General features: G+C 68.7%; 100 protein-coding genes and 1 tRNA gene (2 of these 101 running past the window's edge). 47 read left to right on the top strand and 54 right to left on the bottom strand.

Annotation, left to right across the window (positions count from 1 at the left end; all coding sequences use genetic code 11):
• From F6B43_RS17880 to F6B43_RS17860, 5 genes are all read right to left on the bottom strand, one after another.
• A protein-coding gene (locus tag F6B43_RS17880; RefSeq protein WP_150450365.1) for an ABC transporter permease crosses the window boundary here: on the bottom strand, positions 1-473 show its 5' portion. The gene continues 214 nt to the left of window position 1, outside the view; 473 of the gene's 687 nt are visible here — the first part of the coding sequence; the start codon lies at positions 471-473; the stop codon falls past the left edge of the window.
• On the bottom strand, positions 470-1,297 hold the full coding sequence (locus F6B43_RS17875) for an ABC transporter ATP-binding protein (RefSeq protein ID WP_150450364.1): 828 nt from the start codon (positions 1,295-1,297) through the stop codon (positions 470-472). Before F6B43_RS17875 ends, F6B43_RS17880 begins: the two co-directional genes overlap by 4 nt.
• An 84-nt stretch (positions 1,298-1,381) precedes the next feature.
• On the bottom strand, positions 1,382-1,684 hold the full coding sequence (locus F6B43_RS17870; RefSeq protein WP_150450363.1) for a DUF427 domain-containing protein: 303 nt from the start codon (positions 1,682-1,684) through the stop codon (positions 1,382-1,384).
• A gap of 156 nt (positions 1,685-1,840) precedes the next feature.
• Positions 1,841-2,770: a 4-(cytidine 5'-diphospho)-2-C-methyl-D-erythritol kinase gene (locus F6B43_RS17865; RefSeq protein WP_150450423.1), complete on the bottom strand. Its 930-nt coding sequence runs from the start codon at positions 2,768-2,770 to the stop codon at positions 1,841-1,843.
• Positions 2,761-3,828 (bottom strand): aldo/keto reductase, encoded by a 1,068-nt coding sequence (locus F6B43_RS17860; RefSeq protein ID WP_150450362.1) that lies wholly within the window; start codon positions 3,826-3,828, stop codon positions 2,761-2,763. Before F6B43_RS17860 ends, F6B43_RS17865 begins: the two co-directional genes overlap by 10 nt.
• Positions 3,829-4,055: 227 nt before the next feature.
• Here F6B43_RS17860 and F6B43_RS17855 point away from each other — a divergent pair, with 227 nt between their 5' ends.
• A complete protein-coding gene (locus tag F6B43_RS17855) occupies positions 4,056-5,663 on the top strand; it encodes a stealth conserved region 3 domain-containing protein (protein WP_150450361.1) in 1,608 nt (535 codons plus the stop codon).
• Here F6B43_RS17855 and F6B43_RS17850 read toward each other — a convergent pair.
• The gene (locus F6B43_RS17850; RefSeq protein ID WP_150450360.1) at positions 5,608-6,537 is read right to left on the bottom strand and encodes a phosphodiesterase; all 930 of its coding nucleotides are present in this window, start codon (positions 6,535-6,537) and stop codon (positions 5,608-5,610) included. The two genes, F6B43_RS17855 and F6B43_RS17850, sit on opposite strands and share 56 nt — an antisense overlap.
• Before the next feature lie 152 nt (positions 6,538-6,689).
• Positions 6,690-7,535, bottom strand: coding sequence for a 16S rRNA (adenine(1518)-N(6)/adenine(1519)-N(6))-dimethyltransferase RsmA (gene rsmA, locus F6B43_RS17845; protein ID WP_150450359.1), 846 nt, complete (start codon positions 7,533-7,535; stop codon positions 6,690-6,692).
• A 70-nt stretch (positions 7,536-7,605) separates the two neighbouring features.
• Between rsmA and F6B43_RS17840 the strand changes: the two genes are divergently transcribed.
• Positions 7,606-9,072, top strand: coding sequence for a sugar porter family MFS transporter (locus F6B43_RS17840; protein ID WP_150450358.1), 1,467 nt, complete (start codon positions 7,606-7,608; stop codon positions 9,070-9,072).
• Between the two features lie 180 nt (positions 9,073-9,252).
• Positions 9,253-9,459: a hypothetical protein gene (locus tag F6B43_RS17830; RefSeq protein ID WP_150450356.1), complete on the top strand. Its 207-nt coding sequence runs from the start codon at positions 9,253-9,255 to the stop codon at positions 9,457-9,459.
• 12 nt (positions 9,460-9,471) lie between these two features.
• On the opposite strand, the gene F6B43_RS17825 is transcribed toward F6B43_RS17830, so the two are convergent.
• The 5 genes from F6B43_RS17825 to F6B43_RS17805 all read right to left on the bottom strand — a co-directional run bounded on the left by F6B43_RS17825 (position 9,472) and on the right by F6B43_RS17805 (position 18,571).
• Complete coding sequence (locus F6B43_RS17825) at positions 9,472-10,128, bottom strand: histidine phosphatase family protein (RefSeq protein WP_246160041.1); 657 nt, start codon at positions 10,126-10,128, stop codon at positions 9,472-9,474.
• Between the two features lie 21 nt (positions 10,129-10,149).
• The gene (locus F6B43_RS17820; protein WP_150450355.1) at positions 10,150-11,034 is read right to left on the bottom strand and encodes a TatD family hydrolase; all 885 of its coding nucleotides are present in this window, start codon (positions 11,032-11,034) and stop codon (positions 10,150-10,152) included.
• On the bottom strand, positions 11,031-12,602 hold the full coding sequence (metG, locus tag F6B43_RS17815; RefSeq protein ID WP_150450354.1) for a methionine--tRNA ligase: 1,572 nt from the start codon (positions 12,600-12,602) through the stop codon (positions 11,031-11,033). The genes F6B43_RS17820 and metG overlap by 4 nt, the downstream gene beginning before the upstream one ends.
• Positions 12,603-12,653: 51 nt before the next feature.
• Entirely contained in the window at positions 12,654-13,472 is an 819-nt protein-coding gene (rsmI, locus tag F6B43_RS17810; protein ID WP_150450353.1) for a 16S rRNA (cytidine(1402)-2'-O)-methyltransferase, read from the bottom strand.
• A 119-nt stretch (positions 13,473-13,591) separates the two neighbouring features.
• On the bottom strand, positions 13,592-18,571 hold the full coding sequence (locus tag F6B43_RS17805) for an RHS repeat-associated core domain-containing protein (RefSeq protein ID WP_150450352.1): 4,980 nt from the start codon (positions 18,569-18,571) through the stop codon (positions 13,592-13,594).
• Positions 18,572-18,776: 205 nt separating this feature from the next.
• Here F6B43_RS17805 and F6B43_RS17800 point away from each other — a divergent pair, with 205 nt between their 5' ends.
• A complete protein-coding gene (locus F6B43_RS17800; RefSeq protein WP_150450351.1) occupies positions 18,777-20,366 on the top strand; it encodes a dolichyl-phosphate-mannose--protein mannosyltransferase in 1,590 nt (529 codons plus the stop codon).
• Positions 20,367-20,403: 37 nt separating this feature from the next.
• Here the strand turns inward: F6B43_RS17800 and F6B43_RS17795 are convergent, their stop codons facing one another.
• Entirely contained in the window at positions 20,404-20,865 is a 462-nt protein-coding gene (locus F6B43_RS17795; RefSeq protein ID WP_150450350.1) for an ArsR/SmtB family transcription factor, read from the bottom strand.
• Between the two features lie 737 nt (positions 20,866-21,602).
• Between F6B43_RS17795 and hrpA the strand changes: the two genes are divergently transcribed.
• From hrpA to F6B43_RS17740, 10 genes are all read left to right on the top strand, one after another.
• The gene (gene hrpA, locus F6B43_RS17790) at positions 21,603-25,655 is read left to right on the top strand and encodes an ATP-dependent RNA helicase HrpA (RefSeq protein WP_150450349.1); all 4,053 of its coding nucleotides are present in this window, start codon (positions 21,603-21,605) and stop codon (positions 25,653-25,655) included.
• A gap of 124 nt (positions 25,656-25,779) precedes the next feature.
• Positions 25,780-26,760 (top strand): Gfo/Idh/MocA family protein, encoded by a 981-nt coding sequence (locus tag F6B43_RS17785; protein ID WP_150450348.1) that lies wholly within the window; start codon positions 25,780-25,782, stop codon positions 26,758-26,760.
• A 55-nt stretch (positions 26,761-26,815) separates the two neighbouring features.
• Positions 26,816-28,069, top strand: a complete 1,254-nt coding sequence (locus F6B43_RS19680; RefSeq protein ID WP_170285735.1) for an NYN domain-containing protein — start codon at positions 26,816-26,818, stop codon at positions 28,067-28,069.
• 55 nt (positions 28,070-28,124) lie between these two features.
• A complete protein-coding gene (locus F6B43_RS17770; RefSeq protein WP_211368199.1) occupies positions 28,125-29,312 on the top strand; it encodes an ROK family transcriptional regulator in 1,188 nt (395 codons plus the stop codon).
• A 17-nt stretch (positions 29,313-29,329) separates the two neighbouring features.
• Positions 29,330-30,409, top strand: coding sequence for a sugar ABC transporter substrate-binding protein (locus F6B43_RS17765; RefSeq protein ID WP_150450347.1), 1,080 nt, complete (start codon positions 29,330-29,332; stop codon positions 30,407-30,409).
• A gap of 49 nt (positions 30,410-30,458) precedes the next feature.
• Positions 30,459-31,349 carry an ATP-binding cassette domain-containing protein gene (locus F6B43_RS17760; protein WP_150450346.1) on the top strand — a complete coding sequence of 297 codons (891 nt, stop codon included), beginning with the start codon at positions 30,459-30,461 and terminating at the stop codon, positions 31,347-31,349.
• A complete protein-coding gene (locus F6B43_RS17755) occupies positions 31,346-32,602 on the top strand; it encodes a sugar ABC transporter permease (protein WP_150450345.1) in 1,257 nt (418 codons plus the stop codon). Before F6B43_RS17760 ends, F6B43_RS17755 begins: the two co-directional genes overlap by 4 nt.
• A gap of 329 nt (positions 32,603-32,931) precedes the next feature.
• Complete coding sequence (locus F6B43_RS17750) at positions 32,932-34,005, top strand: sugar ABC transporter substrate-binding protein (protein WP_150450344.1); 1,074 nt, start codon at positions 32,932-32,934, stop codon at positions 34,003-34,005.
• Between the two features lie 103 nt (positions 34,006-34,108).
• Positions 34,109-34,915, top strand: coding sequence for an ATP-binding cassette domain-containing protein (locus F6B43_RS17745; RefSeq protein ID WP_150450343.1), 807 nt, complete (start codon positions 34,109-34,111; stop codon positions 34,913-34,915).
• A complete protein-coding gene (locus F6B43_RS17740) occupies positions 34,912-36,180 on the top strand; it encodes a sugar ABC transporter permease (protein ID WP_150450342.1) in 1,269 nt (422 codons plus the stop codon). Before F6B43_RS17745 ends, F6B43_RS17740 begins: the two co-directional genes overlap by 4 nt.
• A gap of 61 nt (positions 36,181-36,241) precedes the next feature.
• Here F6B43_RS17740 and F6B43_RS17735 read toward each other — a convergent pair whose 3' ends face one another.
• From F6B43_RS17735 to F6B43_RS17715, 5 genes are all read right to left on the bottom strand, one after another.
• A complete protein-coding gene (locus tag F6B43_RS17735) occupies positions 36,242-36,622 on the bottom strand; it encodes a DoxX family protein (RefSeq protein ID WP_150450341.1) in 381 nt (126 codons plus the stop codon).
• Between the two features lie 12 nt (positions 36,623-36,634).
• On the bottom strand, positions 36,635-38,158 hold the full coding sequence (locus tag F6B43_RS17730; protein ID WP_150450340.1) for an ATP-dependent DNA ligase: 1,524 nt from the start codon (positions 38,156-38,158) through the stop codon (positions 36,635-36,637).
• A 56-nt stretch (positions 38,159-38,214) separates the two neighbouring features.
• Entirely contained in the window at positions 38,215-39,087 is an 873-nt protein-coding gene (locus tag F6B43_RS17725) for an LLM class flavin-dependent oxidoreductase (RefSeq protein ID WP_150450339.1), read from the bottom strand.
• A 70-nt stretch (positions 39,088-39,157) separates the two neighbouring features.
• Positions 39,158-39,574: a DoxX family protein gene (locus F6B43_RS17720; RefSeq protein WP_150450338.1), complete on the bottom strand. Its 417-nt coding sequence runs from the start codon at positions 39,572-39,574 to the stop codon at positions 39,158-39,160.
• Positions 39,571-40,407: an LLM class flavin-dependent oxidoreductase gene (locus F6B43_RS17715; RefSeq protein ID WP_150450337.1), complete on the bottom strand. Its 837-nt coding sequence runs from the start codon at positions 40,405-40,407 to the stop codon at positions 39,571-39,573. The genes F6B43_RS17720 and F6B43_RS17715 overlap by 4 nt, the downstream gene beginning before the upstream one ends.
• On the opposite strand from F6B43_RS17715, the gene F6B43_RS17710 reads away from it, so the two are divergent.
• Positions 40,401-41,528 carry a class I SAM-dependent methyltransferase gene (locus F6B43_RS17710; RefSeq protein ID WP_484502490.1) on the top strand — a complete coding sequence of 376 codons (1,128 nt, stop codon included), beginning with the start codon at positions 40,401-40,403 and terminating at the stop codon, positions 41,526-41,528. The genes F6B43_RS17715 and F6B43_RS17710 overlap by 7 nt on opposite strands.
• A 92-nt stretch (positions 41,529-41,620) precedes the next feature.
• Here the strand turns inward: F6B43_RS17710 and F6B43_RS17705 are convergent, their stop codons facing one another.
• Both F6B43_RS17705 and nhaA read right to left on the bottom strand, forming a co-directional pair.
• Positions 41,621-44,209, bottom strand: a complete 2,589-nt coding sequence (locus tag F6B43_RS17705) for an ATP-dependent Clp protease ATP-binding subunit (RefSeq protein WP_150450335.1) — start codon at positions 44,207-44,209, stop codon at positions 41,621-41,623.
• A gap of 253 nt (positions 44,210-44,462) precedes the next feature.
• The gene (nhaA, locus tag F6B43_RS17700; protein ID WP_246160040.1) at positions 44,463-46,316 is read right to left on the bottom strand and encodes a Na+/H+ antiporter NhaA; all 1,854 of its coding nucleotides are present in this window, start codon (positions 46,314-46,316) and stop codon (positions 44,463-44,465) included.
• Between the two features lie 73 nt (positions 46,317-46,389).
• On the opposite strand from nhaA, the gene F6B43_RS17695 reads away from it, so the two are divergent.
• The 3 genes from F6B43_RS17695 to F6B43_RS17685 are packed head-to-tail and all read left to right on the top strand — an operon-like array spanning position 46,390 to position 48,001.
• Positions 46,390-46,980, top strand: a complete 591-nt coding sequence (locus F6B43_RS17695) for a molybdopterin-dependent oxidoreductase (protein WP_150450334.1) — start codon at positions 46,390-46,392, stop codon at positions 46,978-46,980.
• Positions 46,977-47,726, top strand: coding sequence for an FAD-binding oxidoreductase (locus F6B43_RS17690; RefSeq protein WP_211368198.1), 750 nt, complete (start codon positions 46,977-46,979; stop codon positions 47,724-47,726). The genes F6B43_RS17695 and F6B43_RS17690 overlap by 4 nt, the downstream gene beginning before the upstream one ends.
• Positions 47,726-48,001, top strand: a complete 276-nt coding sequence (locus F6B43_RS17685) for a DUF6510 family protein (protein ID WP_150450333.1) — start codon at positions 47,726-47,728, stop codon at positions 47,999-48,001. The genes F6B43_RS17690 and F6B43_RS17685 overlap by 1 nt, the downstream gene beginning before the upstream one ends.
• 26 nt (positions 48,002-48,027) lie before the next feature.
• Here the strand turns inward: F6B43_RS17685 and F6B43_RS17680 are convergent, their stop codons facing one another.
• Both F6B43_RS17680 and F6B43_RS17675 read right to left on the bottom strand, forming a co-directional pair.
• Positions 48,028-48,486 carry a DUF3817 domain-containing protein gene (locus tag F6B43_RS17680; RefSeq protein WP_150450332.1) on the bottom strand — a complete coding sequence of 153 codons (459 nt, stop codon included), beginning with the start codon at positions 48,484-48,486 and terminating at the stop codon, positions 48,028-48,030.
• A gap of 63 nt (positions 48,487-48,549) precedes the next feature.
• Complete coding sequence (locus F6B43_RS17675; RefSeq protein ID WP_246160039.1) at positions 48,550-48,984, bottom strand: MarR family transcriptional regulator; 435 nt, start codon at positions 48,982-48,984, stop codon at positions 48,550-48,552.
• A 148-nt stretch (positions 48,985-49,132) separates the two neighbouring features.
• On the opposite strand from F6B43_RS17675, the gene F6B43_RS17670 reads away from it, so the two are divergent.
• Positions 49,133-49,504 (top strand): GNAT family N-acetyltransferase, encoded by a 372-nt coding sequence (locus F6B43_RS17670; protein ID WP_150450330.1) that lies wholly within the window; start codon positions 49,133-49,135, stop codon positions 49,502-49,504.
• Positions 49,505-49,524: 20 nt separating this feature from the next.
• Here F6B43_RS17670 and F6B43_RS17665 read toward each other — a convergent pair whose 3' ends face one another.
• Positions 49,525-51,099 carry a carboxylesterase/lipase family protein gene (locus tag F6B43_RS17665; protein WP_211368197.1) on the bottom strand — a complete coding sequence of 525 codons (1,575 nt, stop codon included), beginning with the start codon at positions 51,097-51,099 and terminating at the stop codon, positions 49,525-49,527.
• An 82-nt stretch (positions 51,100-51,181) separates the two neighbouring features.
• On the opposite strand from F6B43_RS17665, the gene F6B43_RS17660 reads away from it, so the two are divergent.
• On the top strand, positions 51,182-52,888 hold the full coding sequence (locus F6B43_RS17660) for an alpha-keto acid decarboxylase family protein (RefSeq protein WP_150450328.1): 1,707 nt from the start codon (positions 51,182-51,184) through the stop codon (positions 52,886-52,888).
• Positions 52,889-52,893: 5 nt separating this feature from the next.
• Positions 52,894-53,649 (top strand): EI24 domain-containing protein, encoded by a 756-nt coding sequence (locus F6B43_RS17655; protein WP_150450327.1) that lies wholly within the window; start codon positions 52,894-52,896, stop codon positions 53,647-53,649.
• 11 nt (positions 53,650-53,660) lie between these two features.
• Here F6B43_RS17655 and budA read toward each other — a convergent pair whose 3' ends face one another.
• From budA to nrdH, 5 genes are read right to left on the bottom strand one after another with little or no spacing between them, the layout of a single operon-like run.
• The gene (budA, locus tag F6B43_RS17650) at positions 53,661-54,359 is read right to left on the bottom strand and encodes an acetolactate decarboxylase (RefSeq protein ID WP_246160038.1); all 699 of its coding nucleotides are present in this window, start codon (positions 54,357-54,359) and stop codon (positions 53,661-53,663) included.
• A 26-nt stretch (positions 54,360-54,385) separates the two neighbouring features.
• Positions 54,386-55,363 (bottom strand): class 1b ribonucleoside-diphosphate reductase subunit beta, encoded by a 978-nt coding sequence (gene nrdF / locus F6B43_RS17645; RefSeq protein ID WP_150450325.1) that lies wholly within the window; start codon positions 55,361-55,363, stop codon positions 54,386-54,388.
• 28 nt (positions 55,364-55,391) lie between these two features.
• Positions 55,392-57,572 (bottom strand): class 1b ribonucleoside-diphosphate reductase subunit alpha, encoded by a 2,181-nt coding sequence (nrdE, locus tag F6B43_RS17640; RefSeq protein ID WP_150450324.1) that lies wholly within the window; start codon positions 57,570-57,572, stop codon positions 55,392-55,394.
• Positions 57,554-58,045, bottom strand: coding sequence for a class Ib ribonucleoside-diphosphate reductase assembly flavoprotein NrdI (gene nrdI, locus F6B43_RS17635; protein WP_150450323.1), 492 nt, complete (start codon positions 58,043-58,045; stop codon positions 57,554-57,556). Before nrdI ends, nrdE begins: the two co-directional genes overlap by 19 nt.
• 5 nt (positions 58,046-58,050) lie before the next feature.
• Positions 58,051-58,287: a glutaredoxin-like protein NrdH gene (gene nrdH, locus F6B43_RS17630; protein WP_150450322.1), complete on the bottom strand. Its 237-nt coding sequence runs from the start codon at positions 58,285-58,287 to the stop codon at positions 58,051-58,053.
• A gap of 433 nt (positions 58,288-58,720) precedes the next feature.
• Between nrdH and F6B43_RS17625 the strand changes: the two genes are divergently transcribed.
• Entirely contained in the window at positions 58,721-59,884 is a 1,164-nt protein-coding gene (locus F6B43_RS17625) for an MFS transporter (RefSeq protein ID WP_150450418.1), read from the top strand.
• A gap of 135 nt (positions 59,885-60,019) precedes the next feature.
• Positions 60,020-60,937: an intradiol ring-cleavage dioxygenase gene (locus tag F6B43_RS17620; RefSeq protein ID WP_150450321.1), complete on the top strand. Its 918-nt coding sequence runs from the start codon at positions 60,020-60,022 to the stop codon at positions 60,935-60,937.
• A gap of 106 nt (positions 60,938-61,043) precedes the next feature.
• On the opposite strand, the gene F6B43_RS17615 is transcribed toward F6B43_RS17620, so the two are convergent.
• Positions 61,044-61,448, bottom strand: coding sequence for a pilus assembly protein CpaE (locus F6B43_RS17615; protein ID WP_150450417.1), 405 nt, complete (start codon positions 61,446-61,448; stop codon positions 61,044-61,046).
• 55 nt (positions 61,449-61,503) lie between these two features.
• Here F6B43_RS17615 and F6B43_RS17610 point away from each other — a divergent pair, with 55 nt between their 5' ends.
• The 6 genes from F6B43_RS17610 (at position 61,504) to F6B43_RS17585 (ending at position 66,761) form a co-directional block, all read left to right on the top strand.
• Positions 61,504-62,265, top strand: coding sequence for an alpha/beta fold hydrolase (locus F6B43_RS17610; RefSeq protein ID WP_150450320.1), 762 nt, complete (start codon positions 61,504-61,506; stop codon positions 62,263-62,265).
• 173 nt (positions 62,266-62,438) lie between these two features.
• Entirely contained in the window at positions 62,439-63,599 is a 1,161-nt protein-coding gene (locus F6B43_RS17605; RefSeq protein ID WP_150450319.1) for an acyl-CoA dehydrogenase family protein, read from the top strand.
• 121 nt (positions 63,600-63,720) lie between these two features.
• Positions 63,721-64,992, top strand: a complete 1,272-nt coding sequence (locus F6B43_RS17600) for a DUF445 domain-containing protein (RefSeq protein ID WP_150450318.1) — start codon at positions 63,721-63,723, stop codon at positions 64,990-64,992.
• A gap of 18 nt (positions 64,993-65,010) precedes the next feature.
• Positions 65,011-65,388, top strand: a complete 378-nt coding sequence (locus F6B43_RS17595) for a gamma-glutamylcyclotransferase family protein (RefSeq protein ID WP_150450317.1) — start codon at positions 65,011-65,013, stop codon at positions 65,386-65,388.
• 9 nt (positions 65,389-65,397) lie between these two features.
• Positions 65,398-66,285 (top strand): agmatinase family protein, encoded by an 888-nt coding sequence (locus F6B43_RS17590; protein ID WP_150450316.1) that lies wholly within the window; start codon positions 65,398-65,400, stop codon positions 66,283-66,285.
• On the top strand, positions 66,282-66,761 hold the full coding sequence (locus F6B43_RS17585; RefSeq protein ID WP_246160037.1) for a SixA phosphatase family protein: 480 nt from the start codon (positions 66,282-66,284) through the stop codon (positions 66,759-66,761). Before F6B43_RS17590 ends, F6B43_RS17585 begins: the two co-directional genes overlap by 4 nt.
• A gap of 5 nt (positions 66,762-66,766) precedes the next feature.
• Here the strand turns inward: F6B43_RS17585 and hutI are convergent, their stop codons facing one another.
• The 3 genes from hutI to hutH form a co-directional block, all read right to left on the bottom strand.
• On the bottom strand, positions 66,767-67,945 hold the full coding sequence (gene hutI, locus F6B43_RS17580) for an imidazolonepropionase (RefSeq protein ID WP_150450315.1): 1,179 nt from the start codon (positions 67,943-67,945) through the stop codon (positions 66,767-66,769).
• Positions 67,942-69,606, bottom strand: coding sequence for a urocanate hydratase (hutU, locus tag F6B43_RS17575; RefSeq protein ID WP_150450415.1), 1,665 nt, complete (start codon positions 69,604-69,606; stop codon positions 67,942-67,944). The genes hutI and hutU overlap by 4 nt, the downstream gene beginning before the upstream one ends.
• A 62-nt stretch (positions 69,607-69,668) precedes the next feature.
• The gene (hutH, locus tag F6B43_RS17570) at positions 69,669-71,318 is read right to left on the bottom strand and encodes a histidine ammonia-lyase (RefSeq protein ID WP_150450314.1); all 1,650 of its coding nucleotides are present in this window, start codon (positions 71,316-71,318) and stop codon (positions 69,669-69,671) included.
• Positions 71,319-71,379: 61 nt separating this feature from the next.
• On the opposite strand from hutH, the gene F6B43_RS17565 reads away from it, so the two are divergent.
• A complete protein-coding gene (locus F6B43_RS17565) occupies positions 71,380-72,147 on the top strand; it encodes an IclR family transcriptional regulator (protein ID WP_246160036.1) in 768 nt (255 codons plus the stop codon).
• Positions 72,148-72,207: 60 nt separating this feature from the next.
• On the opposite strand, the gene F6B43_RS17560 is transcribed toward F6B43_RS17565, so the two are convergent.
• A complete protein-coding gene (locus tag F6B43_RS17560) occupies positions 72,208-73,218 on the bottom strand; it encodes a LacI family DNA-binding transcriptional regulator (RefSeq protein WP_150450312.1) in 1,011 nt (336 codons plus the stop codon).
• Positions 73,219-73,417: 199 nt separating this feature from the next.
• On the opposite strand from F6B43_RS17560, the gene F6B43_RS17555 reads away from it, so the two are divergent.
• The 4 genes from F6B43_RS17555 to F6B43_RS17540 are packed head-to-tail and all read left to right on the top strand — an operon-like array spanning position 73,418 to position 78,631.
• Positions 73,418-74,674: a sugar ABC transporter substrate-binding protein gene (locus F6B43_RS17555; protein ID WP_150450311.1), complete on the top strand. Its 1,257-nt coding sequence runs from the start codon at positions 73,418-73,420 to the stop codon at positions 74,672-74,674.
• A 5-nt stretch (positions 74,675-74,679) separates the two neighbouring features.
• Positions 74,680-75,816: a carbohydrate ABC transporter permease gene (locus tag F6B43_RS17550; protein ID WP_150450310.1), complete on the top strand. Its 1,137-nt coding sequence runs from the start codon at positions 74,680-74,682 to the stop codon at positions 75,814-75,816.
• On the top strand, positions 75,813-76,730 hold the full coding sequence (locus tag F6B43_RS17545; protein ID WP_150450309.1) for a carbohydrate ABC transporter permease: 918 nt from the start codon (positions 75,813-75,815) through the stop codon (positions 76,728-76,730). The genes F6B43_RS17550 and F6B43_RS17545 overlap by 4 nt, the downstream gene beginning before the upstream one ends.
• Positions 76,727-78,631 (top strand): glycogen debranching N-terminal domain-containing protein, encoded by a 1,905-nt coding sequence (locus tag F6B43_RS17540; protein ID WP_150450308.1) that lies wholly within the window; start codon positions 76,727-76,729, stop codon positions 78,629-78,631. Before F6B43_RS17545 ends, F6B43_RS17540 begins: the two co-directional genes overlap by 4 nt.
• 10 nt (positions 78,632-78,641) lie before the next feature.
• On the opposite strand, the gene F6B43_RS17535 is transcribed toward F6B43_RS17540, so the two are convergent.
• From F6B43_RS17535 to F6B43_RS17525, 3 genes are all read right to left on the bottom strand, one after another.
• Positions 78,642-79,118 (bottom strand): YbaK/EbsC family protein, encoded by a 477-nt coding sequence (locus F6B43_RS17535; RefSeq protein ID WP_150450307.1) that lies wholly within the window; start codon positions 79,116-79,118, stop codon positions 78,642-78,644.
• Positions 79,119-79,176: 58 nt separating this feature from the next.
• On the bottom strand, positions 79,177-79,980 hold the full coding sequence (locus tag F6B43_RS17530) for a class I SAM-dependent methyltransferase (protein WP_150450306.1): 804 nt from the start codon (positions 79,978-79,980) through the stop codon (positions 79,177-79,179).
• Between the two features lie 140 nt (positions 79,981-80,120).
• The gene (locus F6B43_RS17525) at positions 80,121-80,636 is read right to left on the bottom strand and encodes an endonuclease domain-containing protein (protein WP_150450305.1); all 516 of its coding nucleotides are present in this window, start codon (positions 80,634-80,636) and stop codon (positions 80,121-80,123) included.
• Positions 80,637-81,327: 691 nt separating this feature from the next.
• Here F6B43_RS17525 and F6B43_RS17520 point away from each other — a divergent pair.
• Entirely contained in the window at positions 81,328-82,920 is a 1,593-nt protein-coding gene (locus tag F6B43_RS17520; RefSeq protein ID WP_150450304.1) for an AMP-binding protein, read from the top strand.
• A 243-nt stretch (positions 82,921-83,163) separates the two neighbouring features.
• Complete coding sequence (locus F6B43_RS17515) at positions 83,164-85,341, top strand: glutamine synthetase III family protein (protein WP_150450303.1); 2,178 nt, start codon at positions 83,164-83,166, stop codon at positions 85,339-85,341.
• 52 nt (positions 85,342-85,393) lie between these two features.
• Here F6B43_RS17515 and F6B43_RS17510 read toward each other — a convergent pair.
• The 5 genes from F6B43_RS17510 to galU form a co-directional block, all read right to left on the bottom strand.
• Positions 85,394-85,466, bottom strand: a tRNA-Ala gene (locus F6B43_RS17510).
• A 192-nt stretch (positions 85,467-85,658) separates the two neighbouring features.
• Positions 85,659-86,531 carry a large exoprotein gene (locus F6B43_RS17505; RefSeq protein WP_150450302.1) on the bottom strand — a complete coding sequence of 291 codons (873 nt, stop codon included), beginning with the start codon at positions 86,529-86,531 and terminating at the stop codon, positions 85,659-85,661.
• 108 nt (positions 86,532-86,639) lie between these two features.
• Positions 86,640-87,506, bottom strand: coding sequence for an LLM class F420-dependent oxidoreductase (locus F6B43_RS17500; protein ID WP_150450301.1), 867 nt, complete (start codon positions 87,504-87,506; stop codon positions 86,640-86,642).
• A 48-nt stretch (positions 87,507-87,554) separates the two neighbouring features.
• Positions 87,555-88,136: a GNAT family N-acetyltransferase gene (locus tag F6B43_RS17495; protein WP_211368196.1), complete on the bottom strand. Its 582-nt coding sequence runs from the start codon at positions 88,134-88,136 to the stop codon at positions 87,555-87,557.
• Between the two features lie 73 nt (positions 88,137-88,209).
• Positions 88,210-89,097: a UTP--glucose-1-phosphate uridylyltransferase GalU gene (gene galU / locus F6B43_RS17490; RefSeq protein ID WP_150450300.1), complete on the bottom strand. Its 888-nt coding sequence runs from the start codon at positions 89,095-89,097 to the stop codon at positions 88,210-88,212.
• Positions 89,098-89,207: 110 nt separating this feature from the next.
• Between galU and F6B43_RS17485 the strand changes: the two genes are divergently transcribed.
• From F6B43_RS17485 to mscL, 3 genes are read left to right on the top strand one after another with little or no spacing between them, the layout of a single operon-like run.
• A complete protein-coding gene (locus tag F6B43_RS17485) occupies positions 89,208-89,804 on the top strand; it encodes a 5-formyltetrahydrofolate cyclo-ligase (protein WP_150450299.1) in 597 nt (198 codons plus the stop codon).
• A gap of 13 nt (positions 89,805-89,817) precedes the next feature.
• Entirely contained in the window at positions 89,818-90,165 is a 348-nt protein-coding gene (locus F6B43_RS17480; protein ID WP_150450298.1) for an FmdB family zinc ribbon protein, read from the top strand.
• 34 nt (positions 90,166-90,199) lie between these two features.
• Complete coding sequence (gene mscL / locus F6B43_RS17475; protein ID WP_150450297.1) at positions 90,200-90,613, top strand: large conductance mechanosensitive channel protein MscL; 414 nt, start codon at positions 90,200-90,202, stop codon at positions 90,611-90,613.
• A gap of 135 nt (positions 90,614-90,748) precedes the next feature.
• Here the strand turns inward: mscL and F6B43_RS17470 are convergent, their stop codons facing one another.
• Positions 90,749-90,928, bottom strand: a complete 180-nt coding sequence (locus F6B43_RS17470; protein WP_150450296.1) for a hypothetical protein — start codon at positions 90,926-90,928, stop codon at positions 90,749-90,751.
• A complete protein-coding gene (locus tag F6B43_RS17465) occupies positions 90,918-94,676 on the bottom strand; it encodes an AAA family ATPase (RefSeq protein WP_150450295.1) in 3,759 nt (1,252 codons plus the stop codon). The genes F6B43_RS17470 and F6B43_RS17465 overlap by 11 nt, the downstream gene beginning before the upstream one ends.
• Before the next feature lie 184 nt (positions 94,677-94,860).
• Between F6B43_RS17465 and F6B43_RS17460 the strand changes: the two genes are divergently transcribed.
• From F6B43_RS17460 to F6B43_RS17445, 4 genes are all read left to right on the top strand, one after another.
• Entirely contained in the window at positions 94,861-95,412 is a 552-nt protein-coding gene (locus tag F6B43_RS17460) for a methylated-DNA--[protein]-cysteine S-methyltransferase (RefSeq protein ID WP_150450294.1), read from the top strand.
• A 159-nt stretch (positions 95,413-95,571) separates the two neighbouring features.
• Entirely contained in the window at positions 95,572-95,922 is a 351-nt protein-coding gene (locus F6B43_RS17455; RefSeq protein ID WP_150450293.1) for a histone-like nucleoid-structuring protein Lsr2, read from the top strand.
• Between the two features lie 39 nt (positions 95,923-95,961).
• Positions 95,962-96,870, top strand: coding sequence for a pseudouridine-5'-phosphate glycosidase (locus F6B43_RS17450; protein ID WP_150450292.1), 909 nt, complete (start codon positions 95,962-95,964; stop codon positions 96,868-96,870).
• Positions 96,867-97,766 (top strand): carbohydrate kinase family protein, encoded by a 900-nt coding sequence (locus F6B43_RS17445; RefSeq protein ID WP_211368195.1) that lies wholly within the window; start codon positions 96,867-96,869, stop codon positions 97,764-97,766. Before F6B43_RS17450 ends, F6B43_RS17445 begins: the two co-directional genes overlap by 4 nt.
• On the opposite strand, the gene F6B43_RS17440 is transcribed toward F6B43_RS17445, so the two are convergent.
• Complete coding sequence (locus tag F6B43_RS17440) at positions 97,756-97,971, bottom strand: PLDc N-terminal domain-containing protein (RefSeq protein WP_150450290.1); 216 nt, start codon at positions 97,969-97,971, stop codon at positions 97,756-97,758. The two genes, F6B43_RS17445 and F6B43_RS17440, sit on opposite strands and share 11 nt — an antisense overlap.
• Positions 97,972-98,023: 52 nt before the next feature.
• Positions 98,024-98,173, bottom strand: coding sequence for a hypothetical protein (locus F6B43_RS19675; RefSeq protein ID WP_170285734.1), 150 nt, complete (start codon positions 98,171-98,173; stop codon positions 98,024-98,026).
• A 216-nt stretch (positions 98,174-98,389) separates the two neighbouring features.
• Between F6B43_RS19675 and F6B43_RS17435 the strand changes: the two genes are divergently transcribed.
• Entirely contained in the window at positions 98,390-101,254 is a 2,865-nt protein-coding gene (locus F6B43_RS17435; protein ID WP_150450289.1) for an aminotransferase, read from the top strand.
• 148 nt (positions 101,255-101,402) lie between these two features.
• On the top strand, positions 101,403-102,644 hold the full coding sequence (locus tag F6B43_RS17430) for an amidohydrolase (RefSeq protein ID WP_150450288.1): 1,242 nt from the start codon (positions 101,403-101,405) through the stop codon (positions 102,642-102,644).
• Between the two features lie 149 nt (positions 102,645-102,793).
• Here the strand turns inward: F6B43_RS17430 and F6B43_RS17425 are convergent, their stop codons facing one another.
• The 7 genes from F6B43_RS17425 to F6B43_RS17395 are packed head-to-tail and all read right to left on the bottom strand — an operon-like array spanning position 102,794 to position 111,441.
• The gene (locus F6B43_RS17425; protein WP_150450287.1) at positions 102,794-104,143 is read right to left on the bottom strand and encodes a family 4 glycosyl hydrolase; all 1,350 of its coding nucleotides are present in this window, start codon (positions 104,141-104,143) and stop codon (positions 102,794-102,796) included.
• The gene (locus tag F6B43_RS17420) at positions 104,140-105,087 is read right to left on the bottom strand and encodes an N-acetylglucosamine kinase (RefSeq protein ID WP_150450286.1); all 948 of its coding nucleotides are present in this window, start codon (positions 105,085-105,087) and stop codon (positions 104,140-104,142) included. The genes F6B43_RS17425 and F6B43_RS17420 overlap by 4 nt, the downstream gene beginning before the upstream one ends.
• Entirely contained in the window at positions 105,084-107,456 is a 2,373-nt protein-coding gene (locus F6B43_RS17415; protein WP_246160035.1) for a beta-glucosidase family protein, read from the bottom strand. Before F6B43_RS17415 ends, F6B43_RS17420 begins: the two co-directional genes overlap by 4 nt.
• A 16-nt stretch (positions 107,457-107,472) precedes the next feature.
• Positions 107,473-108,303, bottom strand: coding sequence for a 6-phosphogluconolactonase (locus tag F6B43_RS17410; RefSeq protein ID WP_150450284.1), 831 nt, complete (start codon positions 108,301-108,303; stop codon positions 107,473-107,475).
• A complete protein-coding gene (locus F6B43_RS17405) occupies positions 108,300-109,106 on the bottom strand; it encodes a carbohydrate ABC transporter permease (RefSeq protein ID WP_150450283.1) in 807 nt (268 codons plus the stop codon). Before F6B43_RS17405 ends, F6B43_RS17410 begins: the two co-directional genes overlap by 4 nt.
• A gap of 2 nt (positions 109,107-109,108) precedes the next feature.
• Positions 109,109-110,092 (bottom strand): carbohydrate ABC transporter permease, encoded by a 984-nt coding sequence (locus tag F6B43_RS17400; protein ID WP_150450282.1) that lies wholly within the window; start codon positions 110,090-110,092, stop codon positions 109,109-109,111.
• Positions 110,093-110,100: 8 nt separating this feature from the next.
• Complete coding sequence (locus tag F6B43_RS17395) at positions 110,101-111,441, bottom strand: ABC transporter substrate-binding protein (RefSeq protein ID WP_150450281.1); 1,341 nt, start codon at positions 111,439-111,441, stop codon at positions 110,101-110,103.
• A 171-nt stretch (positions 111,442-111,612) separates the two neighbouring features.
• On the opposite strand from F6B43_RS17395, the gene F6B43_RS17390 reads away from it, so the two are divergent.
• Positions 111,613-112,332: a GntR family transcriptional regulator gene (locus F6B43_RS17390; RefSeq protein ID WP_150450280.1), complete on the top strand. Its 720-nt coding sequence runs from the start codon at positions 111,613-111,615 to the stop codon at positions 112,330-112,332.
• Here the strand turns inward: F6B43_RS17390 and F6B43_RS17385 are convergent.
• The gene (locus tag F6B43_RS17385) at positions 112,305-113,411 is read right to left on the bottom strand and encodes a Gfo/Idh/MocA family oxidoreductase (protein ID WP_150450279.1); all 1,107 of its coding nucleotides are present in this window, start codon (positions 113,409-113,411) and stop codon (positions 112,305-112,307) included. The two genes, F6B43_RS17390 and F6B43_RS17385, sit on opposite strands and share 28 nt — an antisense overlap.
• A gap of 129 nt (positions 113,412-113,540) precedes the next feature.
• Here F6B43_RS17385 and F6B43_RS17380 point away from each other — a divergent pair, with 129 nt between their 5' ends.
• Positions 113,541-114,818 (top strand): ROK family transcriptional regulator, encoded by a 1,278-nt coding sequence (locus F6B43_RS17380; protein WP_170285733.1) that lies wholly within the window; start codon positions 113,541-113,543, stop codon positions 114,816-114,818.
• Positions 114,819-114,868: 50 nt separating this feature from the next.
• Here F6B43_RS17380 and F6B43_RS17375 read toward each other — a convergent pair whose 3' ends face one another.
• Positions 114,869-115,343 carry the 3' portion of a cysteine hydrolase family protein gene (locus tag F6B43_RS17375; RefSeq protein WP_150450277.1) on the bottom strand. The gene runs 251 nt beyond the window's last position, so 475 of the gene's 726 nt are visible here — the last part of the coding sequence; its start codon lies off the right edge, out of view — the gene reads right to left on this strand; its stop codon occupies positions 114,869-114,871.

Genomic DNA, 115,343 nt, shown 5'->3' with positions numbered 1-115,343 from the left:
ATCAGCGCGCCGACGGTCGCGAGGGAGACCGTGCTCACGGCGGTGACGCGGAGTCCGGCGAGGATGACGGGGCCCGCGAGCGGGAAGTCGACGGCCCACGACCGTCGCGCCGAGCCGTACCCCATCGCGGTCGCCGCGAGCCGCACATCGGGATCGACCGAGGCGAGTCCGTCGGCGATGGAGCGCACCATGAGCGCCAGGGCGTAGATCGTCAGCGCGAGGATCAAGTTCACCTCGCTCAGCGGGCTCGTCCCGAAGATCGCGGGAAGGATCGGCAGCAGCGCCAGCGAGGGGATCGTGTACAGGATGCCCGTGACCGTCAAGATGCCGGCACGCAGGCCGCGGTACCGCCACGCCAGCCACCCGAGGGGTACGGAGAGGAGGAATCCGAGCACGATGGGGATGATGCACTGGCGCAGGTGCACCAGCGAGAGATCCCAGATCAATCCGAGGTTGTCGAGCACCCACGTCATGTCGGACGCCCGCCGTCCACGAGCGCGCCCTGCGTGCGGCCCTCTGCGTCGACGACGACGGTGCCGTGGGCGGTGTGCTTGAGGCTGAGTGCCCGTTTGCCCCGGTCCGCACCGATGAAGCTCGCGACGAAGTCGGTCGCGGGGTCTTCCATGATCTCGCTCGGGCTGCCGACCTGCGCGATCTTGGCGCCTTTTTCGAGGATCACGACCTGGTCGCCGAGGAGGAACGCTTCGTCGATGTCGTGGGTGACGAATACGACGGTCTTGTCGACGTCGCGCTGGAGACGGATGAGTTCCTGCTGCAACTCGGCTCGGACGATCGGATCGACAGCGCCGAAAGGCTCGTCCATGAGAAGGATGTTCGGGTCGGCCGCGAGGCCCCTGGCCACGCCGACGCGCTGCTGCTGTCCGCCGGAGAGCTGGCTCGGGTACCGATCTGCCATGGCCGGGTCCAGGCCGACGGTCTGCATGAGCTCGAGGGCACGCACCCGTGCGGCCTTCCGTCGGACGCCCTGGAGCACCGGCACCGTCGCGATGTTGTCGGCCACCGTGAAGTGCGGCATGAGCCCGGAGTTCTGCATCACGTAGCCGATGCCCCTCCGCAACGCGACGCGGTCTTTCAGCGCCACGTCATCACCGTCGATCGCGATGGTTCCCGAGCTGGCGTCGACCATACGGTTGATCATCCGCAGCAGGGTGGTCTTTCCGCAGCCGGACGACCCGACGAACACGGTGGTCTTCCTCGACGGGATCACGAGGCTGAAGCCGTCCACCGCACGTGTGCCGTCGGGGAACTGCTTGGTCACGTCGGTGAACTCGATCACTTCGTATCCTCGTGTGTGAGACTCGTGCTGAGGCTGATGGATGGGCCGGGGCCGCGCTCACGCGACGATGTAAGCACCGAAGTGTCAGTCGACGACCTGGACTTCTTTCCAGAACGCGACGTAGCCCGAGAAGTCTTTGCCGACCTTCTCGATGGCGGTCGGGTACGGCGTGGGGTAAGACCACGCGCGATCGGCGAGCGACGCACCGCCCGCCTCGACGGTGAAGTACTGAGCCTGGCCCTTCCACGGGCAGGTGTACGGCGTCGGGCTGGCCGCCAGCGCGCCGGCCACGACGCTGGACGGTGGGAAGTACCAGTTCCCCTCGATCTGGATCAGGTCTTCCTTGTCGGCTTCGGCGATCACCGAGCCTTCGAGCACTGCCTTCATTTCGTCCTCCCGGTCACGGAGTCGGGATCTGCCGCGGATGCGCACAGGGCACCGACGGGCGCGTGTCAACACGCTACCTCAGGCCGCAGACACGAGGACCGGCTCGGCCTCCCATTGTCCGGAATACGTCATCGGGTGTAATGAGGAGGCGCGGCCTCACACCAGGCGTGCGCCCGGAACCGGGCCGTGCACGTGCAGTGCGGTGCGCCCCAGCGCCGCAAGCGTCACCTGCAGTTCGAACGCCTTCTCCGGTCCGTCGGCGAGGAAGGCGACCGTAGGCCCGGACCCGGAGACGATACCGACGATCGCCCCCGCCCCCGCCCCGAGCTGGAGAGTCTCGCTCAGATCGGGCCGGAGCGAAAGGGCAGCCGCCTGAAGATCGTTGCGCATCCGCGCGGCCAGTGCGCTCGCGCTCCCCGCACGCAGCGCGTGCAGCACGGCCGCATCGACCTCCGGAGCGCGCGCCGGCGCGATGTCGGGCGCGTGATCGGCGCGGAGGGTGTCGAGCCGCTGATACACCTCCGGGGTCGACAGACCTCCTTCGGCTGTCACGATCACCCATTCGAAGCGCCCCTTGGCCAGGGCGGGGTTCAGCTGGTCTCCCCGGCCGGTCCCGATCGCCGTGCCCCCCATGAGCGCGAACGGCACGTCGGCACCGAGTCGCGAGGCGAGCCGCTGCAGTTGTGCGTTACCGAGCTCGGCCCCCCACAGCGCGTCGCACGCGACCAGGGCGGCTGCAGCATCCGCCGACCCGCCGCCCATCCCGCCCGCGACCGGAACATGCTTGACGATCTCGAGGTGGACTCCCCCGGTGTGTCCGATCTGCGCCGCGACCAGGCGAGCCGCGCGAAGTGCGAGGTTGCGATCGTCCGCCGGCACCGCATCGACGTCGACCGTGCCCGTGACCGACACCGAGAAATCGTCCGCGGGCTCGGCCCAGAGGTCTTCGTACAGCGACACCGCCTGGTACGCGGATGCGACGTCGTGGTAGCCGTCCTCCTGCACATCGCCGACTTCGAAGAAGACGTTGAGCTTCCCGGGCGCGCGCACGTGCACCCGGTCACCGGAACGGGAGGTCACTGGGATGCCGACTCCGCCCACAGATCCACGTCGATCCCGTCCGACAGCGCGTCGATCTGCTCGATCTCGGCGGTGTCGAACGCCGGCCCGGCGAGTGCGGCGATGTTCTCGTCGAGCTGTTCGGGGCGGGATGCTCCGATCAGCGCCGAGGTCACGACCGGGTCGCGCAGCACCCACTGGATCGCCATCTGCGCGAGGGTCTGACCGCGCTCCTTCGCGATCACGTCGAGGCCGCGGAGCTTGGCGAGACCGTCGTCCGAGAGCGGCGAGGCGGGGAGCGAGCCGCGCTTCTGCGAGCGGTCTGCGGGGCCGCCGCCGAGGTACTTGTCGGTGAGCAGTCCCTGGGCGAGCGGGGTGAAGGCGATCGCGCCCATGCCCTCCTGGGCGAGCACGCCGGTGAGTCCGTCTTCGACCCAGCGGTTGAGGATCGAATAGGCAGGCTGGTGGATGACCAGCGGCGTCCCGAGGCTGCGGGCTGTGGCGGCAGCGACGGCGGTGCGCTCCGCGCTGTACGACGAGATGCCGACGTACAGCGCCTTGCCCTGGCGAACGAGCGCGTCGAGGGCTCCGATGGTCTCTTCGATGGGTGTCACGGGGTCGACGCGATGCGAGTAGAAGATGTCGACGTAGTCGACGCTCATCCGCTTCAGCGACGCCTCGGCGCTCGCGATCAGATACTTGCGCGAGCCATGGTTGCCGTACGGGCCGGGCCAGAAGTCATATCCCGCCTTCGACGAGAGGATCAGCTCGTCGCGGTAGGGCGCGAAGTCTTCGCGCATCATGCGCCCGAAGTTCGTCTCGGCGGATCCGTAGGGCGGCCCGTAATTGTTCGCGAGGTCGAAATGCGTGATGCCGTGATCGAACGCGTGGCGCAGCACCGTGCGCTGGCGGTCGAAGGGGATGTTGTCACCGAAGTTCCACCACAGTCCGAGCGAGATCGGGGGGAGGAAGAGTCCTGAGGTGCCGACCTGCCGGTACTCGGTCAGGTCGTACCGCTCGGGAGCGGCTGCGTACGGGCGATGGATCTCGGGAATGCCGGTGGGAAAGCGCTGATCGTCGGTCACCACCCCAGGCTAGCCACTTCCTGCGGGGTGGTGTCAGCCATCCACAAGTCATGCGATGATCGGCTTATACCAGGCGGATGTTTCGCGCGCAACGGGAACAGCGCGCAATCCGCCCGAAACGTCGGCGATCTACGCTGGCCCAGCCGGTGCCCCTGCGGCGCCGCTCCCCGGTTGTCTCCGCAGCCCCCCTCCCGCCCTTTCGGCGGCCGCTCCATCGAACGGATTACATGACGACTCTCACCGCCCTTCCTCGCGACCCGCAGCCCTGGAACGCGCTGCTCGCCCGTGAAGACGTGGTGCTCGCGCACGGGATGCTGCATCTCGTGCATGAGGACGTCTCGCCCTCGGCCGCGCATGATGCCGATCTGCTCTTCATCGCGCAGACCCTGGAGGATGCCGGGATCACGGGTCTCCTCGTCCGCCGAGCCGGCCGCACGACCGCGCTGGCGATCGACCTCGATCTGCGCACGGCGACCCTCGCCGCCCTCACCGGCGCGAGCGCACGGGAGCCGCTGTACGCGAAGGTCCGCGGCGGGTCGGCGATTCCGCTGCACGATGTGTCGGTGCCCTCGTCGCCCAGCGCCCTCAGGGTCTTCCGCCCGCGCATCACCGCCGACGGTGCGATGCGCTACGGCGCGGCGACCGCGGTGAACCTCGAATTCTGGCGGTTCGGCGCCGATGTCGTGCACGCCCCGCACGCCAACGCGCTCACCCGGAAGATCATGGCCACCGACGATCTGACGTTCGTCGACATCGAAGCCTATGGACGCTCCTGGCGCACGATCAGCGGCATGTTCGATCCGCAGCCCTCCGATGTCACGCACCCGGTCGACATGGTGTTCTCGTGGGTGGACGGCTCCTCCAGCGAGTTCCAGCGCCAGCGCGCGGCCGCACAATCCGAGTACGTGGTGGGCGAGGGCGATGACGGCCCCGCGCGCTACCGTCACGTCGACGAGCTCCGCTTCGCCCTCCGCAGCGTGAACATGTACGCGCCATGGGTGCGGCGGATCTTCATCGCCACCGACTCCGAGCGACCGGCGTGGCTCGCCGAGCATCCGAAGGTCACGATCGTTCGGAGCGAGGACTTCTTCCCCGACCCGTCGGTCCTGCCCATCCACAATTCGCACGCGGTCGAGTCGCAGCTGCATCGCATCGATGGTCTCGCCGAGCATTTCCTCTACTCGAACGACGACATGTTCTTCGGGCGACCCGTCGAGCCCGAGCTGTTCTTCTCGGCCGGTGGAGTGACGCGATTCGTCGAGAGCGGCGTGCGCATCGGCACAGGCGCTCCTCGCGCCGGGCGAAGCGGGCACGACAACGCCCTCCGCGTGAACCGGGCTCTGCTCGAGCGGCGCTTCGGCCGCGTGATCACGCACGATCTGGAGCACTGCCCCGTGCCGTTGCGGCGCAGCATCCTGAGCGAACTGGAAGAGGCCTTCCCCGACGATTTCGCCCGTACTTCGGCGTCGCGCTTCCGTTCGGCCACCGACATCTCGGTGACCAACAGCCTCTACCACTACTACTCGCTCTTCACCGGCCGGGCGGTCTCGACGCGCGAGCCGCGGGTGCGCTACCTGCAGACGACGCTGTCGGACTCGCTGGGCCGCATGGAGCGGCTCGCCGAACGCCGCGACATCGACATGTTCTGCCTCAACGACGGCGGCGAGGCGGAGGTGCCGGAACACGTACGCGTGCGGACCGTTCAGAGCCTGCTCGGCACGCTCTTCCCCGTGCGGGCACCGTGGGAGCGCAGCGAGGTGGCGGTCGACACAGGCACCGTCAGCCCAGGACGGGAATGGGCTCCGTCGGTGGGGCGATCCGGTTCGATCGGCTGACTTCGCGCGGGGCGATGCCCGCCTCGGCCAGACGTCTGCGCGCCTCGTCGGGATCGATGTACTCGAGCGTCGTGGTCGCCTCGACGGGGACGACCGAGTGCACGATGGTGTCGTCGTATACGTGGACCAGATTGAACGCCTGCGCGCCGTCCTGGGGCCGCGTGCCGCCGATCGGCACCGTGAGGTCTTGCGTGTAGCACGTCGCCGACGCCACCGACACGGGGATGCCCGCGAAGGTCGCGAACGTCGAGTAGTGCAGGTGGCCGGCGATGATCGTGCGCACATCCGTCCCCCGCAGGACGGCGGCGAGGCTGCGCTGGTCGCGCAGCTCGACGCTCGCGGCGAGCGCCAGCACGCTCGGGACCGGAGGATGGTGCATCGCGAGGATGGTGCCCAGCGGCGCCGGGGTCGCGAGCACATCGGCGAGCCAGCGCAGCTGCTCGGGCCGCACCTCGCCGTGGTGCAGGCCCGGGACGCTCGTGTCGAGGGTGATGATGCGAAGACCGTCGATCTCTTCGACGGAGTCGACCGGGCGTGTGTCGGCGCCTGCGTCGTCGAGGAGACCGCTGCGGAAGGCGGCGCGGTCGTCATGATTGCCCATGACCCAGAACACGCGGGCGCCCAGGCGCGCGGCGAAGGGTTCGACGAGCGCACGGAGCTGCACGTACGCGTCATGCTCGCCGCAGTCGGCGAGGTCGCCGGTGAAGACGATCGCGTCGGGCCGGATGCCGGAGGCCTCGATCGCCGCGAAAGCTCGGCCGAGCCGCTCGGCGGAGTCGATGAGGTCGAAGAGGCGTGAACCGTGCGCACGCAGGTGCGTGTCGCTGATGTGCAGCAGAACCCGTTCCGGCGATGCGTGCTCGGTGGTGCGCATGATCCGTCACTCCCCCTGACGCCGGTGCGGCACCGGGCGTCCCGCCAGTGTGACGGATGGGGGTTCATGTTACCGGCATGTTTCGGTTGCCTGGGTATGAACGCGCGATGAATACGCCGAATCCGTCATTCGTACGACGACTTCCGGTCACCTCAGGCGGCCGATGCCGCGATTCTCACGAAATCGTCGATCGAGAGCTCCTCGCCGCGCGCCGTGGGTGCGACTCCTGCGGCCTCGAGAACGGCGGATGCTTCGGCCGACGTCCCGCCCAGGACGCCGGAGAGCGCCTGCCTCAGCATCTTCCTCCGCTGCTGGAACGCGGCGTCGACGATGCGGAACGTGCGCACGCGCTCCTCGTCGGTTCCCCGCTCCTGCGCATCCCGCTCGAAGCCGACCAGCACGCTGTCGACGTTCGGCACCGGCCAGAACACCTGCCGCGAGACCATGCCGGCCAGGCGCCATCGCCCGTACCAGGCGGCCTTGACGCTCGGTGCGCCGTAGGTCTTGGATCCGGGCGGGGCCGCGAGGCGCTCGCCCACCTCGGCCTGCACCATCACGACGCCGCGCGCGAGGCTCGGGAAGTGCTCGAGGAAGTGCAGCAGCACCGGCACCGACACGTTGTAGGGCAGGTTGGCGACCAGGACGGTCGGGTCGCCCGGCAGATCCGTGATCCGGAGCGCGTCCGCGTCGACGACATCGAGCGACCTCGCATCCACGCCGTGCGCGGCGGCCGTCTGCGAGAGTCGCGCGGCCAGTCGGTGATCGATCTCGACGGCGGTGACGGATGCTCCGGTCTCGAGGATCGCGAGGGTGAGCGACCCCAGTCCGGGGCCGACTTCGACCACCCGCTCCCCCGCGCGCACACCGGCCACAGCGACGATCCGGCGCACGGTGTTGGCGTCGACGACGAAGTTCTGGCCCAGCTTCTTGGTGGGAGTGACGTCCAGTTCGGCCGCGAGCGCGCGGATCTCGGACGCACCGAGCAGAGTCACGGGCATAGCTATCACTGTATAGACACGCGACTCAAGTCCACTGTCCGAGGGGACGCCGCGTCGGTAGGGTTGCGCCATGACAGATAACGCCGGTTCCATTCCCACTGGTTCGTTCTCTCTGCGAGGCCCATACGGAAGAAGAGCGATAGGCCTGTCCGTCGCCGCTGCGGTCGGCGGATTCCTCTTCGGATTCGACTCCTCCGTCATCAACGGCGCCGTCGATTCGATCCAGGCCGATTTCGGGCTGAACGCGGTCATCACCGGCTTCGTGGTCGCGATCGCGCTCCTCGGCTGCGCGGTGGGCGCGATCCTCGCCGGCAACCTGTCAGACCGATGGGGTCGCCTCCGGGTCATGTTCCTCGGGGCCGTCATGTTCTTCGTCAGCTCGCTCGGCGCCGGACTCGCGTTCTCCGTCTGGGACCTCGCGCTGTGGCGCATCATCGGCGGTCTCGGGATCGGCATCGCATCGGTGGTCGCCCCGGCGTACATCGCCGAGATCGCGCCGCGGCAGATCCGCGGCGGCCTGGCCTCGCTGCAGCAGCTGGCCATCACGATCGGTATCTTCGCCGCCCTCCTGTCCGACGCTCTGCTCGCGAATGCGGCCGGCGGCGCAGACAGCGTGCTGTGGTTCGGACTCGAGGCGTGGCGGTGGATGTTCATCGTCGGCATCATCCCGGCGGCGGTGTACGGCATCCTGTCCTTCACCGTTCCCGAATCCCCCAGGTATCTGATCAGCAAGGGACGCAACGACGAGGCGAAGGAGATCTTCTCCCGACTCGTTCCGCCCGCCGACCTGAACCAGACGATGAAAGAGCTGACCAACGCGATCGAGGAGGACAAGAAGACGCAGGGTGTCTCGCTCAGAGGCCCGGTGTTCGGGCTTCAGGGCATCGTCTGGGTCGGCATCATCCTGTCGGTGTTCCAGCAGTTCGTCGGCATCAATGTGATCTTCTACTACTCGACCACGCTCTGGCAGTCGGTCGGGTTCCCCGAGAGCGCGTCGCTGACGATCAGCGTGGTCACCTCGATCACGAACGTCCTGGTGACCCTGATCGCGATCTTCCTGGTCGACCGCGTCGGGCGGAAGCCGATCCTGCTGACCGGCTCGGTCATGATGGCGCTCTCGCTCGGCACCATGGCCATCGCGTTCATGTTCTCGACGACGGATGCCGAGGGCGCGGTCTCGCTCGGGGCCCCGTGGGGGCCGATCGCGCTGGTCGCAGCGAACATCTTCGTGATCGGGTTCGGCGCCTCGTGGGGTCCCCTGGTCTGGGTGCTCCTCGGCGAGATCTTCCCGAGCCGCATCCGCGGCAAGGCCCTCGGCGTCGCCGCCGGCGCCCAGTGGATCGCGAACTTCCTGATCACCGTGAGCTTCCCGGCGATGTCGGCGTGGTCTCTGCCCCTCACATACGGCATGTACGCCGCCTTCGCCGCCCTGTCGTTCTTCTACGTCTTCTTCAAGATCCCCGAGACGAAGGGCATGGAGCTCGAGAAGACCGAGACCCTGTTCCATCGGCCCGCCAAGGCCGACGCCAAGGCCTAGCTCGGCGGCTAGGGCCGGGTTGCCGGCATCCGAACGTCGGAGAATCACCCGAATGCCGGAGGATTTCAGCGAAATCCTCCGGCATTCGCCTCATTCTCCGACGTCGCGCGGCAGGCAGGTGTGTGGGGCGCAGGTGGGTGGGGCATTGCCAGGCGCGGCGCATCGGCCTATGGTCGCGATATGAAGCGAAGCTGGCCGCTCGTCGTCATCGGTGTCGTGCTTCTCGCGATCGGGCTGGTGTGGACCCTTCAAGGGTTCAACGTGCTGGGCGGGTCGGTGATGAGCGGCTCGTCCCTGTGGGCGACGATCGGCCCGATCGTGCTGATCATCGGAGCTGTGCTGGTCGTCGTCGCGATCGTCGTCGGCCGGCGACGCGGCACGTCCTGACCGGCAGTCGCCTCAGGACTCCGACGGCACGAGCGGCAGCTCGGGTCCGTAGTTCCAGGAGAGGATGGCCGGCTGCTCGCGGTAGAAGCTGAGAACGGAGACCGAGCCCGCGTCCAGCGTGATCTGCGCTCCGAAGCGCGGAGCCATCCGCAGATACACGGCGGTGAGAATGCGCAGGAAGTGGCCGTGCGCCACCAGCGCGACATCCCCCTCGGCCATCGCGGGCAGCACCCGGGTGAGCACGCGCGAGGCGCGCGCGGCGACCTCCTCCACCGTTTCACCGGGTGTCTCGCCTCGGATCACGCCATGGGTGAACGCGCTCCAGTTATAGCCGAGTTCCGCTCTGATTTCGCGCGTCGTCCGGCCCTCGTACCCGCCGTAGTCCCACTCGACGAGGAGAGGGTCGACGTCAGCCTGGAGCCCTGCGAGCTCGGCGGTGCGCCGCGCTCGCTGCAACGGTGAGGTCAGCACGAGCGAGAAGTCGTACCCGGTGACCAGCTCGCCCGCCGCACGAGCGAGCTCTTCCCCCCGGTCGGTGAGTGGGATGTCGGTGAGACCGGTGTGCTTCCCACTCTTGGACCACTCCGTCTCACCGTGACGCAGCAGCACGAGCTTGCCCGACGGGTTGTCGGGAATGGGTCGTTCGGGGAGCGGATCGTTTGTGTTCACACCGCAACAGTACTGTCGCGGTCAGTCCTGGAACGGGCCGTAGACCTCGAGCGTGTTGGCCGCGAGCTGCGCGCAGAGCGCGTCGACATCGAGCGCGAGTTCGGCAGCCATGAACCGCACCGTCACAGGGATCAGGTACGGCGCGTTCGGGCGACCCCGGTGAGGCACGGGCGTGAGGAACGGGGCATCCGTCTCGACCAGGATGCGCTTCAGAGGCGTGACAGCCAGTGCATCGCGCAGATTCTGGGCGTTCTTGAACGTCACATTGCCGGCGAACGACAGGTAGTACCCGGCATCCGCGGCGACGCGGGCCATCGCGTCGTCGCCGGAGAAGCAATGAAAGACCGTGCGCTCCGGAGCGCCGACCCGCGCGAGAGTCTCCAGAACGGCATCGTGTGCGTCGCGATCGTGGATCTGCATCGCGATCCCGTGCTTCTTCGCCAGCGCGATATGGGCCTCGAAGCTCTCGAACTGCGCAGGGATGCCGTCGGCCTCCGTACGGAAGAAGTCGAGGCCTGTCTCGCCGATCGCGCGCACCCGCGGCTGAGCAGCGAGGTCATCGATCACGGCGATCGCCTCGTCGAGCCGGGCCGCCGCCTTGTACGCCGGAGCCTCGTTGGGGTGGATGGCGACCGCGGCCAGGACGCGGGGGTGGGATGCTGCCGCCCACGCCGACCAGCGACTCGAGTCGATGTCGCCACCGGCCTGCACGACGCCGATGATCCCGACCCCGGCTGCACGCGCGAGCTGTGCCTCGAGCGACAGCGGCTCGTCGCCGTCAGCGATCTCGAGGTGGCAGTGGTTGTCGTAGACCGGGACGGTCAGAGGCTCGGGCGCGGCAGGCCACCGTACGTCTTTGCGACCCTCCTGGGTGCGCTCGCGGACGTACTGACTCGGGTCGCTCACACGCTCTGCTCGACACGCGGGAAGAGCGGCGCGAGGCCGTTCACCGACGTACCCGGCTTCAACGCTCCCCACGCGCCCGCCTCACGGATCGGCTGATCCTGCAGCCGCCCGAGACTCTCGGCGGCGCCGAGCGCGACCCACAGCTTCTCAGTCGCGACCGGGGTGACGGGCGAGAGCAGCACTGCGAGCGCGCGAAGCCCCTCGGCCGCCGTGTACAGCACGGTGCCGAGGCGTTCGCGCTGCGCGTCGTCCTTCGCGAGCGCCCAGGGCTCGTTCTCGGTGATGTAGAGGTTCAGCGCGTCGACGATCGTCCAGATGGCGGCGATCGCCTCGTCGATGCGGAACCGGTCGATCGCCGCATCGGCGGTGGCCGCAGCATCCGCCACCGTCTGCTGGATCGCGAGATCCTGCGCCGAGTACTCCCCCGCGGGCGGGACGACGCCCTCGAAATACCGCTCGATCATCGCGACCGTGCGCGACGCGAGGTTGCCGAATCCGTTGGCGAGTTCGGCCTGATACCGGGCCGACAGGTCTTCCCACGAGAACGACCCGTCCTGCCCGAACGCGATCGCCGAGAGGAAGTAGAACCGGTAGGCATCCGAGCCGAAGACGTCGGTGATCTCGGTGGGTGCGATACCGGTGAGCTTCGACTTCGACATCTTCTCGCCGCCGACCAGCAGCCACCCGTGCGCGTAGACGCCGCGCGGCACCTCGACCCCCGCAGCCAGCAGCATCGCCGGCCAGATGACGGCGTGGAAACGCAGGATGTCCTTGCCGACCACGTGATACGCCGGCCAGCGGCGGGCGAACTCCTCGGGGTCGGCGCCATACCCCACCGCGGTCGCGTAGTTCAGCAGGGCGTCGACCCAGACGTAGATCACGTGCGACTCGTCCCACGGCACCTTGATGCCCCAGTCGAAGGTCGAACGCGAGATCGACAGGTCTTTCAGCCCCTGCTTCACGAAGGACACGACCTCGTTGCGGGCCGAGTCGGGGCGCACGAAATCGGTCTTATAGAGCTCGAGCAGCTGATCCTGGAACTCGCTCAGCTTGAAGAAGTAGTTCTTCTCCTGCAGCAGCTCGAGCGGGATCGAGTGGATCGCGCAGACCTTGAGTCCTTCGAACGCGCCCGTGCCGTCGACGATCTCGGACTCGGTCTTGAATTCCTCGCACCCGACGCAGTACAGCGCCTCGAACTCGCCGGCGTAGATGTACCCGCGGTCGTAGATCGCCTGCACGAACTTCTGCACGCGCTCCTCGTGACGGGGCTGCGTCGTTCGGATGAAGTCGTCGTTCGCGACATCGAGCGTCTTCAGCAGCGGGAACCACGATTCGCCGACCAGCCGGTCCACCCACTCCTGCGGGGTCGCGCCGTTCGCGGCGGCGGCCCGCAGCATCTTCTGCCCGTGCTCGTCGGTGCCCGTGAGCATCCACGTGTCGTCTCCCGCCTGGCGGTGCCAGCGCGCGAGCGCGTCGACGGCCACGGTGGTGTATCCGTGGCCGATGTGGGGCACGTCGCTCGGGTAGTAGATGGGCGTCGTGATGTAGAAGGATTCGCCGGTAGGCATACCTTCGATTCTAGTTCGAGGGGATGCGGCGCCTCGGCCTGTTACGAGGGCTCAGCCTTTGACGGCGAGGGCAGCCTGATACAGCTCGCGCGAGGAGTGACCCGTGTGGGCCGAGACCTCGGATGCGGCATCCTTCAGGCGCGTGCCCGACCGCACGAGCTCAAGCACCTGAGTGACCGCATCCGGGAACGAGAACACCCGTACCGCGGCGCCCTCGACGACGATGACGAGTTCGCCGCGCACCCCCGCGGCCGCCCATTCGACCAGTTCGGCGAGCGTGCCGCGTGCGACCTCTTCGTACATCTTGGTGAGTTCGCGACAGACGGCCGCACGGCGGTCAGCGCCGAAGACCGTCGCCATGTCGGCCAGCGTCGCCGCGACGCGGGCGGCCGAGTCGAAGAAGACCATGGTGCGCCGCTCGGCAGCCAGGTCGCGGAACGCGGTCAGGCGCTCGCCGGACTTGCGGGCCACGAAACCCTCGAACGTGAAGCGATCGGTGGGCAGGCCCGAGACGGCGAGCGCGGTGATGACCGCGCTCGGGCCGGGGATCGCCGTCACCGTGACACCGGCGGCCGCCGCCGCGGCCACGAGTCCGTAGCCGGGGTCCGAGACGGTGGGCATTCCGGCATCCGAGAGCACGAGCACATCCTCGGTGCGCGCACGCTCGACGATCTCGCCGGCGCGCTCCTTCTCGTTGTGGTCGTGGAGGGCGATCAACCGCGGCCGATTCACGACCCCCAGGTGCTGCAGCAGACGCTGGGTGGTGCGTGTGTCTTCGGCCGCGATCACCGTCGCCGACTCGAGCACCTCGATCAGGCGACGCGACGCATCGCCGAGATTGCCGATCGGCGTCGCCGCGAGGATGATCACGGGCTCAGCGTAGTTCTCCAGCGACGTGTGCTTGCCCCCCGACGAGATCCACGGGCTCTCACACCGACTCGCCCGCGCGTCCACCGCTAAGACTCCGGGATCTAGGGGCGAGTAAGACGCTAGTACTGGTACGCCATCTTTCCCCGGACCGTTGCTTGGTTGTTGCCGATGATTTCGCCCTGTGACGTTTTGAACAAGGTCCACGGCACGTTGGGTTTGAGCGTGTTGCTGGGGGTCACGTTGGCCATTTTCAACTGCAGGCCCTGGAGCATCTCGTAGATGAACTGCGTGTACTCTTTTCCTGACGCCGCGAATTTATTTATGGCCTTCTCGTGGAGGTTGAGTGTCTTCACGGCAAGGTCTGCATCCCCGTTCATATCCACGCCGAAGTACTTGGTCGCCACAGTAATGTTGTTGCTTCTGTTTTCAGCTTCGGTGAAAAGAAGTCCCGCGGTTCTCATCCGGGTCGCGTCATCGCCGGCCAGGGTCACAGTCTGCGCGCCCTGAACGTTCTCATACACGCCCCGGTCGAGTGCGTTGTTCATACTGATCGTGCGAAGAGCGAACTCGTTCGTTTGAGCGCTCGCAACGTCTTCGCTGTACCACGCGCGCCAGGTGGGGTTGGCCTTGAGCTTCGCGCTCATCCCTTCGCGATACTCAGTCGGCATCTGCGCGAGCATGGTGTCGAGATCGTCTACGCCTCTAAGCATTTTGGCGGTGAGGAGTCCGGCGGCTCCGGCCCCGAGACCGAGCGCGGTTTCCGACCATGCCGCGGCGTCGGAGGTGAAGAACGCCGCGGCGTTCTCGTCGACGAAGTCGGGGGCGAGGTCGGAGATGACCCGGCCGGTCGCGATCGCAACACTGTAGAGGTCGGCGCCGAGGCCCCCCACGAGCGAGACGGCGCCGCCCCAACCGAGTGCGCCGAGTCCTCCCGTGGCGATCGTCGAGATAGCAGCCACGGCACTGATCGCCGCCAGGAAGAGCCCCTGCCAGGCAATCACGCCATTGACCACGGCGTCCCATTCGGGAGTGCGCCCGGTGGGGTCGCTCATCATGATGGGGTTGAGGTCGGCGTAGTTGTACGTGTTGTGCAGTTGTGCGGTGTCTTGAGTGATGAACCGCATCGTGGCCGGATCGTAGGTACGGGCCCGCAGGTGCTGACTGCCGGTGGGAGCGGCATATTCGGCGGAGTACTGGAACGGCTGATATGACAGGCTCCCGACCCACCCCGCTGTCGCACCCGAGCGCGCATCCACCTCGGCGCCGGCACCGGTGGTGGTGGTGGGAGTGCCATAGTCGCTGTAGGTGTACCGCGTGGTGGGAGCGCCATCCGCAGCGGTGAGCGTGCTGATGTTGCCGTGCCGGTCCTGGGTGTAATAGGTCGTTTCCGTCCCGATCTGCGGGCCGGAAGTGCTGCGGCTGTGTCGGGTGGCGGCGATGAGGTACGACGCGATCCCGGAGGGGCTATCGCCCTGCGCGTGGGTGTCATTGATCAGGGTGGTGCCGTCCCAATAGAACGCGGCCTCCCCAGATCCTGCCGGGTCGCTCGTGGTGAGGCTCGCGCGTTGCCCGGTCGCCCAGTACGCGGTCAGGAGAGTGTCGCCCGCCGGTGCGGTCTCGGTGACGGGCCTGTTCACAGCGTCATACGTATACCGCGTGCCGTCCACCGCGGTAGTGAGGTTGCCTGCCGCGTCGTAGGTCGGGGTGACGGTCGTCACGGTTCCGTCTGGTGCGGTGGTCGTGAGGGCGGCGATCGCTCCCGTCGGGCTGTACGCGAACTCGCGCACCGTCGTCACGTTGACACCGCTGTCAGGGTCCGGGACTGTGATCGTCTCGCGTGACACGTCTCCCGACACGGTCAACACGTACGTCGTGTCCGACAGCAGCGCCCCATCCTCGCTCTCGCCCTGATGGACAGTGGAGCGGGTGAGACGGTCCTGCACGTCATATGCATAGACCGTCGTCGATGTGCTCGTGGCCGTGTCGTCCGCCGGAGAGGTCGTGTCCGTGCGGTGGGTGAGGTTTCCGCGCGTGTCATAGATGTACTCCCGGGCATCCTGGACGCTGCCGTCCGGACCGGTCGTGGTCTCGGTGGCGATCTGCCCAGCCGAGGTGAACGCGTACCGGGTGATGACCCCGTTAGCCCGGGAAAGCTCGGTGACCCGCGCGTACGGGTCGTACGCGTAGCCGACCCGGCTGACCTCCGCACCATCGGCATCGGTCTGGACCGCGGAGGTCATCAAGCCAGCCTTGTCGTACGCGTACGAGGTGGTATTCCCGGCGATATCGGTCGTGGTCATCCTGCGGCCGTTGCCGTCGTACGTGTGGGTGATCCGCTTCCCATCCGGGTATGTGGTGCTCGTCGTGTTACCGAACGCGTCATACGTATACGACACCTGCGTACCGGCCCGATCGGCGGGGTCGAACACCGCGAGCAGATTGCCGGTGACGGGGTCGTACTCGAACCCGCTACGCACCTCCACCCCGATCGGAGACGTCGTCACCGTCTCGAGCAGTTCCCGGGTGACCGCGTCGTACCTGTTCACGGTGACGGCCCCGTACCCGGTCGCCGCCTTCTCGACCCGCATGTCTGGCGTGTACTGGTACGTCGAGACGAGCCCGTTCTGATCGGTCTCAGACACCGTCTGACCGAGGATATCGAGGGTGCGGGTGCCGCCCGAACGCGACTGGTCGCCGTCGGTCAGGACCTTCTCCACACTCGTCCCGAACTCATCGAACCGGCGCTCCGCGACCACCGGCACCCCACCCCCGACCTCAGGAGCGACTGTCGTCGAGATCGGGTTGCCGAACACATCCCGCGCCGTCGTCGTGGCCTTCGTTCCGTCGGTGGTAGCCGTTTCGCGCCCGAATCCGTCGAACACTGACGCGATCGTCGGGACCGGGAGGGCGTCGGCACGGGTGCCGCTGACTTCCGTCGTCTGCCCCGCGACATCCATCACACTCGTGCTGGTGAACTCGGCGTCCGCCATCTTGCCCGTAGGGGTCAGGCCCGTGGTGACGGTGCGGGCGATGTCGTCGTACCGGGTGATCTTCGTCAGCCCCGTCGCGGCGACAGTCTCGACCTCACGACCGAACACATCCTGCTTCGTGACCGTGACCGCGCCCCACGCGTCGGTGACCTCCACCGTGCCGGGGGCGGGATATGCCCGCGACTCCACGACCCGCACGTACCCGTCGACGGGTTCACCGTCCTTGAGGTTGTCGGTGATCTTCACGACCCGACCCAGCACATCCGTCTCCGTCGTGGTGGCCACTCCGTCCGGGGTGGTGGTGACGGTCGCGTTGATCCCGTCCGTCTGCACCGTCCGATACGCGGTGCGGATCGTGTTCTCGGTCGCGTCGGTCTGCGCGGTTACTCGTCCTGCCGTGTCGTACTGCGCAGTTGCGGTGTTCCCGAGCGCATCGGTCGCTTCCACCGGCTGACCGGCGAGCAGGTCGGTGACTCGGCTGGTGGTGACGGCGAGGTCTGTTCCCGCGGCGACCGTGTCGGTGGACGTGACCGTGCCCGTGCCCATGTCGATGTCTCTGGCATGCATCGTCACGACCGGTTCACCGGTGCCACCCTGCGCGAACGCGCGCTCCGCGGAGACGAATCCGTCCGCATCCACTGTGCGCTCGGTCTTCGCCGTACGCGTCAACTCGCCCCCGGCCTTCCCCGTGAACGTCTCCTCCACGACCGCTGCGGTCCGCGCGTCATTCAACTCATACCGGGTTTGGGAGACGAGCCCGTCGGCGGTGGTGACCGTCTTGGACAGGGGCAGCCCGATGGGCAGTACCGCACCCGCAGGGATCGTGTCGTCGTACGTCGTCTCCGTCACAGCCCCATCCGCGGAGATCTGCGAGGTCGGCCGGCCGAATGTGTCGAACTCGTACTGCTCGGACGTGGTCCGTTCTCGTCCTGCGGCGTCCCGGAAGGTCACGTCGGTCGTCGTGGGCCGGTTGAACTGTTCCGGGAGGTCCCACGGGAGCGGTACTTTGTCGCCATCCGTCCCGGGATATCTATACCCTTGCTTCTGGAGGGTGACCGGCCCGTTGGAGGTGGTCACTTCCACGGAGCGGTCGATCAGCAGATGGGTGGAGTTGTACTCGGAGGTCACCCGGGTCGGTCCGTCCGACAGGACCGTCTGGTAGCGGAACCCGCTGTCGCCGGAGTCGAACACGTCCTTCTCACCGGCATACACCGGCCAACCGGACGCGACGCCGGATGCAGCATCCCACTCCCGTGACGACAGTTCGGCGCCGGTGAGTCCGTCGATGACGCGGACACGGTCCACCGCGGCCGACCCGTCCGCCAGGGTCTGCCACGACACCTCCGTCACCGCACCCGACACCCCGGTGATCCGAGAGATCAGCCCGGACGGGTGATACGACACCGTGATCCGCCCACCGACCGAATCGACCACCGCGGCAACCCGGCCACCGTCCAGTTCCACGACACTCGACACCGCTCCCGCACCCGTGGTCCGGGTGACCCGCACGGCGGCGGGGTCAGACCAGTCCACCCCGGTCACCACACCCACCGCATCGACTGTCCGCTCCAAGCGGTGCGACCCGTCGGTCGCCCACACCCAGTCCGTCCGGTTCCCGAAAGCACCGGCCTGGGTCAGCGGATCCCCCGCCGCACTGAAATACGTCCTCATCCCCCCGGTCTGCGAGAGCGTGAACCCGTACTCACGATCCCCCACGGCCCCGTCCGCGCGGCCCGCCAACATCCCACCCGTCTGCGAGAACACCGTGTCTCCGAGCACGTACCCGGACATGCCGCTCGGGGTGCTGGCGTCGGCGTCGTACACGCCGCCCGACGCCGGGTAGACCTTCACTCCACCGGTGACACCCACCGCGCCCAGCCCTGCCACGACCCAACCCGAGCCGAAACCCACCCGGTTCGCCCCCACAGCGCGGGAGTCCCAGCGCAAACCCAGATCAGCCACGGGAACACCGAACGAGAACGAGCCCACCCGCTCGTCGATAAGACCCTCGACCCCGTCACCCAGCCCGAACCCACCCACGACCGGCTCCGCCGAACCCGACTCGCCATCACCGTCCGCCGCGTTCGCCGAGACGACGCCGGAACTCAAGACCACACACCCTGCCAGAACTATGCCCAGGCCCAGGCGCCACACGGCGAAACGAGAAAGCACGGATAATCCCCAGACGTGATAGAGCTTCACATACCAGTATATCACTTGTGCTCGCGCAGTGCCGGCGTCAGCTAGCGAAACCCTCGGGCGCCAGGCTTTAGGCTGACACGGTGCGAAGGCCCACACTGTGCAGGCGGATACGGTGACGACGTCCGTCGAGCCGCTCCTCCCCGCGCGCCCGTCGCTGTACGACTCGTGGACGGTCAGGCTGCGCGCAGATCCGCGCAAGCGCCGTCTCGCCGGCTGGCTGGCACCGACGCTCATCACGCTGCTCGCCGGCATCCTGCGGTTCTGGAACCTCGGGCAGCCACACACCTTCATCTTCGATGAGACGTACTACATCAAAGACGCGTGGAGCCAATGGAACCTCGGGTTCCCTGCGACCTGGCCCGAGGGCGCGGATGCCCGATTCGCACTCGGCGAGACCGACATCTTCAACATCGCGGGAAGTTACGCCGTTCATCCGCCGCTCGGCAAGTGGATCATCGGCGCCGGCATGGCCCTGTTCGGGCCCGACTCGTCCGTCGGGTGGCGCGTCACCACGGCCCTGTTCGGCACCGTGCTCGTTCTGCTCACGTACCTCGTGGCACACGCGCTCATCCGCTCGACGGTCTTCGCCTCGGTCGCGGCGTTGCTGATCGCGATCGACGGACTCGCGATCGTGATGAGCCGGGTGGCGATCCTCGATATCTTTCTTGCGTTCTTCGTGCTCCTCGCGTTCTGGTTCGTGCTTCTCGACAGACGAAGGCACCTCCATCGCCTGTCGACGATCGTGGCCCAGCGGATGCGGGATGACCGGCAGCCGGCGTGGGGTCCGGTGTTCTGGAACCGCCCGTGGCTCGTCGCCGCAGGGGCCGCGGTGGGAGCCGCGACGGCCGTCAAATGGTCGGGCCTGTACGTGGCTGCAGGTCTGGGCGTGTATCTCGTCGTCACGGACGCCCTCGCTCGGCGACGCGCCGGAGTGCGGCTGTGGCCGGCGGACGCCGCCTTCCGACAGGGACCGGTTGCGTTCGTGCTGTTCGTTCCGGTCGCCTTCGCCGTCTACCTCGCCTCCTGGACCGGGTGGCTCATCACCGAGGGCGGCTGGGATCGTCACGTCATCGATGACAACCCGGCGACCGGATTCTGGTCATGGGTACCGCTCCCCCTACAGAACCTCTGGGCGTACCACGAGCAGATGTACGGCTTCCATGTCGGCCTGACCAGCCCGCACAGCTACGCGAGCCCGGCCTGGCAGTGGCCGCTGCTGCTCCGGCCGACCTCGATGTATTACCACGCCGATACCTTCGGGCAGGCCGGGTGCACTGCGACGAACGGCTGCGTGGAGAACGTCTACAGCATGCCCAACCCACTCATCTGGTGGGGGGCGATCGCCGCGGTGATCTACCTCTGCTGGCGGTTCGTGCGGACGAGGAACTGGCGCTACGCGGTCGTCATCACGGGCGTTGCAGTCACCTACGTGCCGTGGCTGCTGTATCCGGAGCGCACGATCTTCCAGTTCTACACGATCGCGATGCTGCCTTTCCTCGTGCTTGCACTCGCCTTCGCCCTGCGCGACATCGCCGGCGCGGGCCGCATGGAGCCTGCGCGGCGAAAGAGCGGTCAGCGCGTCGTGATCGTGTTCCTGGCGTTCGCCGTTCTGGTGTCGGCGTTCTGGTACCCGATCCTCACCGCGACCTCCGTCCCCTACGACTTCTGGCGCCTGCACAACTGGCTGCAGAGCTGGGTGTAGCGCTGCGGGGTGTAGCGCCCTCATCCCCGTCGTTCGCCTAGAACGGAGGGACCCGGTACAGACCCTGATCCGGTTCGCTCGCGCGGGGTGGCGCCGCAGTCTGGCGCCCGCGCCGTCCCCTTCCCCGCGAATCGGCACCCGCGTCCGTGCGAACGAGACGGTCGTAGGTGGGGAGGACCGCGAGAGGGTCGAAGTTCTGCCTTCGGTCCTCATTCCAGCCGACAGCCCCGGCGAGCTTTCCGCGGAGGTCGAACACGGCCGACTCGAGCATGTCGATGCCCGCCGGGATCAGCCGGTACCACCGCCAATTCAGCTCCTCGCGCACATCGACGAAGCCCGATCGATACAGGATGCGAAGATGCTTGGACGCAGCTGATCTGCTGATCTGGAATTCGAGACCCACGACCTCGGCGATCTGACCCGACGTGTGTTCGCCACTCGCGAGGATGTCGACGATCCGCCGACGGACGGGCTCGGCCATGACCTCGAACGGATGCATGGGGCGAGATTACGCGGCGTTCAAAGCATCCCGCCGACCATGGCGCGCAACCTGTGGAAGGAGCTCCGCAGCGAGCACATCGGGAGGGATTCAAGGTTCGGACTGGCGTTGGCCGATGAGCACCCGCCGCCGCGTTGGCGGTATCCGCCCCGCCGCGTTGGCGGTATCCGCCCCGCCGCGCGGGGGCTTGAACCCCTTCCAAATCGCAATGAACTCCAAACTCACAAGCAGACGAGATGTGTTCCGCGTCGGTACGGGTTTGTGAACGCGAAGTTCATCCCGAAACCCGGCCCCACCCGCAGGCGTGAACGCGAAGTTCATCGCAACATCGAGACGTGCCGCAAGCCCGCGTGATCGCGAAGTTCATCCCGAAACCCGGCCCCACCCGCCGGCGTGAACGCGAAGTTCATCGCAACATCGAGACGTGCCGCAAGCCCGCGTGAACGCGAAGTTCACCCCGAAACCCGGCCCCACCCGCCGGCGTGAACGCGAAGTTCATCGCAACATCGAGACGTGCCGCAAGCCCGCGTGAACGCGAAGTTCAACTCGATATTGGGACACGCGCCCAGCCCATGTGAGCGCGAAGTTCATCGCAACATCGAGACGTGCCGCAAGCCCGCGTGAACGCGAAGTTCAACTCGATATTGGGACACGCGCCCAGCCCATGTGAGCGCGAAGTTCAGCGCGGTTGGCATACCCCGACGAGTAAGGGCGCACGGACTTTAGGATGGAGGGCTATGCCTTCCCCCGAACCCGTCATCTCGTACCCGCCGGAGCTGCCCGTCAGCGCCGCGCGAGACGAGATCGCGCGCGCGATCCGAGACCACCAGGTCGTGATCGTGGCCGGCGCCACCGGCTCGGGAAAGACCACGCAGCTGCCGAAGATCTGCCTCGAGCTCGGCCGCACCCGCATCGCCCACACGCAACCGCGGCGGATCGCGGCCCGCACGATCGCGGAGCGCATCGCCGAAGAGCTGCAGGTGCCGCTCGGCACGACCGTCGGGTACAAGGTGCGCTTCACCGACAAGGTGTCAGAAGACACTCGCGTCGCCCTGATGACCGACGGCATCCTCCTCAACGAGATCCATCGCGACCGGCTGCTGCGCCGCTACGACACGATCATCGTGGACGAGGCGCACGAGCGGTCGCTCAACGTCGACTTCCTCATCGGGTACCTCCGGCGCATTCTCCCCGAACGCCCAGACCTGCGCGTGATCGTGACGAGCGCGACGATCGACCCGGAGAGCTTCGCGAAGCACTTCGCGGATGCCGGCGGCACCCCCGCACCGATCGTCGAGGTGTCGGGGCGGACGTATCCCGTCGAGATCCGCTACCGCGCCCCGGTTGAGGCAGCCGACCCTCGCGACGCCGATGACGTGGTCGATGCCGTCGAGGCGAACATCTCGAAGGACGCACGGGGCAGAAGTCGCGGGAATCGGCGCCCGGTGAAGACATCTGCCCCATCCGTCCTTCCGGATGAACGCGATGACGTCGACACGGTCGTCGCGGCGCTCCGCGAACTCGATCGCGAACCCGCCGGCGACGTCCTCGTCTTCTTTCCGGGCGAGGCCGAGATCCGCGACGCCGCCGACACTGTGCGCGGCGCGTACGCGAACGATGCGAATCCGACCGAGGTGCTGCCTCTCTACGGCCGGCTCAGCGCCGCCGAACAGCACCGCGTCTTCGAACGGTCGAAGGTCGCGGGCGTGCGCCGTCGCGTGATCCTCGCCACGAACGTCGCCGAGACCAGCCTGACCGTGCCGGGGATCCGCTACGTGGTGGACACCGGCACGGCGCGCATCTCGCGGTACAGCGCCCGCTCGAAGATCCAGCGGTTGCCGATCGAGGCGGTGTCGCAGGCGTCTGCGCAGCAGCGCTCGGGGCGCGCGGGGCGCACCGCGCCGGGAATCGCCATCCGGCTGTACTCCGAGGAGGACTTCGACAAGCGCCCCGAGTACACCGAGCCCGAGATCCTCCGGACGAGCCTGGCGGCTGTCATCCTGCAGATGCTCTCGCTCGGCTTCGGCGATATCACGGCATTCCCGTTCCTGACCCCACCGGACTCCCGCGGCGTCAAAGCCGCATTCGACCTGCTGCTCGAGTTGCGTGCGGTCGAGCTTCCGCGGGGCGCCACGCCCCGCCTGACGCCGCTCGGCCGCGAGATCTCACGGCTGCCGATGGACCCGCGCTTCGCGCGGATGCTCATCGCCGCACGCACGACGGGCGTGCTGGCCGACGTGAGCGCGATCGTCGCGGGTCTCACGATCCAGGACGTGCGGGAGCGGCCCGAAGAGCGGCGGGAAGAGGCCGACCGTCTGCACGCGCGCTTCACGGATCCGAACAGCGACTTCCTGAGCATCCTGAATCTCTGGACGTACCTCGAGGAGCAGCAGGCAGAACTCGGCTCGAGCGCGTTCCGGCGGCTATGCCGCGCGGAGCACCTGAACTACGTACGCGTGCGCGAGTGGTTCGACGTGCACCGCCAGCTGCGTTCCCTGATCCGCTCGGACGACCGCCGGGGGCGCGCGGCCGAGCGAGCGCCCCGGGTCGACGCGCCCGCCACGGCCGACACCGACGCGGACGCCATCCACAAGGCGATCCTGTCCGGGTTGCTCTCGCATATCGGCATCCTCGACGAGCGCTCGGTCGCCAAGGCCCCTCCCGCGCGCTCTGCGAGCGAGCGCACCGAGACCAAGCGCCTCGCCGGCGCACAATACCTCGGCGCGCGGAACGCCCGATTCTCGATCTTCCCCGGGTCGGGCCTCAAGAAGAAGCGGCCCCCCGCGGTGATGGCCGCAGAGCTCGTCGAGACGAGCCGCCTGTACGCGCGCACGGTCGCCGCGATCGACCCCGAATGGGCTGAACCGCTCGCGGGCGACCTCGTGCGCCGGCAGGTCAGTGACCCGCATTGGTCCAAGGATGCCGGTGCCGCCGTCGCGACGGAGAAGATCACGCTGTTCGGGGTCGAGATCGTGCCCCGTCGTCGCATCCAGCTGGCCAGGGACGACCGTCCTCTCGCACGCGAGATGTTCGTGCGTCACGCGCTCGTCGAAGGTGAGTGGGATCCGACCCGCCTCGACAAACGCCTCACCGCCTTCCTCCGGCGCAACGTCGAGCAGCGCCGCCGACTCGAGAAGATCGAGGAGCGCGAACGCCGCCGCGACATCCTCGTCGGCGACGAAGCGGTGTTCGCGTTCTACGATGCGCGCATCCCGCACGACGTCTTCGATGTCCGGTCATTCGAGAAGTGGTGGCAGGATGCCTCGACCCGTACGCCGCGGCTGCTCGACCTGACCGAAGCCGACCTCCTCGACGAGGTGGGTCGCACCGACGAGCGCGAGTTCCCGGCCCGCTGGCATCAGGACGACCAGGTGCTCTCGCTCGCCTACCGGTTCGAACCCGGGGCGGCGGACGACGGGGTGACCGCGGTGGTGCCGCTTGCTCTTCTCGCCCAGCTGCGCCCCGACGGATTCGACTGGCAGGTGCCGGGGATGCGCGACGAACTCGTCACGGCCCTGCTGCGCGCTCTTCCCAAGTCGATCCGGCGCAACGTCGTCCCGGCCGCTGACTGGGCCGCGACGTTCTCCGGCGAATTGGCCGGCCTCGGGCCTGAGGCGCACGCCGGCGTTCCTGCGACGACGCTGCGCGACGCACTGGCGGTGCTCGTGCAGCGCGTCGCGAATCAGCGCGTCAGCGCCGATGACTTCGATATGGATCGCGTTCCCGGCCATTTGCAGGTCTCGTTCCGTGCCGTCGACGATCGCGGTCGCGCGGTCGGTTCCGACCGCGATCTGGCTGCGCTTCAGCAGCGGCTGGCAGGGCGCGCGCGCAGCACGGTGGAACGCACGCTCGAGAGGCCCTCGGGACCACGGGCGCTGGGCGAGCGCGGGGGGACGAAGAGCGGCCCGGTGCCTCCGGCGACCGCCCTCACGCGCTCCGGCCTGACCGACTGGACCTTCGACGACCTGCCCGACGTGATCGACACCAGGGTCGCTGGCGGCGTCGTGCGCGGTTATCCGGCCCTCGTCGACGATGGGGCCTCCGTGTCGGTGCGGATCGAGACCTCGCCCGAAGGCGCCGCCCGCGAGACGCGCGCAGGAGTGCGACGCCTCTTGCTGCTCGCCGTGCCGTCGGCGGCACCGTACGTGCTCGAGCACCTCACCGCCGCCGAGAAGCTGGCGTTGGCCGCATCCCCCTATCCGTCGGCCAAAGCGCTCATCGAAGACTGCCGCGTCGCCGTCGCCGACGCGGTCATGGAGCGCGCCGCGCCCGGTGGCGTGCGTACTCGCGCCGAGTTCGAACGTCTGCGCGAGGCGCTGTCTTCGGTCAGCGTCGACGAGCTCTTCGCCGCCGTGTCGCTGTGCGCCCGCATCCTGCAGCGATGGAGGGATGCTGATCGCGCCCTCCGCGGCCAGAACGCCCTCACTCTGCTCGGCGCCCTGAACGACGTCCGCGGGCAACTCGAGGGGCTCGTCTTCCCCGGATTCGTCACACGCACCGGGCTCGCCCAACTCGGGCACGTGCCCCGCTACCTTCAGGGCGCGATCGACCGCGTCACGACGCTGGTCGACAACCCCGGTCGCGACCGCCAGCGGATGACCGAGTTCGAACGGGCGGCGACGGTCTATGCGGACGCCGGAGGCATGATCCCGCCTTCGGCCGATTCCCCAGCCGGGATCGTGCACGCCAGATGGCTGCTCGAGGAGTACCGGATCAGCCTGTTCGCGCAACGTCTCGGGACCGCCGAGCAGGTCTCGCTCCCCCGCATCGTGAAGGCCATCGCCGGCTGACCGACCGCGAGAGCGCGACTGCGGTCACCGACGGCGGATCATCCTCGTGCCGCACGCGGAGCGCGGTGTGCCGGGCGTCCGCCCCGCGTACCTGCGAGTCGGGATCGCTCGCTACGCTCGTGGCATGACCGGACTTCGCTGGGGAATCCTCGCCACGGGCGGCATCGCCCACGCCTTCGCCACAGACCTGCGCGCCGCGGGCCTCGATCTGATCGCCGTCGGATCGCGCACCCAGGCGTCTGCGGACGCGTTCGCCGCCGAGTTCGACATCCCGCGCGCGTACGGCTCGTACGAGGCCCTGGTCGCCGACCCCGACGTCGACATCGTCTACATCTCGACCCCGCACCCCGCCCACGTCGAGAACGCCGTGCTCGCCCTGGAGAACCGCACGCACGTCCTGATCGAGAAACCGATCACCCTCAACGAGGGCGAAGCGGCCCGCATCCGCGATCTCGCGGCCGAGAAGGGCCTTCTCGCGATGGAGGCGATGTGGACGCGGTACCTGCCGCACATGGTGCGCATCCGCGAGATCATCGCGGAGGGCACGCTGGGCGATATCCGCGCCGTGACGGCCGATCACACGCAGAAGATCACGGACGATCCCGGCCACCGGCTCAACGCGAGAGAACTCGGCGGCGGGGCGCTGCTCGACCTCGGCATCTACCCCATCTCGTTCGCGTGGGATGTGCTGGGCGCGCCCTCCGGCATCCAGGCCGCTGCGCGGCTGCAGGGCACGGAGACCGACGCCGACGTCGCGACGATCTTCACCTACCCCGGCGGGCAGATCGCCACCACTCTGTCGTCGTCGCGTGCGGTGGGCCCGAACACCGCGAGCGTCCTCGGCACCGAGGCGCGCATCGATATCGACAGCGTGTGGTACACCCCCACATCGTTCCGCGTCATCGCGCCCGACGGCACGGTGCGGGAATCCTACGAGTCCGACGTGATCAGCCGGGGTATGCAGTATCAGGCGTTCGCCGCCGAGCGGCTCATCGCCGAGGGAAACCTCGCCGGCGATATCCTTCCCATCGACGAGTCCGTGGCGATCATGGGCACCCTCGACGAGATCCGCCGGCAGATCGGCGTGCGCTACCCCGGCGAGTGAGGGCCGAGGACGAGACTGCGCAGTGACCCGGCCCAGCGGGTGACACACTGGATGCATGCCCGACTCACAGAGCGCCCGCGTCGCCGTCTACCTCGACTTCGACAACATCGTGATGTCGTGGTACGACCGCGTGCACGGGCGCAACTCGTACGCGCGTGATCGGCAGCGCATCGCCGAGAACCCCACAGAGCCCGAGATCGCGGAGCGGCTCGCGGCGGCGACGATCGACGTCGGCGCCATCATCGACTTCGCGGCGTCTTTCGGCACCCTGGTGCTCACGCGCGCCTACGCCGACTGGTCGTCGCCGGTCAACGCGATCTACCGCACGCAGCTCGTCGGGCGCGCGGTCGACCTGGTGCAGCTGTTCCCCGCGGCGGCATATGCCAAGAACGGCGCAGACATCCGCCTCGCGGTCGACACGGTGGAGGATATGTTCCGGCTTCCCGACCTCACGCACGTCGTGATCGTCGCCGGCGACTCGGACTACGTCCCGCTCGCGCAGCGGTGCAAGCGGCTCGGCCGCTACGTGATCGGAGTGGGTGTCGCGGGCTCGACCGCGAAGTCGCTGGCGGCGTCATGCGACGAGTTCGAGGCGTACGACTCGCTGCCCGGGGTCAAGCCCATCGTGCGGGCCCCGGCGAAAGAGGCGCACTCCGGCCGAGCAGCCAAGGAGCCGGCCGCGAAAGAGCAGGCCGCGAAGGCGCCCACCGAGCCCGCCGCGGACGCTCCCGCGAAAGACGCACCCAAAACGCGCTCGCCCGGCCGCCGCACCAGCGCGAAGGCGAAGGCAGAGACGGCGGATGCTGCGGCCACCGCCGAGTCGGCCGTCTCCGGTGAGCCGCAGACCGCGCCCCCCGCCGTCGTCGATGGCCCGCCCGCGGCGCCGGGCACTGCTCTGGAGTTCTCCGGGGCATCCGACGTCGAGGCCACCCTGGTGGGGGCGCTCGACGTCGTCGCGCCCAAGCGCACCAACCGCCGGGTGTCGTCCAAGACCCTGGCCGCCGCGGCCGAGGCCGCCGCATCCGTTCCCCCCCTCGTCGAGGAACCGGCGGCGGATGAGCCGGCGGAAGACCCGCAGGAGACCGCCACCGCACTGCTGGAGAGGGCCCTTCGACTGGGTCACGACAAGGACGATGCGGAGTGGCTGCACAGCTCGGCGGTCAAGACGCATATGCGTCGCATGGACCCGTCGTTCAGCGAGAAGGCGCTCGGATACCGGTCGTTCTCCGACTTCGTCAAGGCGCGCGAATCGATCGCGGAGCTCGAAGAGACCGGCCACGAACGCTTGGTGCGTCTGCGTGAGCAGTGACAGCTCACGGTGCAATTTCGTGCCGTGAGAAGACCCGTCGAGTAAAGTGACGCGTGTGGCACGTCTGACTGCCCCGCCGGGCTCGCAATCCTCCCTCCGGGAGGCCAATCGAGCGCGCCTGGTCGAATCGCTCAAGCGGCACGGCCGTTTGACGCAGGTCGAACTCGCCGGAAGCACCGGATTGTCGCCGGCCACGGTCTCGAACATCGTCAAGGAATTGACCGCATCGGGGCTGCTTCACACCTCGATCACGTCGCGGAGCGGTCGCCGCGCGACCCTCGTCTCGCTGGCCCGCCAGCTGGGCCTGGTGGCGGGGGTGCACTTCAGTTCACGCCAGCTGCACATCTCGATCGCCGACGCCACCCGCACCGTCGTCAGCCAGACCTCGCTCCCCTTGCCGCTGGATCACCGGCACGATGCAGAACTCGATCGGCTGAGCATCCTCCTCAGCGACATGATGGAGTCCCTCGGCGGCTCGGTGAGCGACCTCCTGGCGGTGGGGCTGGCCCTTCCCGCATCGATCGACTACCGCACCGGAATGATCTCCACCCCGGGTCTGCTTCGCGGGTGGGAGGGCGTCGACGTCGCCGAGAGCCTCAGCGAGCGCATCGGGCGGCCGGTCTATGTCGACAGCGAGGCGAACCTCGGCGGCCTGGCCGAAGCCCGAGAGGGAAGCGCCCGCTCCGTGTCGTCGTCGGTCTTCATCCGGGTGGGGCACACGATCAGCGCGGGACTCGTCGTCGGTGGCGACCTGTTCCGCGGTGTGAACGGAAAGGCCGGCCAGATCGGCCACGTCACGATCGACGAGAACGGGCCGATCTGCCGCTGCAGCAACCGCGGCTGCCTCGAGACATTCGCCGGGGGTCCCGCTCTCCTTTCGCTCTTCCCGCCGAGCGACGGCATGCAGCGGCTCGGTGACCTCATCCAGGCAGCCGAAGCGGGCGACGGCAGCTCACGTCGAGTGATCGCCGACGCCGGACGCCACATCGGCATCGCCGCAGCGAGCCTGTGCAACCTGTTCGATCCCGAACTCATCGTCATCGGCGGAGAACTCGCCCAGGCCGGCGAGATCCTGATGGCTCCGATGCGCCACTCCCTCGACCGCAGCGCACTGGCCGCAGCGGGCGGGCTGCCCGAGATCGTGGGCGCCTCGTTCGGCGATTGGGCCGAGACGCGCGGTGCGATCGCGGTGGCCCTCGATCACGTCACGGTCGACGCCGAGGCGATGCCGTTCTCGGCGTGAGCGGGCGGAATGCACCCATGCGCACAGACGTGGCACGCGGATCCAGAGCGCCCGCGAGGCGGTTGGCGGCCATCGCCGTCGCTCTCGTGCTGGCCGTCGCCGGGCTCACCGGATGCGCCCCGTCATCCGACTCCGCCGGCACGATCGCCTTGCTCCTCCCGGATGCGAAGACGTCGCGCTACGAGACGTTCGACCGGCCGACGTTCGAGAGCAGGGTGGCTGAGCTCGGGTCGTATCAGGTGCTCTACGCCAACGCCGATCAGGATGCGGCCAAGCAGCAGCAGCAGGCCGAATCCGCCCTCGCGAACGGCGCGGGCGTGCTCGTGCTCGATCCCGTCGACGGAAAGGCTGCCGTCAGCATCGTGAACGCCGCGAACTCGGCCGGCGTGCCCGTGATCTCGTACGACCGCCTCGTCGCGGGCGGCACCCTCGCCTACTACGTGTCGTTCGACAACGAGAAGGTGGGCGTCCTGCAGGCGACTGCGCTCGTGGACGCGTTGAATGCGGCGGGTGAGCCGGATCCCGGCATCCTGATGGTCAACGGCTCGCCGACCGACAGCAACGCGACCTCGTTCAGTGACGGCGCCCGCAGCGTGATCGACCGCAGTGACGTGCGAATCCTGGCGGAGTACCAGACCCCCGACTGGAGCCCGGACAAGGCGCAGGCCTGGGTGGCCGGCCAGATCAGCCAGTACGGCGACAAGATCGCCGGCGTGTACGCGGCCAACGACGGGACGGCCAGCGGGGCGATCTCGGCGTTCAAGGCGGCGGAGGTCTCGCCCCTGCCTCTGGTGACGGGGCAGGATGCCGAACTCTCCGCGATCCAGCGGATCGTCGCCGGAGAGCAGTACATGACCGTCTACAAGGCGATCCGGCAGCAGGCGACGCTGGCGGCGGAGATCGCGGTACATCTGCTCAAGGGAGAGACCGTCACGGCCCCGCTGGAGGTCGATGGCGTGCCCGCCACACTTCTGGAGCCTGTCGCGGTGACGATCGACAACATCATGCAGACCGTCGTCGCCGATGGATTCTGGACCGTGGCCGACATCTGTACGCCGAACTACGCCGAGGCATGCACCAAGGCCGGGATCGGTTAGCCTTCTGCGGGCCGCACATGATCCGAGGGATGAGAGCGCAACGATGCCGATGACACAACCCCGCGTGGGACGAGCCCGCGAGCGCGTGCTCACGGTGCGTGGGATCGGCAAGCGCTTCGGTGCGGTGCGAGCGCTCACCGACGTCGACTTCTGGGTCAACGAGGGCGAAGTGGTCGCCCTCGTCGGCGACAACGGAGCAGGCAAGTCCACCCTGGTGAAGCTGCTGTCGGGCGTCCACGAACCGGATGCCGGCACGATCGAGTACGACGGGGAGCTGGTCGAGATCGCCAGCCCTGCGGATGCTCAGCATCTCGGGATCGCGACCGTCTTCCAGGATCTCGCGCTGTGCGACAACCTCGATGTCGTCGCCAATCTGTGGCTCGGGCGCGAGCTGGTGCAGGGCACACGGCTGGACGAGGTCGACATGGAGCAGCGCACGTGGTCGCTTCTGCGCGAGCTGTCCGCGAAGATCTCGTCCGTGCGCACCCCTGTCGCGTCCCTGTCCGGCGGCCAGCGCCAGACGGTCGCCATCGCACGCTCGCTGATCGGCGACCCCCGCGTCGTGATCCTCGACGAGCCGACGGCCGCGCTCGGCGTCGCACAGACGGCGGAGGTGCTCAACCTGATCGAGCGGCTGCGCGAACGCGGCCACGGCGTCGTTCTCATCAGTCACAACATGGCCGACGTCATGGCGGTTGCCGACAGGGTGGTCGTGCTCAGGCTCGGGCGCAACAACGGGGTGTACAACGTCGCCGAGGTGACGAGCGCCACCCTGATCGCCGCCATCACCGGAGCGACCGACAATGCGGTGACCCGCCGTGCGGCCGACCGGCCGACCTCGTCGGGCTCCGCGGTCCCGGCCGAGGAGGGCATGATCATTCCGCTCCCCCGCTCCGGACCTCGTCGCATGAAGGATCTCGCCCGGGACACCGACGCATGAGTCTCGGCAGACCCGACCCGACGGGCGCCGTGGCGACGGTCGACTTCGACGACAACGGCGTGCTGGGCCGCACCGGCATCCGCCGGTGGCTGCGGACCCTGCTCACCCGCGTGCGCGGCGGTGACCTCGGTTCCCTCCCCGTGGTGATCGGACTGGCCCTGATCTGGACGGTGTTCCAGATCCTCAACCCCGTCTTCCTGTCCAGCCGCAACCTCGTCGATCTCACGATGCAGTGCGCCGCCATCGGCACGATCGCGCTCGGCGTGGTGCTCGTCCTGCTCGTCGGCGAGATCGATCTGTCGGTCGGCTCCGTCTCCGGGCTCGCCGGTGCCGTCCTCGCGGTCTCGTTCGTGCAGCTGCAGTGGCCCCTCGAGCTGGCCCTGGTGGCCGCCGTGGGAATCGGATGCCTCGCCGGCGTGCTCTACGGCTTCCTGTACACGCGGTTCGGCGTGCCGAGCTTCGTGATCACCCTCGCCGGTCTCCTGGGGTTCCTGGGGCTGCAGCTCTGGGTGCTCGGGAGCGCGGGGTCGATCAATCTGCCGGACTCGTGGATCGTCGAGTTCGCGCAGCATCTGTTCCTTCCGGCCTGGGCGTCGTATCTGGTGGTGGTGATCGCGGTGGGCGGATACGCCTGGTCACGGATCCGTCTCGCGCAGCGGCGGTCGGCGGCGGATCTGATCAGCCAGAGCTATCTCGACATCGGCGTGCGCGCCGGGACGCTGCTCGTCTTCCTCCTCGTGGCGACGTGGTACCTGAACCTGTCGCGCGGAGTCGGGGTGATGTTCCTCTTCTTCCTGATGCTGGTGGTTCTCGCGAACTTCCTGCTGACTCGAACGCGGTGGGGGCGATCGGTGTACGCCGTGGGCGGGTCGGACGAAGCGGCGCGACGTGCCGGCATCCACGTCGACCGGGTGTACATCTCGGTGTTCGCATTGTGTTCGAGCCTCGCGGCGGTGGGCGGCATCCTCGCAGCCGCTCGCCTCGGCGCCGCCAACCAGAGCTCTGGGGTGGGCGACACGAACCTCAATGCGATCGCGGCCGCCGTGATCGGAGGAGCGAGTCTTTTCGGAGGACGCGGCACGGCATTCGCCGCGCTGCTGGGGATCGTGGTGATCCAATCGATCTCGTCCGGCCTGACCCTGCTCAACCTGGATTCGTCCGTGCGATTCATGATCACGGGCATCGTGCTGGTCCTCGCGGTGATCGTGGATTCGCTGTCGCGACGCACCCGAACAGCCGCCGGACGAGCCTGATCCCTCTCCGGCCCCGTCAGTCGCCCGGATCTCAAGGTGCGTATGCCGAGCATCCTGAGTTCAGGTCCCAAACTCTAGCGATCACTCGGGTTTCAGAGGGTGTCCATAACCTTCACACAATGCGTGGGCAGGGGGCCGAATGCGTGCCAGAATGCCCAGAGATCACCCCGACGTGTACAGCGACGTGAGTCACGCTCTGAACCCATGAGGCGCGTTGCCAAAGCGTTACGTTCAAGACTTGACGACAAGCTCTGATCTCGTCAGGCTTTCCTCAAGCGAACCCGCCAGGCAGACCTGGACCTCGCACATTCAACGAAGAAAGGCGAAAGATGAAGAAGTCTTCCCTCTTTGCCGTGGTCGCACTCAGTGGTGCGGCGGCGGTCATGCTTGCCGGATGTTCCGGCTCCAGCGGTGGCGGCACGACGACGGCGGCTGCTGCAGATGCAGGCCGCGCCTGCGTGATCCTTCCCGATGCGGCGTCCTCGCCGCGCTGGGAGAACTTCGACCGCAAGTACCTGCAGGAAGGTCTTCAGGCCGCCGGTTTCGAAGCCGACATCCAGAACGCGCAGGGCGACGTCAACAAGTACTCGACGATCGCCGACCAGCAGCTCACCAAGGGCTGCGGCGTCATGCTCCTCGTGGACTACCAGGGTGCGGCAGTCGCCGTCGCCAAGAAGGCCACAGCTCAGGGCATCCCCGTGATCGCGTACGACCGTCCCTTCACGGGCGCGGACTACTACGTGTCGTTCGACAACGTCAAGGTCGGCGAGCTCCAGGGCCAGACCGTCCTCGACGGGCTCAAGGCCGCCGGCAAGGACCCGAAGACGGCGACCGTCGTCTACATGGGCGGCGACCCGACCGACGGCAACGCCAAGATGTTCCACGACGGAGCCGTCAAGGTGATGGAAGCCGCGGGCATCAAGGCAGCGGCCGAGCCTCCGGGAGTCTGGGACCAGGCGAAGTCGCAGACCAACTTCGAGCAGGCGCTGACCTCGCTCGGCGGCAAGGTCGACGGCGTCTGGGTCGCCAACGACACGAACGCGGCCGGTGTCATCAAGGTCCTTCAGGACAACAACCTCAAGGGCGTTGCCGTGTCGGGTCAGGACGCGAACGTCGCAGGCCTTCAGAACATCCTCCTCGGATGGCAGACCGCGACCGTCTACAAGCCGGTCAAGGACGAGGCAACCGCTGCGGTCGACACCGCGGTCGCTCTGCTGAAGGGCAGCACGCCCTCCGCCAGCGCGAAGTTGGACGACGGTACGCCGTACATCCAGGTCACGCCGATCCTGGTCGACCAGACCAAGGTGAAGGATGTCGTCGCCGCCGGTGACGCCGCCTACGACGACGTCTGCACCCCGGATGTCGCGGCAGCCTGCGCGCAGTTCGGTGTCGTCGCGCCGTAGCGATATCGGTAACCGCGAAACCGAGTAGCCGCGGGGGCGTCGCGTCATCACTGGCGCGGCGCCCCTCGCGGCGTGCCGAGCCCCGACCCGCAAGGAAGCGAGCATGTCAGAAGCAACAACCTCATCCGAGCCGATCATCCAGCTGATCGGCATCAAGAAATCCTTCGGCCCCGTGAGCGTGCTCAAAGGCGTCGATCTGAATGTGTACCCGGGCAAGGTGACAGCCCTCGTCGGAGACAACGGCGCGGGCAAGTCCACGCTCATCAAAGGCCTCGCCGGCGTCCAGCCGTACGACGAAGGCGAGGTGCGCATCGATGGTGTGCATCGCGACCTGCACACTCCGAGGGATGCCGCGGCTCTGGGCATCGAGGTCGTGTATCAGGACCTCGCGCTGTGCGACAACCTCGACATCGTGCAGAACATGTTCCTCGGTCGCGAAGAGCTCGTGGCCGGAACATTCGACGAAGGTCGCATGGAGAAGGACGCGTCCGACACCCTGCGCTCGCTCTCGGTGCGGACCGTCAAGTCGGTGCGGCAGAAGGTCTCGTCGCTTTCGGGTGGCCAGCGTCAGACGGTCGCCATCGCACGTGCGGTGCTCAAGAAGGCGCGCGTGGTGATCCTCGACGAGCCGACGGCTGCTCTGGGCGTCGCCCAGACCGAGCAGGTGCTCAATCTCGTCGAGCGCCTCGCGTCGCAGGGCGTCGCCGTGATCCTCATCAGCCACAACCTCGCCGATGTGTTCGCGGTCGCCGACGATGTCGCCGTGCTCTACCTCGGGCAGATGGTGGCCCAGATCGCCGTGAAGGACACCACCCGCGACGACGTCGTCGGGTACATCACCGGAACCAAGACGATGGACGGCATTCAGCACGTCGGCACGACCACGATCGTGACAGGAGGAGCGGCATGACCGCCACGACCACAAACGCCGGGCCCGACCCGGTGGCGAGCGATCTGATCGGCAGCGGGATGGAAGGCGGCGTCGTCGACCAGGTCCGGGCCTGGTGGCAGCGCGTGCGCGGCGGTGACATGGGGGCACTCCCCGCGATCGGCGGACTCGTCGTCCTCACGATCCTCTTCACCGCTCTCAGCCCGTTCTTCCTGACCGAGCGCAACTTCGCCAACCTGCTCAATCAGGCCGCGACCCTCGTGATGCTGGGCATCGCCCTGGTCTTCGTGCTGCTCCTGGGTGAGATCGACCTGTCGGCGGGCGTCACGGGTGGCGTGGCGATGGCCCTGTTCGTCGTGCTGAACGCGCAGTTCGGCGTCCCATGGCCGATCGCACTGCTCATCGGATTCGGCGTGGGCCTCGGCACAGGAGCGCTGATCGGGTTCTTCGTCGCCCGCGTCGGCATACCGTCCTTCGTCGTGACCCTGGGCCTGTTCCTGGGCTACCAGGGCCTCGCCCTGCTGATCATCGGCGATGGTGGCCTGTACCGCCTCGAGGTGCCGGAGCTGCTGGCGATCCAGAACGGCAACATGCCGGTCTGGGCAGGATGGGTCATGCTCTTGGTCATGCTCGCCGTCTCGGCGGGAACGTCGTTCTGGGATCGTGCGCGCCGCGCTCGTGCCGGTGTCCCCAACCGGGCGATCTCGCTCGTATGGATCAAGCTCGGCGTCATCCTCGTGCTGGGCGGGGTGTTCGTCTTCGTCCTCAACCAGGACCGGGGCCAGGGCGTGCGGGCTGTGCAGGGCGTGCCGGTGATCGTGCCGATCGTGCTGGTGATCCTCTGGCTGGGCACGTTCGTGCTCGACCGGACGAAGTTCGGCCGCTACGTCTACGCGATCGGCGGCAACGCCGAAGCGGCCCGACGCTCTGGTGTCAAGGTCCGTTGGGTGAAGTGGTCGGCATTCGTCATCTGCTCGACCCTCGCCGTCGTCTCCGCACTGTTCAGTGTGGCCCGGGTCGGATCCGTGGATGCCACCGTCGGACGCGACATCGTGCTCAGCGGCGTCGCCGCGGCCGTGGTCGGCGGCGTCAGCCTCTTCGGCGGACGCGGCCGGCTGATCCACGCGGCGATCGGCGCACTCGTGATCGCCGTGATCACGAACGGCCTCGGTCTGCTCGGCCTCCCGGCCGGCATCAACCTGCTGGTCACCGGCGGTGTGCTGATCCTTGCGGCCACCGTGGACGCGGTGTCGCGTCTGCGCTCAGGGGGCGGGGCGAGGACCTAACCCGCGTCACAACGGCCGAGCGCCGGGCGAGAGCATCCGCTCTCCCCGGCGCTTCGTCGTTTCAGCGGCGCGTGCTCCAGAGTGCCCACGCCACGAGAACGGGCTGGAAGAAGAGGCGCACGAAGCGCTTGGTGTCGGTGTCGAGCCCGAAGCCGTCGCGCCGCTTCGTGTACTGCTCGACGTTGCCGGGGAAGACGGCGACGAAGAACGCGGCGAGGATCGCGCCGATCCGAGTCCGCTCCTTCGGAAACACGACGAGCGCCGCGCCGAGCATGATCTCGACGGCGCCCGATGCGACCACCACCCCGTCCTTGTCGATCGGGAGGATCTCGGTCGTCCAGTCGGGGACCTGGGCCTGGAACTCTCTACGGCCCCAGAACAGGTGGGTGAGGCCGGCGAAGACGAGTCCGGATGCGAGCAGCCAGCGCGTGAAGTTCTTCATGCGCTCAGTCAATCAGCCCGGAAGCATCGCGCGGAGCGTCTGGATCGTATCGGCGTCGCGCGGTAGCTTGTCGTCGCGGTACGCCTTGACGCGTGCGAACCGCAGCGCGATGCCGCCCGGATACCTCGTCGAGCGTTGCACCCCGTCGATCGCGATCTCGACGACGATGAGCGGCTCGATGTAGACGGTGGACGAGGTGTGGCGGGTCTCGAGCTGCGGGAAGCGCTCGGTCTGCCACCGCAGGAGCTGGTCGGTGAGCCCCTTGAAGGTCTTGCCGACCATCACGAAGCCACCCGGCTCACCGAACTCACCGACCGGGTCGAGCGCCCCGAGGTGCAGGTTCGACAGGAGCCCCGTCCGCCTCCCCGAACCCCATTCGGCTGCGAGAACGACCAGGTCGTAGGTGTGCACCGGCTTGACCTTGATCCAGCTCTTGCCCCGGCGGCCCGCGGTGTAGGGCGAGTCGAGGGACTTGACCACAACGCCTTCGTGGCGGGCGGCCAGCGCATCACGGGACAGCTGCTCGGCGACCGCCGCGTCGGAGGTGCGGATGCCCGGCATACGGAAAGCGCCCGCGATGCGCTCGAGCTCGTCGAGACGGAGCGAGAGCGGCTCATCGATCAGGTCGCGACCATCGACGTGGAGGACATCGAAGAACCACGGCTGCAACGCGATCGCCCGCGTGGTCTCGGAGCCGAACCGCGACATCGTGTCTTGGAAGGGGCGGGGGCCGCCGTCTTCATCGAGCGAGAGCGTCTCGCCGTCGAGGATCAGCCGGTCGGCGGGCAGGGCTCGCACGACCTCCACGATCTCCGGTACGCGATGGGTGATGTCGGCCAGGTTGCGCGTGAACACGCGCACGTCGTCGCCGGCGCGATGGACCTGGATCCGTGCACCGTCGAGCTTGTACTCCACGGATGCCGGGCCGGTGACGGCGATCGCATCACCCGCGGTCGCCGCGGTGGACGCGAGCATCGGCAGGACCGGGCGCCCCACCACCAATCCGACGGCGTCGAGTTCTTCGGGCGTGCCCGTGAGCGCGATGACGGCGGTGGCGCCGAGATCGCCCGACAGCATCGCGGCACGCCGGACGGATGCCGCCGGTCGCTGCGAGGCGGTGACGATGCCGTCCAGGAGCACGCCCTCGAGCGCACCCGTCCGCAGCTCGCCGAGGAGAACGCGGGAAACGAAGGCCCACTCACCGGGGGTCGCTCGACCCGCGAACGCGCGCAGGAGCTCGGCGCGCGTCGCCGCAGAACCCGCTCCGGATGCCGCCACCAGCCGATCGAGGAACGCATCGGTGTCGGCGACGGTCAATGTCGGGTTGTCGGCGTGCGAGACATCCAGCGAAGTCAGGCCACGCCAGCCCACACCGACGCGCCCCTGCCGTGGAGCGGCGACGAGATACCCGACGGCCGGCGCGATCTCGGCGGGTTCCAATCGCCCGAGCAGCGCGGCAAGGGCGGCAGATTTCGCCGTGCGCGAGGATGTGGACCCCACCAGATCGGACGTCGCGGCGAGCTCGGACAACAGCATCCCTGCAGTCTCGCACCGACGACCGACACCGAGAGCGGTCGGATCGCGTACAGGCCTCAGGCGTGCAGGCGCGAGACGGCTCCGGCGCCGGCGAGGAATGCCGCCAGGTCAGGCTCGCCCTCGCGCGGCTGGAGGATGACGGCGGTGGCTCCTGCATCGAAGAACGGCCCGACAGCCGCGGCCACGTCCTCGGGGCCGCCCCCGATGACGAGCGCGGGATCGGCCTCGCCTTTCGACTTCTCGAGCTGAACCCTGACAGCGGCACGAGCCTCATCGCCGCCGAACGCCGCGATCACGAACACGATGAGTTCGTGCGCCCCGTCGCGCCCGGCCGCTTCGCGTCCCTCCCGCGCAAGCGCAAGGGTCCGCGCGACGCGCTCGGGATTGCTGCCGTCCGGGAGGATCGTGCCGTCGGCGACCTCACCGGTCAGCCGCACGGTCTTGGGGCCTTCGCCCGCGGCCAGGACGGCGACGGGCTGCGCGGGGGGCCAGTCGAGCCTGACCTGATCGAGCGACACGTAGCGCCCGTCCGTCGAGATCTCTTCGCCCGCGAGGAGACCTCGGAGCGCGGGGACGTACTCGCGCATCAGGGTGAGGGGCGATGCGACGCGGGCGCCGATCTGCCCCATCCACGACAGCACGCCGTGACCGACGCCGGGGATCAGCCGGCCCGGGAAGAGCCGCTCCACCGTCGCGATCTCCATCGCCAGCGCGGCGACGTTCCGGAACGGCATCGGCGCCACCCCGATGCCGATCCGCAGGCGCTCGGTCCATGCCAGGGCGGCGGATGCCGCGGCGAACGCCGATTCGCGGAAGCAGTCCTCCCAGAGCCAGAGCTCGGGCACCCCCTCCGCCTCGGCGGTCTGTACGGCGTTGCGGAGCGCCTCGGGCGGGAAGGACGGGGTGAAGATCGCACCGATGCGTGGCATCCCTCTACTCTGCCAGAGGCGGGCCCTCACTCTGTCAGAGTCGTCCTCACCGTGCGAAACGGCGACGCAGTCAGGAGGTGCTCCACAGAGCCCAGGCCACGAGCACCGGTTGCAGGAACAGGCGCCCGAATCGCGACATGTCGGTGCGCATCATCGGGGCAGGTCTCCCGGTGAGCCACTGATGCACGTTCCCGGGGAAGACCGCGACGAAGAACGCCGCAACGAGCCCGCCGACACGCGCACGCTCCTTGGGGAGAACCACCAGGGCCGCCCCGAGAGCGAGTTCGACTGCACCCGAGGAGACGACGATCGCATCCTTGTCGAGGCGCGTCTGCCGGACCGCCCAGTCCGGGACCGCGATACGGAAGCCACGGCGACCCCAGAAGAGGTGCGAGAGTCCCGTGTACACGAGGAAGCCCGAAAGCACCAGGCGCGCGATGAGTCTCAGGATGCCGGATGCGCGCGAACGGCCACGACGGCGGCTCATTCGCTCGTCCGCTCGGCCAGTGCGTCGCGAGCACCCTCGATGAACTCCAGGTGCTCGTCGAGCGTGTCGGATACCGTGATGATGCGGAGGACCAGTTCGTCGACGCTGCGCGTGTAGGCAGCCGCCCCCGCGGCCAGATCCTCCCCCGGCGCGGGCAGCACGGTGGCGAGCGGATCGATGCCGAGCCGGGCGAAATTCGCGGCATACGCGGGATAGCTCGCATACCGGCGCGCCTCGTCATCGCGCTTCCCGATCGCTCTGGGGTCGACCGCGGTGCGGGCGTAGAGGGCGACATAACCGGTGCTCGCGGGCGCTGCATCCCGCACCCCCTCGGCCTGCTCGGCTGCCCGGTCGGGCGTGAGCCAGCTCAAGAGCGCGCCGTCCGCTTCCTCGGCGGCGAGCGCGCGCATCTTCGGACCGAGCGCACCGACGAGCACACGCGCGCCGCTTTCGCCCTTGAGTCGCCGCACCTCGTCGCCGACGAGTGCGAGAGCACCGATCCGTGTGCCACCGGCGCCGATCCCGAGGATCAGACGATCCTCGGGAAGGGCCAGCCGGTCCACGGCGTCGATGATCTCGGTGGCGGGCCGGCGATCCACAGGGATCACGCCCGTCGCGAGCACGAGGCGTTCTGTCACGGCCGCGGCGGCGGCGAGCACCGAGAGCGAGTCCCCGCCGGGAGTGTCGTTCACCCACAGACTCCGGAATCCCGCTCGCTCGGCGGCTGCGGCGACCGCTGCTCCCGCGTCGGGTCCGAGTGATCCCGCGATGCCGATCGACACCGCGCCCCTCGACACCGCGCCCCTGGGCACCGCGCTGTGTTGTTCTGCCATCCCTCGAGCATCCCACGCCCCGCACTCCCGCGCTCCGTCGTGCGCCCGCGCGCTACCGTGGGGCGGTGAGTGATGCGGATGCGGCAGACCGGTTGATCCTCGACGAATCGGCGTCCACGCGCGCGGCGACGCTCCCGGGCCGGCTCGTCGTGATCGGCGACGAGTCGGGAGCGCTGGCCCACGCGGTGCTCGCCGACGGAGCCGTCGACGTGCGCGTGCACCAGGATTCAGTGGCGTCGGAGCGGGACCTGCGCGATGCCGCGTCGCCCGCGCGCTCGCTCGGCCTCGACGCCCACCTGGTGGCGGACGCCGCCACGGTACTCGTGCGCCTCCCCCGGTCGCTCGACGCGCTGCGGGATATCGCGGGGCTGATCGCCGCGCATGCGCGCCCGGACGTCGTCGTCTTCGCGGGCGGACGGATCAAGCACATGTCTCTCACGATGAACGACGTCCTCCGCGCGCATTTCACGACCGTCGATGTGACCCACGCGCGGCAGAAGTCGCGCGTGCTCATCGCGCGCGGACCGCACGACGGCGCCGACCCCGTGCCGCGCAGTGCCGCGCAGAGCCTGCCGGGGATCGCCGAGCCGATCGTCGTCTCAGCCCTGGGCGGGGTGTTCGCGGGAACCTCCGTCGACGTCGGCACCCGGTTCCTGATCGAGAACCTCCCCGAGCGTCTTCCCCAGGGCGGCGATGTGATCGACCTCGCGTGCGGCAGCGGAGTCGTCGCCGTGTGGCTGGCGCTCCAGCATCCCGAGATCAGGGTCGTCGCCACAGACCGCTCGGCGGCCGCCGTCGCTTCGGCGCGCGCCACCGCCTCGGCGAACGGGGTCGCCGATCGCGTGCTCGTGGTGAGGGATGACGGTCTTTCGGAGCGCCCGGACGGCAGCGCCGCATTCATCGCCCTGAACCCGCCGTTCCACGAGGGCGCCTCGATCGACAAGAGGCTGGCGTTCGGGCTGTTCGCCGACGCCGCACGCGTTCTGCGACCGGGGGGCGAGCTGTGGACGGTGTGGAATTCGCCCCTCGCCTACCGCTCCGCGCTCGAGCGCATCGTCGGGCCGACCAGGCAGATCGCTCGCAACGCGAAGTTCACCGTTGCGGCATCCACGCGCCGGTGAGCTGCTCCGGCATGCGAAGAGGCGTCGCCCGGATCACTCCGGACGACGCCTCCGCATCCGCCCCGCCCCGCTATGCGGTGTGCGCCACCTCGCTATGCGGCGTGCGCCACCTCGGCGACGGCGGCGCGGACCACGAGTGTGCCGGCGACGGCATCCACCGTGGCCGCTCCCCCGTCCACCAGCTCGCCGCTCACGAAGAGGTCGGCGATGCGGTCGTCGACCTCGCGCTGGATGAGTCGGCGGAGGGGCCGGGCGCCGTACTCCGGCTCGTAGCCGTTCTCGGCGATCCAGTCGATCGCGGCGGCCGTCACGTCGAGCTGGACGTCCCGCTTGGTCAGGCGGGCGCGGGTGGCGCCGAGCAGCAGCCCGACGATCTCGCGCAGCTGATCGACCGCGAGCTTGCGGAACAGCACGATCTCGTCGATGCGGTTGAGGAACTCCGGCCGCATCGCCTCGCGCAGTTTGCCCATCACGCGGTCGCGCAGGTCTTTGTCGCTCCCGAACCCGGTCGCACCCCCGCCGTCGGCGATGAAGCCGATCGCTCCGGAGCGCGAGGCCAGGAACTCACTGCCGAGATTCGAGGTCATCACGATCACGGTGTTGCGGAAGTCGACCGTCCGGCCTTGACCGTCGGTGAGGCGTCCGTCATCGAGCACCTGCAGGAGCAGGTTGAACACGTCGGGATGCGCCTTCTCGATCTCGTCGAACAGCACGATCGAGTACGGGTTGCGCCGGACGCGCTCGGTGAGCTGCCCGGCCTCGTCGTATCCGACGTATCCGGGAGGGGCACCGACCAGACGCGACACCGTGTGGCGCTCGCCGAACTCGCTCATGTCGAAGCGGATCACCGCCGTGTCGTCGTCGAAGAGAGACCCCGCCAGAGCCTTAGCCAGCTCGGTCTTTCCGACGCCGGTCGGGCCGAGGAAGAGGAACGAACCGACCGGTCGGTGCGTATCGCCCATGCCGGTGCGGTTGCGCCGTACCGCCTTGGCGACCGCGGTCACCGCATCGTCCTGACCGACCACGCGGGCGTGCAGCTCGTCCTCGAGGAGCGCGAGGCGATCGCGCTCCGTCTCGGTGAGCCGGTTGACCGGGATGCCGGTGGCCCGGCTGATCACGGCGGCGATCTGCGCCTCGTCGACCACCGCATCTACGGTGCCGGTCGAATCGGTCGTCGAGCGAGCGGAGGGAGACGAAACGGTCGCCGCTTCGAGCCGGGCCTGAACGTCCGGGATCGCGTCGCGGATGCGTGAGGCCTCTTCGTAGTGCTCCGCCGACACGGCGGCGTTCTTGTCGGCCTCCAGCGTGGCGAGTTCGGCCACCAGGGCGCCGACGTCGACCTTCACGCCGAGCCGCAGCCGCAACCGGGCGCCGGCCTGGTCGATCAGGTCGATGGCCTTGTCGGGCAGGACGCGATCGCTCAGGTAGCGGTCGGAGAGCTCCACCGCGGCACGCAGTGCGTCATCGGTGTAAGTGACGGCGTGGTGGTCTTCATATGCTCCGCGCAGTCCCTGGAGGATCAGCACGGCGTTCTCGACGGACGGCTCGCCGACGCGCACGGGCTGGAAGCGGCGCTCGAGAGCAGGATCCTTCTCGATCACCCGGTACTCCTTGAGCGTGGTCGCACCCACCAGGTGCAGCTCGCCGCGCGCGAGGCGCGGCTTGAGGATGTTGCCGGCATCCATCGCCCCGTCGCCGCCGCCACCGGCGCCGACGACCGTGTGCACCTCGTCGATGAAGACGATGAGCTCACCCTTGTGCGCGGCGACCTCGTCCATCGTGGTGGTCAGGCGCTCCTCGAAGTCTCCGCGGTAGCGGGTGCCGGCGAGCATCGCCGGCAGGTCGAGCGCGATCACGCGCTTGCCGCGCAGCTGCTCGGGCACGGTCCCCGCCACGATCGCCTGGGCGAGGCCTTCGACGATCGCGGTCTTGCCGACACCCGCCTCGCCGACCAGCACGGGGTTGTTCTTCGTGCGGCGGCTCAGGATCTCGATGGTCTGCTCGATCTCGTCCAGACGCCCGATCACCGGGTCGAGGTCGCCCGCTGTCGCGAGCGCCGTCAGGTCTGTGCCGAAGCGGTCGAGCATCGGAGTCTCGGATGCCGCGGCATCCGGCGTGGTCTCACCCGTGGTCTCGCCGCTCGGCGTCACCGTCTCGCGAGCGCCCTGGGTCAGCGCCTCAGCCGTGACGCCGGCCTGGGCGAGCACCTGGCCCGCGGGGGAATCCTGGGCGATGACGAGCGCGAAGAAGAGGTGCTCCGGGTCGACGTAGGTCGAGCCCGACGCGCGCGCGACCTGGTATGCGTGGAACAGCGCGCGCTGCACGGACGGCGCGATCACCGCCCCGTCGATCCCGGCGGGGTCGGTGGGTGCCGGGAGCCGGTCCTCAACCGCGCGCACGATCGCACGAGGGTCGGCGCCGACGCGGCGGACGGCGTCATCGGCCGGCGCCTGCTGCACGATGACGCGCAGCACGTGCAGAGCATCGAGTTCGCGCTGCCCGCGCTCGAGCGCGAAGCGGCCCGCGTCCTGCAGGATCGACTGGGTGCGACTGCTCAGGAACCTGCTGAGGTCGATGGAACGCGCCTCACGGGCGCGCTCACCCGCCATATAGCGGGCCAGGAACTCATCGAACGCGCCGGCGCCGTTCTCGTCGCTCTGGGGGGTGAAGTCTTCGGGCACGAGTCCTCCTCATGAAACTTGAGTGCCAAGGCGTCAAGTTTAGGAACTTGAGCGCCTTCGTATCAACTTCAACACCGAAGCTCACGGAGTATTCCGAGCATGGTCGCGCCACTTTGCTCCGCGGCAGTTCACCGCGGGCTCGGCACCCCCGCACATGTCCGGGCACGTGCCGGCGACAGCATCCGCGCCAGCCATCTTGCGGACACGCGCCGACAGACCCGACCACGCCCGGCCAGTCCCGCCGTGCCCGCGATCAGTGCGTCGCGGGAACCCCTGCCGGTGCCTGCAGCGCGCGGATGAGGCTCGCCGAGTCGTACGGACCCTTGTGCCGCACGCCGTTCACGAAGAACGTCGGGGTCGTGTTCAGGTCCATGAGCTCCGCATCGAGCCGGTCGTCCTGGATCCGTCGCAGCACCGCCTGCGAACCGAAATCGGCGGCGAACTTCTCGGCGTCCATCCCCAGCTGCTCCGCGTACCGGCAGAGGTCGTCGGTCTCGAGTGCGTCCTGATGGGCGAAGAGCTTCTTGGCCATGTCGAGGAACCTCCCCTGGAGCGCGGCGGCCTCGGCCGCCTGCGCGGCCTCTTGCGCGTGCGGGTGCGGGTTGTCCAGGGGGAGGTGGCGCCAGACCCAGAGCACGTCATCGCCGAAGTGCTCAACGACTGCGTCGACCGACCCGGTGGCACGACTGCAGAACGGGCACTCGAAATCGCCGTACTCGACGATCTTGTAGGGCGCGTCGATCCGGCCGCGCAGGTGATCCCGCGTCGGGTCGATGGGGCGAGCGAGCTTGGCGCCGATCGCCTGCGGCGGACGCAGCCGGTCGCCGACCGACAGCACGGCCCACCCGAGGAAGAACGCGATGAGGGATGCGGCGAGCACGCCCACGCGCGCCAGATCCTGCGTGTGCGGGTCGGAGATCGCGATCGGCACGAGGAAGAGCGAAATGGTGAACCCGATGCCCGAGAGGGTCGCTCCCCCGGCGATCCGGTTCATGCCGAGTCCTGGCGCGAGCTGCCCCTTCCCGATCGCACGCATCAGGGCGGTCGCACCGGTGATGCCGACGAACTTGCCCAGCACGAGGCCGACGACGATTCCCCAGCTCACGGGTGAGGCGACCGCCTCCATGAGCACCTGGCCGTCGATCTTCACCCCGGCGTTGGCGAGCGCGAACAGCGGGAGGATGCCGTAGGCGATGTAGGGACGCCATCCATTGTCGATCCGCTCGTTGATCGACAGCGACTCGCGCAGGCTCCGCGTGACCGCGGCGGCGTACATGGGGTTCGGCGACTCGCGGAAGGCCTGCGAGAGCTCGGCGGTGCGCTCGACGTCACCTCTCCGCGGCGAGAACACCGGGATGAGCAGGGCGACCGCGACACCGGCGAGGGTCGGGTGGATGCCGGCAAGGAGCACGACGACCCACAGCGCGATGCCGAGCACCGCGTACGTGAACCCGCGCCCCTCCGGCAGGAATCGCACGAGCGCGATGAGCACCATGATGACGATCGCCGCGAGCGAGGGCCACAGGCTGATGCCGCTGGAGTAGAAGAGGGCGATGACCAGGAGCGCTCCGATGTCGTCCACCACGGCGAGGGTCAGCAGGAAGGTGCGCAGGCGGAACGGGTACTTCGGGCCGATGATCGCGAGCGCGCCGATCAGGAAGGCGGTGTCGGTCGAGATGACGATGCCCCACGCGTGCGCTTCGCCCGTGGAGGCGGTGAAGAGCACGAAGATCAGGGCGGGCACGATCAGGCCCGCGATGGCGGCCACGATCGGCACGGCCGCCCGCGACCGGTCGGTCAGCTCTCCGATCGTCAGCTGTCTTTTCACCTCGAGCCCGACGAGGAAGAAGAAGAACGCCATCAGGCCCTCGTTGACGAACTGGTGCAGTGAGAAGAAGGCGGTCCACTCCCCGATCGAGAAGCCGACCGGCATCGACCAGAACTCTTCGTAGGTGTCGCCGGGCAGGTTGGCCCAGAGCAGGGCGATCGCGGTGCCGATAAGCATCATCGCGGCCGAGAGCCGGTCGCCGCCGGGCGCTTTCTTCTTCTTCGTGGGCGTCGCGGGATCGGGCTGCGGCCGCGCCGGCAGGAGCGAGATGCTGGTCACGCCTCCATCCTGGCGCTTCACGGTGCTGATCGGGTCGATCAGTCGCTAGGGTGATCCCAACGGAAGGGGTCGCATGTCCTTCATCACCCGTGGTTTCACCGGTCGGCGCCGTGACAGGGATCCTCGACTCCCGCCCGGACAGACGCTCTCACCCGACTGGCCGGTACTGTCGGCGGGCCCCACTCCCCGCGTGTCGACAGAGGAGTGGGAGTTCACCCTCACGACGGAGAACGGCACGCACCGGTGGTCGTGGGATGAGCTGCGCGCCCTCGGGATCGAAGACATCACGACCGACATCCACTGCGTCACCCACTGGTCGAAGCTCGAGATGCCCTGGCGAGGCGTCTCGCTCGACACGATCTTCGCGCAGGTGCAGACCCATCACGCGTACGTCATGGCGCACTCGTACGGCGGGTACACGACCAACGTGCCGATGGCCGATCTTCTCGGCGGAAAGAGCTGGATCGCGTTCGAGGCCGACGGAGAGCCTCTCGATCCCGAGCACGGCGGCCCTGCGCGGCTGCTCGTGCCGCACTTGTACTTCTGGAAGAGCGCGAAGTGGATCCACGGCCTCGTGACGATGCCCCGAGACGATCCCGGCTTCTGGGAGCAGAACGGCTACCACCTGCACGGCGACCCCTGGAAAGAGGAGCGCTACTGGTGACATCCTCGCCGCTGACCCCGCGGCGCCCCGCGGCGTGGCACACTGCAACGGTCGTCGCCGCCGTCCCCGAGACCTCCAGTGCGCGCCGCCTGACGTTCGAAGTGCCGACCTGGCCGGGCAACGATCCCGGCGCGCACGTCGATGTGCGCCTCACCGCCCCCGACGGGTACCAGGCATCGCGCTCGTACTCCATCGCGTCGTCGGGCGAAGGCACACAGGTCGTGCTCGCCGTCGACGAGGTGCCCGACGGCGAGGTCTCGCCCTTCCTGGTGGAAGACCTCCAGGTGGGCGACCAGCTCGAGCTGCACGGACCCCTCGGCGCATTCTTCATCTGGCAGCCGACAGATCAGCCTCGACCGGTGCAGCTCATCGCCGGCGGGTCGGGAGTCGTCCCCCTTTACGCGATCGCCGAGGCGCACGCGCGGGCGGGTGACGCGAGCCCGTTCCGGCTGCTGTATTCCGTGCGCACCCCTGACGACGTCTTCTTCCGCCGCGAGTTCTCCGCGCTGCCGCCGAGCTCGGTCGAGGTCGACTACGTCTACACGCGCCGAGCGCCGGCGGGGTGGGCCGGGGTCACCGGGCGGGTGACACGGGACCGGCTGGACGAGGTCGTGTGGCCCGCGGCATCCGATCCTCTCGTGTACGTCTGCGGGCCGACGGCTTTCGTCGAGACCGTGGCGGACTGGCTCACGGCAGCGGGGCACCGTGGATCGTCGATCCGCACCGAGCGATTCGGAGGCGCGTGATGTGCCCGACTCCTGCAGGCCACCTCGACGGCAACGCTCTGGCCGGAGTGCTCGCCGACGCCCTCGGCGCCGACCTCACCGCCCGCGAAGCGCGATGCCGGCACTGCGGCACGGTCGACGTGCTCGCCCGGGCGCTCGTCTACGTCTCGGCGATGGGCCTGGTCGCACGGTGCGCGACGTGCACGGAGGTACTCGCCACGACCGTGATCGCCGATGACGGCCGGCGATGGTTCGGGATGCCGGGGGTCGCCGCCCTCGAGATGCCCGCGCCCTGAGGCGAGCCCCGAGACGGGCGCCGAGTTCACCGACCGGGCGGGCCGATCACCAGCAGCACCACGAAGATCGCCACGAGTACGAGGGCGACGATGGCCCCGAGCATCCACGGGCGACGAAGGAACCACCGCATCAGCCGGTCGTGCCACGCCGCATCGCGTGGGTCGGCGGTCGCCTCGAGGCGCCACGATCCGACGAGGCGGCGCGTCCGGTGCAGCCACATCTCCACCGGGATCGTCGCGTACGGGATGAGTGTGCTGACGATGGCGACCGCGGTGGACCGAGCATCCCAGCGCTGATTCTTGGCCACGAGGACGGCGGTCGCGCCGTACGCCAGGAAGATGAACCCGTGGATGCCGCCGCCGATCGTGACGGCGATCGCCAGACCGCTCGTGGCCCGGAGGATGAGTCCGCCGATGAGGAGCGTCCACGAGATCGCCTCGGCGATCGCGAGTGTGCGGAACAGGAACAGGGGCGAGCGGAACACGGTACTCCTCGGATCTCGGACCCGGAACAGGATCTCCGGCCCCAGCTTCAGTATAACTGAAGCTTACCCGTGCTCCGGCGGAGCGCCCCGGAACGGCTCTTCGTGCAGACCCTCGAGCGCCTGGGTCAGGTCGCGATCGGCAGCGGTGAGCGCGGCGTCGAGGCGTGCCAGCCGCGCATCGGCCTCGGCGAGCGCCGCAGCGCCCTTCTCGGTGACGCGGAGGTCGGATGCCGCTCCCGCGAGCGCCATCGCGTCGGCGACGAGTCCGTCGTCCGCGAGCGAGCGCACAGCGGTGTGCGCGGTCTGGACGGTGATCTGCGAGCGGCGGGCGAGCTCGCTGAACGAGATGCCGGGCGTTGCCTGCACGTGTGCAAGCAGGCCGTACTTGCGCGTTGTGAGTCCCAGGTCGCGCAGTGCGGTGTTCAGCTGGGAATCCCACACCGCCGAGACGGTCAGCAGCGCGATGACCGGGCTGAAGGGCGGTCGTTCTGCAGCCACGTCGCCTCCTCCCGTTTTCTGAACGCTGTTCAGGCATCCGGTTCGCGCATGCCTGCCCATGTTAGTCATCGCAGGAGGGCCCGGTCGCGATGTCGGGAGTGCCGCGTAGCGTGCGATATACCGTGCAAGCCCCTCAGAGGAGACAATCATGGACTGGAAGATCGAACTCATCTTCGTCCCGGTGACGGATGTCGACGCAGCCAAAGAGTTCTACGAGCGGATCGGATTCCATGCCGACCACGACCAGGTGCCGTTCGAGGGGCTGCGGTTCGTGCAGATGACTCCCCCGGGTTCTGCGTGCTCGATCGCGTTCGGCGAGGGGCTGGGCATCACGCTCGAACCCGGACAGCAGAACACGATCCAGGTCGTCGTACCGGATGCCGACGAGGCGCTCGCGCACTTGCGCGAGGTGGGCGCCGAGGCCGACGGCGTCGACGAGCAGGCGTGGGGCCGATTCGTCACGTTCGCCGACCCTGACGGAAACCGGTGGACGCTGCAGGAGCTGCCGGGCCGCGACTGATTCGCGATACGTGCGTTCGCTCAGCCGGCGAGCTCCGGCAGGAAGTCGTTCCATGCACGCCGGCGAACGGCGCGAGGATCGTCGACGACCCTGTCGACGGCGTCGATGATGAGTGTGGATCGGGTGGCTTCGCTGTAGCACGGCCACTCGGGGCCGGGCTCCGAACGCTCGGCGAAGTTCAGCCAGAACCCGCGCATCCGCTCACCGGCCGCGACGTACTGCTCATAGCCGCCGAGTGATGTCATGGCTCGCGCGATCGGTTCGTCCGCGCGACCGAACAGTGCGAACATCTCGACGCCGTGCGTGGCGTGCAGACCGACGAGTTTGAGCAGACGAGGAGCGAAATCGAACCGGTACGCGAAGGTCGCGGCGTACCGCGAGTGGAAATCAGTGACACGCGTGCTGGGGTACCAGAAGCCGTAGTCCGCGCCGAAGTCGGCACCCGACCGCCGACCGGGAATGCCCGGGTATGCCGCCCGCATCGGGGCGTGCGACGTCTCTGGGGCGCGCGCGAACAGGGCTCGGATACGCGCGGGCGTCCGCGGCAGGATGTCGACGCGGCCCCGGAAGATCGAGCCTTCGCGGTCGTTCGTGCCGACGATGAGCGGGATCCTGTGCGCCCGGCCCTCGCGAAACGCGACGAGAGGGCTCTCCGGAAGGAAGTCCCCGTCCACGACGGGCGCGAACGGGAACGCACCGGGGTAGGTGATCGGCGTGCGCACGCGGAGGATCTCCGCGGCGGCGAGCAGATCGACCGTCGAGGCGCCGGCGAGGAGGGCCGGAACGTCGCGTGTCACCGATGAGCCGGCGCCCTGACGGCGGCTCACGATCTGCCGCAGCATCCCGACGAACTCCCCCGCCCACTGCCCGGTGGCCTTGCGCGCGTACACCGAGTGGGGCGGCGGGCTCTGCGCGATCGCACGCGCGAACAACCCCCGCGCCGCGGGCACGGCCATGAGGGTCGTGACGGCGTTCCCTCCGGCCGACTCGCCGAAGACGGTGACCTGATTGGGGTCGCCGTCGAACGCCGCGATGTTGTCTCGCACCCAGCGCAGAGCTGCCACCTGATCGCGCAGACCCAGATTGCTCTGGAACGGATGCTGCCGGCTCGCGTAGCGCGTGAAGTCCAGGTAGCCGAGCGCACCGAGTCGGTAGTTGAAGCTGACGAAGACCACGCGCCCGGTGCGGACGAATTCTTCGCCCTGACCCGAGAAGTCACGTGATGAGCCCGCGGTGTAGCCGCCGCCGTGGATGAACACCATCACCGGGAGCGGCTTGCTGCCGCGCTCCGCGGGTGCGTGCACGTTGATCGTGAGGCAGTCCTCCCCCGAGGATGGCGCCACAGACGTGGAGCGCGCTACTCGAACCGGACCCTGCTGAGATGCCATGAGACCGAACGATGTCGCGTCGCGAATGCCCGACCAGGCCACGACGGGAGCGGGAGCGCGAAACCTCAGTTCGCCGACCGGTGGCGCCGCATACGGGATGCCGCGCCACGAATCGATCCCGTCCGGCTCCGCAGCGCGCAGCCCTCGCACGTCGCCGCCGGTCACCCGCACGACCGGACCGTCGGCGGGGAGGAGGGGGATGCTCACTCTCGTCATGCTCGCACACCCCTGACACCGCGACTCCGGAGATGTTCCCGAAGTGCGAGCTCTGAGGTGGTTGGGTGGTCTCATGAGTGAATACACCGTGGCCGACCACCTCCTGGACCGCCTGGCGGAGGTCGGGGTCCGGCATCTGTTCGGGGTGCCCGGCGACTTCACCCTCGGTTTCCTCGACCACGTCGAGGCACATCCGCTCATCGAGTGGGTGGGGTGCGCGAACGAGCTCGGCGCCGGATATGCGGCCGACGGCTACGCGCGACTCAACGGATTCGCAGCGTTGAGCACCACGTTCGGGGTGGGTGAACTGTCGGCGATCAATGCGGTCGCCGGGAGCTTCGCCGAGCACGTGCCCGTCCTCCACGTGGTCGGGGCGCCGACCACCGCGACCCAGGCGGCGGGGCGAGCCACCCACCACTCCCTGGGCGACGGCGACTTCGCGCACTTCGCACGCATGACGGCCGAGGTGACCGCTGTCCAGGCCGTCCTGTCGGGGGCCGATTCGGCGGCGACTTCGACGGCCGAGATCGACCGGGTGATCACGGCGACGCGCGATCGCCGCCTGCCCGGGTACCTCGTGATCCCCGCCGACGTCTCCGAATTGGCCGCCGAGCGCGCGACCGGGCCTCTGCCCGAGCATCCGTCGATCACCGATCCTGCGGTGCTCGACCGCTTCCGCTCCGCGGTCGCTGAACGGCTCGCCTCGGCGCGGAGCATCGCCGCGCTCGCCGACATCCTGGTCGCACGTCTCGACGCGCAGGACGCACTGCACCGCCTCCTCAGCGAGGGCGTGCGACACGCCACGCTTCTGTGGGGCAGGCGCGTGGTCGACGAGTCCGCGGCCGCGTACCTCGGGTCGTACCTCGGCACGGCGAGTGACACGGCCGTGCGGACCGTGATCGAAGATTCCGACGTGCTCGTGATGGCGGGCGTGCAGTTCACCGATCTGACGAGCGGCTTCTTCTCGCAGCACATCGATCTCGGCCGCACGATCGACATCCGCGGTGAGTCGACCCGCATCGCCGACGAACGGTTCGAACCGCTCGCGATGGCAGACGCGCTGGATGCCGTGACCGCCGCGGTCATCGACGCCCACGCCCATCTGCAGCTGGTCCACCCCGCGACACCGAACGTCGCCGCCGAAGCGGGGCGCGAGGCCGCCCTCGATGCGAGGCTGTCGCAGGCGACGCTGTGGCAGCAGGTCACCGCGTTCCTGCGCGCGGGCGACACGGTTCTGGCCGACCAGGGAACCTCGTTCTACGGAATCGCCGGGCACCGGCTTCCGCACGATGTCACGCTCATCGGCCAGCCGCTGTGGGCGTCGATCGGCTTCACGCTCCCTGCGTTGCTCGGCGCGGCGCTCGCCCGCCCGGAGCGCCGACCGGTGCTCCTGATCGGCGACGGAGCGGCCCAGCTCACGATCGCGGAGCTCGGCACGATCCTCCGCCACCGCATCCCCGCGATCATCGTGGTCGTCGACAACGCCGGTTACGCCGTCGAGCGGGTGATCCACGGCCTGCAGGAGGAGTACAACGACATCGCCCGATGGGATTGGGTCGCACTCATGCGGGCGATGGATCCGGCCGGCACCGCGCACGGCGAACGCGTCGATTCGGTCGGCGCACTGGCGGCCGCTCTCGCCGCCGCCCGCGAGGCCGATGGGCTCACCCTCATCCAGGCTGTGACGCCCGCCGGAGACGTTCCGCCCGTGCTCCGCGCCGTCGCCGCGGCTGCGGCAGCTGCGAACCGCCCGGCAGCGGCGACGACAACCGCACGCTGAGGGCGATGCGCGAGTTCGGGAACGGAATCGGGATGCTGCTCCGCGGCTTCGGCTGGTGGCGCCGCCGGCCCTGGGTGATGGCGCGGGGACTCCTGCCCGCAGCGATCGTGAGTGTCGTGCTGCTCGGCGGCCTCATCGTGCTCGGCGTCGAGGCTCCGGCCATCGCCGACGGGCTGACGCCGTTCGCAGACGGCTGGCCCGGCTTCTGGTCGACACTGCTGCGCGTCGCCGTCGGCACCGCGGTCTTCGGTGCGGCGATCGTGGTCGCCGCGGTGACCTTCACGGCCCTCACCCTCATCGTGGGCGAACCGTTCTACGACCGGATCTGGCGGGCGGTCGAGACAGACCTCGGCGGAGCTGTGCCCGACGGCCGCTACGGGTTCTGGCGCTCGGTCGCCGACGGGCTGAGCCTCATCGCCCGCGGCGTGCTCGTCGCACTCGCGGCCGGGCTCATCGGGTTCGTCCCCGTCGTCGGCAGCGTCCTCGCCGCGATCATCGGCACGGCCCTGGCCGGGTGGCTCATCGCCGACGAACTGTCGTCGCGCGCCCTCACTGCTCGAGGCCTGGATGCACGGTCCCGGCGCGCCCTCTTGCGCGCGCACCGCGGCCGCGTGCTCGGTTTCGGCGTCGCGACCCAGCTCTGCTTCCTGGTGCCGCTCGGCGCGGTCATCGTGATGCCGGCGGCCGTCGCGGGGTCATCGCTCCTCGCGCACAGCGTGCTCGGGGAACCGGAACGGGTCGGCTCGACAGCATCCGGCTGACGACTGCCGACTCAGCGCGCCCCGCCTTCGACGGTGACGATGCGGTGATCATCGTCGTGCGTGAGCTCCGTGCGCAGGAAGTGCGGGTCGGTCGGCAGGTGCAGGTGGAAGCGCGGATACGCGACCACCCTCAGCTGCCCCACTCCGATGGTCGCCTCCAGCACATGGCCACCGACGCTCCGGTCGTCGGCCAGGAAGTGCAGGTGCAGCCCCGCGACCGTGATGCCCTGGTAGATCGACGGCGCCCAGAACCCGACGAGTGTTCCGCGGATGCCGGCCAGCTCGGTCTCGACCTGGTCGCGGGTGACGTCGGCGAGCGGCCGGTACGGATGCTGCTGCCGCCGCGTCACGCGGATCCGCAGCGTCGCGACCACACCGTCGACGCGCACGGCGTGGAACAGGTTGCGGCTGACGAGCTCTGACTCGATCGCGGCGGTCAGCGCCGGCAGGTCGGCGTCGACGACGTCGACGCCCGGCACGTCGCGCGACGGGCACACGTCGACGAACGGAAGGATGTCGTCGTCGGCCATACGCGCCGGCGGAGCGTCGACGGTGCATTCGTACACCGCGCCGTCGAGGATGATGACTTCGCCGCCGAGGTGCTCACAGCATCCGATCCCGAAATCTCCGCGATCGCGCACCTCCGCGACGGTGATGCCCGATTCATACGCCCCGGCCAGCAGCGCGTCGAGGACGGCGAACTGGGTCACCGCGTCGGTGGTCAGGTTCGTTGAGATCAGAAGTCCCAGTCTTCGTCGGACGTCGCCTCGGCCTTGCCGATCACGTACGACGACCCGGAGCCGCTGAAGAAGTCGTGGTTCTCGTCGGCGTTCGGCGAGAGCGCCGACAGGATCGCCGGGTTCACGTTCGTCACGGTCTCGGGGAACATCGCCTCGTAGCCGAGGTTCATCAGCGCCTTATTCGCGTTGTAGTGCAAGAACTTCTTGACGTCTTCCGTGAGGCCGACGCCGTCGTAGAGGTCTTGCGTGTACTGGATCTCGTTGTCGTAGAGCTCGTAGAGCAGCGAGAACGTGTAGTCCTTGATCTCGTCGCGCTCGGCCTCCGAAACCTTCTCGAGGCCCTTCTGGAACTTGTAGCCGATGTAGTACCCGTGCACGGCCTCGTCGCGGATGATGAGGCGGATCAGGTCGGCGGTGTTGGTCAGCTTCGCGTGCGACGACCAGTACATCGGCAGGTAGAAGCCCGAATAGAAGAGGAAGCTCTCGAGCAGGGTCGAGGCGACCTTGCGCTTGAGCGGGTTGTCGCCCTGGTAGTACTCCATGACGATCTGAGCCTTCTTCTGAAGGTTCGGGTTCTCGACAGACCAGCGGAACGCCTCGTCGATCTCCTTCGTCGACGCGAGCGTCGAGAAGATCGAGGAGTAGCTCTTCGCGTGGACCGACTCCATGAACGCGATGTTCGTGTAGACGGCCTCTTCGTGGGGGGTGATCGCATCCGGGATCAACGACACCGCGCCCACCGTGCCCTGGATCGTATCGAGCAGCGTCAGCCCGGTGAAGACGCGCATCGTGAGCAACTGCTCGTCGGGGGTCAAGGTGTTCCACGACTGGATGTCGTTGGACAGCGGGATCTTCTCGGGCAGCCAGAAGTTGTTGACGAGCCGGTTCCACACGTCGACGTCTTTATCGTCCTCGATGCGGTTCCAGTTGATCGCCTGCACACGGTCGACGAGCTTGAGCTTCTCAGGGGTCATCAGAATCCTCGGTCTAATTTGTTGTCGATCACAACATGCAGCTGACGCACTCGGACATGTCCGTGCCCTCGAGGGCCATCTGCCGCAGGCGGATGTAGTAGATCGTCTTGATGCCCTTGCGCCACGCGTAGATCTGCGCCTTGTTGATGTCGCGCGTGGTGGCGGTGTCTTTGAAGAACAGCGTCAGCGACAGTCCCTGGTCGACGTGCTGCGTGGCCGCAGCGTACGTGTCGATGACCTTCTCGTAGCCGATCTCGTAGGCGTCCTGGTAGTACTCCAGGTTGTCGTTCGTCATGAACGCCGCCGGGTAGTACACGCGGCCGAGCTTGCCTTCCTTGCGGATCTCGATCTTCGACGCGATCGGGTGGATCGAGCTCGTCGAGTTGTTGATGTACGAGATCGATCCCGTGGGCGGGACGGCCTGCAGGTTCTGGTTGTAGATGCCGTGCTTCTGGATGCTCTCGCGCAGCGCCGACCAGTCCGCCTGGGTCGGGATGTGCTTGCCGGCGAACAGTTCCTTGACCTTCTCGGTCTCGGGGACCCAGGCGCGCTCGATGTACTTGTCGAAGAACGTGCCGCTGGCGTACGTGGAGTCTTCGAACCCGTCGAAGGCCTCGCCCTTCTCGATCGCGAGGTTGTTCGACGCGCGCAGCGCGTGGAACAGCACGGTGTAGAAGTAGATGTTCGTGAAGTCCAGGCCCTCTTCCGACCCGTAGAACACGTGCTCGCGGGCGAGGTAGCCGTGCAGGTTCATCTGGCCGAGGCCGATCGCATGCGAACGGTCGTTGCCGTCCTCGATCGAGCGCACCGACGCGATGTGGCTCTGCTCGCTCACCGCGCTGAGCGCGCGGATGGCCGTCTCGACGGTCTGACCCAGGTCAGCAGCATCCATCGACAGTGCGATGTTCATCGAGCCGAGGTTGCACGAGATGTCTTTGCCGATCTGGGCGTACGAGAGGTCTTCGTTGTACGTGGTCGGCGTGTTCACCTGCAGGATCTCGCTGCAGAGGTTCGACATGTTGATGCGGCCCTTGATCGGGTTCGCCTTGTTCACCGTGTCTTCGAACATGATGTACGGGTAGCCCGACTCGAACTGGATCTCGGCCAGCGTCTGGAAGAACTCGCGCGCGTTGATCTTCGTCTTCTTGATGCGCGCGTCGTCGACCATCTCGCGGTACTTCTCGGTCACCGAGATGTCACCGAACGGCACTCCGTAGACCTTCTCGACGTCATACGGCGAGAAGAGGTACATGTCTTCGCCGTTCTTGGCGAGCTCGAACGTGATGTCGGGCACGACGACACCGAGCGACAGCGTCTTGATGCGGATCTTCTCGTCGGCGTTCTCGCGCTTCGTGTCGAGGAAACGCATGATGTCGGGGTGGTGCGCGCTGAGGTACACCGCACCGGCGCCCTGTCGAGCGCCGAGCTGGTTGGCGTAGCTGAAGCTGTCTTCGAGGAGCTTCATCACGGGGATGATGCCCGAGGACTGGTTCTCGATCTGCTTGATCGGGGCACCGGCCTCGCGGATGTTCGAGAGGAGAAGGGCCACGCCGCCGCCGCGCTTGCTCAGCTGCAGCGACGAGTTGATGCCGCGCGAGATCGACTCCATGTTGTCTTCGATGCGGAGCAGGAAGCACGACACGAGCTCGCCGCGCTGCGCCTTGCCCGAGTTGAGGAACGTCGGGGTCGCCGGCTGGAAGCGGCCCGAGATGATCTCTTCGACCAGATCGGTGGCGAGCTTCTCATCGCCGTCGGCGAGGCCGAGGGCGGTCATCACGACGCGGTCTTCGAAACGCTCGAGGTAGCGCTTGCCGTCGAAGGTCTTCAGCGTGTAGCTCGTGTAGTACTTGAACGCGCCGAGGAAGGTCTCGAACCGGAACTTCTTCGAGTACGCGAGGTCGTTGAGGCGCTGGATGAAGTCGAACGAGTACTTCTCGAGCACGGCGCCTTCGTAGTACTGCTTCTCGACCAGGTAGTCGAGACGTTCCTTGAGCGAGTGGAAGAACACGGTGTTCTGGTTCACGTGCTGCAGGAAGTACTCCCGCGCGGCGCGCTTGTCGGCGTCGAACTGGATCTTCCCGTTCGCGTCGTACAGGTTGAGCATCGCGTTGAGCGCGTGGTAATCCATGCCCTCGAACCGCGCCTCGTGCTTGAAGTCCCCTGTCGCCGTGCCCGTCGTCACGGTCTCTTTCACTGCAGCTTCCACCATCGTTCCAATCCTTCGCTCACGCGATCCACGTCTTCGGGCGTGCCGAACAGCTCGAGCCGATACAGGTGCGGCACGTGGCACTTGCGGCTGATGATCTCTCCGGCGAGGCAGAACGCCTCGCCGAAATTGGTGTTTCCTGCGGAGATGACTCCCCGCAGCAGGGAGCGGTTGCCCTCGTCATTGAGGAAGCGGATGACCTGCTTGGGAACAGCGCCCCGCTCTTCGCCCCTGCCCTGTCCCCCGCCGTAGGTCGGAGTGACGAGCACGAACGGCTCGGTCACCCGGAGCGGAGCATCCCCCGCGTGAAGCGGGATCCGCAGCGCGGGAGAACCCGTCTGCCGCTGAGGCTTTGCGTTCTGAAGCTTTTCCACGAAGCGTGCCGTGTTGCCCGACACGCTCGAGAAATAGACGATCAGCGGCGCCGCGGCCTCCGCATCGGCGACCGCGTGACGCTCTGCCACCACGGTCGCCATGGGGATCAAGCCAGGCGGGCGGCGAGCTCGTCGATCTTGTCGGGACGGAAGCCCGACCAGTGGTCTTCGTCGGTGATGACGACAGGGGCCTGCAGATAGCCCAGTGCCTTGACCTGCTCGAGCGCGTCAGCGTCCTGCGACAGGTCGTGGATCTCGTACTCGATGCCCTTGGAATCCAGTGCCCGGTACGTCGCGGTGCACTGCACGCAAGAAGGCTTGGTGTAAACGGTGATGGTAGCCATATCGACCCTTCTCTCCCCCTCAAATCCTGATGTTCACCGGCGAACCCCCGCCGGGATAGCAATACTACATATGGGTACCGACGTTGGATAGCACCACAAGGGCTAGTAGTTACATCGGTGTCATTTTGCACCGCTCTCCCCAGATACAACACAGGTTGTCCACCGTTTCATCCACAGGCGGCGAGATCGCTTCGAACCTGAAAAAACCCTGAATCACCGGGATTTCGGATGCTGCGACAGCATCCCTCCACAGGCTCACACGCTAGAGCCACCCACCGACACGCAGCCCCTGTGGAAACTGCCGTTCTGTGCGCGCCCGGCGTGTCGCGGCGTGTCGCGGCGTGTCGCGGAGCGCGCCCCGTACGGATAGCGTGGAGCGGTGGCGGCATCGGCGGGGTATCGGGATCTGCTGCGCACAACCGGCGTGGCCCGGATCATCGCGGCGCAGCTCACCGCGCGGTTCCCGAACGGCATGACGAGCCTCGCGCTGCTGCTGTTCATCGAGCACGTGACCGGCTCGTACGGCGCGGCCGGCCTGGTGCTCGCGGCGACGTCGGTCGGGCAGGCGATCGCAGGGCCGGTGACCAGCCGGTGGATGGGCGTGTGGGGCATGCGGCGCGTGCTGACCACGACGCTCGTCATCTGCGCGCTGTCGATCACGACGATCGCGCTCGTGCCGATGGCACTGGCCGGCTACATGGCACTGGGCGCCGTGGCGGGGCTCTCGACGCCGCCCGTGCAGTCCGCGGTGCGCACGATCTATCCCAAGATGGTCAACTCGCGCCAGCTCACGCCGTTGTTCTCGCTGGACGCCTCGCTGCAGGAGATCATCTGGATCGTGGCCCCGGTCGTGATCACGCTCGTTGCGACGCAGGTCGGCACGGTGCAGGCACTGCTGCTGATCGTGGTGATCCTCATCGGGGGCGGATCGTGGTTCATCCTCTCGCCGGAGGTCGGCCGGGTCCGCATCCCGCGCAGCCGGCGGAGCCTGGGCAAGGTGCTGACCAAGGCGCCGGTGCTCCTGGCGACGGTCATCGGATTCCTCCTGATCGGCGCATGCTCGGCCGTTGAGGCGGGGGTGGTGGCGACGTTCGGCCACGGCGGGCTCGAGGCGGGCATCGTGCTCGCCGTATTCTCGATCGGCAGCCTCGCCGGCGGTCTCACGTTCGGGCACATCCCGATCGGGCGCTGGGCGATGGCCCGACGTCTTGCCGTTGTCACCGTGGGCCTCTCGTTCACGATGATCTCGTTGAACGTCTGGTGGATCGGCGGCACCCTGATCCTCGCGGGCATCGGCATCGCGCCCGCGCTCGCGGTGATCTTCGCGATGACCTCGGCGAGCGTGAAGTTCAGCGAGACGCCGGAGGCCTTCGGCTGGATCGGCACGGGTCAGCTCATCGGCGCCGCCGCCGGATCGGCGATCGCGGGGTTCCTCATCGACGGCGTCGGGCCGCAGGGCGCGTACTGGGCCGCTACGGCATTCGCGTTCGTCGGTTTCGCCGTCGCCGTCCTGTTCGTGCGCGGCTTCCCCGATCTGCGCCACCGCGACGCGGCCCCGATCCCCGACACCGCTCCGATCGGCACCGTCCCCTCGTGACGTCATTCCGGGCCGCTTGAGGCACCGGGCGGTTCGCGGCGCCGCCGCAGGACGCGTCGTGACAGGTGAGAGGCCCTGGCGGAGCCGATAGCAGGGGCATAGCAGCCGCATAGGCGAGCTTGGTGTCGTGGAGCCATGACACGCGAACGAGACACCCCCACGCCGCGCGACACCGACCCGCGCTGGCTCGACGCGAACGGCGACCCGATCGACGAAGACCACCGCGGCCTCGTCTACGACGTCCAGACGCTCGTGAACCGCCGCCGCGCGCTCGGCATCTTCGGCGGCGTCGCGCTGACCTCGCTCCTGGCCGCCTGCGGCGCCACGGCGGAGGCCCAGACGACGCCCACCGCGACCGCGACCGCCACACCCACACCGACTCCGACGCCCTCGAACACGCCGTCGGCGACGGCCGCAGCATCCGGCCCTCTCACCGCCGTCCCGGACGAGACGGGCGGCCCCTACCCCGCCGACGGGTCGAACGGCGTCAACGTGCTCGACGACTCGGGGATCGTGCGCAGCGACATCCGTTCGAGCTTCGGCTCGTCGACGACGGTCGCGGCGGGCGTGCCCCTCACGATCGCGCTCACGGTGCGGGATGCCGCGACCGGCACCGCCCTCGCCGGGAAAGGCGTCTACCTCTGGCACTGCGACCAGAGCGGCAACTACTCGCTGTACAGCAAGGGTCTGGAGAACGAGAACTACCTGCGCGGCGTTCAGGCGACCGACGCCAACGGCACCGTGACCTTCACCTCGATCTACCCCGCCTGCTACTCGGGCCGCTGGCCGCACATCCACTTCGAGGTGTACGACGATGTCGCGACCGCGGTCGCATCCGGCCCGATCGTCAAGACGTCGCAGATCGCCCTCCCCGCCGAGGTCGACGACACGGTGTACGCCACGAGCGGGTACGAGCAGAGCATCCGCAACCTCGCGCAGATATCGCTGCAGACCGACAACGTCTTCGGCGACGACGGCGGCATCCACCAGATCGCGACCATGTCGGGCTCGGTCGCATCCGGCTACACGGCCGCCCTGACGATCGGGGTCTGACCGGCCTCAGCGCAGGGCATCGAATGTCGGATAGTCGCGCCGGTGTCGGCGAATATCGGCCAGATCCTCCGACATCCGACCGATTCTCCGACGATCGAGCGGGCGCTCAGGCGATGCGGCGGAGCAGCTCCAGCACGGCGAGCGCGTAGGCATCGGCGGGTTCGGGATGCTCGAACACGAACGTCTCGCCTCGCACCTCGACCTCGACCTCGTAGGTGTCGGCGAGGCGCCGCAACGAGCGGAAGCCCGACCTCAGCAGCTCGCGCAGCTGGCTCTCGTGCGGCAGCCAGAGCGCGTCCTCGAGCGCGACCGAGTCCAGCGCCCACTCGGTCGTGCCGTTGAACGAGAGGATCTTGCCCGTCGAGTACTCGCGCGGCTCGATCGTCATCTCGCTCACGGTGAAGACGTCGGCGTCGAATTCCGGTTCGTTCAGCTGGAACCGATCGCCCGAGCGCGGATGCCACACCAGGCCCGCCGCGCGGAGCGCGAGTGCCGATTCCGTTGAGATCATGCCAACCATCATCGCCCGGATGCCGGGGCGCTCGGCGCGCTCGTACGCTGGAGGCATGACGGCACCCCTCACTCTCCCCCGCCTGTCGTGGGGCGATCCCTCCTCCGCGCGCCGCGCGCTTCTCGTCCACGGCCTGGGCTCGAACGGCGCTCTGATGTGGCGGTACGGGGTGGCGCTCGCGGATGCGGGCTGGAATGCCGTCGCGGTCGACCTCCGCGGACACGGGGTGGGGCCGCGGGCGCTGGACTACTCCATCGCCGCGTATGCCGCCGACGTGGCGGCGACCGCGCCGGGCGACGGGGGCGCCTGGGACCTGGTCGTCGGGCACTCCCTCGGCGGTGCCGCCGCGGTCGTGGCCGCGGCGGAGCATCCGTCCTGGGCGCATCGCCTCGTCCTGGTGGACCCGGCGATCAGGCCCACCCCCCGTGACCTCGAGATCGTGCGTGCGAGCCAGCTCGAGACGTTCGCCGACCCGAGCGAATCTGCGGTGCGGGCTGCGCACCCGGGCTGGCACGAGCACGACATCGAGATGAAGGCCACCGCTGCGCACCAGGTCAGCCGCTGGGCGGTGGAGCAGACCAGCGCGCAGAATCAGCCGTGGGACGTCACGGCGGCGGCCGGCGCCCTCGACGTCCCGACGCACGTCCTCGGCTCCGACCCTGCGGTGTACAGCATCTACTGGGGCGAGCGCCTCGACGCGCTGCGCGCCGCTAACCCGCGTATCGACTATTCGTTCGTGGCGGGCACCGGCCACTCCCCGCACCGTGATCGGCCCGAGGCCACGATCGCCGAATTCCTGCGGATCCTCGAGGCCTGACCCCGCGGCTTCCGCGCAACCCGGACATCCGAGAGGACCAAGGGGCCCGCGATGCGCCCAGATCGCACCACAGGCCGACTCCTGCACCATCCATCCTCCGAGATGTCCGGTCTGCGCCGCACACCTCGGCCCCGAACCGGCCACTGGCTTCCGACCCGCGGGAGAATGAGGGGGTGACCGACTTCGACCCGACCGTGTACCTCCCGGACGACCTGCTCGAGCGCATCCGCTCCCGTGCCGCCGTGCACGACCGCGACAACACCTTCCCCGACGCCGACCTCGCCGAGCTGACGGCGGCGGGCTACCTCGCGATCCTGGTGCCCGAAGACCGCGGAGGCCCCGGGCTGAGCCTTGCCGAGGCATCCGTGCTCCAACAGCGCCTCGCCGGCGCCGCCCCCGCGACGGCGCTCGCGATCAACATGCATCTCGTGTGGACGGGTGTCGCGAAGGTGCTGCAGGACCGCGGTATCGACGACCTCGCGTTCGTGCAGACGGGCGCCGCGGCCGGCGAGGTGTTCGCCTTCGGCATCAGCGAGGCCGGCAACGACCTCGTGCTCTTCGGGAGCGATACGGATGCTGCGCCCCGCCCCGACGGATCGTACGCGTTCACCGGCACGAAGATCTTCACCTCGCTCTCTCCGGTCTGGACCCAGCTGGGCCTGCACGGCCTGGATACGACCTCGCCCGATGCGCCGCGGATGGTGTACGCCTTCGTGCCCCGCACCGACGAGGTCGTCACCCGCGACGACTGGGACACCGTCGGCATGCGGGGCACCCAGAGCCGTACCACCGAGCTGCACGGCGCGATCGCTCCGGCGGATCGGGTCGTCCGCCGGATCGCCCCGGGCCCCAACCCCGACCCGATCGTCTTCGGCATCTTCAGTGTCTTCGAGATCCTGCTCGCCTCCGTCTACACCGGCATCGCCCGGCGCGCGCTCGACCTCGCAGTCGAGACCGCGGGCAAACGCACGTCCAAGCGGACGGGGAAGCGTTACAGCCAAGATCCCGATATCCGCTGGCGCATCGCCGAGATGGCCCTCGCCTACGACGCCCTGCCCCCGCAGCTGAACGCCCTCGCGAGCGATGTCGACGCGCGCGCCGACCACGGCGCCCGGTGGTTCTCGCTGCTGTCCGGCATCAAGCACCGCGCCGTGACGATGGCCAAGGACGTCGTCGATCAGGCCGTCTTCGTCGCGGGCGGCTCGTCGTACTTCGCATCCAGCGAGCTCGGCCGCCTGTACCGCGATGTGCTGGCCGGGATGTTCCACCCGTCCGACCCCGAGTCGGCGCACTCCACCGTCGCGTCGGCATGGCTGGGCCCCCTCGAGTCCTGACGAAACGTCGGAGGATCGGGCCGATGTCGGAGGATTCTGGACGAATCCCCCGACGTACGCACAATCCTCCGACGGAGGGAACCCGACCCGGCCACGAAGGCCCCCATGCGAGGATGACCGGATGAGTCGCACTCCCACCGCCCTGCTGAGCGCAGCTGATCAGGAGCGACGGCGCGGCCTCCGGGTGATGAAGGGCGTCGCGCTGGCCGGCCTCGTCTTCATGGCGGTGCTCTTCGTCATCTCGTTCGCGCTGCAGGGCCAGTACCCGTGGCTCGCGTACGTCCGAGCGTTCGCCGAAGGCGGCATGGTGGGAGCCCTGGCCGACTGGTTCGCGGTGACGGCGCTGTTCCGGCATCCCCTCGGCCTGCCGATCCCGCACACAGCGATCATCCCGAACCGCAAGGACGAGATCGGCCGCACGCTGGGCGAGTTCATCGAAACCAACTTCCTGTCGGCCGAGGTCGTGCAGACCAAGCTCGAGGCCACCGCGATCTCGGCACGGCTCGGCGAGTGGCTGCGCGAACCGGCCCACGCGGCGCGGGTCGCCGCCGAGGGCTCGACAATGGCGGCGGGCGTGCTGCGAGCCTTGAGCGACGACGATGTGCGAGACGTGATCGAGGACCTCGCCCGCGAGCACCTCATCCTGCCCGAGTGGGGCCCGCCCGTCGGCGCGTGGCTCGGCAAGATCGTCGACTCGGGCGCCCACCACGCCGCCGTCGACCTCGCCGCCGACAACATCTCGGTCTGGCTCGCGAACAATCATGACGCCTTCGCCGGCCTCGTCTCCCGCCGGCTCCCCGCATGGGTCCCATCGATCGCGCACCGCCTCGTCGACGACACCATCTACAACGAGGCGGTCAAGTTCGTCGCCGCGGTGCGCGCCGACCCCGATCATCCCGCCCGACACGCGATCGACGGCTACCTGGCGCGGCTCGCCGACGGTCTCGAGCACGACCCTGCCACGATCGGACGACTCGAAGACGCGAAGATCGCGATCTTCGACAGTCCGCGGGTCCGCGAGCTCGCCGCGACCGCGTGGAACACCACCAAGAACGGCCTGCTCGACTCGCTCGCCGATCCGCAGAGCAGCCTGCGCGCGCGCGCCACCACGGCGCTCTCCGAAGTCGGCGGACGACTGGCGACGGATGCTGCGCTCCAGCGCCGCGTCGACGGCTGGGTGACCCAGGCCGCCGTGTTCCTCGTCGACCGCTACCGGCACGACATCGCGTCGATCGTGACCGATACCGTCGAGCGGTGGGACCCGGCGGAGACGACGGAGAAGATCGAGCTCATGGTCGGGCGCGACCTGCAGTACATCCGCCTGAACGGCACGATCGTCGGCGCTCTGGCGGGTCTGGTCATTTTCAGCATTGCTCACGCCTTCCTCGGATGACCCCGCTAGCCTGATCCCGTGGCCGCGACCGCCGATCAGCTCCTCTTCAGCTACGGGACGCTCCAGGATCCCGCCGTCCAGCTCGACACGTTCGGGCGCATCGTCCAGAGCGAGGACGGCGTGCTGCCCGGCTACACGGTGGACTACACGGTGATCTCCGACCCCCGCGTCGTCGAGGTCTCGCGCCTGGCGACCCATCCGATCGTCCGTGCGACCGGCAACGCCCTCGACAAGGTGACCGGGCAGGTGCTGCACCTCACCGAGGATGAGCTCGACGCCGCCGATGAGTACGAAGTGTCGCTCTACCGTCGCATCCCCGTCGTACTCGCGAGCGGCGCGCACGCCTTCGCCTACGTCACGGCAGGCCTGCCCGACCAGGCAGGCGTCGCGCAGTAGCGTCGAATCGTGACTCTTCCGCACGACGAACGGTGGCCGCGAGCCGGCGGTTGGCCCGCTGTGACCGATGCCGACCGCGAGCTCGACGCGGTCGTCGTCGGCGTTCCGACCTGGCGAACATCGATCTCGCCGACGGGCGCGCACGAGACTCCCGCGGCCATCCGCGCAGCGCTGCGCAGATACAGTCCCGCACTCGTCGGAGGACCGATCGATCTGGGCACGCTGCGGGTCGCGGACGCCGGTGACATCCGAGAACCGGACGGCGAGACCGGAGAGTCCTCCGCGCGGGAGCGCATCGCCGAGCTGCGTGCTCAGGCGCGACTCGTGATCGCCCTGGGCGGCGACAACAGTGCGACAGTGCCGACCGCACGAGGCTCCGGTGCGACCGGTCTGATCACGCTCGATGCGCATTTCGATCTGCGTGACGGCGTGTCCAACGGCTCACCGGTGCGCCGGCTGGTCGAGGGGGGTCTCGATCCGGGCAGTGTGGTGCAGGTCGGCATCTCGGACTTCGCGAACTCCGCCGCGTACGCCCGTCGCGCGGCCGAGCTGGGCATCACGGTGATCACGGTGGATGAGGTCCGGCGCCGAGGAGTGGATGAGGTGATGGCCGAGGCTCTCACTGTCGCGCGCAGGGGCGGCGGTCCCGTGCATCTCGACATCGACGTCGACGTGTGCGACCGGTCGGTGGCGCCCGCGTGCCCGGCCAGCGTTCCGGGCGGCCTGGCCGCGTGGGAGCTGCGCGCCCTGGTGCGCGCGGCGGCCACCGACGCTGCGCTGGGCAGCGCCGACATCGTCGAGGTGGACGCGACGGCGGATGCCGCGGACGGGCGCACCGTCCGGCTCGCCGCACTGTGCGTGCTGGAGCTGCTCGCCGGGTTGGGGGTCCGCTCGTGAGCGCCGGCATCCGGCTCGTCCTGGTGCGCCACGCCAAATCGGACTGGGGCGATGCCGCACTCTCGGATCACGATCGCCCATTGAACGATCGCGGGATGCGGGATGCTCCGGCCATGGCTGATCGGCTCGCCCGCACGGGCTTCCGCCCGGACGTGATCATCGCCAGCACGGCGTTGCGCGCACGGACGACCGCCGAGGCGTTCGCTGCGGCCCTCGGAACCGCCGTGTCACTGGATCATGAGCTCTACGGGGCCACGGCCGCGATGCTGTGGGCCAAGGCCGAGGCGACCGGAGCGCGCAGCGTGCTCGTCGTCGCGCACGACCCGGGTATGACCGTGCTGGCCGAGCGGCTCTCCGGCGACGGCATCGGGCACATGCCGACGTGCGCGGTCGCGGCCTTCGCCTGGGATGACGACGATTGGGACGTCGCCGGGGCGTCGGCCCCGGCATCCTGGACCTTCGACAGTCCGCGTTGATCTGATCACCCGCGCGACAGCGGGACCCCGTCCTTCCACACACGCTCGACCAGCGGCACGCCCGGACGGTAGGCGAGATGAACCCGGCTGGGCGCTGCCAGCAGCACGAGGTCGGCGCGCATACCGGGTGCGATCGCGCCGATATCGTCGCGGCGAAGTGCACGTGCTCCCCCGGCTGTCGCGGCCCAGACCGCCTCCGCGGTCGTCATCCGCATCTCTCGCACGGCGAGCGCGATCATGAAGGGCATCGAGCTGGTGAAGCTCGAACCCGGATTGCAGTCGCTGGCCAGCGCGACCGTCACCCCTTCGTCGATCAGACGACGGGCATCGGGGTACGGCTGACCGGTCGAGAACTCGACCCCCGGCAGCAGCGTGGCGACCGTGCCGGATCGGGCGAGAGCCGCCACGTCCGTATCGTCGAGGTACGTGCAGTGATCCACGGATGCCGCGCCCATCTCGATCGCGAGTCGCACGCCGTCGCCGTGGCCGAGCTGGTTGCCGTGCACGCGCGGCATGAGTCCTGCAGCGATACCCGCCGTCAGAACCCTGCGAGACTCCTCCACGGTGAAGGCCCCGCGCTCGCAGAACACGTCGATCCAGCGACTGTGGGGAGCGCAGGCCGCCAGCATCGGCCCGCAGACCAGCTCGACATACTCCTCACGCCGGTCGGCGTACTCGGCCGGGACCACGTGCGCACCCAGGAACGTGACCTCGGGCGTGACTTCGGCGGCGAGCCGCACCAGCCTGGCCTCGTCCGCGACCGTGAGGCCGTACCCCGTCTTCATCTCGATGGACGTCGTGCCCTGCTCGTTCATCTCCCGCACGAATCCGGCGATACGCTCGCGCAGCTCGTGGTCGGATGTCGCGCGCGTCGCCGCGACCGTGCGCCGGATGCCTCCGGCGGCATAGGGCGTCCCGGCCATGCGCGCCTCGAACTCGTCTGCGCGATCGCCGCCGAAGGCGACATGGGTGTGACTGTCGACGAACCCGGGTATGACGGCCCGCCCCCGAGCATCGACGATCTGCACGGAGGCGCCCACCGCCGCGTCGGCGGCGGAGCCGACCCACTCGATGCGACCGCCGTCCATCAGCACGGCGGCGTCGTGCCGTGTCCCGCACGGGTCGCCCGCCGCTCCGACGTTGGTCGTCAGCTCGCCGATGCCGGTGATCAGCGTCGCAGTCACAGCATCGGCACCTTCAAGCCGCGGTCCCGCGCGACCTCCTTGGCCCGTTCGTAACCGGCGTCGACGTGCCGCATCACACCCGTGCCCGGGTCGTTGGTCAGGACACGTTCGAGCTTCTCCGCGGCGAGCGCGGTGCCGTCGGCGACCGTCACCTGACCCGCGTGGATGCTGCGGCCGATGCCGACCCCTCCACCGTGATGGATCGAGACCCAGGAGGCCCCGCTGGCCGTGTTCAGCAGAGCGTTCAGCAGCGGCCAGTCGGCGATCGCGTCCGAGCCGTCGGCCATCGCCTCCGTCTCACGGTAGGGCGAGGCGACCGAGCCCGCATCCAGATGGTCGCGGCCGATCACGATGGGCGCTGACAGTTCGCCCGACGCCACCATCTCGTTGAACTTCAACCCGGCCAGATGGCGCTCCCGGTAGCCGAGCCAGCAGATGCGGGCCGGCAGACCCTCGAAATGCACCTTCTCGCCCGCCTGCTCTATCCAGCGCCGAAGGCCCACGTCATCGGGGAACAGATCGATCACCGCCCGGTCCGTCTTGCGGATGTCGTCGGGGTCGCCCGACAGCGCGACCCATCGGAAAGGACCGCGCCCCTCGGCGAACTGCGGACGGATGTAGGCGGGCACGAAGCCGGGGAACTCGAATGCCCTGGTGAATCCGCCCAGCTCGGCCTCGCGGCGGATCGAGTTGCCGTAGTCGAAGACGGTGGCTCCGGCATCCTGGAATCCCACCATCGCGGCCACCTGCTTCGCCATGCTCCCGCGCGCACGGATGGTGAACGCTTCGGCATCGTCGGCCGCCGCGGCGGCGGCATCCTCGACGGCGATCCCGACCGGAACGTACGCGAGCGGGTCGTGCGCGCTGGTCTGGTCGGTGACGATGTCGATCGGGATGCCGCGCTGCAGGAGTTCAGGAAAGACCAGGGCGGCGTTGCCGACGACACCGACGCTGAGTGCCTCGCCCCTCGCCTTCGCTGCCATGGCACGCTCCACCGCCGCGTCCAGATCGGTCGTGTACTGGTCGAGGTACCCGTGCTCCACGCGGCGGGCGAGGCGCGATTCGTCGACGTCGACGATGAGCACCACCCCGCCGTTCATCGTGACCGCGAGCGGCTGTGCGCCGCCCATCCCGCCGCAGCCTCCGGTCAGGGTGAGGGTTCCGGCCAGGTCGTCACGACCGAGCGAGCGTGCGACGGCGGCGAAGGTCTCGTAGGTGCCCTGCAGGATGCCCTGCGTCCCGATGTAGATCCACGAGCCCGCGGTCATCTGGCCGTACATGGTCAGTCCGAGCGCCTCGAGGCGACGGAACTCGGGCCATGTCGCCCAATCGCCTACCAGGTTCGAATTGGCGATGAGCACGCGCGGCGCCCACTCGTGGGTGCGGAACACGCCCACGGGCTTGCCGGACTGCACCAGCAGTGTCTCGTCGGGTGCGAGCTCGTCGAGCGTGCGGATGATCGCCTCGTACGCGGCCCAGCTGCGTGCGGCCTTGCCCGTGCCGCCGTACACCACGAGATCTTCCGGATGTTCGGCGACCTCCGGATCGAGGTTGTTCATGAGCATGCGCTTGGCTGCCTCGGCACCCCAGCTCTGCGCGGTTCTGTCGTTGCCGCGAGGGGCGCGCACGGGGTGCGCGGGGGTGGTTTCGGGGGTGATCATGCGGGCCTCCTCGATGACGACGGCAGACGGTTCTTCGGCGATCTGGGGTGCCTCGGATCCGATCATGACGCGGGCTCCGCGTCGGGGCGGATCTCCGAAGCCGCGCCACCCGGACCTCGCGCAAGGGCGGCGTCGGCGGCGGCGCTCACCGTGCCCGAGGCGACGAGGTCGGTGACGGCCTCGATCTCGGGCGAGAGGAACCGGTCGGGGCCGGGCCCGCCGGCGCGGGTGCGCACCAGGTCGCGCACCGCACCCGTCGGCATCGCGGGCACCAGCGGGGAGCGCAGGTCGAGTGCGCGCGAGGCTGTCAGCAGCTCGATCGCGAGCACCCGCGAGAGTCCGTCGATCGCTCGCCGCAGCTTGCGAGCAGAGGCCCAGCCCATCGACACGTGGTCTTCCTGCATCGCGCTCGAGGGGATCGAGTCGACGGATGCCGGAACCGCGAGTCGCTTGAGCTCCGACACGATCCCGGCCGCGGCGTACTGGGCGATCATCATGCCGGAATCCACCCCCACCTCGTCGGCGAGGAAGGGCGGCAGTCCGTTGCTCCGCGCGGGGTCGAGGGCGCGGTCGGTGCGCCGCTCCGAGATCGATGCGACGTCGGCCACGACGATCGCGAGGAAGTCCAGCACGTACGCGATCGGCGCTCCGTGGAAGTTGCCGTTGGATTCAACGCGTCCGTCGACCGTCACCACCGGATTGTCGACGGCTGCGGCCAGCTCACGGGTCGCGACGATCCGTGCGTGCTCCACCGTGTCTCGTGCGCCGCCGTGCACCTGCGGAGAGCACCGCAGCGAATACGCGTCCTGCACGCGGGTGCAGACGGCGGGATCGCGGTGACTGGCCATGATCGGCGACCCGGCCAGCAGCCTGCGGAGCCGCGTGGCCGAGGCGGTCTGCCCGGTCTGCGGACGCAGCGCCATGAGGTCGGCGGCGAAGACGGCATCCGTGCCCAGCTGGCTCTCGATCGACATCGCCGCCGCGACATCTGCGGTGTCCAGGAGCATGGAGAGATCGTCGAGGGCGAGGAGCAGCATCCCGAGCATCCCGTCCGTGCCGTTGATGAGCGCGAGGCCCTCCTTCTCGCGGAGCTCGAGGGGCGCGAGACCGGCATCGGCGAGGGCGGCGGATGCCGCAACCGGGCCGCCACCGTCGGCGCCGGCGGGTACCCGCACCTCGCCTTCGCCCATCGCCGCGAGGGCGACGTGTGCGAGCGGTGCCAGGTCGCCCGAGCAGCCGAGCGACCCGTACTCCCGGACGACGGGGGAGATCCGCGAATTGAGCATCGACGCATAGGTCTGCACGACGACCGGGCGCACTCCGGTACGCCCGGTGGCGAGCGTCTGCAGTCGCAGGAGCTGCAGTGCGCGAACCACCTCTTCCTCGACCTCCGGCCCCGTGCCGGCCGCGTGCGAGCGGATCAGACTCGCCTGCAGCTGGCGCCGGCGTTCGGGAGCGATGAACGTCGTCGCGAGCGCGCCGAACCCCGTCGAGATGCCGTAGTGCGGGGCCGGGTCGTCGGCGAGCGACTCGATCAGTGCGCGAGTGGCGGCGACCCGCACGAGGGCGGCCGGATCGATCTCGACCCGTGCGCCGTGGCGCGCCACGGCGACCACGTCGGCGGCTCGCAACGGGTCGGCGCCCACCACGACGGTGGTGCGAGCCTCTGCCCCGGTACCGGTGGGAGCGGTCGGTGAGGACGCGGTGTTCATGCGTCGAGTCCACACCCGCGTGCGCGCCGGGAACATGGGGTTATGGCATTCTTTGTCTGGTATGCCAGACAAGAGCCCTCAGGTCCCCGCCGCGGATCAGACCCTCCGGATCCTCGCGCACATGTCGCGTCAGCCCGGCCCCGTCTCTGCACGGACCCTCGCGAGCGCCCTCCGCATTCCGAGGTCGAGCGTGTACCACCTCCTCGGCGCACTCGAACAGCACGGGTTCGTCGTGCATGTCGTCGCGGAGCGCCGATGGGGCCTGGGCACGGCGGCGTTCGAGCTGGCCGGCGGCTTCGCGCGGCAGCAGCCGCTCGCACGTCTCGGCCGTCCGCTCGTTGCCGCGCTCGCCGACCGCACGGGCGAGAGCGCCCACCTCGCAGTCATGACCGGCCGCGACGTGCTCTACATCGTGCAAGAGCGCGCGCCGCGGCGCCCCGCGCTGGTGACCGATGTCGGCGTCCGGCTCCCCGCCCACCTGACCGCGTCGGGTCGTGCAATGCTCGCCGCGCTCTCCCGCGAGCAGGTGCGTGCGCTGTATCCGGATGCGTCGGCCTTCGCCGACCGCACAGGACGGGGGCCGCGAACGCCGGGTGAACTCCGCGACGTCCTGCGCAGGACGCGGGCCGGCGGTTACGCGTCGGAGGACGGTGAGGTCACGCTCGGGCTGTGTTCGGTGGCCGCCGTCGTGCGCGACCATGCCGGATGGCCCGCCGCCGCGTTCGCCACCACCTATCCCGGTGAGCGCGAAGTCGACACCGCCCCGTTGATAGAGGCCGTCTCGCACGCGGCGGCAGAGCTCTCGCGCCGGATCGGACGTCCGATCTGACGAGCCCGATCGAGCGGAGCGTCGATCGACTCGCGCTCCGACGGCGGTCCGACCCCGGGCTCAGCGCACGATCAGGCGAGGTTCCACCAGAACGTGCGCCGAGCCCGCCGCCGGTTCCTGGGGTGCGACGACGCTTCCCGTCGGCCCCATCAGCAGTTCCAGCGCGCCCGCGGCGACTCTCTCGGGAAGCTGCTCCACGCTGCTGATCCCCAGCGCCTCGGCCGCCGGTGTGTTGTCGAAGCCGTAGACCCGCACGTCCGCACGCCCGAGCGAGGAGGCTGCAAGCTGCGCGCCGATCGCGAGGACATCGCTCGCCGCGACGATCGCCGAGACCTCGTCGTCACCGTCGAGGGCGCGAGCGACGACCGTCCGCGCAGCGCTGACATTCTCCTCCGCGGAAAGCCGGATGCCGGTGGCCCCCGCATCCCGCATCGCCTCGCGCCAGCCGCGCTCACGATCATCCCCCGTACCCGAGCCCTCGGGCCAGCCCAGGAACGCGACATCGCGCCCCGCGGCCCTCAGGGCGTGGATGGTGGCGGCACGGGTTCCCGCCGCGCCATCGACATCGACCCAGAGGTGGGCGGGCTCTGCGACGTCGTCCACCCCCCACGGGCGCCCGAACGAGACGAACGGAACGCCGCGCTGGGAGAGCCAGTCGGTTCGGGGGTCGCCGTGGAACGTTCCCGTGATCACGACCGCGTCGACCTCGCCGCCGTCGAGCAGGTCGGCCATCCGCTCGATCTCCTGATTGGGTGTGCGGGCGGCGAAGACGAGGAGGCGCATACCGCGCTCGGTCGCCCGTTCGGTGAGGGCGTGGACGAAGCGGTCCAGTACGACGCCCGAGATGCCTCCCGCGTAGGGATCCAGATGCACGCCGATCGTGGAGCTTCGTCGAGTGCGCAGCTGCCGGGCGGCGGCGTGCGGGCGATACCCGAGCTCGGTGATGGCGCGTTCGACGCGCTCGCGCGTGGCCTCGCGCACGATCGCCGGCGAGTTCACGACGTTCGAGACGGTCTGACGCGAGACCCCGGCGACACGCGCGACGTCGTCGACGGTGGGCGCTTTCGACATTCCGACTCCCCTCCCGGCTGATGCGCGGCCAGCGATCTGATCGTTACAAATCGAATCATATGGGGCGTGCAAACCCCTTGACACGATCCGGAGCGCTCTTTAGCGTGTTGGCAACGAAGATTTTTGAACGATCAAAGTTCTGCGTTTGGATCGATCAAGAATCTGGCGCCCTCACGCCTCATCAAAGGAGAAGAGACACATGACACGGCACACCACACGAACGCTCCTCGCGGCGGGGGCACTCCTCGTCACCGGAGCGCTCGCCCTCACCGGCTGCGGAGGGTCGAGCTTCGACGAGCCCGCAGCGAGCGGCGGCAGCGCAGGCGACCTGACGTCCTCGAGCGACGCGCTCAGCATCCTCATCGGGTCCTCAGGCGATGCCGAGACCAAAGCGGTCCAAGACGCTGTCGCCGCCTGGTCGGCCAAGTCCGGCGTCGACGCCACCGTCCAGGTCGCCAACGACCTTCCCCAGCAGCTCTCACAGGGCTTCGCGGCCGGTTCGCCGCCGGACCTCTTCTACCTGTCGACCGATGCGATCGCCGGCTACGCGAGCAATGGGTCGCTCAAGGCGTACGGTGACCAGCTCGCCAACAAGGACGACTTCTACCCCTCGCTGGTGCAGAACTTCACCGTCGACGACCAGTTCTACTGCGCCCCGAAAGACTTCTCGACGCTCGGCCTGGTCATTAACACCGACATGTGGGCGGCTGCAGGGCTCACCGATGCCGACATCCCGACCACGTGGGACCAGCTCTCGGCGGTGGCGACCAAGCTGACCGGGAACGGTCACGTCGGCCTCGCGTTCGGCGCGGAGTACCAGCGCGTCGGCTCCTTCATGGCGCAGGCGGGCGGCGGGATGGTCGTCGACGGGAAGGCCGCGGCCGACAGTCAGCAGAACATCGACGCACTGACCTACGTCAAGACCCACCTGAACGACGGCTCGTTCGCGTTCGCCTCCGACGTGGGCGCGGGCTGGGGCGGCGAGGCCTTCGGCACCCAGAAGGCCGCGATGGTGATCGAGGGCAACTGGATCACCGGCGCCATGACGAACGACTACCCCGACATCAAGTACGCCGTCGCCCAGCTCCCCGAGGGCCCGGGCGGGCAGGGCACCCTGCAGTTCACGAACTGCTGGGGCATGGCGGCCGACAGCCCGAACCAGAAGGCGGCACTCGACCTGGTCGAATACCTCACCTCGACCGATCAGCAGCTCGCGTTCTCGAAGGCGTTCGGCCCGATGCCGTCGATCCAGTCGGCCGCGGACGCGTGGAAGAGCGCCAACCCCGACCTGTCCGCGTTCCTGGATGGCGCGACCTACGCGCAGTTCCCGCCGAACGAAGCGGGTGCGGCAGACGTGATCACCGACTTCAACTCGCAGCTCGAGTCGCTGAAGTCCGGCGACCCGAAGGCGATCCTGAGCTCGGTCCAGTCCAACCTCCAGGCGATCGTCGGATAACGCCGATGGCCACTGTGGCAATGCCTCGCCGCTCCGGGTCTCCCTCACGAGGGATCCGGCGCGGCGAGGCCGCCGCCGGATGGATCTTCACCGCCCCCGTGCTGATCATCCTCGGCGTCTTCCTCCTCATCCCGGTCGTCATGGCGCTCTGGGTGAGCTTCTCGGACTGGACGGGGCGCGGCAGCCCGTTCTCTTCGAGCGTCGGCTTCGTGGGCCTGGACAACTACGCCGCCGTCACGACTGGCGGCGGCCTCGCCGAACGCAATTTCGGGATCTCGCTGCGCAACAACGCCTGGTACGTGGTCCTCGTCGTGCCGCTGCAGACCGCGCTCTCGCTCTTCCTCGCGGTCCTGGTCAATCGCGCGATCCTCCGAGGGCGCGGGTTCTTCCGCACTGCGTTCTACTTCCCGTCGGTGACCAGCTCCGTCGCCATCACGGTCCTCTGGCTCTTCCTCTTCTCCTCGACCGGCGTGATCAACCAGATCCTGTCGTGGGTCGGTATCAACGGACCGAACTGGTTCAACGACCCGAGCGGCATCGTGCACAACGCCCTGGCCACCGTCGGCGTGACGAGCGGTCCTGACGCGCTCACCCAGAACGGGTTCCTCTCCGTGTCGTGGTGGGACTGGCTCGCCGGCCCCTCGGTCGCCATGAGCGCATTCGTGCTGATGGCCGTCTTCACCACCAGCGGCACGTTCATGCTGCTGTTCATCGCTGCGCTCCAGAACCTCGGGCATGACATCGACGAAGCGGCGATGATGGACGGCGCGAGCGGCTGGCAGCGCTTCTGGAGGGTCACCCTTCCCCAGTTGCGCCCGACCCTGTTCACGGTGCTCACGCTCGGACTGATCGGATGCTGGCAGGTGTTCGATCAGATCTACACCGGCACGCAGGGCGGGCCGGGTAAGACCACGCTCACCCCCGCCTATCTCAGCTATCAGTCGGCGTTCATCTCCCAGGAGTGGGGGCAGGGCGCGGCGATCGCCTTCATCCTGTTCGTGATCATCGTCGTCTTCACGATCTTCCAGCGCTGGGTGCTGCGCGACCGACCGGTCTCAAAGCGGCGAGCGCGTCAGTACGAAGTGCGCCCGGCGAAGCCTGCGACCCCCGCGGGCCCGCGACCGAAGGAGACGACGCGATGAGCGGGACGACGCTCCAGGAGCAGACGGTGGTGGCCGAGGCATCCGACACGGTGTCGCGCCCCCGGCGCCGCCGCAAGAACTACAGCACCCGGACGAGGGTCGGGCAGCTCGTGCTCTACCTGGTGCTGATCGTGCTCGCGCTCATCTACATCTATCCCTTCCTCGTGCAGGTCGCGACCTCGTTCAAGACCGACGCGGAAGCGGCGTCCGATCCGATCTCGCTGATCCCCAACGTGTTCACGCTGGCCGCGTACGAGCGCCTGTTCACGCGGTCGGACTTCCCGCTGTGGTTCTTCAACTCGGCAGTGGTGACGATCTTCGTGACGCTCGGCAGAGTGTTCTTCTGTTCGCTCGCCGGGTACGCGCTGGCGCGACTCAACTTCCGTGGACGCGGGGTCGTTTTCGCCGCCGTGGTCGCGGTGATGGCCGTGCCGGGCGTCGTGCTGCTGATCCCGAAGTTCCTCGTGATCAACCAGCTCGGCATCTACGACTCGTACATGGGCATGATCCTGCCGCTGCTCGTCGATGCGGCCGGGGTCTTCATCATGAAGAACTTCTTCGAGTCGATCCCGGTCTCGGTCGAGGAGCAGGCGCGCATCGACGGCGCAGGGCCGTTCCGGGTCTTCTGGTCGGTCGTGCTGCCGATGGCGCGCCCCGCGCTCATCACGATCATCATCCTGTCGTTCCAGGGGTCGTGGAACGAGCTCAGCCACTTCATCGTCTCGACCCAGTCCCCCGCCCTGACCACCCTCACCAAGGGCGTGGCATCGCTCGCAAGCGGGCAGCTCAGCCAGGGCAGCCAGTATCCGATCAAGCTCGCCGCCGCCGCGATCATGACCATCCCCGTGGCGGTCATGTTCTTCATCTTCCAACGGCGCATCATGAACGCCAGCGAAGGAGCCGTCAAAGAATGACGTCGACCGAATCCACCCCCCTGCAGCCGCTCCTGAGCGACGCCGTGATCGTACTGCGCGCCCCCACGCAGGTCTGGTCCGGGCGCGGCGGCGACATCGGGGCCGCCGCGATCGACGGGGTGTACCACGGCGATGTCCGCCACGTGAGCTCCCTCGAGCTGACCTGTGCCGGCTCACCCGTGGAGTGGATCTCCGCGACACCGCACGGACCGTCTCGGGTGGTCTTCGGCGGCCTCCTGCGTGGCCTGGACGACCCGCTCCCCGATCCGCGCGTTCGGCTCCTGCGCGATCGCCGGGTGATCGATGGTGCGGTCGACGAGACGCTGACGGTGCAGTCGCGGGTGCGACACCGCATCCGGACGACGATCGACGTGCGCCTCACCCCCGAGTTCGCACCGCTGCACGACGTCAAATCGGGGCGCGCGCACGCGCAGGAGTTCTCGACGCAGCGCGATCCGGATGCCGCGGCCGTCGTGCGATCCGGCACCGCCTCGTTCGTGGTGTCGGCCCCCGATGCCGACATCGAAACGAATGCCGGCGGAGGCATATGCCTGAGGTGGGCCATCGATCTCGCGCCGGGCGATGACCTCACCGTGACGTGGCGGATCGACCTGCGCGACGAGGCGATCGTCGTCGCGGGCGTGCAGAGCCCTCCCGCGGTTCACGGCGGCCTCGCCGCGGCGGACCCGCGGCTGAACCGCTGGCTCGATACGGCTCTCGGCGATCTCGATGCGCTGCGCCTGTGCCTGCCCGACCACCCGCAGGACGAGTTCTATGCCGCGGGCGCCCCGTGGTTCTTCACGCTCTTCGGCCGCGACTCTCTGTGGGCCGCGCGGCTCGCACTCCCGCTCGACCGTGAGCGGGCGGGATCAACGCTCCGTGTGCTGGCTCGTCTTCAGGGCTCCGTCGACGACCCCGCATCCGCACAGGAGCCGGGGAAGATCCTGCATGAACTGCGGTCTTCGACCCTCGTGCTGCCGCAGGAGGGCGTCACGCTCCCCCCGGTGTACTACGGGAGCGTGGATGCGACCGCGCTGTGGATCTGTCTGCTCGTGGACGCATGGCGTGCCGGGATGCCGGACGCTGAGGTCGGCGAGCTGCTGCCCGCGCTCGACCGCGCGCTGGAATGGATGACGACTGTCGCCGATCACGACGGCGACGGGTTCCTCGACTATGTCGACCGGACCGGTCACGGCCTCGCGAACCAGGGGTGGAAGGACTCGGGCGATTCGATCCAGTGGCGCGACGGACGTCTGGCCGAAGGCCCGATCGCGCTGTGCGAAGTGCAGGGTTACGCGTATGAGGCGGCGGTCGGAGCCGCCGACCTGCTCGACGCCTTCGGGCCGGGCGCGAGGCCGGTCGAACTCCGCGCCTGGGCGGGGGCGCTCAAGGAGCGGTTCGCCGCCTCGTTCTGGGTGCAGACGCCGGAGGGACGCTACCCCGCCGTCGCGCTCGATCGCGACAAGCAGGCGGTCGACTCCCTGACGAGCAACGTAGGACACCTGCTGGGCACCGGGATCCTCGACCACGCCGAAGAAGCGGCCGTGGCAGAACTGCTGCTCGCCGACAGCATGTCGACGGGCTTCGGCATCCGCACGATGTCGACGGGGGCAGCCGGTTACTGGCCGCTGTCGTACCACGGCGGGAGCGTGTGGACCCATGACACGGCGATCGCCGCGCGCGGGATGGCGCGGGCCGGCCTCATCGATCAGGCGCGTACGGTCGTCGGGGGGCTGCTCGCGGCGGCCGAGGGCTTCGGCTACCGGGTGCCTGAGCTGCACGCCGGCGATCCCTCGGAGGAAACGCGTGTGCCGACCCCGTACCCCGCCGCCTGTCGCCCGCAGGCGTGGTCGGCCGCGGCGGCGGTCGCGTGCGCCGAGATCCTCGCCGCACGGGTCTGACGAGCCGGCCTCAGTCGACCTTGTGCACCGCTCCGCCGGTGAGACGCACGAGCTCGTCGAACGTCAGCGGAAACACCGTGTGCGGGGTGCCGCCCGCGGCCCACAGCTCGGGATAGGCCGCGAGCGCTTCGTCCACGACGGTCGGAAGCGGAGCAGGGTGTCCGGTCGGAGCGACGCCACCGATCGCCTGCCCGGTCGCCGCTCGCACCTGCTCGGGGGTCGCGCGCCCGAGCTTCCCCCGGCCGATCCGCGCGGCGAGGGCAGCGGTGTCGACGCGGTGCGCTCCGCTGGTCATCACCAGCACCGGCTCGTCCTCCGACCAGAAGACGAGGCTGTTCGCGATCGCTCCGACCTCGACCCCGAGGGCCTCGGCGGCCAGGGCGGCGGTGGATGCGGCATCCGGAAGCACGATGATCCGTCCGGTGATGCCGGCCTCGACCAGCTGTTCGGCGACGACGCGACTGCGGGCGGGGAGTTCGGCGGTCATGCGGTCCAGCCTAGGGCGGTCGCGGAGGCGTCGATGATGGCGTGGGGTGCTGCCGTGTTCAGCCGCGCGCGAGCACCTCGGCGTGCGGCATGAGCAGCCAGCCGTCGGGGGCGGCGGCCCATTCGCGCCAGCCGCCGGCGATGCGCTCGAGGGCCGTGCGGTCGGCGAAGCCGAGCTCCAGGGCATGCTCAGCGAACGCCGACGACACGACTCGTGACGCCCACGAGCCGCCCCACCACGCTCGGTCTTCGGGCGTCTCGAACAGCCAGAGCGACGCGCTGGACGCGACATCGGCGAACCCGGCCTCCTGCGCCCATGACTTGAGACGGCGGCCGGCGGCCGGTTGACCGCTCACCGCCCGGTGCACCCGGAGGTACAGGTCGAGCCACTCCTGGAGGGCGGGGATGAGCGGGTACCAGATCACGCCGCCGTAGTCGACGTCGCGTGCCGCGACCACCCCGTCCGGCCGCACGACCCGCCGGAACTCCCGCAGTGCGTCGACCGGCCGAGTCAGGTGCTGGAGCACCTGGTGCGCGTGCACGACGTCGACGCTGTCGTCCGGCATCCCGAGGGCGTAGGCGTCGCCGACCTCGAACGAGAGGTTCGTGAGTCCGCGCTCGGTCGCGAGCGCCCGGGCCCTCGCGACGATGTCGGGCGCAGTATCCACTCCCGTGACGCGGCCGGGCGCGACGATCTCGGCGAGATCTGCCGAAATGGTGCCGGGTCCTGCTCCGACGTCCACAACGGTGAGCCCCGGGCGGAGCGAGGGGATGAGGTAGGCGGCGGAGTTCTCGGCGCTGCGCCACTCGTGCGAGCGCAGGACGCTCTCGTGGTGACCGTGGGTGTAGTCGTCGGACGGCATCCCCCGAGCGTATTCCGGTCGGAGCGCTGCCCGTTCGACGATGCGGCCGCTCACCCGGACATCCGGAAGGATGTGCGGCTCAGACGACCGGCCGTGTCGCCCTGCCGATCCACTTCTGCACCATCGGTCCTCCGAGATGTTCACGTACGCGGGCCGAGGCCTCGCAGCATCCCGCTGATCGCCGCAACGACGACCTCGGGCCGGAAGAGAATGTCCTCTGCGGCGGGACGGATGCACGCCATTCCGAGCGCGGCGAGCGCGAGGTCGCGGCGTCGATCCGCCAGCTGTGCGTCCCAGCCCGAGTGATGCGCCTTGCTGTCGCACTCGACGACGAGCCACCCGTCCACGACCGCGTCGACCCGTCCGACTCCTGGGACGACGACCTGCAGGTGAACCCGGCCACCCAGCGATCGCGCGATCAGTCGCACGAAGGTTTCGGTGCCCGCCTCGGCACGTCCGTCGATGTGGGCACGCAGCACGCGCTTCGGCGCGGCGACAGCAGCGAAGAGCTCGTCGAGCTCGTCCTCACGCAGAAGGCCCATGTTCAGGGCGGAGTCGATGCTCGCGATCGCCGCCCTCGGGCTCTGGCACTCGACGGCATGGGCGAGGGCGTCGATCGGATGAACGATGAGCGATCGCGGATGCGGCGCGCGCACGAGCGTCCGCCAGTGGACTCGGTATCCCGTCCGAGCGTCATGCGGAGCACTCCGTTCGGCCTGAGATGCACGTGCAGACCGCGCCGCTTCTCCACGAACACGCCGAAGATCTCGAGTGCGGACGTACAGGTGACCCGGCCGCCCGCTCGCGCCGCGCCGAGCGCGGCGGGCGGTGCCTCGGCGGGAACGTACACAGACCCGCGGGCTCGGAGGAGTGTCCCGGCGCCGACGAGCCGCGCGATGGCGCGGCGCGAGTGCCCCTGTTCACGGAGGTCACCGAAACTGAGATGGCGGATCGGTTCCTCGACGGTTCGCGTTGGCATGAATCCCACCGTGGGCCCGCGTGCGACGCCGTGGGGAGCCGGCAGCGACCGTTCCGGAGAACTCGACCGGCGCGCCGCCTGGGGAGGAACGGGCGATGATGTCGGCGCACCGAGCATCTCGAAGGAGGGTGGGTGCGGTACCGGCCTCCCGAGCTCACACGCGCACACTTCAGCTCCTGGCATCCTTCCGGATGTTCGCGAAGCCTCGAGACGTTCCACAGCGGCCGGGGAATGACGGGGTGACGACCGCCGACTCGCTCCTCGGGCGAGACGCGGTACCAGTTTTGGTGACACCTCGTCCCACGGGTGGCAGGATGGGAGAGTCCGCACAGGTCCGGATGCAGGATCGGCGAGTCAAAGGAGACCGCATGTTCACCAGCCCCCTTCCCGACGTCGAGATCCCCGAGGTGAGCGTCTTCGAGTACCTCTTCGAATCGCTCTCCGACGAAGATCTGGGCCGCGTCGCGCTCGTCGACCCCGCCACGGGAGCCGAGACGACCTACGCCGCGCTCCGCGGTCAGATCCTGGCCTTCGCCGGCGCCCTCGCCGCACGCGGCGTCGGCACCGACACCGTCGTGGCCGTCCTGTGCCCGAACGTCCCGGCGTTCGCGACCGTCTTCCACGGCATCCTGCGCGCCGGCGCCACCGTCACGACGATCAACTCGCTGTACACACCCGGCGAGATCGAGAAGCAGCTGAAGGATGCCTCGGCCACCTGGCTCGTCACGGTCACCCCTCTCCTCCCCGGCGCGAAAGCCGCCGCGGCCGCCGTCGGCATCGCCGATGACCACCTCATCGTCCTCGACGGGGCGGAGGGCCACGAGAACCTCCGCGGTCTGCTCACCGAGGGCAGTCCGGCCCCGCAGGTGAGCTTCGACCCCGCTACGCACGTCGCAGTGCTCCCCTACTCCAGCGGAACGACCGGCATCCCCAAGGGCGTCATGCTCAGCCACCGCAACCTCGTCGCGAACGTGGCGCAGTGTGTGCCCAATATGAACCTCGGGCCGGATGACCGCGTACTCGCGGTGCTCCCCTTCTTCCACATCTACGGCATGACGGTGCTGCTGAACCTGGCGCTGCGCCGGCGAGCGAGCCTGGTCACGATGCCCAAGTTCGACCTGGTGGAATTCCTCACGAACATCCAGAAGTACCAGTGCACGTACCTCTATATCGCGCCGCCGATCGCTGTCGCCCTCGCCAAGCATCCGATCGTCGACGAGTTCGACATCTCGAGCGTCCACACGGTGTTCTCGGGCGCTGCTCCGCTGGACGGCGAGACGGCCGAGATCGCGGGCCGCCGCATCCATTCCCGCATGATGCAGGGTTACGGGATGAGCGAGTTGAGCCCCGTGTCGCACGCGATGCCCTACACCCGTGACGACATCCCGGTGAGCTCGGTGGGGGTCGCCCTGCCCAACGAGGTCTGCAAGCTCGTCGACACCGAGACCGGCGCTGAGATCACCGAGTTCGGCGAAGACGGCAAGACCCTCCCCGGAGAACTCTGGGTGAAGGGCCCGAACGTCATGCTCGGGTACCTCAACAACCCCACCGCGACCGCGGACATCCTCGACGCCGAGGGGTTCCTGCACACCGGCGACGTCGCCGTGTACCACGAGGGCGGCTACTTCTCGATCGTGGATCGGGTGAAGGAGCTCATCAAGTACAAGGGCTACCAGATCGCCCCCGCCGAGCTCGAGGCGCTGCTGCTGTCGCACCCTCAGATCCTGGATGCCGCGGTCATCGGCGTGCACGATGCCGACAAGCAGGAGATCCCGAAGGCGTTCGTGGTGGCCGCGCCCGGGTCCGAGCTCTCGGCCGACGACGTCATGGCCTTCGTCGCGGCCAGCGTCGCGCCGCACAAGAAGATCCGCCAGGTGGAGTTCATCGAGGCGATCCCGAAGTCGACGTCCGGGAAGATCCTCCGGAAGGATCTGCGGGCACGCGAGGTCGTCGCGGCCTGATCACCGTCGCCTGATCGTTGCGCCGCACAGGCGCAGGAGAACTCACGGAGGCAGGACGATCCCCCACGGATCGTCCTGCCTCCGCTGCGTCGTCCTGCCTCCGCTGCGTCGCCCAGCCTCGGTGCTGCCCCGATGAGCGGTCGAGACCGTCATGCGAACGAAACAGGCCCGACGCACCGCATCCGTACCTTCAGCATCAGGGTCTCGCCGCCCGTAGCGGGGCTATTGACGCGTGGAGGATTCATGAGTGGGAACACAGTCCGTCGTGAGGCCATCAAGGCGGTCGAGGCTTACGTCCCGCCCGCCGTGTCGTTCGACGAGAGCGAAGCACCAGGCGCCATCTTCGGCGAGAACGTCTTCAGCACCGTCGTCATGCGGCAGCGGCTGCCCAAGCCCATCTTCAAATCGGTCATCGCGACGATCGAGCACGGTGCGAAGCTTGACCCACTGGTGGCGGATGCTGTCGCCTCGGCCATGAAGGACTGGGCGCTCGAACGCGGTGCCACCCACTACGCGCACGTCTTCTACCCCCTCACGGGACTCACCGCCGAGAAGCACGACAGCTTCTTCGAGCCCAACGGCGACGGCACCGCGATCGCCGAGTTCGCCGGAAAGACCCTGATCCAGGGCGAGCCCGACGCCTCCAGCTTCCCCAACGGCGGACTCCGCAACACGTTCGAGGCCCGCGGCTATACGGGATGGGACGTCACGAGCCCGGCGTACGTGCTGGAGAACCCGAACGGCAACACCCTGTGCATCCCGACGGTGTTCGTCTCGATGACCGGTGAGGCGCTCGACCACAAGACTCCGCTGCTGCGTTCGCAGCAGGCGATGGGCGAGCACGCCGAGCGGATCCTGAAGCTGTTCGGGCACGCGAAGCCGGCCAAGGTCGTCGCGTTCTGCGGCCCTGAGCAGGAGTACTTCCTCGTCGACCGCCACTTCTTCGTCGCGCGCCCCGACCTGCTCAACGCCGGCCGCACGCTGTTCGGCACGAAGCCTCCGAAGGGTCAGGAGTTCGACGACCACTACTTCGGCGCCATCCCCGAGCGAGTGCTCGGATTCATGATGGACACCGAGCGCGAGCTGTTCAAGCTCGGCATCCCGGCCAAGACCCGGCACAACGAGGTCGCGCCCGGTCAGTTCGAGATCGCGCCGATGTTCGAGCGCGGCAACATCGCCGCCGACCACCAGCAGCTGCTGATGACGACGTTCAAGACGATCGCGAAGAAGCACGGCATGGAGTGCCTCTTCCACGAGAAGCCGTTCCAGGGAGTGAACGGCTCGGGCAAGCACGTCAACTTCTCGCTGGGCAACAGTGAGCTGGGCTCGCTCCTGGTGCCCGGTGACACACCGCACGAGAACGCGCAGTTCCTCGTGTTCTGCGCCGCCGTGATCCGCGCCGTGCACCTGTACGCGGGAGTCCTGCGTGCGTCGGTGGCTTCAGCATCCAACGACCACCGCCTCGGGGCGAACGAGGCGCCGCCCGCGATCATCTCGATCTTCCTCGGCGACCAGCTGGCAGACATCTTCGACCAGATCGCCCAGGGGCCGGCGACATCGTCGAAGGGCAAGGGGTCGATGCAGATCGGCGTCGACACGCTGCCCGTGCTGCCGACGGATCCCGGCGACCGCAACCGGACCAGCCCGTTCGCCTTCACCGGCAACCGCTTCGAGTTCCGGGCACCCGGGTCGATGCAGACGGTGAACGGCCCCATGGTCGCGATCAACACGATCATGGCCGACTCGCTCGACTATTGCGCCACCGAGCTCGAGGCGGCTGTCGCCGCCGGCACCGACTTCGACACCGCCGTGCAGGCTCTGCTGACCGCGATCATCACCGAGCACGGCGCGGTCGTCTTCAACGGCGACGGGTACGGCGACGCGTGGCCGATCGAGGCCGAGAAGCGCGGCCTCGCGAATCTGCGCACCACGCTCGACGCCCTGCCCGAGCTGATCACCGACAAGGCGATCGCCCTGTTCGAGAAGTACAGGGTCTTCAACAGCCGCGAGATGCACAGCCGCTACGAGATCGGGCTCGAGCAGTACGCGCTCAGCATCGGCGTCGAGGCGCGGCTCACGCTCGAGATCGGCCAGACCTCGATCCTCCCGGCGGCCGTGCGCTATCAGACCGAGCTCGCGCTGAACGCGAAGGCCCTGAAGGATGCCGGCATCGAGCCCGATCTCATGCCGTTGACCGAGCTCAGCACGACGATCGGCGAGCTGCGCTCGGCCATCGCGGTGCTGCACTCCGCCCTGCAGGAGGAGGTCGGCCACGACACGCTCGCCGAGGCCGAGCACGCCCGTGATTCGCTGCTGCCCGCGATGACGGCCGTGCGCGCCGCCGCCGACACCCTCGAGGCGAGCATCGCCGACGATCTGTGGCCGCTGCCGACCTACCAGGAGATGCTGTACATCCTGTAGGCGGTGCGAAACGTAAGAAGCCCCCGGAAAACCGGGGGCTTCTTACGTGTCGTGGACCTGAGGGGACTCGAACCCCTGACCCCCTCGATGCGAACGAGGTGCGCTACCAGCTGCGCCACAGGCCCTGAACCTCCGATAGGTTATCACGCGATCCAGCCCGCCCTGCGCGAGGCCCAGCTCTCCGCCGAACCGGCCGTGTCGCGCCGAACGGGCCCGTTGTCGACGCAGATAAGGGGCCGGCTCGGCACGTGGGGGCGGGTTCGGCGAGGAAGCCCGACGCGAGGCGAGCGAGCGGGGCGAGGCGGGCGGACGGAGGGTCAGCCGTTGGCTGCGCGGCGCTGCAGCAACTGACGGACGTGCGCCTCGATCTCGGCGTCATCGACGTGCCCCATGCGGCGGAAGCGCTCCGACTCGGCCTCTTCGCGCGCCACGCGCGCACGGTCGATCGACGCGGGCTTGAGCTCGGCCTCGAGCTCCCGCATCCGCTCTTCCTGTGCGGCCACCCGCAATGCTTCGCGCGCTGCCGCCTGATCCAGCACCGCGGATGCCCGCGATCCGGCCGACGCCGTGAGCGGTCGGGGCAGCTCTCTCGGAGTCCACGCCACCTCGCGCTCGACCCCGAGGGCCAGATCCTGCACGGTCACGGCCCGACGCGGGGCGACCTCGGCACCCGTCTCGCGGGCGATCACGCGGGCATTGACCCGCGACATCCGATTCAGGAGGATGCCGCAGACCACGGCGAGAGCGACGGCCGACCAGAGCACGACCTGCGAACCGGTGGCAACCACCTGCCAGCCGCCCCATATGGCCCCGGCCACCGCGGCGAGCCCGAGGATGGTCGTGATCAAGCGGGCCCGGCGCCGGGCGCGTGCCTGGCGCGCAGCCGGGAGCGCACGGGCCGCGGCGAGCTCACGCCGAGCGGCCTCAAGGTCTGCCAAGCCGCGCTCGTTCTGCGTGCGACGGGCGAGGCGCTGCTGCGCGAGAGCCGTGCGGGCATTGAGCTCGAGGCGTACCTCCTGCGGTGTCTCACTCGTCTCGGCGAGCACCCGCAGCGCCTGGTTGAGTCGGACGGCGTTGCGCTCGGCGGCGTCGTACTGATGCCGACTGTGCCACGACGGCAGAAGATAGACGAGCCACAGGAGCGCCGCGACGAGCACCACCACTCCGCCACCCAATACCTGCCCACCCATGCGCACCACGGTATGCGACGAACACCCGGGCCCCAGGCATCCCGTCGCGTGTCGCACCGAGGAATTCCGTTCCAGGCACGACGAACACCCCCTGGTACGGCCGCGGAGTCAGAGCCCCGCGAGGACGGGCACGACCTCGTCCGACAGCCGGCGCGCGTAGCCCACCGGGTCTGGCGGCCGGACGCCGAGCACGACCATCGTGACACCGAGCTCCGACAGCGCCGCCATCTCACCGGCGAATGCCGGATCGAACGGGTCGCGCGCCGAGGCGATCACGGTCTTCTCGATCGCGTCGTAGTCGGTGCCGAGGCGATCGCAGTGCCCGCGCAGCACAGCGAGCAGGTGAGCGACCTCGTCGTGGTTCGAGGTCGTCAGGTTCACGATCTGCGCGTACTGAGCGGCAAGCCTGAGCGTCTTCTTCTCGCCCTTGCCTCCGATCATGATCGGAGGGTGCGGGCGTGAGACCGATTGCGGGGAGTTGAGGGTCTCACCCAGCCGGTAGTGGGTGCCGGTGAAGGCGCCGTTCTCGTCGCTCCACATCTGCTGGGCGATCTGCAGCGCCTCTTCGAGCCGCTCGAACCGCTCGGAGATCGCCGGGTACGGCACGCCGAGCGCGTGGTGCTCGCGCTCGTACCAGGCCGCTCCGATGCCGAGCATCGACCGGCCACCGCTCAGCACGTCGAGCGTCGTCGCGGTCTTGACCAGCAGTCCGGGGTGGCGGTAGGTCACGCCGACGACGAGGGGTCCGATGCGCATCGTCGAGGTCTGACCGGCCACGAAGCCCAGGGTCGTGTACGCCTCGAGCATGGGTTCGGATGCCGGAGCCGCCGCCTCCATCTGAAACCAGTGGTCCATCACCGTGAACTGCGCGAACCCGCCTTCCTCGGCGGTGCGCGCGGTCTCGGCGATGACAGAGGGGAGTGCGGCGGGAGCGCCGGGGACGGAGTAGTTCCAGAAGTGGAATCCTGTCTGCATACGGTCAGGCTATGCCCGCCGAAAACGCCCAGGGGCCGTCTTGCAGAATCAGGCGTGCAACCGGTCGGCGGGTGGGATGGTCGCCGCATCCTGCGGAGCGCGCCCCTGCACCCAACGCTGCAGCACCCCTTCGGGAACCTCTTCGCGAACGAGCGCGAACGCGTAGTGGTCGCGCCAGTCTCCGTTGATGTGGATGTACCTCTTGCGTAGGCCCTCGTAACGGAACCCGAGCTTCTCGACGACGCGCAGGCTCGCGACGTTCTCCGGCCGGATGCAGATCTCCATCCGGTGGATCCGGAGCTCTTCGAAGGCGATGTCCGTCGCCATCGCGACGGCTGTCGGTGTGATTCCCCGCCCCGCGAAGCGCTCGCCCACCCAGTAGCCGATGGTCGCCGAGGCCAGCGATCCGCGCGAGATGCCCCAGACGTTGAGCTGCCCGGTGACTTCGCCCTCGTACTCCATGACGAACGGCACGCCGGCGCCGTCACGGTACTGCTGAAGAAGCCGTCGCACACCGAGGCGCATGTCGAACGAGACGGGTCCGTCAGGACTCGTGGCCTCCCACGGGCGCAGCCAGGCGCGGTTGGAGATCAGCTCGTTCTGGAGCGCCCGCGCGTCGCGCGGTCGCACCAGGCGCAGGCCGATCGGTCCGTGGAGACGGGGCGCAGTGAGGTCCGTCGCACACCCCCTCGAACGGGCGGCGTCAGAGAGTCGCCGCGAATTCCTTGAACCAGGGACGCAGTTCAGGACCGAGATCTTCACGATCGGCCGCGAGCTGCACGATGGCCTTGATGTAGTCCAGCTTATCGCCGGTGTCGTACCTGCGACCCTTGAACACGACGCCGTACACGCCGGGGCCGTCCGGATCCTTCGCGAACTCCTGGAGCGCATCGGTGAGCTGGATCTCGCCGCCCTTGCCGGGCTCCGTGTGCTCGAGGATGTCGAAGATCGACGGGGGCAGCACGTAGCGGCCGATCACGGCGAGGTTGGACGGTGCGTCCTCCTTCTTCGGCTTCTCGACCATTCCGGTGACCTTCACGACCTCGGGGTTGTCGGTCGCCTCGGCGACGGCCACTCCGTAGAGGTGGATGCTGGAAGGCTCGACCTCCATCAGCGCGACGATCGCCGCGCCCGTGCGCTCGTGCTCGGCGAGCATCGTGGTCAGGAGGGCATCGCGCTCGTCGATGAGGTCATCGCCGAGCATCACGACGAAGGGGTGGTCGCCCACGTGCGCCTTCGCGCGGAGCACGGCGTGACCGAGACCCTTCGGCTCGCCCTGGCGGACGAAGTGGATGTCGGCCATGTCCGACGAGTGCTGCACCTTGGCGAGCTTCTCCTGATCGCCTTTGCGCAGGAGGTTGCTCTCGAGCTCGGGCACCGAGTCGAAGTGGTTCGACAGGTTGTTCTTGTTGCGGCCGATGATGATGAGCACGTCGGTGATTCCGGCCTGAACGGCCTCTTCGACGACGTACTGGATGGCCGGCTTGTCGACGACCGGGAGCATCTCCTTCGGCACGGACTTTGTGGCGGGGAGGAAGCGCGTGCCGAGTCCGGCAGCAGGAATGACGGCTTTGAAATGCAGGGGAGGCATGCGCTCACTCTATCGACGCGGTGTAAACGGGGCGTGACGTGCTGAATTCCGCGCGTGTCCGTGCACCGTACGCATCAGCCGCCGGTCTGGGCGACGCCTAGAATCGACGCATGCCCGACGCAATCGCCGACGCCAAGCGCGCACTGCGCGCCGAGCTGCGCGAGCGGCGTCAGATGCTTTCGCAGTCGGCCCTCGATGCGGCCGGGGCCGGAGTGCGCGCACAGCTCGACCATCTGGTCGATCGGCTCGGCGTCCGCTCGATGTCATGCTTCCTCTCGACCACCACGGAGCCGGGAACACGCGAGTTCGTCGAGGCCGCGGTGGGCCGCGGCATCCGTGTGCTCCTTCCGATCACGCGCGCCGACGGACTCCTGGACTGGAGCGTCGCCACCCCCGGCGGCGACATCGCGGAGGGCCTGTTCGGGCTGCCGGAACCCGTCGGCGAACTGCTCGGCCCGATCGCGGTGAACGACGTCGACCTCCTCGTCATCCCCGCCGCCGCCGTCGACCGCTCGGGGATGCGGCTCGGCTGGGGCCGCGGCTACTTCGACAAGACGATCGGCTCGATGGAGGGGTGCCCGCCCGTCTATGCGGTGATCTTCGACAGCGAGCTGGTCGACGAGGTCCCCCGCGAGATCCACGACCAGCCGGTCACCGGCGTCGTCACACCGACGCGCACCATCGACCTCGCGCCCGCAGGGCGCTGACCCGGAAGAACCCATGCCCACATATGCATACGCCTGCCGTGAATGCGGCCACCGATTCGACGCGGTGCAGTCCTTCGCCGACCCGACCCTCACGGAATGCCCCGTGTGCGGCGGCCCGCTCCGCAAGGAGTACGGCTCGATCGGGGTGACGTTCAACGGGTCGGGCTTCTATCGCACCGATTCCCGTGCCGCGGCGAAGGGCGGAGCGGATGCCGGTGCCTCCGGCTCGTCGAAGGGATCGGACTCGTCGAGCGGATCGTCCGACAAGGGCGGATCGACCTCGTCGAGTGGCGACTCGGGCTCATCGGGGGCATCATCGAAGACCGAGGCGAAGTCCTCGCCCGCTCCGTCGGGTTCGTGACCGGCCGCGGCCGGCGGCAGGTCAGGAGAGTCGAATGATCAAAGGCTTCAGGGAATTCATCACCCGCGGGAACGTCATCGACCTCGCGGTCGCGGTCGTCATCGGCGCAGCGTTCACGGCGATCGTCAACTCGATCGTCATGGGAATCATCAATCCGCTGATCGCGCTGGTCTTCCAGGCCGACAGCCTCGACACTCTCGGACCCACCGTCACGGGTCTGACGGGCAACGAGGTCTTCTTCCCGATCGGCGCGATCATCGGTGCCGTCATCAACTTCCTCGCCGTCGCGATCATCGTCTACTTCGTCTTCGTGTACCCCATGAACCGCTTCAAGGAGCGCGCCGCGGCCAAGGCCGGCGTCGCCGAGGAAGAGGCATCGGATCTGCCGACCGAGCAGGAGCTGCTCATCCAGATCCGCGACCTGCTGGCCCAGCAGCCGAAGGCGTAGCCGCGCGGCCGCGCTGCGGAGGTCGAGGAGGCGCGCCGGCGCCGTCTCGAGACCCGTTGAGACGACGTCGCCCGCAGGTCCGGCGAAAAGCTTGCTCCCTGGATCACGGCGGCAGTAGTCGCTGCTCGATCTCCGTCAGTAGTGCGGCGGCACGTCCTGCCGGAGTCGGTCGTCGTTCGGGCCTGCCGCCTGCGCGTCGGACGGGTCATCGGCGTCCGCGGCGGTCGGCTCATCCGTCGAGCCGGGCGCCGGTGTCAGTTGCGCGCGCCGCGAGCCGGACACCCGCACGATGCGCTGACGGTCATCAGAGGACATCGATCGGCTGGGTGTCGGTGTCGGATGTCGGTGTCTCGGGCTGAACTCCGAGCATCCCGGCGATCTTGACGGCGACAGCCGCGGGGTCGCTGTAGAGGTCGAACGCGTGCACGCGGACGTAGTGCCAGCCCAGCCGGCGGAGGATCTGGGGGCGCAGACGCAGCGACTCGCGCAGCGACTCGCCCACGGTCTCCGGGTCGCTCTCCGCGACCACCGCCTTGCCGCCGTACTGGGCGACGAGCGGCAGCAGGCCCCGGTAATCCACGTCGACCGCCACGCCCAACCTGCGCAGCTCACGCGCGAGGGCCAGCGTCAGCGGGTCGGCGAGGTCTTCCAGCCGGGCGTCGCGCGACCGAGCGGCAAGACCGCCCAGGATGTCCATGAGCGTCGCAGCGCCGTGTTCGAGGCGCCCGTCGTCGAAGGCGGAGGGACGGATGCTCGACACGATCACCATCGAACGCCGAGCGCGCGTCATCCCCACCGTCAGAAGTCGCTCGCCGTCGGGCGTCGAGAGGTCGCCGAAGTCGCTCAGCACGCGCCCGTGCTTGGTCAGACCGAATCCGAGGGCGAACACCACCCGGTCGCGACTCTCGGCCACCGACTCTTCGAGAGTCAGTACGGCGAAGGGCTCGGCGGTCTCGCGCGAGACGAAGTCGGCGACGTCGGAGCGACCCGCGAAGGCGGCCTCGACGGCCGCGCGTACGCGCTCGGCGTGCTTCGCACTGGCGGTGACGACCATGAGCGACTCTGTGCCGCGATTGACGGCGTGCTCGACGACGAGAGTGACCACGCGGGCGACCTCGGCGTCCGGGCTCTCGACGGCCCCGGTCACGGGGTCGGGCGCGCCCGTTCCCCCTTCGACGTAGTCGACGCTGAGGCTGCCACGACCGAGGTATGACCCGGCCCACGGCAGCGACACGATCTCGCCGCCGTAGAACGCGTCGTTCACGAGGGCAGCGAGGTCTTCGCCGCCGGCGCGATAGCTGCGGGTCAGGGTTTCGACCGGAAGGAGGTCGGCGAGGCGCTCGAACACCGATGTGGTGTCGAACGGCTCGTCCGTATCGTCCTCATCGCCCGGCACAGGCCGACCCGAGGCGACGCGGAACGGGGTGGGCCGCTGGGTGACCGGGTCACCGAAAACGATCACCTGGTCGGCGCGTCGCAGAGCGGGGGCGGCTTCTGCGAGGCACAGGGCCGCGGCATCCGCGATGATCACCACATCGAACCGTTGGTCGTCGGGCAGTTCAGGGACGTCGTAGGGCGACGAGAGCCAGACGGGCGCGAGCGTGCGCATCAGCGTGGGAGCCGCGGCGAACAGCGCCCGCGGAGTGGTCGCCGGGTCTTTCAGCGCGGTCTTCAGCGCGTCCGCCTCGCGCGCGTGGTCGACGATGCCGATTCGCCACTGCGTCGCGAGCTGGGCGGCGAGAAGCGGACCGGATGCTGCGGCATGCGCCTCATCGACGAGCCGGAAGTCGCGCTCCAGGCGCTCGACCACGCTCGTGTTCGCCCCGAGGAGGGCGCGGTCGTTGCGCATCACGTGCTCGAGGGCGGACTGCCACCACGCGAACTCGAGTTCGGCGCTGACCCGCTCCTCCGGCACGTGGCGCACCGACAGCTCGGTCAGGAGCGGTTCGAGGCCGAGTTCGTCGAGCTGGGTGCGGAGGGTGGCGCGCTCGACAAGATTGTCGAACACGTCCGACTCGGCGGCGAGCCCCGCGAGGGTGCGCACGAGCGTCTTGACGGGGAGTCCGACGAGGTTCTGGCCGGCCGGGCGGCGGAGGATGACGTCGAGATCGGCGAGTTCGGCATCCACACGCTGCCAGGCGACCTGCACGTCGGCGAGCCCGAAGGGCACTTCGGGCGCGACGCCCGAATCGACGAAACGCTGCCACTCGGTGCGCTGCTGCTGCACGCGCAGCAGCGCTTCGTACATGTCCGAGATGTGCACCCCGGGGCGCACGTATTCGCGTGCGAGGCGGCGCAGGCGGCGGCGGTTGGGCCCACTCAGGTTCGGCGCGTCACGTCGTGGCCCTGCCGCCTGGATCAGCTCGCCCAGAGGGCGCTCGAAGACCGTGGGGCTGAAGCGGTCGAGCGAGTCGCGGATGCCGCCGAGCAGGCGCAGGTAGACACCGAGCTCGGCGATCGTGCCGAACGGGCGCATCCGCGTCTGGGCGATGAGCTCGTAGCCGCGCTCCAGCAGTCCAGGCACGTCCTTGCGGTGGAGCGTGGCGGCCAGGCCGTGCGCGATGCGCGCAGCGCGGGTGGTGTCGAACGACACCCCGTACCAGGGCGAGTCGGCGGGGCCGAACCGGAACTCACCCAGACGCGCCGCGGCGACCAGCGTGCGCGCGGCGTCGTCGCGTGCCGGGGCGAGGCGCTCGAGCGTCTCGATGTCGAAGCGGGCCGTCGTCGACGGCGGAGGGTTCGTCGCGGCGAGACGGGTCAGGGTGCGGAGCATGTCGAGCGTCGAGACACCCAACCGAGGGTGCGGGGTCATCACGGCGCCGCGGTAGTCGCGCAGCACGCTGCGCAGGCGCACGAGCGCATCGTCGATGTCGGAGACCTTCGGAGGCGTGGCCTTCTCGTTGCGCCCGATCGCGCGGATCAGATCGCGCTGCACATGGCGGGGCGAGACAGCCATCCCGCCCAGTCCGATCCCGGCCAGGCGGTGGCGGACGCCCTCGATGGTCGAACGCCGCGCGCTGACCACGAGCACGCTCTTGCCCTCGCGCACGAGCGACCCCACGGCGTTGATGACGGTCTGGGTGCCTCCGGTGCCGGGCAGTGTGTGCACCGCGAGCGAGTGGCCGGCGGTGATGCGGGCGAGCACCGCCTCCTGCTCGGCATCGGCGTCCAGGAGCAGATTGTCGGATGCCGGAGACCGCTCGTCCGGGTTCTGCACCGCCGGCGCGGGCCGGCGTGCGACGAACGCCGCACGGTCGTCGTGGTGCCCCGCGAGCGCGTTGAGGATCGGGTGGTCGAGGTTGGCCGTGTCCCGTTCCATCGCAGACCCGACGTCGGCGAATGTCGAGATGACCAGGCGCGGGTGAACGGTGAACGTATCGATCGTCGCCGTCAGGGCGCGCAGGTGGTCGATGACCGGCTGAGGCTTGAAGACACCGCCGTCATAGGCGTGGGCGGCCAGGGCCGGGCCGTTGAGCACGATGCCGAAGTGCGTGCGCAGCGCGCGCACGAACTCGGGGTTGACGGTGAATGATCCGTGCAGCTTGAGCTCGAAGTCGGTGTGGTGGCGCCGGATGGCGAGCGGGCGCAGTAAGACGGGGGCCGTGTGGGCCACTCCCCCGATGCGCCACGAGGCGAGCCCTACCGCGAGACGGACGGCTTCGACCCCGCGGGCGGTGCGCAGCTCGACGTTCTTCGCCGTGATGCGCTCGGCGGCAAGCCGCGCGTTTCGCAGCGCGACCTCGTCGCGGAACAGGTTCGAGAGGAGGGTCGAGCGCCCCGTGATGAACTGCGGAAGGCTGCCGGGGTGGGCCTGGGTGATCTCGATCCCGGGATCCTGGCCGTCCACGCCCGCGTCGCGACCGCCGGCGAAATGCAGCAGGGTCGAGCGCCCGCCGAGTTCGGCGGCCTGCGCGCGGAGGCGCTGGCGTTCGGGGTCGGCGGCGTGCATGACCGTCACCCCCGGCTCCGATACGCCGAGATCACCGGGGTGCACGGATGCCACGGGCACAGCATCGTCTGTGCCTATCACGGCACTACCATCAGCTCGCCACACACGACACACCCTAAGCGCGCGCGGGACGGCGACCCGGCATCCCGGGCGGGTTTCGCCGTATTGCCCGGATGCCGCGGGTCGGCGACACGCCGTTTTGACCAGCGATTCCTCCCCAGCCGCATCCGGCCACCGACCATCCACTGATCGTCGGGCCGGCCCGATACCGGTCCGCGCACGGCGTCAAGATGGACGTATGACCGAAAGCCGCTTCCGCCTGATCCCCTCCCCCGTCGGCGATGTGCTGGTGGTGGCGGCTCTTGCGGATCCCGGTCTTTCCGATGCGGATGCGGGGATCATCACGGCGCACCCCCTCCACGCCTCCGTCGAGCGCGAGCTCGAACGGCTCGCTCACACGCTCGGCCGTACCCCCGTGGAAGATGACGACATCGCGCCGGAGGCGGCCGCTCAGCTCGACGAGTACTTCGCGGGGACGCGCACGAGGTTCGATCTCCGGCTGGACTGGAGATTCGTCCGCGGATTCACGCGGACGGCACTCGAGGCCGTGTGTGAAATCCCCTATGGCGAGACGGCCGGGTACGGCGAGGTCGCGATCGCGGCGGGCAGTCCGCGCGCGGCGCGCGCAGTGGGTACGGCGTGCGCGAACACCCCGTTCTCGATCGTCGTACCGGTGCACCGGGTGATCCGTGCGGACGGCTCTCTCGGCGAATACGGCGGCCGGCCGGACGTGAAGCGATTCCTGCTCGACCTCGAAACGGCCGGCGCACGACGGGGCGCCGGCGAGTAGGCCGCCGGCGCTTCGCCCATGGGCGCCCCGCGACGAACCACCCCTCGCGGGGCGCCCTTCCCGAGACATGGCGACGAACGGAAAAGGGAAACTCTCTCCATCGAATTGTGCGCACGGAATTCTGCTCCGAATTCGTCCACCGCCGATAAACTGCAATTCATGACTCGCAAAATCGTTCATCAGCTCATCGACGATCTCGACGGCACCGTCATCGAGGTCGGATCGGGCGAAACGGTCCTCTTCTCCCTCGACGGCGTCGCGTATGAGATCGACCTCACTCAAGAGAACGCCGAAGCTCTGCGCGCAGCGTGGCAGCCCTACATCTCGGCCGCGCGGTCCATCTCCAGCAGCCGGAGCACCTCGGGTGCGAACTCCGCAGCAAAGCGTCGCCGCACGGGCCAGAAAGACTTCTCGGCCGTTCGCGCGTGGGCCAAGGAGAACGGTCATACGGTCTCGGAACGAGGCCGGGTTCCGGCATCCGTCATGGACGCCTACGAAGCTGCTCACTGACCGTCGCGCCTCCTCGTCGGCACCGACGATGATGAACATATGAGTGCTGTCGTCGTCGCGCCCGAAGTCGCGAACGCCCTTTCCGATAATCGCCCGGTCGTCGCACTCGAATCGACGATCATCTCGCACGGTCTTCCGCGTCCGCGCAATTACGAGGCTGCGGTCGAATTCGAAGAGATGCTGCGCGCCGAAGGCGTGACGCCGGCGACGATCGCCGTGCTCGACGGCGTCGCGCGCATCGGCCTCGACGCCGACGGCGTGCGGCGCATCGCCGATGACGATCTGGCAAAGGCGAGCGTTCGCGATCTGCCGATCATCGCCGCCCGGGGCGGCCATGCCGCCACGACGGTCGCCGCGACCTCGCACCTGGCAGCTCTCGCCGGCATCCGGGTCTTCGCGACCGGCGGACTGGGCGGTGTGCACCGCGGCGCGAGCGACAGCTTCGATGAGTCCGCCGACCTGTCGATTCTCGCCGTCACCCCGATCACGGTCGTGAGCGCAGGCGTCAAATCGGTGCTCGACATCGCCGCGACGCTCGAGCGACTCGAATCGCTCAGCGTGCCGGTCGTCGGGTTCGGCACCACAGTGTTCCCGAGCTTCTGGCTCCGCGAGAGCGCCCACACCCTCGACTGGTCCGTCGACACCGCCGCCGAGGTCGCGGCCATCATGCGGGCTCAGGATGCTCTCGGTCGAGGTCAGGGAATCGTCGTCGCCAATCCCGTGCCCCTCGACCGGCAGTGGGATCCGCAGGAGCATGACCGCGTGCTCGCGCAAGCCCTCGCCGAGGCCGATGCCGCCGGCATCCACGGCAAGGCAGTCACGCCCTTCCTGCTGCTGCGGATCGTCGAGCTGTCGGACGGACGCAGCCTCGAGGTCAACCTCGACCTCGCCCTCAACAACGTGCGTGTCGCCGGGCAGATCGCAACCGCGTGGGCCGCGACGGCGTGAGCGCAGGAGCGGGCCGCAAGATCCTCGTCGTCGGCGACGTGATCGATGACATCGTCGTCATCCCCTCCGGCCCGATCCTGCCCGACACCGACACGCCCAGCACCATCCGTCGCGTCGCCGGCGGATCGGCCGCCAACACTGCGGCGTGGCTGGGTGCGATCGGTCGCACGGTGTCCTCCGTCGGACCCGTGTCTTTCGTCGGCGCGGTGGCCGCCTCCGACCTCGACCGTCACGCCGCGCTGCTCCCGGGCGTCCAGACCCGCCTCCAGCCCGTCGACGCGCCGACCGGCACGATCGTCGTGGTCGTCGACGGCGACCGGCGGTCGCTCCTCACCGACCGCGGCGCGAACACCCTGCTCGATCTCGACGCGATCGGCGACGACCTGCTCGGCGGCCACGTGCACCTCACGGGGCACACGATGGCCGCCTCCGACGGTGCGGCGTTCGAGCGGTTGATCCGACGCGCGAAGGGTGCCGGATCGACCGTCTCGGTCAACCCGGGTTCGGTCTCCTACATCGCCGCGCTCGGTGCGGCGAGATTCCTCGCCGTGATCGCCGGAGCAGACCTTCTCATCGCGACCCTCGCCGAAGGCCAGGCCCTCACCGGGCTCGTCGAGCCCGGTGAGGTGTGCGCTGCCCTCGACATCGCGACGGTCGTGCTCACGCTGGGTCGCGACGGGGCGATGGTGGACGGAGTGCGGGTGGCGGCAGCATCCGCCACCGTGGTCGACCCGACCGGAGCCGGAGACGCGTTCTGCGCCGGGTTCCTCGCGCGCTGGGCCGCGGGGTCCGACGACATCACCGCCGCCCGGTTCGGCGCCGAGATCGCCGCACGCTCGGTCGCGATCGTCGGCGGACGGCCGCTCTCACGGCGGCCGGGGGCACTCAGCGCTTGATGCCGAACAGGAAGTACGACGCGGGGCCGATCCAGTTCACCAAGAGCACGGGCACCCACGCGAGTTTGGGCCCTTTGACGTTCGCGGCGGGGCGATGCCAGAGGTCCCAGAACGCCAGGAATGCGAACGCCACCTGCACGATGCCCCCGACGACGATGCCGATGCGGCCCGGAGTGCTGACTTCTGAGAAGTTCCTGCGGCTCATTGCTCCATCATGCACCCGCCGCATCGGCGGGTGCATGATGATGCGCTTTCTCTCACCCGGACGGGTTGTCGACCGGCCGGTCGTTCTCGTCCGTCGTGTCGGGCACCGACTCGCTGAGGTGCGACTCGGTCTCATCGGCCTTCCCGTGCTCTTCGGCCGGGCCTGAAGCCGGCTTGTCGTTCTCGCGCGCTGACTGATCCATGTCGTCTCCTCCGCTCGAGCGAACCGAGCGCCTGCGCAGCCCATCGATCTCGCTGCTGCGACGGTAGACCCGCATCATCGCGATCGCCGGGTACTTGACATTCCGGATGCGGCTGTCCCGCGTCCGGCACGTTCTCCTACGGTAGGTCTGGTGGGGCATCGGCGTCGTCCGCGAGCCATGACCCGCCCGCCATGATCGTGCGACCCGGAGCCCACCATGACCGATGCGCTGTTCGACTACTTCTCCTGCAGCGAGCTGCCCACGCCCACTCTCCCGCTCGCCGAAGCGGAGCAGCTCGTGCGCTCGAGATTCGCTCTGAACGCGACGCTGCAGGCGCTGGGCAGCCAGCAGGACCAGAACTTCCTGGTGCGCCGCGTCGGTGATGCCGAGCCACTCGGTGTGCTGAAGATCAGCAACCCGGTCTTCAGCGAGCTCGAGATCGAGATGCAGGATGCCGCGGCCGAGACCGTTGCTCGCCGGCATCCGCCGCTGCGCATCCCGCGCATCGTCGAAGGCGCGTCCGGCGCGATGTCGGGGTGGTGGGAGACGACGCAGGGTCGCCTGCACGCGCGGATCATCTCATTCGTATCGGGCTCGACGCTCACGGGATCGGGATATCTGTCGCCTCGGATGGTCGAGCGGCTGGGCGAGCTGTCGGCCGCGGTGAGCATCGCGCTGGCGGAGGCCGAGCACCCCGCATCGGGTCGGGTGCTCCAGTGGGATCTGCGGCACGCCGAGCGGGTGATCTCCGATCTGCTGCAGACCGAACCGGACGAGGCGATCCGTGAGATCGTCTCCCGCGCGACCGCGCGGGCGGGCGCGGCGCTGGAGCCCGTAACCGAACAGCTGCCCCGCCAGCTCGGCCACTTCGACGTCACCGACGACAACGTGCTGCGGCCGAGCGGCCCGGCGACCCTCCCCGACGCGGTGATCGATTTCGGCGACGTGATCGATTCCTGGGCTGTCGGAGAGATCGCCGTGACGGTGTCGTCGGTGCTGCACCACGCGGATGCCTCGTACCTCACCACGCTGCCCGCGATCGCCGCCTTCCATGCCCGCCGCCCCCTGTCGGAGGCCGAAGTCACCGCCCTGTGGCCCCTCGTCGTGCTGCGGGGCGCGGTGCTCGTGCTGAGCGGGCGCCAGCAGGTGCGGCTCGACGACGACAACGATTACGCCAGCGGGGCCCTCGACCGCGAGTTCGAGATCCTGCGCCGAGCCATCGCGGCGCCGATCGAGGTGGTGACCGCGCAGATCCGGGCCGCGCTGGGTTTCGCCGCTGCCGGGCCGCCGGAGTGGGACGCCGCGCCCGTGCTCCCTTTCACCGATGGTGTGGTCGTGCTCGACGCGGCGACGCAGTCGCCCCTCGCCGACGAGGGCGCGTGGCTGGGCGACGACGCGGTCGAGCGCGCAGCGCAGCAGCTGCTCGACCGGGGCGCCCGCGCAGTCGTGCTGCCCGCTCTCCGGCCGGCGCTCCTGGGCGCACCCGCGCGCACTCCGAGCGAGCCGGCCACGATCCCCACCGCCGCGTCGGTGTGGTTCGCCGAGCCGACGACCCTGCGGCTGCCGGGTGTCACAACGAGCGGAGCCACCCTCGTCGCGAGGCATGCGGATGCCGTGCTGTCGGTCGATGCGCCCGCCCCCGAGATCCCCGCCCGGGTGCGGATCCGCGTGCTTCTGACCCGCGCCGGCGGACCACCCGTGCCCGACACCATCCGGGCGAGCGAACTCGCAGGCTGGGCACCGTTCATCGGGGATGCCACCTCGGCCCTCGGCATCCATTCCCCACTCGCGAACGGTGCGGACGACCGCCTGCTCGACCGCCGGGAAGCCGTCGTGGCGGGGGTGCAGGAGCACTACTACGCCTCTCCGCCGCGGATCGAGCGAGGCTGGCGCGAATACCTCGCCGATGTCGAGGGACGCGTGTACCTCGACATGGTGAACAACGTCGCGTCGGTCGGTCACGCGCACCCGCGCATCGCCGAGGCGCTCACGCGTCAGAGCCGCCTGCTGAACACGAACTCGCGCTTCCAGTACGCCGCGATCACGCGCTACGGCGAGCGTCTGGCCGAGACCCTTCCCGACGAACTCGACACCGTCTTCTTCGTCAACTCCGGCTCGGAGGCGGTCGATCTCGCCATCCGCCTCGCACTGGCCGCGACGGGCCGGCGCGACGTCGTCGCGATGGCCGAGGCCTACCACGGCTGGACGTATGCGAGCGATGCGGTCTCGACCTCGATCGCCGACAACCCCGACGCCCTCCAGACCCGCCCCGACTGGGTGCATACGGTCGAGGCGGCCAACGCATACCGAGGTCGCCATCGGGGGCCGGATGCTGCGGCCTACGCCCCCGAGGCCGCCGAGCGTCTGCGCGCGCTCGCCGCGGGCGGACACGCGCCGGCCGCCTTCCTCAGCGAGACGTTCTACGGCAACGCCGGCGGCGTGCAGCTGCCCGACGGCTACCTCCGCGAGGTCTACGCGACAGTGCGCGACCTCGGCGGTCTCGCGATCGCCGACGAGGTGCAGGTGGGGTTCGGCCGCCTGGGCTCGTGGTTCTGGGGCTTCCAGCAGCAGGGCGTCGTTCCCGACATCGTCGCCGTCGCGAAGTCGATCGGTGCCGGGTTCCCCCTGGGCGCGGTGATCACGCGCCGTGAGATCGCGGACCGCTATCGCACGCAGGGCTACTTCTTCTCCTCCACGGGCGGTTCACCGCTCTCGTCGGTGGTCGGCCTCACCGTGCTCGACGTCATCCAGGAGGAGGGGCTGCAGGAGAACGCGCGCGTCGTCGGTGCGCACCTGAAGCGCCGGCTCGAGGCTCTCGTCAGCAGGCATCCGCTCGTCGGAACAGTGCACGGGCAGGGACTCTACCTCGGGCTGGAATTCGTGCGCGACAGTACGACACTCGAGCCGGCCCGCGAAGAGACCGCTGCCATCTGCGACCGCCTGCTCGAGCTCGGCGTGATCATGCAGCCCACCGGCGACCACCAGAACGTGCTCAAGATCAAACCCCCGCTGTGCCTGTCGCAGGATTCGGCCGACTACTTCGTCGACATGCTGGAGCGGGTGCTCGAGACCGGCTGGTGAGCCGCACCCGCGCCGCACCCCGCGCCGCGCCCCGCCCCGCATTCCGCGAGACCGGATAGGCGCCACGAGACACCGACGAACGCACCCCGTCTCGTTGCGTCTATCCGGTCTCGCGGAAGTGTGAAGCGAGCGGACGTATGGTCGAAGGATGACGGAATACCTTGCGATCATCGGCGGCCATGTCGTTCCCGTGCTCGGCGACCCGATCCCGAACGGAACGGTTGTCGTCGCCGACGGGGTGATCTCGGCCGTCGGCGACGCGAGCACCCCCATCCCTGAGGGCGCCCGCATCGTCGAGGTCTCCGGGAGCTGGGTGCTCCCGGGCTTCGTCGAGGCGCACGGGCATCTCGGCGTCCACGAGGACGGCGAGGGCTGGTCGGGCAACGACACGAACGAGATGACCGACCCGAACGGAGCGCGGTTCCGCGCCCTCGACGGGATCGACATCGAAGAGGTCGGCTTCCGAGACGCCCTCCGCGGCGGCGTCACGACCGCGGTCATCAAGCCCGGCTCCGGCAATCCGATCGGCGGCCGCACCGTCGCGATCAAGACCTGGGGCGGGCGCACGGTGGACGAGCAGGTGCTCGCGCTCGACGTGTCGGTCAAATCGGCGCTGGGCGAGAACCCCAAGCGCGTCTATGGCGACAAGAAGCAGACGCCGTCCACGCGACTGGGCGTCGCGGCCGTGCTGCGCGAGGCCTTCGTGAACGCGCGCAATTACGCCGAGAAACGGTCGGCCGCGGCCGCGAAGGGCGAGCCATTCGAGCGCAACCTCACGAACGAGACGCTCGCCTCTGTGCTGGACGGAGACCTCGTCTGGGACCAGCACTGCCACCGCCACGACGACATCGCGACCGCGATCCGGATCGCCGAGGAGTTCGGCTACACCTTCGTCGTCAATCACGGCACCGAGGGCCACAAGATCGCGGACGTCCTGGCCGAGAAGGGCATCCCGGTGATCTTCGGGCCGCTCCTCACCTCGCGCTCCAAGGTCGAGCTGCGCGATCGCGCCATCGGCAACCTCGCGCTCATCGCCGCGGCAGGGGTGAAGGTCGCCATCACGACCGACCATCCCGTCGTCCCGATCGACCAGTTGCGACTGCAGGCGATCCTCGCCGTGCGCGAGGGCCTGCCCGCGCGAACGGCTCTCGAAGCATTGACGGTGAACCCGGCATCCATCCTCCGCCTCGACGCGCGCGTCGGAGCGCTCGAGAAGGGCCGGGATGCCGACATCGTCGTCTGGTCGGGAGACCCCCTCGCCCTCGACTCGCGCGTCGAGCAGGTCTTCATCAACGGCCGTGCGGTCGTCGAGCCCTCCCCCGACGCGGATTCGCAGCCTCGTGTCGTCGAGCGCTGGTCCCGGTTCGGCCGCACCTCCTGGATGGGCTGAGTTCCCGCGAGACCGGATAGGCGCCACGAGACACCGACGAACGCACCCGGTCTCGTTGCGCCTATCCGGTCTCGCGGAAAAGGGAGGGGCCGCACGGGCCTCGCCCGAGCCCACCAGCTCAGGCGAGGCCCACCCACACCTGCCGCCGCTCAGCGGAGCGGCGGCAGCACCTCACCCTGCAGGGCGAGGAACTCGTCGAGCATCGCGACCGCGCGGTTGTGCGAATCGACGACGGGATCGAGCAGGATCGCCTGCAGGAGCTTCGCCTTCGACTGCTCGACGTACGCCTCGACGAGAAGCTTGTGGATCGCTCCCTGCAGCTGCACCATCGCGAGGATCCCCGTCGGGAGCGCCTCCATCTGCATCGGCACGAGCTCGCCGTTCTCGACCCGCGCCGGCACCTCCACGACCATGTCGTCGGGCAGCCCCGGAATGGCGCCGCGGTTGGGAAGGTTCACGGCGGGAAGGTCGCGCTCGACCCCGCAGGCGACCCATTCGATGATCGGGATCGCCAGCTCCTCCGATGCCTCCAGCGGAAGGGCCTCGAGCGACGTCTCGAGGGTCAGCGCCGGGTTCGGGGCGCGGAACGGCCGCTCGGTGTCGGCGAAACGGATCTCGTAGTACCACTCCGGGATCTCGGCCCCCGGGCGCCACGGCGAGCCATCGGCGGGGTCATGGAAGTACTGCAGCTGGGTGGGCACGTAGTCCTGGGCCCACGAGAGGTACTCGCCGATGTGATTGGCGCTCGGCGAAGGCCACAGCCCGAAGCGGCGGAAGAGGATGCGGGAGAGCCCGATCTCGTGCCAGTCCGATACCCAGTTCGCCTCGTGCTCGAGTTCACGCAGGCGCGGGTAGAGGTCTTCGCCCGTCTCCCGATCGCGTACCGCCTGGAACCAGGTGAAGTGGTTGATGCCTGCCGCGGGCAGCTCCAACCGCTCGCTGGGGATGTCGAGGAAGGCCGAGATCTGCCGCACGCCGTAGAAGTACCCGTGGCAGAGACCGACGACCTTGACCGAGGTGAGCCGTGAGATCGCTTCGCAGACCTTGTGCTCGGGATTCGAGAAGTTGAGGAAGAGCGCGTCCGGGGCGAGTCGCTCGATCGCGCGGGCGATCTCGAGCAGCGGTCCGAACTGGCGGAGGGCATGGAAGAGCCCGCCCGGCCCCCCGTTCTCGCCATAGACCTGTTGAAAGCCGTATGTGCGGGGCACCGCGAAGTCCTGCGACCAGTACCGATAGCGGTCGACCTCGATCGCCGTTATGACGAACGAGGCGCCGCGCACGGCGTCGTCGAGCTCGGTCGTCGCCGAGATCGTCGCGGAGTGGCCCAGGCGCCCGGCGACGCTCTGCGTGTATTCGAGCATCTCGCTCAGCGGAGCCGCGGCGATGTCCATGAGCACGATCTCGAGCTGCTTCTCGGCGATCGGTCCGCTCAGGAGCAGGTCACGGACCATCTTTCCGGCGAACTCACGACTGCCTGCTCCGATGAGGGTGACTTTCACGAGGGGGACTCTCCGATCTGGTGGTGCATGGTTGAGGGGTCGAGGCGCAGCATCCGTCGAGCGAGTGCGATCGCGCCTTCGACGGGTGGGCGGTCGAGGATCTTGAGGTCGAGCCCTGGCCTGACGTGCTCGAGCGCCGCGCGCAGAGCATCCTGAAGCCGCGGCTGCCGCTCGATCACCGAGCCGCCGGCGACGACGACCTCGCCTGAGACGCCGCGACGCAGCAGCCGGTCGACGAGGAGCCCGAGGTGTTCCGCTCCGTCGGCGATGACCCGTGCGGCGAGCGCCGAACCCTCGTCGGCTGCGGCGAACACCTCGGGCGCGTACGTGCCCCATTCCTCGGCGGATGCTGCCTGGCTGACCGCGAGCGCGAGTTCGGCGCCGTCGCGGGCCGAGAACGCCGCGAAGAGCCGGTGTCCGAGCGCGTCGAGGGGCTCGCCGTCGTCGATCTGCGCGAGCACGGCTCTGGTGGCTTCCCGCACGAGGCCGGAGGCGCTCCCTTCGTCACCGAGCAGCCACCCCCAGCCGCCGGCCGTGACGAGTTCACCGGCCCCGTCGCGGGCCGTCGCGATCGAGCCCGTGCCCACGACGAGTCCGATCGCGCCGATCTCCCGCATCGCGGGGGCGATGAGCTCGGAGTCGTTGACCACCATGACCGGGCCCGGCACATGCTGTGCCAGCGCGCGTTCGAGCTCGTGGCACTGGGCCGTGTTCTCGCATCCGTGCGTTCCGACGACGATCGCCGAGCGCAGGAGGTCGGGCGAGAAGTGCTCGGCGAGCAGCCCGGCGAGCCCCGCGGCATCGCCGGCGAAGTCGCCGAGCGGCCCGCGCCAGGATGATGAGGGCACGGCGAACTCGCGCACCACCGCTGTAGCGTCATCTGCCGACGCGAGCGCGACATGGGTCTTCGTACCGCCGATGTCGATCCCGATGACGTGGCTCATCCCGCGTGTCCCTGCACGAATCGCGAGCTGCTGCTGCCCCTCAGCGCGGCATCCGCAACCAGAGGGGGGATGCTGGGGTCATCCGGTAGGTCGATCTCGGCGTGCAGGCGGATGTCGCGCGAAGACGCGCCGATGTCGATGTGGAACGCTCCGCCCTCTCGACGCCAGAGCCCACGGCCGCCTTCGCGCTCGGGCGCGGAGTCCCAGTAGGCGAAGTCGCGGCTCTCGAGCTCGAACTCGACCGCGGTCGACTCCCCCGGCGCGAGCCTGACCTTCTCGAATCCGCGCAGCTCTCTGAGGGGTCGATGCACCTCGGCGTCGGGGTCCCCCACATAGAGCTGCACGACGTCGGCTCCGGCTCGCGTGCCGTCGTTCGTGACGGTGCACGTGACGCGCACTCGCGCCGCAGCGGCGTCGATCACCTCCACCGCGAGGTCGGAGTATGCGAACGTCGTGTACGACAGACCGTGGCCGAACGGGTATCGCACGCTCCGGCGGAGCGCGTCGTACCAGCGATAGCCGATGAAGACGCCCTCGCCGTAGAGCACGGTGCCACGCTCCCCGATCCAGTTCGGCTGGCCAGGCGTGTCTTCGACCGCGAGCGGGAACGTCTCGGCGATCTTGCCCGAAGGGTTCACGCGGCCGAAGAGCGCGTCGGCGATCGCGCTTCCGACCGCCTGTCCGCCGAGCCATGCCTCGAGCACCGCGTCGACGCGGTCGTGCCACGGGTCCATCGTGACCGCGGCGCCGTTCGAGAGCACCACGACCAGCCGGGCGCCCGTCCGATTCTTCAGATCGGCGAGGCGGGAGATCAGCTCGACCTGGTCGCGGGGCAGCGCGAGGGTGTCGCGATCGTTCGCCTCCTGCTCGAAGGCAAGCGGCAGCCCGGCGAAGACGACGATCGTCGCGGCGCCCTCGGCCAGCGCGACAGCCTCGTCCTGCAGGCGAAGAGCCTCCGGAGACAGCCCGCTCCTGGTCGCCCGTTGCACGGCTTCGGCGAGCTGCAGCTCCTTCGCGAGGGTGGCCGACCGGCGCGCCACCATCGGGCGCTCGTGGACGAAGGCGACGCCGTGCGCGTCGAGCGTGGCGAGATTGTCGTCCTGGTAGGCGTTCTTCGGCCGGTATACGTACCCGGGCGCGTATGCGACGCGGTCGGCGGCGATCGCCCGGATGGCATCGATCGGCGAGTCGACGCGTGTGGGGTCGACGCCCGACGAACCGCCGCCCTGAATGCGGGCGTGCTCGGCGAACGCGCCGATGACGGCGATCGTCTTCCCTTCCGTCTCGAGCGGCAGCGCCCGTTCGCCGCCGGGCAGCGCCTCGTTGCGCAGTAGCGTCAGGCAGGCGGCGGCCGCCTCGCGCGCCAGCGCGTGGTGCTCGTCGGCGTGCAGAAGGGCGAGCTGCGCCTCGGTCAGGCGCTCCCCCGCGGCATGCCCGAGATCCATGACGGCGCCGTGCACAGCATCCGCCCCCGGGTATGCGCGCGTGACCAGCGTCAGCACCCTGCGCGCGGCGTCGTCGACGAGCGATTCGTCGAGATCCCCCGCGCGGACGGCGGCGACGATCTCATCATCGGTGCGCCCTCCGGTGCCGGGCATCTCGAGGTCGAGTCCGGCCCGGAGCGCGGCGACCCTGTCGTGCACCGCGTTCCAGTCCGATACGACGACGCCGTCGTATCCCCACTCGTCGCGGAGCACCTCGGTGAGCAGCCACCGGTTCTCCGACGCGTGCACGCCGAGCAGGCGGTTGTACGAGCACATGACGCTCCACGGATCGGCGAGGCGGATCACCCGCTCGAACGCGGCGAGATACGTCTCACGGAGAGTCCGTTCGTCGGCGATGACCGAGATGCGCGTGCGTTCGATCTCTTGATTGTTCGCGGCGAAGTGCTTGAGCGACGTCCCGACCCCGACCGACTGGGTGCCCTGCACGTAGGCGGCCCCCATTTCGCCCGAGTGCATCGGATCTTCGGAGAAGTACTCGAAGTTGCGACCGCCCAGCGGCGAGCGCTTCATGTTCACACCCGGCCCGAGCACCACCTGCACGCCCTCGGCGCGGGCCTCTTCCCCGATCGCCGCGCCGACCCGGCGCATCAGGTCGCGATCCCAGCTGGCACCCATGGCGGATGCTGTGGGGAACCCCGTCGCGGGCACCCACACCATGTCGACCCCGGTCTCTTTCCGGAGGCCGTGCGGGCCGTCTCCGACCTCGATCGACGGCACGGGCGCGGGGAGTCCGGGCCGGTCGATCGGTTGGGTGAACCAGTCGTCGAGGCCCGAGAGGAGCGAGGCCTTCTCTTCGAGGGTGAGCGCCGAGAGCACAGCGTCGACGTCGCAGGGCGCAGCGTGGACGTCAGAAGGTGGTGTCATCATTCGGACGTCTTCCTCAGACCCGGGCCGCAGCGGCTGCGGCCCGATCGACCAGGAACGTCGCGCGCCGGCACTCGGTCACGATGGTGGCTGGCCAGTCGGGCTCGTAACGGGTGGCGGCGACGAGTTCGCGGTACGCGCCCTGCTTGTGCTCGCCGCACAGGATCATGACGACCTCGGCCGATTGGCCGGCGATCGTGTCGACGCCGACCGTGACTCCGTAGCGCGGAACCATCGCGAGATCGGTGAACTCGGGGAACGTGTTCATGTTGTCACGACGCGTGAGTTCGCCGAGCTCGACGATGTGGGTCTTCGCTCCGCGCGGGGTTCCCGGCTGGTTGAACGCGACGTGGCCGTCGCTGTCGCCGGATGCGAGCAGAAAGAGGTCGATCCCGCCTGCCGCGGCGATCCGGGCGTCGTAGGCCGCCGGGTCTGTCGGATCTGCCGTCCAGATCTCCGTCGGCGGCGTCGACCCCGCACGTACGCTCGCATCGGCGATCGGGGCGAGGATCTCGCGGCGCGCGAAGCCGAGGCACGAGTACGACGCGTCAGGGTCGACCGTGCGGTACACACCCCGCTCGTCGGCCAGGACGTAGTCGTCCATCATGACGATCACGAGGTTCGACAGATCGGCGCCGCCGGCCGCGTGGCGGGCGAGCGCCTCGTACACCGGCACCGCGGTGCGGCCGCTCGGGCAGCCCAGCAGGAACGGGGCGCCGCCGTTCGCGGCCATCCGGCGGACGATGCCGTCCGCCACGGCTGCGCCGACGGCATCGCGGTCGTCAAGGATCTCGGGGGTCAACTGCACAGTGCTGCCTTCGGTCGATTCGAGCGGGGTGCCGGTCATTCCTTGATCGCCCCGGCGAGCATTCCCGAGATGAACTTCCTCTGGAAGATCACGTACAGGATGAGGACGGGCGCGGCGACGATCAGGCCACCGGCGGCCATGAGGTTGATCTGCGTGACGTATTTGCCCTGGAACACGCCGAGGGCGACGGTCGCGGTCTGGTTGTCTCCGTGCAGGAACACGAGCGACAGGAAGTAGTCGTTCCACGTCCACATGAAGCTCAAGAGGATGAATGTGTAGATCGCGGGCATGAGGTTCGGAACTGCGATGGACCACAGCATCCGCATCGGGCTTGCGCCGTCCATCTCTGCGGACTCGAAGATGCCGCGGGGCAGGGCGCGGAACGCCGCGCGCATCCAGAAGATGCCGAACGGTACGCCCATACCGACGTGGATGAGGATCACGCCGAGCAGATTGTCCGTCAGGCCCAGCGTGCGGAACTGGTAGTAGAGCGGCACGATGATCGCTTCGAGCGAGATCATCATGCCGAGCAGGATCAGGGGGAACAGCACGCGGTCGGCGACCACGCCGAGCACGCCGAAGGCGTAGCCGCCCAGCAGGGCGAGGATCACGCCGAGCACGACGACCGCGAGCGTGATGATGAGCGAGACGGTCATCGACCGGGCGAATTCCGCATCGGTCCAGGCCGTCACGAAGTTGCCCCACTGCAGGTCCGCCGAGGGGCGGCCGGCACGGTCGGGGCTGAGCGCGGCCGCGATGAAGGTGCCGACCGGCCAGAGCACGATGAGTGCCATGACGGTGAGGATGACGTAGGTCCATGTCTTCTCTGCGCGTACGGACATGTTCACTCCTTGTCCGCCACGCGCGTGATGACGATGGCGATGATCAGGCAGAGGACGGCCATGACCACACCGATGGCAGCAGCCTGGCCGACGTCCGGGTTGACGAAGGCGGCCTTGTACAGCGCGACCGCGGGGGTGAGCGTGGAGGTGCCCGGTCCGCCGCGGGTCGTGATCCATACGAGGTCGAACGCGCGCAGCGCGGCGGTGATCGTGAGGGTGAGCGCGACGGCGATCTGGCCGCGCAACCCGGGCAGCGTGACGGCGAAGAACTCGCGGATCGGCCCTGCGCCGTCCATCCGAGCCGCTTCGTACAGATCCGGCGAGATCGACGAGGCGCCCGCGATGAACAGCACCATGCAGAACCCGAAGGTGACCCACGTGCCGATCAGGCCGACCGCGGGAAGCGCCCACGTGAAGTCGCCGAGCCAGTTCTTGGTCAGGGCGTCGAGGCCGACGGCGCGAAGGGCTTCGTTGATCGGGCCCTCCGGTGCGTACATCCGCTTGAAGAGCAGCGCGATCACGACGCTCGTGAGCACCTGGGGCAGGAAGAAGATCCACCGGAAGACAGCCATGCCCGGTCGCTTGCCCGTCGTGATGAGGGCGGCCGACAGGAGTCCGAGGGCGATCGGCAGCAGGGCGAAGAAGCCGATCAGCACGAGCACGTTGCCGAGCGTCGAGCGCAGCACCGGATCGGTGAAGAAGGCCAGGTAGTTGTCGAACCCGACCCAGACCGCCGTCGTGATCCCGTCCCACTTGTAGAACGAGTACTGCACCGATTGGATCAGCGGCCACAGCACGACGCCGGCGTAGATGAGCAGCCCGGGCGCCGCGAACAGCAGACCGGCCCACCGCATCCGGCGTCGGGCGTGCGATCCGCGTGTCCGGCGGGGGCGGCTCAGGATCGCCCTGGTATCTGTCTGGTCACCACCCGGGCCGCCGTCCCCCGTTCCCGAAGAGAGGGCGGCCCCTGCCTGCGCAATGCTCATGGGGGTGGTCAGCCCGCCAGGAATGCGTTGCGGTCGGCGTCGACGGCCTTCGAGAAGTCGTCGGGTGTGGTCTTGCCGGCCAGCAGCAGCTGCGTGTTCTGGCTGAGGATGTCGAGCATCGTCGGGCTCGACCAGTCGAAGTACGGCACGTATCCGTCGTCGGCGTCGAGCGTTGCGGTCGCTGCCGCCTCACTCCGCTGGCTCAACACGTCCGGCGTCGTGACATCGTTCAGCGCGGGCACAAGACCCAGGTCTGCGGCCTTCTGGCTGGCATCCTTCGACATCAGGAAGTTGAGGAACGCGGCGGCGACATCAGGATGCGCGCACTTGGCCGAGATCACCATGGCACCCGGTGCGGCCCCCACCCCGACGGTCGTGCTTCCCTCCGCCTGCGGCAGCTGCACGTAGCCGAACTTGTTGAGCTGGTCTCCGCTGAGGCCGAGCGAACCGGTGTAGTCGAACCGGAACACACCCTTGCCGTCGAGGTAGTCGGCGAGCGAGGTCTGGTAGTCGATGCCCTCGAAGTTCGGGGTCAGCCACCCGTTCGCGTTCCACTTCTGCAGGGTCGTCGCCGCCTTCGTGAGGCCCGTCTGGGCTGCCGTCACATCCGGGTCGCCGTAGACGAAGTCGTTGATGTCGGCCTCGCTGCCGTACACGGTCTGCAGGCCCAGCAGCGACGCGGTGTTCCCGTCGAGGCCGCTGTAGTTGAAGGGAATCTGGCCGGCGGCCTTGACCGCGGCCGCCGCGGTCTCGAGGTCGTCGAGAGTCTTCGGCACGGCGATGCCGAGCTGCGTCAGGAGGTCGGCGTTGTAGTAGACGCCGATGAGAGACGCACGCGCCTGCGGCGTGGAGTACCACGAGCCCTCGCCGATCTTCGAGAAGTCGGTCGTGAACTTGTTCTGGCGGGCGATCGTGGTCGGCACGCTGTCGTTCCAGCCGTACAGGTCGGCGTAGGCGTCCAGGTTCAGCACGAGGTTGCCTTTGGCGAGCGTGCCCAGTGACGACCAGCCGTTGTTGGCGGTCGCGATGTCGGGGCCCCCGGCGTCCTGCATCTGAAGATTCAGCGTGCTGGTGAGCTGGCCCCAGTCCTCTTGCGTGCGCTCGATCGTGACGTTGGGGTACTTCGCCTCGAACTGGTCGATGAGCGAGACGATCCAGTCCTGCTCGGCCGAGCCCCAGAAGTCCGAGAGCTTGAGGGTCACATCGCCGGCCGCGGCGACGTCGTCCGATACGGTGGTGGGCGCCGCAGGGCCGGCTGAGCCGCCACCCGGCGCACAGGCGGTGATCGCCAGCAGCGCGATCGCGCCCGTCGCTGCCACTGCAGCGGCGCGTGCCTTCTTTGAACTCATTCTTCACTCCATCGTGTTCGTGAAAGGTGGCAGACCAGGTGCAATCAGCTGGTTTGGCCGTCGCGGCGGGCACCGCATAGGCACGCTAACACCTGAGAACCAGTTAGTCCAGTTGTGCACAATTCACTCGTAGTGGTCAACCAGTTGGAGCATGTGGTACCGTCTGGCGTCATGACCCTCTCGCCCGCCGCCACCCAGGCGTACGACCAGCTGACTCAGGAACTGAACGTCGGAGTGTTCGCCTCCGGTGCCCGGCTCCCCGGTGAGCGCGAGCTCGCCGACCGGCTCGGCATCAGCCGCGTCACGCTGCGGTCCGCGCTCGGAGCTCTCGAGACGGAGGGGCGCCTCACACGATCTGCGCAGCGCGGCTGGTTCGTACCCGCGAACGTGCTGGGCGAGCCGCCGAGCACCCTCCAGTCCTTCACCGAGATGGCCAAGGCGCGCGGGCTCCGGCCGACGGCACGGGTCATGCACCACGCCGTCCGCACCGCGACGCTCGACGAGGCCGAGCGCCTCAGGATCGCGCCGGCGTCACCCGTCATCCAGATCAACAGGCTGCGCGGGATGGACGGCACCCCCGTCTGCTTCGACGTCGTGGTCGTGCCCGAGCAGCGCGCACCCCAGCTCGCCGGTGCCGTCCTCGACGATGTGTCGCTCTACGAAACGCTGCGCGAGCTGTGCGGCATCACGATCTACCGGAGCGCCTACAGCGTCACCGCCGCGACCGCGGATAGCGCACTCGCGAAGCTGCTGAACACGACGGTCGGCGCCCCGATCCTCGTCGGCGAAGAGATCGCCTACACCGCCGAGGGCGTGCCCGTGCTGGTGGGGGTAAACAAGTACCGCGGCGACGCGTACCGGTTTCAGGCGGATCTGTTCCGGAGGGCGTGAGCCCCGGAGGCACGGGTCTCCGCCGAGGAAGTGCTGACCTCGAGGAGGCGCACGACCGCGATCGCATCCTCCAGCGACACCGGCTCAGCGCCGCCCTCGCGAATCGCGCGCGCCGCCCTGCGGTAGAACTCCGGATAGTCCCCTCGCTCCATCGGGACCCGGAGCGTGGTCATGCCGTCCGGGCCCTCTGCCTCGAGCGTGCCGTAACCCGATTCCGGCGTGACCCCGTACGAGGGATCGCTCGGCGTCACGCCGGCGACGAGCGCGGGCTCTTGTCCATCGAGTCCCGCCGAGGTGAACGACCCCTTCGTTCCCAGGACTCGGAACCGAGGACCCAGGCCGCGGCTCACGCGACTCATCAGGAGGCTCGACTCGACCCCGCTCTCGTGCCGCAGATCTATCCGGGTGTGGTCGTCGTTGCCTCCGTGACGGACGCTCCGCACACTGGCCGAACGCACCTCCGCGGGCCCGAACAGCACGAGAGCCTGATCGATCAGGTGACTGCCGAGGTCGTACGCGACCCCGCCCCCGTCGCTTGCGGGCAGCTGGTCCTTCCAGCCGCTCGTGGCCACAGGGGCCCAGTGCTCGAACGCCGACTCGAACGCGAACACCTCGCCGAGCATCCCTTCTGCGAGAAGTCGCTGAAGAGTGAGGAAGTCGCCGTCCCACCTGCGGTTGTGGAACACCATGAGGGGCCGACCGGCCGCGGCCGCGGCTTGCTCGAGAGTGCGCGCCTGGTCGACGGTGGCGACGAACGGCTTGTCCACGATCACGGCGGCGCCACGCGACAGGGCACGTGCAGCGAAATCGACGTGCGTGTCGGGCGGGCTGGAGAGGATCACGAGATCGAGATCCGTCTCGGTGTCGAGCAATTGGTCGAAGGTCGAATAAACCCGGGCTTGGGGATGATCCACGAGGGCATCGGCCCGCCTCGCCGAATCGGAGGTCACGATCGCTGATACCTCGAAGTCATCGTCGGCCTTCACGAACGGGCCGTGGAAGACTTTGCCCGACAGGCCGTAGCCCACGATCGCCGTACGAATGGGGTGGCGCGTCGCTGCGGCGTCAATGCTCGTCATAGGGCGATAGTAGGCATCACGACACATTTCGCGCAAGCGTGAAGTAAAATGGAGAGGTGTAGCATCGCAGGCAAGTTGCCAGGCCTGTGGACAAGACGATGCGCTCTCAGAGGGGGACGGGAGACCGACGTGCAGGAACCGACAGATCGCCACGATGCGCAGCCGCTGCGGAGGTTCGGCGCCGTCAAGGGCTCGAACCTCGACAGACTCCGTGCACACAATCTCTCGGCGATCCTCGTACGACTTCATCGCGACGGGCCGATCTCGCGAAGCACCCTCGCCGGCGTGACGGGCCTCAACAGATCCACCGTGACGATCCTCGTGAACGAGCTGATCGACCTGGGGCTCGCGGTCGAGCCTCAGCGCACGGTCGACGACGGCACGAAGAAGTCCGTAGGCCGGCCGAGTGTCGATGTGGCCGTCAGCGATCGCGTCTTCGCGATCGCGGTGGTGCCGGAGGTGGATGCGATCACGGTCGGGGTCGTCGGACTCGGCGGCAAGGTCCGAAAAGTGATCCACTACGAGACGGGGTCGGCGCAGACGATGCGCGAGACCGTGTCGATCGTCTCGGTGATCATCCAGGGGATCCTCTCGATGCTCCCCGAAGACACCCAGGTGATCGGCGTCGGTGTCGCCGTGCCAGGGCTGACCAACGACGAGGACGGCTCGGTCTCTCTGGCGCCGCAGCTCGGCTGGCGGGCAGAGCCGCTCGCGGCCGAGCTCGAGTCGGCGACGGGCCTGCCGGTGCGGGTCGCAAACGACGCGCACCTCGGACTCCTCGCGGAGACGAATTTCGGCGGAGGCTCACACGTCGGCAGCGTCATCTACCTGAACGGCGGAGCCAACCGCATCGGGGGCGGGATCGTCTCCGGTGGGCACGCCGTGAAGGGGTCCAACGGCTACGCCGGGGAACTCGGGCACTTCCGCATCCGCAGCGGCGGGTCCAGAGACTCGGCGGGCTTGCAGGGAACCCTGGAATCAGAGGTCAACCGCGACGCCCTCGTGCAGAGTCTCGGCCTCGATCGCCGCGACTTCCATCGCCTCGACGAGGTCCTCGCCGAGCGCCGGACAGCCCTCGCCCAGCAGGAGATCGATCGTCAGATCGAGGCTCTCGGCACGGCGCTCGGGACAATGGTGACGATCTTCAATCCCGACCTCATCGTCCTGGGTGGATTCCTCGGCTCTCTCCTGGAGGCCGAGCCCGTGCGGCTGCGCAGCGTCATCGCGCGCGAGACCCTCGCCCCGCAGTATGCGACGGTGCGAATCACGCGTCCCACCCTGGGCTCGGAGATCCTCCTGATCGGAGCGGCAGAGCTCGCCTTCGGTCCCCTGCTCGGCGACCCGGGAAGCATCGAGTGGCCCGAAGAGGAGCGCCAAGGCGATTCGCGCCAGGTCAACGAGTCATGACGAGAGAGCGGGGGATGTCTCACCACCGGTGAGGCATCCCCCGCTGTCGGTCACCGCGACGCGTCGATCAGGGCGAGGAACTCGTCCGTCGTGAGCACATCCGCGTACTGGGCCTGCATGTTGCGGAGGCCCTCCCAGTACTGCCCGTAGCCCTCGGGGACCTCGTGGTCGTACTCGGGATTGCGCCCGTGCCAGTTGAGCGGGATCGCGGTGCCGGAGTCGGCGACCACGATCACCTTGTAGCCGAGCTCGAATCCGTCCCGCGCGGTCGTCGGGACGCAGTTGCCCGTCGACGAGCCGACGATCACGAGGTAATCCGTGCCGGCGGTCGTGAGCCAGGAGTTGAGCGGCGATTCGAAGAAGCTGCTGTTGCGATGCTTCTTGAGCACGGCTTCGTTGCTCGCCGGCACGAACCCATCGCACAGAGCGCCGTCGAAGGTCCCGTGGTTGAAGGGCGAGTCCGGGCGCTTCCAGTCCGGGTACTTCACGCCCCACAGGCCGATGTCGAATCCGCCGGGATCCATC

Origin of the sequence: Microbacterium rhizomatis (assembly GCF_008710745.1) — a bacterium.
GTDB classification, from domain to species: Bacteria; Actinomycetota; Actinomycetes; order Actinomycetales; family Microbacteriaceae; genus Microbacterium; species Microbacterium rhizomatis.
Note: the sequence above shows the minus strand (reverse complement) of the source record. Positions and strands in the feature narration are given on the sequence as shown.

Excerpts from the sequence above, each read along its gene's own strand:
- F6B43_RS17870 (WP_150450363.1), bottom strand. The coding sequence starts at position 1,684 with ATGAAGGCAGTGCTCGAAGGCTCGGTGATCGCCGAAGCCGACAAGGAA.
- F6B43_RS17855 (WP_150450361.1), top strand. The coding sequence starts at position 4,056 with ATGACGACTCTCACCGCCCTTCCTCGCGACCCGCAGCCCTGGAACGCG.
- F6B43_RS17850 (WP_150450360.1), bottom strand. The coding sequence starts at position 6,537 with ATGCGCACCACCGAGCACGCATCGCCGGAACGGGTTCTGCTGCACATC.
- rsmA (WP_150450359.1), bottom strand. The coding sequence starts at position 7,535 with ATGCCCGTGACTCTGCTCGGTGCGTCCGAGATCCGCGCGCTCGCGGCC.
- F6B43_RS17840 (WP_150450358.1), top strand. The coding sequence starts at position 7,606 with ATGACAGATAACGCCGGTTCCATTCCCACTGGTTCGTTCTCTCTGCGA.
- F6B43_RS17830 (WP_150450356.1), top strand. The coding sequence starts at position 9,253 with ATGAAGCGAAGCTGGCCGCTCGTCGTCATCGGTGTCGTGCTTCTCGCG.
- metG (WP_150450354.1), bottom strand. The coding sequence starts at position 12,602 with ATGCCTACCGGCGAATCCTTCTACATCACGACGCCCATCTACTACCCG.
- F6B43_RS17795 (WP_150450350.1), bottom strand. The coding sequence starts at position 20,865 with ATGCATCCGTTCGAGGTCATGGCCGAGCCCGTCCGTCGGCGGATCGTC.
- hrpA (WP_150450349.1), top strand. The coding sequence starts at position 21,603 with ATGCCTTCCCCCGAACCCGTCATCTCGTACCCGCCGGAGCTGCCCGTC.
- F6B43_RS17785 (WP_150450348.1), top strand. The coding sequence starts at position 25,780 with ATGACCGGACTTCGCTGGGGAATCCTCGCCACGGGCGGCATCGCCCAC.
- F6B43_RS19680 (WP_170285735.1), top strand. The coding sequence starts at position 26,816 with ATGCCCGACTCACAGAGCGCCCGCGTCGCCGTCTACCTCGACTTCGAC.
- F6B43_RS17765 (WP_150450347.1), top strand. The coding sequence starts at position 29,330 with ATGCGCACAGACGTGGCACGCGGATCCAGAGCGCCCGCGAGGCGGTTG.
- F6B43_RS17760 (WP_150450346.1), top strand. The coding sequence starts at position 30,459 with ATGACACAACCCCGCGTGGGACGAGCCCGCGAGCGCGTGCTCACGGTG.
- F6B43_RS17755 (WP_150450345.1), top strand. The coding sequence starts at position 31,346 with ATGAGTCTCGGCAGACCCGACCCGACGGGCGCCGTGGCGACGGTCGAC.
- F6B43_RS17750 (WP_150450344.1), top strand. The coding sequence starts at position 32,932 with ATGAAGAAGTCTTCCCTCTTTGCCGTGGTCGCACTCAGTGGTGCGGCG.
- F6B43_RS17745 (WP_150450343.1), top strand. The coding sequence starts at position 34,109 with ATGTCAGAAGCAACAACCTCATCCGAGCCGATCATCCAGCTGATCGGC.
- F6B43_RS17740 (WP_150450342.1), top strand. The coding sequence starts at position 34,912 with ATGACCGCCACGACCACAAACGCCGGGCCCGACCCGGTGGCGAGCGAT.
- F6B43_RS17735 (WP_150450341.1), bottom strand. The coding sequence starts at position 36,622 with ATGAAGAACTTCACGCGCTGGCTGCTCGCATCCGGACTCGTCTTCGCC.
- F6B43_RS17730 (WP_150450340.1), bottom strand. The coding sequence starts at position 38,158 with ATGCTGTTGTCCGAGCTCGCCGCGACGTCCGATCTGGTGGGGTCCACA.
- F6B43_RS17725 (WP_150450339.1), bottom strand. The coding sequence starts at position 39,087 with ATGCCACGCATCGGTGCGATCTTCACCCCGTCCTTCCCGCCCGAGGCG.
- F6B43_RS17720 (WP_150450338.1), bottom strand. The coding sequence starts at position 39,574 with ATGAGCCGCCGTCGTGGCCGTTCGCGCGCATCCGGCATCCTGAGACTC.
- F6B43_RS17715 (WP_150450337.1), bottom strand. The coding sequence starts at position 40,407 with ATGGCAGAACAACACAGCGCGGTGCCCAGGGGCGCGGTGTCGAGGGGC.
- F6B43_RS17695 (WP_150450334.1), top strand. The coding sequence starts at position 46,390 with ATGTCCTTCATCACCCGTGGTTTCACCGGTCGGCGCCGTGACAGGGAT.
- F6B43_RS17685 (WP_150450333.1), top strand. The coding sequence starts at position 47,726 with ATGTGCCCGACTCCTGCAGGCCACCTCGACGGCAACGCTCTGGCCGGA.
- F6B43_RS17670 (WP_150450330.1), top strand. The coding sequence starts at position 49,133 with ATGGACTGGAAGATCGAACTCATCTTCGTCCCGGTGACGGATGTCGAC.
- F6B43_RS17660 (WP_150450328.1), top strand. The coding sequence starts at position 51,182 with ATGAGTGAATACACCGTGGCCGACCACCTCCTGGACCGCCTGGCGGAG.
- F6B43_RS17655 (WP_150450327.1), top strand. The coding sequence starts at position 52,894 with ATGCGCGAGTTCGGGAACGGAATCGGGATGCTGCTCCGCGGCTTCGGC.
- nrdF (WP_150450325.1), bottom strand. The coding sequence starts at position 55,363 with ATGACCCCTGAGAAGCTCAAGCTCGTCGACCGTGTGCAGGCGATCAAC.
- nrdE (WP_150450324.1), bottom strand. The coding sequence starts at position 57,572 with ATGGTGGAAGCTGCAGTGAAAGAGACCGTGACGACGGGCACGGCGACA.
- nrdI (WP_150450323.1), bottom strand. The coding sequence starts at position 58,045 with ATGGCGACCGTGGTGGCAGAGCGTCACGCGGTCGCCGATGCGGAGGCC.
- nrdH (WP_150450322.1), bottom strand. The coding sequence starts at position 58,287 with ATGGCTACCATCACCGTTTACACCAAGCCTTCTTGCGTGCAGTGCACC.
- F6B43_RS17620 (WP_150450321.1), top strand. The coding sequence starts at position 60,020 with ATGACACGCGAACGAGACACCCCCACGCCGCGCGACACCGACCCGCGC.
- F6B43_RS17615 (WP_150450417.1), bottom strand. The coding sequence starts at position 61,448 with ATGATCTCAACGGAATCGGCACTCGCGCTCCGCGCGGCGGGCCTGGTG.
- F6B43_RS17610 (WP_150450320.1), top strand. The coding sequence starts at position 61,504 with ATGACGGCACCCCTCACTCTCCCCCGCCTGTCGTGGGGCGATCCCTCC.
- F6B43_RS17600 (WP_150450318.1), top strand. The coding sequence starts at position 63,721 with ATGAGTCGCACTCCCACCGCCCTGCTGAGCGCAGCTGATCAGGAGCGA.
- hutU (WP_150450415.1), bottom strand. The coding sequence starts at position 69,606 with ATGATCACCCCCGAAACCACCCCCGCGCACCCCGTGCGCGCCCCTCGC.
- hutH (WP_150450314.1), bottom strand. The coding sequence starts at position 71,318 with ATGAACACCGCGTCCTCACCGACCGCTCCCACCGGTACCGGGGCAGAG.
- F6B43_RS17565 (WP_246160036.1), top strand. The coding sequence starts at position 71,380 with ATGCCAGACAAGAGCCCTCAGGTCCCCGCCGCGGATCAGACCCTCCGG.
- F6B43_RS17560 (WP_150450312.1), bottom strand. The coding sequence starts at position 73,218 with ATGTCGAAAGCGCCCACCGTCGACGACGTCGCGCGTGTCGCCGGGGTC.
- F6B43_RS17555 (WP_150450311.1), top strand. The coding sequence starts at position 73,418 with ATGACACGGCACACCACACGAACGCTCCTCGCGGCGGGGGCACTCCTC.
- F6B43_RS17550 (WP_150450310.1), top strand. The coding sequence starts at position 74,680 with ATGGCCACTGTGGCAATGCCTCGCCGCTCCGGGTCTCCCTCACGAGGG.
- F6B43_RS17545 (WP_150450309.1), top strand. The coding sequence starts at position 75,813 with ATGAGCGGGACGACGCTCCAGGAGCAGACGGTGGTGGCCGAGGCATCC.
- F6B43_RS17540 (WP_150450308.1), top strand. The coding sequence starts at position 76,727 with ATGACGTCGACCGAATCCACCCCCCTGCAGCCGCTCCTGAGCGACGCC.
- F6B43_RS17535 (WP_150450307.1), bottom strand. The coding sequence starts at position 79,118 with ATGACCGCCGAACTCCCCGCCCGCAGTCGCGTCGTCGCCGAACAGCTG.
- F6B43_RS17530 (WP_150450306.1), bottom strand. The coding sequence starts at position 79,980 with ATGCCGTCCGACGACTACACCCACGGTCACCACGAGAGCGTCCTGCGC.
- F6B43_RS17520 (WP_150450304.1), top strand. The coding sequence starts at position 81,328 with ATGTTCACCAGCCCCCTTCCCGACGTCGAGATCCCCGAGGTGAGCGTC.
- F6B43_RS17515 (WP_150450303.1), top strand. The coding sequence starts at position 83,164 with ATGAGTGGGAACACAGTCCGTCGTGAGGCCATCAAGGCGGTCGAGGCT.
- F6B43_RS17505 (WP_150450302.1), bottom strand. The coding sequence starts at position 86,531 with ATGGGTGGGCAGGTATTGGGTGGCGGAGTGGTGGTGCTCGTCGCGGCG.
- F6B43_RS17500 (WP_150450301.1), bottom strand. The coding sequence starts at position 87,506 with ATGCAGACAGGATTCCACTTCTGGAACTACTCCGTCCCCGGCGCTCCC.
- galU (WP_150450300.1), bottom strand. The coding sequence starts at position 89,097 with ATGCCTCCCCTGCATTTCAAAGCCGTCATTCCTGCTGCCGGACTCGGC.
- F6B43_RS17485 (WP_150450299.1), top strand. The coding sequence starts at position 89,208 with ATGCCCGACGCAATCGCCGACGCCAAGCGCGCACTGCGCGCCGAGCTG.
- F6B43_RS17480 (WP_150450298.1), top strand. The coding sequence starts at position 89,818 with ATGCCCACATATGCATACGCCTGCCGTGAATGCGGCCACCGATTCGAC.
- mscL (WP_150450297.1), top strand. The coding sequence starts at position 90,200 with ATGATCAAAGGCTTCAGGGAATTCATCACCCGCGGGAACGTCATCGAC.
- F6B43_RS17470 (WP_150450296.1), bottom strand. The coding sequence starts at position 90,928 with ATGTCCTCTGATGACCGTCAGCGCATCGTGCGGGTGTCCGGCTCGCGG.
- F6B43_RS17460 (WP_150450294.1), top strand. The coding sequence starts at position 94,861 with ATGACCGAAAGCCGCTTCCGCCTGATCCCCTCCCCCGTCGGCGATGTG.
- F6B43_RS17455 (WP_150450293.1), top strand. The coding sequence starts at position 95,572 with ATGACTCGCAAAATCGTTCATCAGCTCATCGACGATCTCGACGGCACC.
- F6B43_RS17450 (WP_150450292.1), top strand. The coding sequence starts at position 95,962 with ATGAGTGCTGTCGTCGTCGCGCCCGAAGTCGCGAACGCCCTTTCCGAT.
- F6B43_RS17440 (WP_150450290.1), bottom strand. The coding sequence starts at position 97,971 with ATGAGCCGCAGGAACTTCTCAGAAGTCAGCACTCCGGGCCGCATCGGC.
- F6B43_RS19675 (WP_170285734.1), bottom strand. The coding sequence starts at position 98,173 with ATGGATCAGTCAGCGCGCGAGAACGACAAGCCGGCTTCAGGCCCGGCC.
- F6B43_RS17435 (WP_150450289.1), top strand. The coding sequence starts at position 98,390 with ATGACCGATGCGCTGTTCGACTACTTCTCCTGCAGCGAGCTGCCCACG.
- F6B43_RS17430 (WP_150450288.1), top strand. The coding sequence starts at position 101,403 with ATGACGGAATACCTTGCGATCATCGGCGGCCATGTCGTTCCCGTGCTC.
- F6B43_RS17420 (WP_150450286.1), bottom strand. The coding sequence starts at position 105,087 with ATGAGCCACGTCATCGGGATCGACATCGGCGGTACGAAGACCCATGTC.
- F6B43_RS17415 (WP_246160035.1), bottom strand. The coding sequence starts at position 107,456 with ATGACACCACCTTCTGACGTCCACGCTGCGCCCTGCGACGTCGACGCT.
- F6B43_RS17410 (WP_150450284.1), bottom strand. The coding sequence starts at position 108,303 with ATGACCGGCACCCCGCTCGAATCGACCGAAGGCAGCACTGTGCAGTTG.
- F6B43_RS17405 (WP_150450283.1), bottom strand. The coding sequence starts at position 109,106 with ATGTCCGTACGCGCAGAGAAGACATGGACCTACGTCATCCTCACCGTC.
- F6B43_RS17400 (WP_150450282.1), bottom strand. The coding sequence starts at position 110,092 with ATGAGCATTGCGCAGGCAGGGGCCGCCCTCTCTTCGGGAACGGGGGAC.
- F6B43_RS17395 (WP_150450281.1), bottom strand. The coding sequence starts at position 111,441 with ATGAGTTCAAAGAAGGCACGCGCCGCTGCAGTGGCAGCGACGGGCGCG.
- F6B43_RS17390 (WP_150450280.1), top strand. The coding sequence starts at position 111,613 with ATGACCCTCTCGCCCGCCGCCACCCAGGCGTACGACCAGCTGACTCAG.
- F6B43_RS17385 (WP_150450279.1), bottom strand. The coding sequence starts at position 113,411 with ATGACGAGCATTGACGCCGCAGCGACGCGCCACCCCATTCGTACGGCG.